This window comes from Kribbella sp. NBC_01505 (genome assembly GCF_045040285.1).
Lineage (GTDB): Bacteria > Actinomycetota > Actinomycetes > Propionibacteriales > Kribbellaceae > Kribbella.
This window is the reverse complement of the sequence record NZ_CP109425.1, coordinates 2,441,037-2,550,273: the sequence shown is the minus strand read 5'-3', so window position 1 is coordinate 2,550,273 and position 109,237 is coordinate 2,441,037. Positions and strand designations below refer to the sequence as shown.

The 109,237-nt window shown below is 68.0% G+C and carries 120 protein-coding genes, 1 tRNA gene and 1 pseudogene (2 of these 122 only partly in view); 61 read left to right on the top strand and 61 right to left on the bottom strand.

The features are described from left to right. From OG474_RS12015 to OG474_RS11975, 9 genes are all read left to right on the top strand, one after another. Positions 1-811 carry the 3' portion of an NADH-quinone oxidoreductase subunit G gene (locus OG474_RS12015; protein ID WP_405062331.1) on the top strand. 1,601 nt of this gene lie to the left of the window's left edge, so 811 of the gene's 2,412 nt are visible here — the last part of the coding sequence; its start codon lies off the left edge, out of view; the stop codon is at positions 809-811. Next, positions 808-2,130 (top strand): NADH-quinone oxidoreductase subunit NuoH, encoded by a 1,323-nt coding sequence (nuoH, locus tag OG474_RS12010; protein WP_405062330.1) that lies wholly within the window; start codon positions 808-810, stop codon positions 2,128-2,130. Before OG474_RS12015 ends, nuoH begins: the two co-directional genes overlap by 4 nt. Further along, positions 2,123-2,683, top strand: coding sequence for an NADH-quinone oxidoreductase subunit NuoI (nuoI, locus tag OG474_RS12005; RefSeq protein WP_405062329.1), 561 nt, complete (start codon positions 2,123-2,125; stop codon positions 2,681-2,683). Before nuoH ends, nuoI begins: the two co-directional genes overlap by 8 nt. A 5-nt stretch (positions 2,684-2,688) precedes the next feature. Further along, on the top strand, positions 2,689-3,486 hold the full coding sequence (locus tag OG474_RS12000) for an NADH-quinone oxidoreductase subunit J (protein ID WP_405064567.1): 798 nt from the start codon (positions 2,689-2,691) through the stop codon (positions 3,484-3,486). Then, positions 3,476-3,775 (top strand): NADH-quinone oxidoreductase subunit NuoK, encoded by a 300-nt coding sequence (gene nuoK, locus OG474_RS11995; protein WP_132171174.1) that lies wholly within the window; start codon positions 3,476-3,478, stop codon positions 3,773-3,775. Before OG474_RS12000 ends, nuoK (OG474_RS11995) begins: the two co-directional genes overlap by 11 nt. A gap of 12 nt (positions 3,776-3,787) precedes the next feature. Continuing rightward, positions 3,788-5,656, top strand: a complete 1,869-nt coding sequence (gene nuoL, locus OG474_RS11990) for an NADH-quinone oxidoreductase subunit L (protein ID WP_405062328.1) — start codon at positions 3,788-3,790, stop codon at positions 5,654-5,656. After that, the gene (locus OG474_RS11985; RefSeq protein WP_405062327.1) at positions 5,653-7,176 is read left to right on the top strand and encodes an NADH-quinone oxidoreductase subunit M; all 1,524 of its coding nucleotides are present in this window, start codon (positions 5,653-5,655) and stop codon (positions 7,174-7,176) included. The genes nuoL and OG474_RS11985 overlap by 4 nt, the downstream gene beginning before the upstream one ends. A 65-nt stretch (positions 7,177-7,241) precedes the next feature. Beyond that, on the top strand, positions 7,242-8,762 hold the full coding sequence (nuoN, locus tag OG474_RS11980; RefSeq protein ID WP_405064566.1) for an NADH-quinone oxidoreductase subunit NuoN: 1,521 nt from the start codon (positions 7,242-7,244) through the stop codon (positions 8,760-8,762). Continuing rightward, on the top strand, positions 8,759-9,781 hold the full coding sequence (locus tag OG474_RS11975; RefSeq protein ID WP_405062326.1) for a polyprenyl synthetase family protein: 1,023 nt from the start codon (positions 8,759-8,761) through the stop codon (positions 9,779-9,781). The genes nuoN and OG474_RS11975 overlap by 4 nt, the downstream gene beginning before the upstream one ends. 923 nt (positions 9,782-10,704) lie before the next feature. Here the strand turns inward: OG474_RS11975 and OG474_RS11970 are convergent. From OG474_RS11970 to rarD, 4 genes are all read right to left on the bottom strand, one after another. After that, complete coding sequence (locus OG474_RS11970) at positions 10,705-11,172, bottom strand: cupin domain-containing protein (protein WP_405062325.1); 468 nt, start codon at positions 11,170-11,172, stop codon at positions 10,705-10,707. After that, positions 11,169-12,587, bottom strand: a complete 1,419-nt coding sequence (locus tag OG474_RS11965) for an MFS transporter (protein WP_405062324.1) — start codon at positions 12,585-12,587, stop codon at positions 11,169-11,171. Before OG474_RS11965 ends, OG474_RS11970 begins: the two co-directional genes overlap by 4 nt. 38 nt (positions 12,588-12,625) lie before the next feature. Beyond that, the gene (locus tag OG474_RS11960; protein ID WP_405062323.1) at positions 12,626-13,108 is read right to left on the bottom strand and encodes an RrF2 family transcriptional regulator; all 483 of its coding nucleotides are present in this window, start codon (positions 13,106-13,108) and stop codon (positions 12,626-12,628) included. Between the two features lie 66 nt (positions 13,109-13,174). Then, the gene (gene rarD / locus OG474_RS11955; RefSeq protein WP_405062322.1) at positions 13,175-14,092 is read right to left on the bottom strand and encodes an EamA family transporter RarD; all 918 of its coding nucleotides are present in this window, start codon (positions 14,090-14,092) and stop codon (positions 13,175-13,177) included. Between the two features lie 297 nt (positions 14,093-14,389). On the opposite strand from rarD, the gene OG474_RS11950 reads away from it, so the two are divergent. Further along, positions 14,390-15,142, top strand: coding sequence for a sugar phosphate isomerase/epimerase family protein (locus OG474_RS11950; protein WP_405062321.1), 753 nt, complete (start codon positions 14,390-14,392; stop codon positions 15,140-15,142). 16 nt (positions 15,143-15,158) lie between these two features. On the opposite strand, the gene OG474_RS11945 is transcribed toward OG474_RS11950, so the two are convergent. Together OG474_RS11945 and OG474_RS11940 are read right to left on the bottom strand one after the other, a co-directional pair. Next, positions 15,159-16,610, bottom strand: coding sequence for a hypothetical protein (locus OG474_RS11945; protein ID WP_405062320.1), 1,452 nt, complete (start codon positions 16,608-16,610; stop codon positions 15,159-15,161). Further along, complete coding sequence (locus OG474_RS11940) at positions 16,607-17,107, bottom strand: SigE family RNA polymerase sigma factor (RefSeq protein ID WP_405062319.1); 501 nt, start codon at positions 17,105-17,107, stop codon at positions 16,607-16,609. The genes OG474_RS11945 and OG474_RS11940 overlap by 4 nt, the downstream gene beginning before the upstream one ends. A 197-nt stretch (positions 17,108-17,304) precedes the next feature. Between OG474_RS11940 and OG474_RS11935 the strand changes: the two genes are divergently transcribed. Next, positions 17,305-18,066 (top strand): D-Ala-D-Ala carboxypeptidase family metallohydrolase, encoded by a 762-nt coding sequence (locus tag OG474_RS11935; protein WP_405062318.1) that lies wholly within the window; start codon positions 17,305-17,307, stop codon positions 18,064-18,066. Here OG474_RS11935 and OG474_RS11930 read toward each other — a convergent pair. Genes OG474_RS11930 through OG474_RS11915 form a run of 4 tightly spaced genes read right to left on the bottom strand, consistent with a single transcriptional unit; the run spans position 18,063 to position 22,495 of the window. Then, positions 18,063-19,310, bottom strand: coding sequence for a DUF445 domain-containing protein (locus OG474_RS11930; protein WP_405062317.1), 1,248 nt, complete (start codon positions 19,308-19,310; stop codon positions 18,063-18,065). The genes OG474_RS11935 and OG474_RS11930 overlap by 4 nt on opposite strands. Before the next feature lie 35 nt (positions 19,311-19,345). Further along, complete coding sequence (locus tag OG474_RS11925; RefSeq protein ID WP_405062316.1) at positions 19,346-20,566, bottom strand: MFS transporter; 1,221 nt, start codon at positions 20,564-20,566, stop codon at positions 19,346-19,348. 54 nt (positions 20,567-20,620) lie between these two features. Next, positions 20,621-21,532: a GNAT family N-acetyltransferase gene (locus OG474_RS11920; RefSeq protein WP_405062315.1), complete on the bottom strand. Its 912-nt coding sequence runs from the start codon at positions 21,530-21,532 to the stop codon at positions 20,621-20,623. A 9-nt stretch (positions 21,533-21,541) separates the two neighbouring features. Further along, positions 21,542-22,495: a hypothetical protein gene (locus OG474_RS11915; protein WP_405062314.1), complete on the bottom strand. Its 954-nt coding sequence runs from the start codon at positions 22,493-22,495 to the stop codon at positions 21,542-21,544. Positions 22,496-22,610: 115 nt separating this feature from the next. Here OG474_RS11915 and OG474_RS11910 point away from each other — a divergent pair, with 115 nt between their 5' ends. Genes OG474_RS11910 through OG474_RS11895 form a run of 4 tightly spaced genes read left to right on the top strand, consistent with a single transcriptional unit; the run spans position 22,611 to position 25,068 of the window. After that, positions 22,611-23,762 carry an alpha-hydroxy-acid oxidizing protein gene (locus OG474_RS11910; RefSeq protein WP_405062313.1) on the top strand — a complete coding sequence of 384 codons (1,152 nt, stop codon included), beginning with the start codon at positions 22,611-22,613 and terminating at the stop codon, positions 23,760-23,762. After that, the gene (locus tag OG474_RS11905) at positions 23,759-24,406 is read left to right on the top strand and encodes an HAD family hydrolase (protein WP_405062312.1); all 648 of its coding nucleotides are present in this window, start codon (positions 23,759-23,761) and stop codon (positions 24,404-24,406) included. Before OG474_RS11910 ends, OG474_RS11905 begins: the two co-directional genes overlap by 4 nt. 33 nt (positions 24,407-24,439) lie before the next feature. After that, a complete protein-coding gene (locus OG474_RS11900; protein WP_405062311.1) occupies positions 24,440-24,691 on the top strand; it encodes a type II toxin-antitoxin system Phd/YefM family antitoxin in 252 nt (83 codons plus the stop codon). Further along, positions 24,688-25,068, top strand: coding sequence for a PIN domain-containing protein (locus OG474_RS11895; protein ID WP_405062310.1), 381 nt, complete (start codon positions 24,688-24,690; stop codon positions 25,066-25,068). The genes OG474_RS11900 and OG474_RS11895 overlap by 4 nt, the downstream gene beginning before the upstream one ends. A 144-nt stretch (positions 25,069-25,212) precedes the next feature. On the opposite strand, the gene OG474_RS11890 is transcribed toward OG474_RS11895, so the two are convergent. Genes OG474_RS11890 through OG474_RS11880 form a run of 3 tightly spaced genes read right to left on the bottom strand, consistent with a single transcriptional unit; the run spans position 25,213 to position 30,789 of the window. Continuing rightward, positions 25,213-25,512 carry a hypothetical protein gene (locus tag OG474_RS11890; protein WP_405062309.1) on the bottom strand — a complete coding sequence of 100 codons (300 nt, stop codon included), beginning with the start codon at positions 25,510-25,512 and terminating at the stop codon, positions 25,213-25,215. A 13-nt stretch (positions 25,513-25,525) separates the two neighbouring features. After that, complete coding sequence (locus OG474_RS11885; RefSeq protein WP_405062308.1) at positions 25,526-28,351, bottom strand: CHAT domain-containing protein; 2,826 nt, start codon at positions 28,349-28,351, stop codon at positions 25,526-25,528. After that, complete coding sequence (locus OG474_RS11880) at positions 28,348-30,789, bottom strand: ankyrin repeat domain-containing protein (RefSeq protein WP_405062307.1); 2,442 nt, start codon at positions 30,787-30,789, stop codon at positions 28,348-28,350. Before OG474_RS11880 ends, OG474_RS11885 begins: the two co-directional genes overlap by 4 nt. A 295-nt stretch (positions 30,790-31,084) precedes the next feature. Between OG474_RS11880 and OG474_RS11875 the strand changes: the two genes are divergently transcribed. Further along, positions 31,085-31,399, top strand: coding sequence for a hypothetical protein (locus tag OG474_RS11875; protein WP_405062306.1), 315 nt, complete (start codon positions 31,085-31,087; stop codon positions 31,397-31,399). A gap of 160 nt (positions 31,400-31,559) precedes the next feature. Here the strand turns inward: OG474_RS11875 and OG474_RS11870 are convergent, their stop codons facing one another. From OG474_RS11870 to OG474_RS11860, 3 genes are all read right to left on the bottom strand, one after another. Continuing rightward, positions 31,560-32,144, bottom strand: a complete 585-nt coding sequence (locus OG474_RS11870) for a hypothetical protein (protein ID WP_405062305.1) — start codon at positions 32,142-32,144, stop codon at positions 31,560-31,562. 1,069 nt (positions 32,145-33,213) lie between these two features. After that, positions 33,214-34,296, bottom strand: a complete 1,083-nt coding sequence (locus OG474_RS11865; RefSeq protein ID WP_405062304.1) for a 2-oxoacid:ferredoxin oxidoreductase subunit beta — start codon at positions 34,294-34,296, stop codon at positions 33,214-33,216. Next, positions 34,293-36,257, bottom strand: coding sequence for a 2-oxoacid:acceptor oxidoreductase subunit alpha (locus tag OG474_RS11860; RefSeq protein ID WP_405062303.1), 1,965 nt, complete (start codon positions 36,255-36,257; stop codon positions 34,293-34,295). The genes OG474_RS11865 and OG474_RS11860 overlap by 4 nt, the downstream gene beginning before the upstream one ends. A gap of 217 nt (positions 36,258-36,474) precedes the next feature. Between OG474_RS11860 and OG474_RS11855 the strand changes: the two genes are divergently transcribed. The 3 genes from OG474_RS11855 (at position 36,475) to OG474_RS11845 (ending at position 38,137) form a co-directional block, all read left to right on the top strand. Then, positions 36,475-37,314, top strand: coding sequence for a hypothetical protein (locus OG474_RS11855; RefSeq protein ID WP_405062302.1), 840 nt, complete (start codon positions 36,475-36,477; stop codon positions 37,312-37,314). Positions 37,315-37,324: 10 nt separating this feature from the next. Next, entirely contained in the window at positions 37,325-37,681 is a 357-nt protein-coding gene (locus OG474_RS11850; RefSeq protein WP_405062301.1) for an NADH-quinone oxidoreductase subunit A, read from the top strand. Between the two features lie 249 nt (positions 37,682-37,930). Continuing rightward, positions 37,931-38,137, top strand: a complete 207-nt coding sequence (locus tag OG474_RS11845) for a hypothetical protein (RefSeq protein ID WP_405062300.1) — start codon at positions 37,931-37,933, stop codon at positions 38,135-38,137. Between the two features lie 186 nt (positions 38,138-38,323). Here the strand turns inward: OG474_RS11845 and OG474_RS11840 are convergent, their stop codons facing one another. The 6 genes from OG474_RS11840 to OG474_RS11815 form a co-directional block, all read right to left on the bottom strand. Beyond that, positions 38,324-41,242, bottom strand: coding sequence for an AAA family ATPase (locus OG474_RS11840; protein ID WP_405062299.1), 2,919 nt, complete (start codon positions 41,240-41,242; stop codon positions 38,324-38,326). Positions 41,243-41,355: 113 nt separating this feature from the next. After that, the gene (locus tag OG474_RS11835) at positions 41,356-41,511 is read right to left on the bottom strand and encodes a hypothetical protein (protein WP_405062298.1); all 156 of its coding nucleotides are present in this window, start codon (positions 41,509-41,511) and stop codon (positions 41,356-41,358) included. 13 nt (positions 41,512-41,524) lie between these two features. Beyond that, entirely contained in the window at positions 41,525-41,653 is a 129-nt protein-coding gene (locus OG474_RS11830; RefSeq protein WP_405062297.1) for a hypothetical protein, read from the bottom strand. Between the two features lie 142 nt (positions 41,654-41,795). After that, on the bottom strand, positions 41,796-41,954 hold the full coding sequence (locus OG474_RS11825; protein ID WP_404636792.1) for a hypothetical protein: 159 nt from the start codon (positions 41,952-41,954) through the stop codon (positions 41,796-41,798). 59 nt (positions 41,955-42,013) lie between these two features. Beyond that, entirely contained in the window at positions 42,014-42,706 is a 693-nt protein-coding gene (locus OG474_RS11820) for a GntR family transcriptional regulator (RefSeq protein WP_405062296.1), read from the bottom strand. After that, the gene (locus tag OG474_RS11815; protein ID WP_405062295.1) at positions 42,707-44,155 is read right to left on the bottom strand and encodes a purine-cytosine permease family protein; all 1,449 of its coding nucleotides are present in this window, start codon (positions 44,153-44,155) and stop codon (positions 42,707-42,709) included. It lies immediately after the preceding gene. An 89-nt stretch (positions 44,156-44,244) separates the two neighbouring features. On the opposite strand from OG474_RS11815, the gene OG474_RS11810 reads away from it, so the two are divergent. The 4 genes from OG474_RS11810 to OG474_RS11795 are packed head-to-tail and all read left to right on the top strand — an operon-like array spanning position 44,245 to position 47,436. After that, the gene (locus tag OG474_RS11810) at positions 44,245-45,123 is read left to right on the top strand and encodes an alpha/beta fold hydrolase (RefSeq protein ID WP_405062294.1); all 879 of its coding nucleotides are present in this window, start codon (positions 44,245-44,247) and stop codon (positions 45,121-45,123) included. 4 nt (positions 45,124-45,127) lie between these two features. Continuing rightward, the gene (locus OG474_RS11805; protein WP_132413009.1) at positions 45,128-45,688 is read left to right on the top strand and encodes an NADH-quinone oxidoreductase subunit B; all 561 of its coding nucleotides are present in this window, start codon (positions 45,128-45,130) and stop codon (positions 45,686-45,688) included. Further along, positions 45,685-46,446, top strand: a complete 762-nt coding sequence (locus OG474_RS11800) for an NADH-quinone oxidoreductase subunit C (RefSeq protein ID WP_405062293.1) — start codon at positions 45,685-45,687, stop codon at positions 46,444-46,446. The genes OG474_RS11805 and OG474_RS11800 overlap by 4 nt, the downstream gene beginning before the upstream one ends. Positions 46,447-46,506: 60 nt before the next feature. Continuing rightward, the gene (locus tag OG474_RS11795) at positions 46,507-47,436 is read left to right on the top strand and encodes a GNAT family N-acetyltransferase (protein WP_405062292.1); all 930 of its coding nucleotides are present in this window, start codon (positions 46,507-46,509) and stop codon (positions 47,434-47,436) included. Here OG474_RS11795 and OG474_RS11790 read toward each other — a convergent pair. Both OG474_RS11790 and OG474_RS11785 read right to left on the bottom strand, forming a co-directional pair. Beyond that, positions 47,427-47,852 (bottom strand): PIN domain nuclease, encoded by a 426-nt coding sequence (locus OG474_RS11790; protein ID WP_405062291.1) that lies wholly within the window; start codon positions 47,850-47,852, stop codon positions 47,427-47,429. The two genes, OG474_RS11795 and OG474_RS11790, sit on opposite strands and share 10 nt — an antisense overlap. Further along, complete coding sequence (locus OG474_RS11785) at positions 47,849-48,202, bottom strand: hypothetical protein (protein WP_405062290.1); 354 nt, start codon at positions 48,200-48,202, stop codon at positions 47,849-47,851. Before OG474_RS11785 ends, OG474_RS11790 begins: the two co-directional genes overlap by 4 nt. 79 nt (positions 48,203-48,281) lie before the next feature. On the opposite strand from OG474_RS11785, the gene OG474_RS11780 reads away from it, so the two are divergent. Next, the gene (locus tag OG474_RS11780) at positions 48,282-49,070 is read left to right on the top strand and encodes an MBL fold metallo-hydrolase (protein WP_405062289.1); all 789 of its coding nucleotides are present in this window, start codon (positions 48,282-48,284) and stop codon (positions 49,068-49,070) included. A gap of 638 nt (positions 49,071-49,708) precedes the next feature. Here the strand turns inward: OG474_RS11780 and OG474_RS11775 are convergent. Then, positions 49,709-50,512 (bottom strand): SDR family oxidoreductase, encoded by an 804-nt coding sequence (locus OG474_RS11775; protein WP_405062288.1) that lies wholly within the window; start codon positions 50,510-50,512, stop codon positions 49,709-49,711. 62 nt (positions 50,513-50,574) lie between these two features. Here OG474_RS11775 and OG474_RS11770 point away from each other — a divergent pair, with 62 nt between their 5' ends. Beyond that, on the top strand, positions 50,575-51,522 hold the full coding sequence (locus OG474_RS11770; RefSeq protein WP_405062287.1) for an NADH-quinone oxidoreductase subunit H: 948 nt from the start codon (positions 50,575-50,577) through the stop codon (positions 51,520-51,522). Positions 51,523-51,551: 29 nt separating this feature from the next. After that, positions 51,552-52,082, top strand: coding sequence for an aldo/keto reductase (locus OG474_RS11765; RefSeq protein WP_405062286.1), 531 nt, complete (start codon positions 51,552-51,554; stop codon positions 52,080-52,082). Positions 52,083-52,189: 107 nt separating this feature from the next. Here the strand turns inward: OG474_RS11765 and OG474_RS11760 are convergent, their stop codons facing one another. The 4 genes from OG474_RS11760 to OG474_RS11745 are packed head-to-tail and all read right to left on the bottom strand — an operon-like array spanning position 52,190 to position 55,630. Next, positions 52,190-53,389, bottom strand: a complete 1,200-nt coding sequence (locus OG474_RS11760; RefSeq protein WP_405062285.1) for an ABC transporter permease — start codon at positions 53,387-53,389, stop codon at positions 52,190-52,192. Continuing rightward, the gene (locus tag OG474_RS11755; RefSeq protein ID WP_405062284.1) at positions 53,386-54,045 is read right to left on the bottom strand and encodes an ABC transporter ATP-binding protein; all 660 of its coding nucleotides are present in this window, start codon (positions 54,043-54,045) and stop codon (positions 53,386-53,388) included. Before OG474_RS11755 ends, OG474_RS11760 begins: the two co-directional genes overlap by 4 nt. After that, a complete protein-coding gene (locus OG474_RS11750; RefSeq protein WP_405062283.1) occupies positions 54,042-55,136 on the bottom strand; it encodes a peptidoglycan-binding protein in 1,095 nt (364 codons plus the stop codon). The genes OG474_RS11755 and OG474_RS11750 overlap by 4 nt, the downstream gene beginning before the upstream one ends. Next, positions 55,109-55,630, bottom strand: coding sequence for a hypothetical protein (locus OG474_RS11745; RefSeq protein ID WP_405062282.1), 522 nt, complete (start codon positions 55,628-55,630; stop codon positions 55,109-55,111). Before OG474_RS11745 ends, OG474_RS11750 begins: the two co-directional genes overlap by 28 nt. A gap of 113 nt (positions 55,631-55,743) precedes the next feature. On the opposite strand from OG474_RS11745, the gene OG474_RS11740 reads away from it, so the two are divergent. The 3 genes from OG474_RS11740 to OG474_RS11730 all read left to right on the top strand — a co-directional run bounded on the left by OG474_RS11740 (position 55,744) and on the right by OG474_RS11730 (position 59,193). Further along, a complete protein-coding gene (locus OG474_RS11740; RefSeq protein ID WP_405062281.1) occupies positions 55,744-56,400 on the top strand; it encodes a response regulator transcription factor in 657 nt (218 codons plus the stop codon). Positions 56,401-56,477: 77 nt separating this feature from the next. Then, positions 56,478-57,599, top strand: coding sequence for a sensor histidine kinase (locus OG474_RS11735; RefSeq protein ID WP_405062280.1), 1,122 nt, complete (start codon positions 56,478-56,480; stop codon positions 57,597-57,599). A gap of 91 nt (positions 57,600-57,690) precedes the next feature. Continuing rightward, entirely contained in the window at positions 57,691-59,193 is a 1,503-nt protein-coding gene (locus OG474_RS11730; RefSeq protein ID WP_405062279.1) for an alkaline phosphatase family protein, read from the top strand. A 91-nt stretch (positions 59,194-59,284) separates the two neighbouring features. Here OG474_RS11730 and OG474_RS11725 read toward each other — a convergent pair whose 3' ends face one another. Further along, positions 59,285-60,340, bottom strand: coding sequence for a hypothetical protein (locus OG474_RS11725; RefSeq protein ID WP_405062278.1), 1,056 nt, complete (start codon positions 60,338-60,340; stop codon positions 59,285-59,287). Beyond that, a complete protein-coding gene (locus OG474_RS11720) occupies positions 60,337-60,825 on the bottom strand; it encodes a SigE family RNA polymerase sigma factor (RefSeq protein ID WP_405062277.1) in 489 nt (162 codons plus the stop codon). The genes OG474_RS11725 and OG474_RS11720 overlap by 4 nt, the downstream gene beginning before the upstream one ends. Positions 60,826-61,036: 211 nt before the next feature. On the opposite strand from OG474_RS11720, the gene OG474_RS11715 reads away from it, so the two are divergent. Both OG474_RS11715 and OG474_RS11710 read left to right on the top strand, forming a co-directional pair. After that, a complete protein-coding gene (locus OG474_RS11715; protein WP_405062276.1) occupies positions 61,037-61,381 on the top strand; it encodes a YciI family protein in 345 nt (114 codons plus the stop codon). Continuing rightward, positions 61,378-62,586 (top strand): RNA polymerase sigma factor, encoded by a 1,209-nt coding sequence (locus tag OG474_RS11710; RefSeq protein WP_405062275.1) that lies wholly within the window; start codon positions 61,378-61,380, stop codon positions 62,584-62,586. The genes OG474_RS11715 and OG474_RS11710 overlap by 4 nt, the downstream gene beginning before the upstream one ends. Here OG474_RS11710 and OG474_RS11705 read toward each other — a convergent pair. Then, the gene (locus tag OG474_RS11705; RefSeq protein WP_405062274.1) at positions 62,510-62,794 is read right to left on the bottom strand and encodes a hypothetical protein; all 285 of its coding nucleotides are present in this window, start codon (positions 62,792-62,794) and stop codon (positions 62,510-62,512) included. The two genes, OG474_RS11710 and OG474_RS11705, sit on opposite strands and share 77 nt — an antisense overlap. A 75-nt stretch (positions 62,795-62,869) precedes the next feature. Here OG474_RS11705 and OG474_RS11700 point away from each other — a divergent pair, with 75 nt between their 5' ends. The 7 genes and pseudogenes from OG474_RS11700 to OG474_RS11670 all read left to right on the top strand — a co-directional run bounded on the left by OG474_RS11700 (position 62,870) and on the right by OG474_RS11670 (position 69,804). Then, the gene (locus OG474_RS11700; RefSeq protein WP_405062273.1) at positions 62,870-63,655 is read left to right on the top strand and encodes a methylenetetrahydrofolate reductase; all 786 of its coding nucleotides are present in this window, start codon (positions 62,870-62,872) and stop codon (positions 63,653-63,655) included. A 173-nt stretch (positions 63,656-63,828) separates the two neighbouring features. Beyond that, positions 63,829-64,044: pseudogene (locus tag OG474_RS11695) on the top strand (4Fe-4S binding protein); the annotation flags it as partial. A gap of 140 nt (positions 64,045-64,184) precedes the next feature. Then, positions 64,185-64,679, top strand: a complete 495-nt coding sequence (locus OG474_RS11690) for an NADH-quinone oxidoreductase subunit J (RefSeq protein ID WP_405062272.1) — start codon at positions 64,185-64,187, stop codon at positions 64,677-64,679. 1 nt (position 64,680) lies between these two features. Then, entirely contained in the window at positions 64,681-65,004 is a 324-nt protein-coding gene (gene nuoK, locus OG474_RS11685) for an NADH-quinone oxidoreductase subunit NuoK (protein ID WP_405062271.1), read from the top strand. Further along, positions 65,001-66,767 carry an NADH-quinone oxidoreductase subunit L gene (locus tag OG474_RS11680; protein ID WP_405062270.1) on the top strand — a complete coding sequence of 589 codons (1,767 nt, stop codon included), beginning with the start codon at positions 65,001-65,003 and terminating at the stop codon, positions 66,765-66,767. Before nuoK (OG474_RS11685) ends, OG474_RS11680 begins: the two co-directional genes overlap by 4 nt. Continuing rightward, positions 66,764-68,356: a NuoM family protein gene (locus OG474_RS11675; protein WP_405062269.1), complete on the top strand. Its 1,593-nt coding sequence runs from the start codon at positions 66,764-66,766 to the stop codon at positions 68,354-68,356. Before OG474_RS11680 ends, OG474_RS11675 begins: the two co-directional genes overlap by 4 nt. Continuing rightward, positions 68,353-69,804, top strand: a complete 1,452-nt coding sequence (locus OG474_RS11670; RefSeq protein WP_405062268.1) for an NADH-quinone oxidoreductase subunit N — start codon at positions 68,353-68,355, stop codon at positions 69,802-69,804. Before OG474_RS11675 ends, OG474_RS11670 begins: the two co-directional genes overlap by 4 nt. Here OG474_RS11670 and OG474_RS11665 read toward each other — a convergent pair. Next, positions 69,801-70,157 carry a DUF3224 domain-containing protein gene (locus OG474_RS11665; RefSeq protein WP_405062267.1) on the bottom strand — a complete coding sequence of 119 codons (357 nt, stop codon included), beginning with the start codon at positions 70,155-70,157 and terminating at the stop codon, positions 69,801-69,803. The genes OG474_RS11670 and OG474_RS11665 overlap by 4 nt on opposite strands. A gap of 102 nt (positions 70,158-70,259) precedes the next feature. On the opposite strand from OG474_RS11665, the gene OG474_RS11660 reads away from it, so the two are divergent. Continuing rightward, positions 70,260-70,763, top strand: a complete 504-nt coding sequence (locus OG474_RS11660; protein WP_405062266.1) for a hypothetical protein — start codon at positions 70,260-70,262, stop codon at positions 70,761-70,763. Here the strand turns inward: OG474_RS11660 and OG474_RS11655 are convergent. Then, complete coding sequence (locus OG474_RS11655) at positions 70,747-71,598, bottom strand: arylamine N-acetyltransferase (protein ID WP_405062265.1); 852 nt, start codon at positions 71,596-71,598, stop codon at positions 70,747-70,749. The two genes, OG474_RS11660 and OG474_RS11655, sit on opposite strands and share 17 nt — an antisense overlap. Before the next feature lie 20 nt (positions 71,599-71,618). Here OG474_RS11655 and OG474_RS11650 point away from each other — a divergent pair, with 20 nt between their 5' ends. Both OG474_RS11650 and OG474_RS11645 read left to right on the top strand, forming a co-directional pair. Beyond that, positions 71,619-72,185, top strand: coding sequence for a GNAT family N-acetyltransferase (locus OG474_RS11650; RefSeq protein ID WP_405062264.1), 567 nt, complete (start codon positions 71,619-71,621; stop codon positions 72,183-72,185). 18 nt (positions 72,186-72,203) lie between these two features. After that, complete coding sequence (locus tag OG474_RS11645) at positions 72,204-73,211, top strand: lactonase family protein (RefSeq protein ID WP_405062263.1); 1,008 nt, start codon at positions 72,204-72,206, stop codon at positions 73,209-73,211. On the opposite strand, the gene OG474_RS11640 is transcribed toward OG474_RS11645, so the two are convergent. The 3 genes from OG474_RS11640 to OG474_RS11630 are packed head-to-tail and all read right to left on the bottom strand — an operon-like array spanning position 73,208 to position 74,986. Further along, positions 73,208-73,795, bottom strand: coding sequence for a SecDF P1 head subdomain-containing protein (locus OG474_RS11640; protein ID WP_405062262.1), 588 nt, complete (start codon positions 73,793-73,795; stop codon positions 73,208-73,210). The two genes, OG474_RS11645 and OG474_RS11640, sit on opposite strands and share 4 nt — an antisense overlap. Positions 73,796-73,832: 37 nt before the next feature. Continuing rightward, positions 73,833-74,129 carry a hypothetical protein gene (locus OG474_RS11635; protein ID WP_405062261.1) on the bottom strand — a complete coding sequence of 99 codons (297 nt, stop codon included), beginning with the start codon at positions 74,127-74,129 and terminating at the stop codon, positions 73,833-73,835. Next, positions 74,126-74,986: a phytanoyl-CoA dioxygenase family protein gene (locus OG474_RS11630; RefSeq protein WP_405062260.1), complete on the bottom strand. Its 861-nt coding sequence runs from the start codon at positions 74,984-74,986 to the stop codon at positions 74,126-74,128. Before OG474_RS11630 ends, OG474_RS11635 begins: the two co-directional genes overlap by 4 nt. A gap of 101 nt (positions 74,987-75,087) precedes the next feature. On the opposite strand from OG474_RS11630, the gene OG474_RS11625 reads away from it, so the two are divergent. Together OG474_RS11625 and OG474_RS11620 are read left to right on the top strand one after the other, a co-directional pair. Continuing rightward, complete coding sequence (locus tag OG474_RS11625; RefSeq protein WP_405062259.1) at positions 75,088-75,873, top strand: helix-turn-helix domain-containing protein; 786 nt, start codon at positions 75,088-75,090, stop codon at positions 75,871-75,873. Between the two features lie 10 nt (positions 75,874-75,883). After that, positions 75,884-76,603: a hypothetical protein gene (locus OG474_RS11620; protein ID WP_405062258.1), complete on the top strand. Its 720-nt coding sequence runs from the start codon at positions 75,884-75,886 to the stop codon at positions 76,601-76,603. A 583-nt stretch (positions 76,604-77,186) separates the two neighbouring features. Here the strand turns inward: OG474_RS11620 and OG474_RS11615 are convergent. The 3 genes from OG474_RS11615 to OG474_RS11605 form a co-directional block, all read right to left on the bottom strand. Further along, positions 77,187-77,786, bottom strand: coding sequence for a hypothetical protein (locus OG474_RS11615; protein WP_405062257.1), 600 nt, complete (start codon positions 77,784-77,786; stop codon positions 77,187-77,189). Then, the gene (locus OG474_RS11610) at positions 77,780-78,721 is read right to left on the bottom strand and encodes a phosphotransferase enzyme family protein (RefSeq protein ID WP_405062256.1); all 942 of its coding nucleotides are present in this window, start codon (positions 78,719-78,721) and stop codon (positions 77,780-77,782) included. Before OG474_RS11610 ends, OG474_RS11615 begins: the two co-directional genes overlap by 7 nt. A 66-nt stretch (positions 78,722-78,787) precedes the next feature. After that, a complete protein-coding gene (locus tag OG474_RS11605; RefSeq protein WP_405062255.1) occupies positions 78,788-79,279 on the bottom strand; it encodes a YajQ family cyclic di-GMP-binding protein in 492 nt (163 codons plus the stop codon). Between the two features lie 82 nt (positions 79,280-79,361). Between OG474_RS11605 and OG474_RS11600 the strand changes: the two genes are divergently transcribed. From OG474_RS11600 to OG474_RS11585, 4 genes are all read left to right on the top strand, one after another. Further along, positions 79,362-79,444, top strand: a tRNA-Tyr gene (locus OG474_RS11600). 89 nt (positions 79,445-79,533) lie between these two features. After that, positions 79,534-80,031, top strand: a complete 498-nt coding sequence (locus tag OG474_RS11595; RefSeq protein WP_405062254.1) for a GNAT family N-acetyltransferase — start codon at positions 79,534-79,536, stop codon at positions 80,029-80,031. Position 80,032: 1 nt separating this feature from the next. Continuing rightward, complete coding sequence (locus tag OG474_RS11590) at positions 80,033-80,350, top strand: hypothetical protein (RefSeq protein ID WP_405062253.1); 318 nt, start codon at positions 80,033-80,035, stop codon at positions 80,348-80,350. 608 nt (positions 80,351-80,958) lie between these two features. Further along, a complete protein-coding gene (locus OG474_RS11585; RefSeq protein WP_405062252.1) occupies positions 80,959-81,708 on the top strand; it encodes a phytanoyl-CoA dioxygenase family protein in 750 nt (249 codons plus the stop codon). Between the two features lie 53 nt (positions 81,709-81,761). Here the strand turns inward: OG474_RS11585 and OG474_RS11580 are convergent, their stop codons facing one another. Then, positions 81,762-82,265, bottom strand: coding sequence for a DinB family protein (locus OG474_RS11580; protein WP_405062251.1), 504 nt, complete (start codon positions 82,263-82,265; stop codon positions 81,762-81,764). Further along, positions 82,262-83,176 (bottom strand): alpha/beta fold hydrolase, encoded by a 915-nt coding sequence (locus tag OG474_RS11575; RefSeq protein ID WP_405062250.1) that lies wholly within the window; start codon positions 83,174-83,176, stop codon positions 82,262-82,264. Before OG474_RS11575 ends, OG474_RS11580 begins: the two co-directional genes overlap by 4 nt. A gap of 87 nt (positions 83,177-83,263) precedes the next feature. Here OG474_RS11575 and OG474_RS11570 point away from each other — a divergent pair, with 87 nt between their 5' ends. Next, on the top strand, positions 83,264-84,052 hold the full coding sequence (locus tag OG474_RS11570; protein ID WP_405062249.1) for an LLM class flavin-dependent oxidoreductase: 789 nt from the start codon (positions 83,264-83,266) through the stop codon (positions 84,050-84,052). Here the strand turns inward: OG474_RS11570 and OG474_RS11565 are convergent. Next, positions 84,049-84,477, bottom strand: a complete 429-nt coding sequence (locus OG474_RS11565) for a GNAT family N-acetyltransferase (protein WP_405062248.1) — start codon at positions 84,475-84,477, stop codon at positions 84,049-84,051. The genes OG474_RS11570 and OG474_RS11565 overlap by 4 nt on opposite strands. An 80-nt stretch (positions 84,478-84,557) precedes the next feature. Between OG474_RS11565 and OG474_RS11560 the strand changes: the two genes are divergently transcribed. From OG474_RS11560 to OG474_RS11550, 3 genes are read left to right on the top strand one after another with little or no spacing between them, the layout of a single operon-like run. Further along, complete coding sequence (locus OG474_RS11560) at positions 84,558-85,685, top strand: hypothetical protein (RefSeq protein WP_405062247.1); 1,128 nt, start codon at positions 84,558-84,560, stop codon at positions 85,683-85,685. A 19-nt stretch (positions 85,686-85,704) separates the two neighbouring features. After that, positions 85,705-86,226: a YciI family protein gene (locus tag OG474_RS11555; RefSeq protein WP_405062246.1), complete on the top strand. Its 522-nt coding sequence runs from the start codon at positions 85,705-85,707 to the stop codon at positions 86,224-86,226. A gap of 52 nt (positions 86,227-86,278) precedes the next feature. Beyond that, positions 86,279-86,584, top strand: coding sequence for a putative quinol monooxygenase (locus OG474_RS11550; RefSeq protein WP_405062245.1), 306 nt, complete (start codon positions 86,279-86,281; stop codon positions 86,582-86,584). Here the strand turns inward: OG474_RS11550 and OG474_RS11545 are convergent. Together OG474_RS11545 and OG474_RS11540 are read right to left on the bottom strand one after the other, a co-directional pair. Continuing rightward, complete coding sequence (locus OG474_RS11545) at positions 86,568-87,230, bottom strand: alpha/beta fold hydrolase (RefSeq protein WP_405062244.1); 663 nt, start codon at positions 87,228-87,230, stop codon at positions 86,568-86,570. The two genes, OG474_RS11550 and OG474_RS11545, sit on opposite strands and share 17 nt — an antisense overlap. A 3-nt stretch (positions 87,231-87,233) precedes the next feature. After that, positions 87,234-87,650 (bottom strand): MarR family winged helix-turn-helix transcriptional regulator, encoded by a 417-nt coding sequence (locus tag OG474_RS11540; RefSeq protein WP_405062243.1) that lies wholly within the window; start codon positions 87,648-87,650, stop codon positions 87,234-87,236. 77 nt (positions 87,651-87,727) lie between these two features. On the opposite strand from OG474_RS11540, the gene OG474_RS11535 reads away from it, so the two are divergent. After that, on the top strand, positions 87,728-88,618 hold the full coding sequence (locus OG474_RS11535; protein ID WP_405062242.1) for an LLM class flavin-dependent oxidoreductase: 891 nt from the start codon (positions 87,728-87,730) through the stop codon (positions 88,616-88,618). On the opposite strand, the gene OG474_RS11530 is transcribed toward OG474_RS11535, so the two are convergent. From OG474_RS11530 to OG474_RS11520, 3 genes are read right to left on the bottom strand one after another with little or no spacing between them, the layout of a single operon-like run. Beyond that, complete coding sequence (locus tag OG474_RS11530) at positions 88,615-89,406, bottom strand: aldo/keto reductase (RefSeq protein WP_405062241.1); 792 nt, start codon at positions 89,404-89,406, stop codon at positions 88,615-88,617. The genes OG474_RS11535 and OG474_RS11530 overlap by 4 nt on opposite strands. Further along, positions 89,403-90,086 carry an RraA family protein gene (locus tag OG474_RS11525; RefSeq protein ID WP_405062240.1) on the bottom strand — a complete coding sequence of 228 codons (684 nt, stop codon included), beginning with the start codon at positions 90,084-90,086 and terminating at the stop codon, positions 89,403-89,405. Before OG474_RS11525 ends, OG474_RS11530 begins: the two co-directional genes overlap by 4 nt. Before the next feature lie 46 nt (positions 90,087-90,132). Then, a complete protein-coding gene (locus OG474_RS11520) occupies positions 90,133-90,678 on the bottom strand; it encodes an AAA family ATPase (RefSeq protein WP_405062239.1) in 546 nt (181 codons plus the stop codon). 1,818 nt (positions 90,679-92,496) lie between these two features. Between OG474_RS11520 and OG474_RS11515 the strand changes: the two genes are divergently transcribed. Beyond that, positions 92,497-94,179: an AlkA N-terminal domain-containing protein gene (locus OG474_RS11515; protein ID WP_405062238.1), complete on the top strand. Its 1,683-nt coding sequence runs from the start codon at positions 92,497-92,499 to the stop codon at positions 94,177-94,179. Here OG474_RS11515 and OG474_RS11510 read toward each other — a convergent pair. The 3 genes from OG474_RS11510 to OG474_RS11500 all read right to left on the bottom strand — a co-directional run bounded on the left by OG474_RS11510 (position 94,161) and on the right by OG474_RS11500 (position 96,133). Then, entirely contained in the window at positions 94,161-94,907 is a 747-nt protein-coding gene (locus tag OG474_RS11510) for an isocitrate lyase/phosphoenolpyruvate mutase family protein (RefSeq protein ID WP_405062237.1), read from the bottom strand. The genes OG474_RS11515 and OG474_RS11510 overlap by 19 nt on opposite strands. After that, positions 94,904-95,200 carry a putative quinol monooxygenase gene (locus tag OG474_RS11505; RefSeq protein WP_405062236.1) on the bottom strand — a complete coding sequence of 99 codons (297 nt, stop codon included), beginning with the start codon at positions 95,198-95,200 and terminating at the stop codon, positions 94,904-94,906. Before OG474_RS11505 ends, OG474_RS11510 begins: the two co-directional genes overlap by 4 nt. 111 nt (positions 95,201-95,311) lie before the next feature. Next, positions 95,312-96,133: an alpha/beta hydrolase family protein gene (locus tag OG474_RS11500; protein WP_405062235.1), complete on the bottom strand. Its 822-nt coding sequence runs from the start codon at positions 96,131-96,133 to the stop codon at positions 95,312-95,314. A gap of 124 nt (positions 96,134-96,257) precedes the next feature. Between OG474_RS11500 and OG474_RS11495 the strand changes: the two genes are divergently transcribed. Beyond that, positions 96,258-97,070, top strand: coding sequence for a class I SAM-dependent methyltransferase (locus tag OG474_RS11495; RefSeq protein ID WP_405062234.1), 813 nt, complete (start codon positions 96,258-96,260; stop codon positions 97,068-97,070). Here the strand turns inward: OG474_RS11495 and OG474_RS11490 are convergent. The 3 genes from OG474_RS11490 to OG474_RS11480 all read right to left on the bottom strand — a co-directional run bounded on the left by OG474_RS11490 (position 97,043) and on the right by OG474_RS11480 (position 99,635). Continuing rightward, entirely contained in the window at positions 97,043-97,414 is a 372-nt protein-coding gene (locus tag OG474_RS11490) for a VOC family protein (RefSeq protein ID WP_405062233.1), read from the bottom strand. The two genes, OG474_RS11495 and OG474_RS11490, sit on opposite strands and share 28 nt — an antisense overlap. A 175-nt stretch (positions 97,415-97,589) precedes the next feature. Continuing rightward, the gene (locus OG474_RS11485) at positions 97,590-98,417 is read right to left on the bottom strand and encodes a TrmH family RNA methyltransferase (protein WP_405062232.1); all 828 of its coding nucleotides are present in this window, start codon (positions 98,415-98,417) and stop codon (positions 97,590-97,592) included. Positions 98,418-98,432: 15 nt separating this feature from the next. After that, positions 98,433-99,635 (bottom strand): TerC family protein, encoded by a 1,203-nt coding sequence (locus OG474_RS11480; RefSeq protein WP_405062231.1) that lies wholly within the window; start codon positions 99,633-99,635, stop codon positions 98,433-98,435. A gap of 102 nt (positions 99,636-99,737) precedes the next feature. On the opposite strand from OG474_RS11480, the gene OG474_RS11475 reads away from it, so the two are divergent. Further along, on the top strand, positions 99,738-100,346 hold the full coding sequence (locus OG474_RS11475; protein WP_405062230.1) for a TetR/AcrR family transcriptional regulator: 609 nt from the start codon (positions 99,738-99,740) through the stop codon (positions 100,344-100,346). Between the two features lie 69 nt (positions 100,347-100,415). Beyond that, positions 100,416-101,915 (top strand): FAD-dependent monooxygenase, encoded by a 1,500-nt coding sequence (locus OG474_RS11470; protein ID WP_405062229.1) that lies wholly within the window; start codon positions 100,416-100,418, stop codon positions 101,913-101,915. On the opposite strand, the gene OG474_RS11465 is transcribed toward OG474_RS11470, so the two are convergent. Then, a complete protein-coding gene (locus tag OG474_RS11465) occupies positions 101,882-102,439 on the bottom strand; it encodes a helix-turn-helix domain-containing protein (protein WP_405062228.1) in 558 nt (185 codons plus the stop codon). The genes OG474_RS11470 and OG474_RS11465 overlap by 34 nt on opposite strands. A gap of 39 nt (positions 102,440-102,478) precedes the next feature. On the opposite strand from OG474_RS11465, the gene OG474_RS11460 reads away from it, so the two are divergent. Next, positions 102,479-102,994, top strand: a complete 516-nt coding sequence (locus OG474_RS11460; RefSeq protein WP_405062227.1) for a GNAT family N-acetyltransferase — start codon at positions 102,479-102,481, stop codon at positions 102,992-102,994. Here OG474_RS11460 and OG474_RS11455 read toward each other — a convergent pair. Beyond that, positions 102,991-103,644 (bottom strand): M15 family metallopeptidase, encoded by a 654-nt coding sequence (locus OG474_RS11455; protein WP_405062226.1) that lies wholly within the window; start codon positions 103,642-103,644, stop codon positions 102,991-102,993. The genes OG474_RS11460 and OG474_RS11455 overlap by 4 nt on opposite strands. A gap of 37 nt (positions 103,645-103,681) precedes the next feature. Between OG474_RS11455 and OG474_RS11450 the strand changes: the two genes are divergently transcribed. Continuing rightward, the gene (locus OG474_RS11450; protein WP_405062225.1) at positions 103,682-104,341 is read left to right on the top strand and encodes a response regulator transcription factor; all 660 of its coding nucleotides are present in this window, start codon (positions 103,682-103,684) and stop codon (positions 104,339-104,341) included. Continuing rightward, complete coding sequence (locus tag OG474_RS11445) at positions 104,338-105,426, top strand: sensor histidine kinase (RefSeq protein ID WP_405062224.1); 1,089 nt, start codon at positions 104,338-104,340, stop codon at positions 105,424-105,426. Before OG474_RS11450 ends, OG474_RS11445 begins: the two co-directional genes overlap by 4 nt. Before the next feature lie 126 nt (positions 105,427-105,552). Here OG474_RS11445 and OG474_RS11440 read toward each other — a convergent pair whose 3' ends face one another. Further along, entirely contained in the window at positions 105,553-106,005 is a 453-nt protein-coding gene (locus OG474_RS11440) for a GNAT family N-acetyltransferase (RefSeq protein WP_405062223.1), read from the bottom strand. 54 nt (positions 106,006-106,059) lie between these two features. Here OG474_RS11440 and OG474_RS11435 point away from each other — a divergent pair, with 54 nt between their 5' ends. Both OG474_RS11435 and OG474_RS11430 read left to right on the top strand, forming a co-directional pair. Continuing rightward, on the top strand, positions 106,060-106,545 hold the full coding sequence (locus OG474_RS11435; protein ID WP_405062222.1) for a GNAT family N-acetyltransferase: 486 nt from the start codon (positions 106,060-106,062) through the stop codon (positions 106,543-106,545). Next, complete coding sequence (locus tag OG474_RS11430) at positions 106,545-107,333, top strand: alpha/beta fold hydrolase (protein WP_405062221.1); 789 nt, start codon at positions 106,545-106,547, stop codon at positions 107,331-107,333. Before OG474_RS11435 ends, OG474_RS11430 begins: the two co-directional genes overlap by 1 nt. Before the next feature lie 99 nt (positions 107,334-107,432). Here the strand turns inward: OG474_RS11430 and OG474_RS11425 are convergent, their stop codons facing one another. From OG474_RS11425 to OG474_RS11410, 4 genes are all read right to left on the bottom strand, one after another. After that, on the bottom strand, positions 107,433-107,621 hold the full coding sequence (locus OG474_RS11425; protein ID WP_405062220.1) for a hypothetical protein: 189 nt from the start codon (positions 107,619-107,621) through the stop codon (positions 107,433-107,435). Positions 107,622-107,740: 119 nt separating this feature from the next. Next, complete coding sequence (locus OG474_RS11420; protein WP_405062219.1) at positions 107,741-108,196, bottom strand: hypothetical protein; 456 nt, start codon at positions 108,194-108,196, stop codon at positions 107,741-107,743. Next, positions 108,180-108,923 (bottom strand): hypothetical protein, encoded by a 744-nt coding sequence (locus tag OG474_RS11415; protein ID WP_405062218.1) that lies wholly within the window; start codon positions 108,921-108,923, stop codon positions 108,180-108,182. Before OG474_RS11415 ends, OG474_RS11420 begins: the two co-directional genes overlap by 17 nt. Before the next feature lie 7 nt (positions 108,924-108,930). Continuing rightward, a protein-coding gene (locus OG474_RS11410; protein WP_405062217.1) for a hypothetical protein crosses the window boundary here: on the bottom strand, positions 108,931-109,237 show its 3' portion. The gene runs 74 nt beyond the window's last position; only the last 307 of its 381 coding nucleotides appear in the window; its start codon lies beyond the right edge, outside the window; it ends in the stop codon at positions 108,931-108,933.

The following is a 109,237-nucleotide window of genomic DNA, read 5'->3' as shown; positions in this document are numbered from 1 at the left end:
GGCGCGGGTCGACCTGCAGGCCGCCTGGGGTGTCGACGGGCTGCCGTCCACGCCGGGCAAGGATGTGACCGAGATCCTCGCGGCAGCGTCCTCATTGGGTGCGCTGCTGGTGGCGGGCGTCGAGGTCGACGACCTGCCGGATCCGGCCGCCGCGCTGGCCGCACTGGCCGCCGCGCCGTTCGTGGTCAGCTTCGAGGTCCGCAACTCGCAGGTCACCGAGCACGCCGACGTCGTCTTCCCGGTGGTTCCGCCGGCGGAGAAGGACGGCACCTTCGTGAACTGGGAGGGTCGCGAGCGGCCGTTCCCGGTGGTGCTCAAGGTGCCGGCCGCGATGCCGGATGTCCGGGCCCTGGCCGCACTGGCCCAGGAGATGGACATCGCCCTCGGGTTCACCACACCGGCGGGCGCCAAGCGTGAGTACGACGAGCTCGGCCGCTGGGACGGCGACCGCGCCCAGGAGCCGACGTACCAGGCCGGTCCGGGTCTCGGTGCGTTCGACTCGACCCGCCTGGCGACCTGGCGGATGCTGATCGACGACAGCCGCGCCTGCGACGGCGAGCCGCACCTGACCGCGACCGCGCGCAAGCCGGTCGCCCGGGTCTCGGTGACCACCGCGCACCGCGTCGGCCTCGCCGACGGTGACGAGCTGGTGGTCAGCACCGACGCCGGCTCCGTCCGGCTCCCGGTCGCGATCACCCCGATGGCCGACAACGTGGTGTGGCTGCCGACCAACTCGGCCGACTCGCACGTACGTCGTTCGCTGCACGCCGATCACGGATCGATCGTGACGATCGCCGGAGGGAACGCATGACGATGATTCCGCTGGCCGCGCCCCCGGACGCGGGCGTCGGCCATGACCCGTGGTGGGTGATCGGCCTCAAGGTGCTGATCATCTTCGTGCTGCTGGTCGTGCTGACACTGTTCAACATCTGGTGGGAACGCCGGGTGGTGGCGCGGATGCAGCACCGGGTCGGACCGAACGTGCACGGACCCTTCGGTCTGCTGCAGTCGCTCGCCGACGGTGTGAAGCTGATGCTCAAGGAAGACCTGATGCCGAAGGGCGTGGACCGGTTCGTCTACGTGCTGGCTCCGGTGCTCGTCGCCGTACCGGCCTTCCTGACCTTCGCCGTCATCCCGTTCGGGCCGACGGTGAAGATCCCGTTCACCGACACCTACACGCGTCTGCAGTTGACCGACCTGCCGGTCTCGGTGCTGTACGTGATGGCGATCGCCTCGATCGGCATCTACGGCATCGTGCTCGGCGGCTGGTCGTCCAACTCGACGTACTCGCTGCTCGGTGGTCTGCGCTCCAGCGCCCAGATGATCTCCTACGAGGTCGGCATGGGCCTGGCGCTCGTCACGGTGTTCCTCTTCGCCGGCTCGATGTCCACCTCGGACATCGTCGCGGCGCAGAGCACGCACCAGACGGTGAACCTGTTCGGCGTCGACATCCCGATACCCGGCTGGTACGCGTTCCTGCTCTTCCCGTCCTTCGTGATCTACGTGGTCTCGATGATCGGTGAGACGAACCGGGCGCCGTTCGACCTGCCGGAGGCCGAGGGCGAGCTGGTCGCGGGCTTCCTGACCGAGTACTCCTCGATCAAGTACGCGATGTTCTTCCTGGCCGAGTACATCAACATGGCGACCGTCTCGGCGCTGGCCACCACGCTGTTCCTCGGTGGCTGGCAGGCCCCGTGGCCGATCTCGCTGTGGGACGGCGCGAACTCCGGCTACTGGCCGGTGCTGTGGTTCTTCGGCAAGCTGATGGGCTTCATCTTCTTCTACATCTGGTTGCGCGGAACGCTGCCGCGACTGCGCTACGACCAGTTCATGAAGCTGGGCTGGAAGATCCTGATCCCGGTCTCGCTGGGCTGGATCCTGCTGGTCGCCACCGTTCGCGCGGTCGGCCGGGAGACCACCTTCAGCCGGACCACGCTGCTGGTCGCGGCCGGGGTCGTGGTGGTGCTGGCGCTGCTCAGCATGCTGCTCCCGGGCAAGCCCAAGGACGACAAGACGACCGAGGTTGCCGACGGCAAGGAGTTCGACGCCTTCGCGGGCGGGTTCCCGGTGCCACCACCGATCGTGGATACACAGACTGACAGTCGTAGCAAGGAAGGCAGTCGTGGCTAGTGTCAAAGAGTCCCTCTGGGACCCGGTAGCCGGGTTCGGTGTCACGTTCCGGACGATGTTCCGCAAGGTGTTCACCGAGGAGTACCCGTTCGAGAAGAAGCCGACCGCACCGCGCTTCCACGGCCGGCACCAGCTGAACCGCTGGCCGGACGGTCTGGAGAAGTGCATCGGCTGCGAGCTGTGTGCGTGGGCCTGCCCCGCGGACGCCATCTACGTCGAGGGTGCCTCGAACGTCGACGGTGACGATTCGGCACGCTTCTCGCCGGGCGAGCGGTACGGCCGCGTCTACCAGATCAACTACCTGCGCTGCATCCTCTGTGGACTGTGCATCGAGGCGTGCCCGACCCGGGCGCTCACGATGACCAACGAGTACGAGCTGGCCGACACCAGCCGCGCCTCGCTGATCTACGAGAAGAAGGACCTGCTGGCCCCGATGCTTCCGGGCATGCAGGAGCCGCCGCACGCGATGCAGCTCGGCGCCACCGAGAAGGACTACTACCGCGGCCTCACCGGCGCGGCGGCGACGACCACCGATGGTGGTGACGCCCAGTGATCCCGATGGTCGTCGGTTCCCAGGTCGCGTTCTGGCTGCTCGCACCGGTGATGATCCTGGCCGCGATCGCGATGGTGCTGGTCCGCAAGGCGGTGCACTCGGCGTTGCTGCTGGCAACGGTGATGATCTGCCTGGCCGTCCAGTACGCCGCGCAGGACGCTCCGTTCCTGTTCGCCGTCCAGATCATCGTCTACACCGGCGCGATCCTGATGCTGTTCCTGTTCGTGCTGATGCTGGTCGGTGTCGACGCGTCCGACTCCCTGGTGGAGACGATTCGCGGTCAGCGCCTGCTCGCCGGCATCGCCTTCCTCGGCTTCGGGGTGCTGATCGTCTTCGCGGTCGGCAACGGCATCTACGGCAACCCGATCGGCCTGGCCGACGCGCAGCCGGACGGTAACCCCAAGGGCATCGCGCAGCTGCTGTTCGGCAAGTACGTGTTCGCCTTCGAGGTCACCTCGGCGCTGCTGATCACCGCGGCGCTCGGCGCGATGATGCTGGCGCACCGCGAGCGGCTGACCAAGAAGAAGACGCAGCGCGACCACGCCGAGGAGCGGATCCGCAAGTACGCCGAGCAGGGGATCCACCCGGGTCCGCTGCCGACTCCCGGCGTACTGGCCCGGCACAACGCCGTCGACACGCCGGCGCTGCTGCCCGACGGATCGATCGCACCGACCTCGGTTTCGCGCGTCCTGCAGGCTCGTGGCACCGTGTTCCCCGAGGCTGAGGAGCGCGTGGACATCGAGACCGTCCGCGAGATCACCGAGGGTGTCGACCACGTGAAGGAGAAGAACAGTGACGACTGAGCCTTACATTGTGCTCGCCGCGATCCTGTTCAGCATCGGCGCGCTCGGCGTGCTGGTGCGCCGGAACGCGATCGTCGTGTTCATGTGTGTCGAGCTGATGCTGAACGCGGCCAACCTGGCGTTCGTCAGCTTCGCCCGCCAGCACGGCAACCTCGACGGCCAGATCGCCGCCTTCTTCGTGATGGTGGTGGCCGCGGCCGAGGTCGTGATCGGCCTGGCGATCATCATGGCCATCTTCCGCACCCGTCGTTCGGCCTCGGTCGACGACGCCAACCTGCTCAAGTACTGAGGTCTGAAACCGATGAGTCATGAGCTGACGTGGCTGCTGGTCGCGATTCCGGCGGTGTCCGCGGCGATCCTTTTGCTTGGTGGTAAGGCCACCAACAAGTGGGGTCACCTGCTCGGCACCGCCGCGTCGCTGGCCTCGTTCGTCTGCGGTGTCCTGCTGTTCGTCCAGATGCAGGGGCTGCACGACGAGGAGCGGTCCGAGACGGTTCGCCTGTTCGAGTGGTTCACGGTCGGGAACGTGAAGGTCGACTTCACGCTGCTGATCGACCCGCTCTCGATCCTGTTCGTGCTGCTGATCACCGGTGTGGGTTCGCTGATCCACATCTACTCGATCGGCTACATGGAGCACGACGCCCGGCGGCGCCGCTTCTTCGCCTACCTGAACCTGTTCATCGCGGCGATGCTGCTGCTGGTGCTCGCGGCCGACTACCTGCTGGTGTTCGTCGGCTGGGAGGGCGTCGGTCTGGCGTCGTACCTGCTGATCGGGTTCTGGCAGCACAAGAACTCGGCCGCGGTCGCCGCCAAGAAGGCGTTCGTGGTGAACCGGGTCGGTGACATCGGCCTCTCGCTCGCGGTGATGAGCATGTGGGGCCTGTTCGGCTCCTCGGCCTTCGCCTCGGTGAACGCCGGCGCCGAGGGTCTGTCCGGCACCTGGGCGACGCTGCTCGGCCTGATGCTGCTGCTGGCGGCCTGCGGTAAGTCCGCGCAGGTGCCGCTGCAGTCCTGGCTGCTGGACGCGATGGAGGGCCCGACCCCGGTGTCGGCACTCATCCACGCGGCGACCATGGTCACCGCGGGCGTCTACCTGGTGGTCCGGTCGCACGCGATCTTCGAGATGTCCGAAGCGGCCTCTACCGCGGTCGTCATCGTCGGCACCGTGACCGCGCTGGCCGGTGCGATCATCGGTACCGCCAAGGACGACATCAAGAAGGCGCTCGCCGGTTCGACGATGAGCCAGATCGGCTACATGATGCTGGCCGCCGGCCTCGGCCCGGCCGGGTACGTGTTCGCGATCTTCCACCTGATCACGCACGGCTTCTTCAAGGCCAACATGTTTCTCGGTGCCGGCTCGGTGATGCACGGCATGCACGACGACGTGAACATGCGGCACTACGGCGCGCTGCGGACGCCGATGAAGGTCACCTTCGTGACGTTCGCCTTCGGCTACCTGGCGATCCTCGGGATCCCGCCGTTCGCGGGCTTCTTCAGCAAGGACAAGATCATCGAGGCGGCGTTCGCGCACAACACGGTGATCGGTCTCTGCGCGCTGCTCGGCGCCGGGATCACCGCGTTCTACATGACGCGCGTGATGCTGATGACCTTCTTCGGCAAGAAGCGCTGGGCCGAGGACGTCGAGCCGCACGAGTCGCCGAAGGTGATGACGATCCCGCTGATCATCCTGGCGGCGCTGTCGCTGGGTGGCGGTGCGCTCTACTTCGCCGGGCACTGGATCGAGCACTGGCTCGAGCCGATCGTCGGCGCCGAGGAGGAGCACCCGCCGCTGGCCCCGATCCTGATGACCGTGATCACCCTCGCGGTGGTTGCCGTCGGCATCGCGATCGCGGTGGTCAAGTACCGCCAGGACATCCCGCGCGAGGCCCCGGCCGGTTCGCCGCTGACGGTGCTCGCCCGGCGTGACCTGTACGGCGACGCCCTGAACGAGGCGGTCCTGATGCGCCCGGGTCAGTACCTCACCCGGACGCTGGTCTGGCTCGACAACCGCGGCGTGGACGGCCTGGTGAACGGGCTGGCCGCACTGTTCGGCGGGTTGTCCGGCCGGCTCCGCCGGTTCCAAACCGGCTTCGTCCGCTCGTATGCACTCAGCATGGTCTTCGGCGCCGCATTCGTGGTCGTCGCCCTCCTCGCGGTGAGGTTGTCGTGAAAATCGGTTGGCTGACCCTCTTACTGCTGCTGCCCTTCGTGGGCGCCCTGGTCACCATGCTGGTGCCCAAGGCGAAGGCACTGCTGTCCAAGCAGGTCGCGCTCGGCTTCTCGCTCGTCACGCTGGTGCTGACCGCGATCGTCGCGGTCGGCTACCACCAGAACGGCGCTGAGAAGTACACCGAGACGCACACCTGGATCAAGGCCTTCGGCGCGAACTACGCCCTCGGCCTCGACGGTGTCGGCATCGTCCTGGTGGTGCTCACCGCGCTGCTGACGCCGATCGTGCTGATCGCGTCCTGGAACGACGCCGACAAGGGCCGCTGGTCGGAGAAGTCCTTCTTCGCCTGGATCCTGGCCCTCGAGGCACTGTCGATCGGCGTCTTCTCCGCGACCGACGTGTTCCTGTTCTACGTGCTGTTCGAGGCCACGCTGATCCCGATGTACTTCCTGATCGGTGGCTTCGGCGGTCCGCAGCGCTCGTACGCCGCGGTGAAGTTCCTGCTGTACTCGCTGCTCGGTGGTCTGCTCATGCTGGCCTCGGTGGTCGGCCTGTACGTGATCTCCGCGCGCGCCGGCGACCCGTCGTACCTGCTGAGTGACCTGATCAAGCTCGACATCGGCCAGAACACCGAACGGTGGCTGTTCCTCGGCTTCTTCTTCGCCTTCGCGGTGAAGGCGCCGATGGTGCCGTTCCACACCTGGCTGCCGGACGCCGCCGGTGAGGCGACGCCGGGCACCTCGGTGCTGCTGGTCGGCATCCTGGACAAGATCGGCACCTTCGGGATGATCCGGTTCTGCCTGGGCCTGTTCCCGAACGCGTCCGAGTGGGCCACCCCGGTGGTCCTCGTGCTCGCGCTGATCTCGGTCCTGTACGGCGCCCTGGTGGCGATCGGCCAGACCGACATCAAGCGGCTGATCGCGTACACCTCGATCTCGCACTTCGGGTTCATCGTGATGGGAATCTTCGCGCTGACCTCGCAGGGCCTGACCGGGTCGACGCTGTACATGTTCAACCACGGTCTCTCGACCGCGGCACTGTTCCTGGTCGCCGGGTACCTGATCTCCCGGCGCGGGTCCGCGCGGATCGCCGACTACGGCGGGGTCGAGAAGGTCGCCCCGGTGCTGGCCGGAACGTTCCTGTTCGCGGGTCTGTCCAGCCTGGCGCTGCCCGGTCTGTCGCCGTTCATCTCCGAGTTCATGGTGCTGGCCGGGACGTTCAGCAGGCACAAGGTGATCGCGGTGATCGCGGTCGTCGGCATCGTGCTGGCGGCGCTCTACATCCTGCTGATGTACCAACGCACGATGACCGGCCCGGTGCGTGAGGGCATCGAGAAGCTCAAGGACCTGAACAAGCGGGAGATCCTCGCGATCGCCCCGCTCGTGATCCTGATCATCGGCCTCGGCATCTTCCCGAAGCCGATCGTCGACATCATCAAACCCGCGGTGGAGTCGACCATGCAGCGTGTCGGTGTCACCGACAAGGCTCCGGAGATCCCCGTGACGGAGGGACAGAAGTGATCGGCCTGATCCTGCCGGCGGCAGACTTCGTCGCGCCGAAGATCGAGTACGGCGAGCTCGCCCCGATGCTCGTGGTGTTCGGCGCGGCCTGTGTCGGCGTCATCGCCGAGGCCTTCCTGCCGCGCGCCCTGCGGCACGCGGCGCAGCTGGCGATCACCGTCGTCGCGATCGTCGCGGCCGGGGTGCTGACCGGGCTGCTGATCAACGACAACAAGGAACTGATCGCGGCCCAGGGCGCGATCTCGGTCGACGGCCCGGCGCTGTTCACCTGGCTGATCCTGCTCGCGCTGACGCTGATCAGCGTGCTGCTGTTCGCCGAGCGCTCGCTCGACGGTGGGCTGTCCGCGTTCGCCAGCCAGGCGGCCGCCGTACCGGGGTCCGAGGCCGAGCGTGAAGGCACGGCGGCCCGGATCGAGCACACCGAGATCTTCCCGCTGACGCTGTTCGCGGTCGGCGGCATGATGCTGTTCGCGTCGGCCAACGACCTGCTGGTGCTGTTCGTCGCGCTCGAGGTCTTCTCGCTGCCGCTCTACCTGCTGTGTGGTCTGGCGCGTCGTCGCCGGCTCATCTCGCAGGAAGCCGCGATGAAGTACTTCCTGCTCGGCGCCTTCGCCTCCGCCTTCCTGCTCTTCGGGATCGCGCTGCTCTACGGGTACGCCGGCACGATGTCGCTCGGCGGAATCGCGGACGCACTGGCCAAGGACACCGGCGCCGAGTCGATCCTGCTCGCCGGGACCGGACTGATCGGGGTCGGCCTGCTGTTCAAGGTCGGCGCCGTACCGTTCCACTCCTGGACGCCGGACGTCTACCAGGGTGCGCCGACGCCGGTCACCGGGTTCATGGCGGCCTGCACCAAGATCGCCGCGTTCATCGGTCTGATGCGGGTCTTCTACGTCGCCCTCGGCGGTTCGCGCTGGGACTGGGCACCGATGATGTGGGTCGTCGCGATCCTCACCATGGTGGTCGGTTCGATCGTCGCGATCACCCAGACCGACGTGAAGCGGATGCTGGCCTACTCGTCGATCGCGCACGCGGGCTTCCTGCTGACCGCGTTCGTCGGCCTGGCCCAGGCCGGGAGCGGTGTCCACAACGGCATCACCTCGACCCAGGCGGTGCTCTTCTACCTGGTCGCCTACGGCTTCTCGACGATCGGTGCCTTCGCGGTCGTCACGCTGGTCCGCGACGCGGGCGGCGAGGCGACGCACCTGTCCCGCTGGGCCGGGCTCGGCAAGAAGTCACCGTTGCTGGCCGGGATCTTCGCGTTCTTCCTGCTCTCCTTCGCCGGGATCCCGCTGACCGCGGGATTCACCGGCAAGTGGGCGGTCTTCAGCGCGGCCTGGTCGGGCGGGGCGTGGCCGTTGGTCGTCGTCGCCGTCCTGTCCAGCCTGGTCGCCGCGTTCTTCTACGTCCGCGTGATCGTGCTGATGTTCTTCTCCGACCTGCCCGCCGACGCGCCCGACGTGGCGCTGCCCGGCTGGCAGACCACGACCGCGGTCGCCCTCGGTCTCGCCGCCACTGTGGTTCTCGGACTGGTCCCCGGACCGGTGCTCGACCTGGCGGCCCGCGCGGGTGAGTTCATCCGTTGAGTCCGACCCCGCTGCCGGCCGAGAGCCTGGGCTTCGCGTTCGCCGATGAGGCGCTCGAAGCCCGGGTCCGCGCTGGGCTGGAAGCAGTCGAGCAGGCGCTCCGCGACTCCACCGAGTCCGAGGCGCCGTTCGTCACCGCCGCCGCCCAGCACGTCATGGTTGCCGGCGGCAAGCGGTTCCGGCCGCTGCTGGTGCTGATCGGCGCCGAGTTCGGCCCGACGCCCGCGGCTCCCGAGGTGGTGAAGTCGGCGGTCGTGGTCGAGCTCACCCACGTCGCCACCCTGCACCACGACGACGTGATGGACGAGGCCGCGCTCCGCCGCGGCTCGGCCACCGCGAACGCGCGCTGGGACAACTCGGTCGCGATCCTGTCCGGCGACTGGCTGTTCGCCCGTGCCTCCGACCTGGTCGCCGACCTCGGCCCCGACGCCGTCCGGATCCAGGCCCGCACCTTCGGCCGCCTGGTCGAGGGCCAGATCCGCGAGACCCTCGGCGTCACCGAAGGCCAGGACCCGCTCAAGCACTACCTGTCCGTCGTCGCCGACAAGACCGGCTCGCTGATCGCCACCTCCGCGCTGTTCGGCGCCCGCTTCGCCGGTGCCTCCGAGGACATCCAGGAGTCCCTGCGCGCCTTCGGCGAAGAGATCGGCGTCGCCTTCCAGCTCGCCGACGACATCCTCGACATCGCCGGCGACTCCGGCCAGTCCGGCAAGACCCCCGGTACCGACCTGCGCGAAGGTGTCCCTACCCTCCCGGTCCTCATCTTCCGCGCCCAGGCCGACCCCTCGAACCCCGACGACGCCCGTCTCCTCGAGCTCCTCGACTCGGACCTCACCGACGACGCCCGCCTGGCCGAGACCCTCGACCTGCTCCGCGCCCACCCCGCCTTCGCCCAAGCCGAAGACGACGTCCGCCGCCGAGCCGCCGACGCCCGCAAACTGCTCTCCCCCCTCCCCGAAGGCCCAGCCCGCCAAGCCCTCGATTCCCTCTGCGACCTGGTCGTCACCCGCTCCGTCTAACCCCCCGCCCCACCCCGCCGTACCAGCACCCCTCGAGCACCCCGTCAACCATTCCCGGGGCCTCTACCTGGCTGGTGGCTTCCCAAAGTCGCCCTTCGCGCCCAAAGGTGGGTTGCCGTGTCTTTGTGCGCGGCGGGTGTCTTTGGGCGCGGTCCGTATCTTTGTGCACCCATCAACCACGTAGAGGCCCCCGGAATGGTTGGTGGCTTCCCAAAGTTGGCCTTGGCGCCCAAAGTTGGCCTTGGCGCCCAAAGTTGGTCTTGGCGCCCAAAGGTGGGTTGCCGTGTCTTTGGGCGCGCCGGGCGTCTTTGGGCGCGGTCCGCATCTTTGTGCACCCATCAACCACGTAGAGGCCCCCGGAATGGTTGGTGGCTTCCCAAAGTTGGTCTTGGCGCCCAAAGTTGGCCTTGGCGCCCAAAGGTGGGTTGCCGTGTCTTTGGGCGCGCCGGGCGTCTTTGGGCGCGGTCCGCATCTTTGTGCACCCATCAACCACGTAGAGGCCCCCGGAATGGTTGGTGGCTTCCCAAAGTTGGTCTTGGCGCCCAAAGTTGGCCTTGGCGCCCAAAGGTGGCCTTCGTTCCCAAAGTTGGCCTTCGCGCCCAAAGGTGGCCTTCGTTCCCAAAGTTGGCCTTCGCGCCCAAGGGTGGGTTGCCGTGTCTTTGGGCGTGGCGGGCGTCTTTGGGCGCGGGTCGCGTCTTTATGCACGCATCAACCATGTAGAGGCGCACGGAGTGGTTGGTGGGTTCTCAAAGTTGGCCTTCGCGCCCAAAGTTGGCGTTCGTGCCTAAAGTTCGCGTTCGTGCCTAAAGAGGAGCGGACGCACCTTTGGGCGTTTGAGGCGCGGGGTGCGGGGCGCGTCTTTGGGGGCCTGTTGGTTGTGGGGAGGGTGTTGGGGTGGTTGGGGGGTCTCGAAGGGGGATGGGTTAGCGGGTTTGCCAGGTGGGGCTTTTGGTGTAGTGGTTGTCGTAGAGGTCGGCGGTGGCGGCTACCTCGGACCAGTCGGTGGTGCCTTGGTAGGCGCCTTCGAGGAGGCGGTAGTAGCCGAAGCGGGGTTTGGCGTGGGTGAGGACGAAGAGGACCTCGGCGGCTGAGTTGCCGGCGGCTTCGAAGGCGTGGGTGGTGTTCGGCGGTACGACGAGGAAGTCGCCCTGCTCGAGGACCAGCAGCTCGTCGTCGAGGAGGACGCGGAGTTGGCCGCCGAGCACGAAGAAGAGTTCGGATGCCTCGTGGTGCTGGTGTGGGGGCGCACCTTCCTTGCCTGGCTTGAAGGTTGAGCGGTGGCTGGTGAGCTGACCACCGGTTTCGGGTACGTCGGCCAGCAGCGTGACGCCGCTCGCGGACAGGATCTCGCCATCGGCGGCACGGACGAGGATGGGCTTGGTGAACGTCATCGGGTTGCTCCTTCAGGGTTGAGCGGGGAGGAGGATCGCGGGCGGGTGGTGGTGAGGGTCAGGGCGGCTGTCAGGAGGACGGCGGCGGCGCTGATGAGGACGGCTTGGCGGAGGCCGTTGGTGGTGGCGGTTCGGAGGGCTTCGCCGGTGCGGCCGGTGGTGGCTTGGCTGGCGATGGCGACAAGGATCGCGAGGCCGACCGCGTTGCCGACCTGGTTGCCGGTAGAGGCGAGGCCGGAGCCGATGCCCTGGTATTCGGGGGCCACGCCGGTCGAGGCAGCGGCGTACATGGTGGTGAAGGCGCTGCCCTGACCCAGTCCGAGGATCAGGAGGGCAGGGACGAGGACGCCGTACGACGCGGTGGTGGACAAGGTGATTCCGAGCAGTCCGGCGCCGAGTGCGGCGAGGACGAGGCTGGCACCGAGTGTGCGGTGCAGACCGATCCGCGTGGCGATGCGGCCGCCGAGGTTGGCGCCGACGAAGATCGCGACGGTCGGGAGGAGGTAGGCCAGGCCGGTCTGCAGGGCGCTGTAGCCGTGGACGTCCTGGAAGTAGACGGTCTCGAAGTAGAGCAGCGGACCGAGCGTCGCCGCGAAGAGCGTGATCACGATGACGCCCATCCGCAGGTTGCGCTGGGCCAGCAGTCCCAACGGCAGCAGGGGATCCGCCGACCGCTGCTCGATCCGGACGAACGCGAGCAGCAGTACGACGCCGACCGCAGCCGCGACGACACTCGCCGCACCCCAGCCTGTCGCCGGCCCCTGCACCAGCGCGAACACGACGGAGGTGATGCCGGCCGTTGCCGTCACCGCGCCCGGTACGTCGAAGCGACGCCGGTTGCGAGCTCCCGAGGCCCGCGGCAGCAGCACGAGAGCCGCCCCCACCCCGATCACGGCGAGCGGCACGTTCACGAAGAACACGGCCGGCCAGCCGAACGACTGCGTCAGTACGCCGCCCAGCAGCGATCCGAGCGCCATCCCGCTACCGCCGGCCGCACCCCAGATCGAGAAGGCGCGGTTGCGTTCCTTGCCCTCGGCAAACAATGTGCCGATCAGCGACAACGTGGCCGGGGCGAGGATCGCACCGCCGAAGCCTTGCACAGCACGAGATCCGATCAGCAGTCCGGGGTTCGTGGCCAGGCCGCCTGCGAGCGAGGCAACGCCGTACAGGAGAAGTCCGGCGATGAACATCCGCCGTCTGCCGAGCAGATCGGACATCCGGCCGCCGAGCAGCAGCAGGCCGCCGAAGGGGACGGCGTATCCACTCACGACCCATTGCAGGTTGTACGGCGCGAACCCGAGCTCCTGCCCGATCGTGGGAACGGCGACGAAGACGATCGTGTAGTCGATCGCGATGATCAGCTGCGCGAATGCGAGCAGGGCAAGGATCCAGCCCTTATTACGGACATCAAACATCCAGAATCAGCTCCTGGGTCAATGGCGGAAGTGGGTGGTCAGGATTTGAGGTTGGCGAACCGGCTGCGGGCGTTCTCCGGTGCGGCCGGATACTCCGCGACGACGTTCTCGGCGATCTCCGCGATGGTCCGGCCGGCGAGCTCGCGCCGGTAGGTGAGCTCGGCCGCGCGCATCGCGCGCGAGATGTGGCAGGTCTTGACGTAGTCGGCCCTCGGGTCGCCGGCCGGACCGGCCCGCAGAATTTCGGTGCAGCGGAACGCGTCATCCGGGCCGTCGATCGCCACGACGATGTCGAGCAGGCTGATCTTCCGCGGGTCCCGTGCCAGTTGGAAGCCGCCCTTGGGTCCGGAGACCGACGAGAGGATCCCGGCCCGCGCGAGCGCCTGCAACTGCTTGTTGAGGTATGCCGTGGGGAGGTCGTAGAAGGCGGCGAGGTGCTTGGCGGTGACCGCCTGACCGGGGATCCAGCTGAGATTCACGCAGCTGTGCATCGCCCATTCGACGCCCTCGTTCATCTTCATAATCTGGATACTAAATATCCTGAATGGCCATAGTCAAGCAAGCCCCGGCAACAGGAGGGCGGCGGGTCAGGCGGCCGAGGTGGCCAGGGCAGCTCGTTTGAGCGCGATTGTCCGGCGGCGGCGGTTCAGGCTGTCGAAGGTGAAGATCGCGAGTGCTAGCCAGACTAGGCCGAAGCCGGCCCAGCGCATCGGTGACATGTGCTCGTGGAAGAGCGTGACGCCGCAGATGAACTGCAGGATCGGGGCAATGTAGTTCAGCAGACCGAGGGTTGTCAGCGACGTCCTGGTCGCGGCGGCACCGAAGAACAGCAGCGGTACGGCGGTCAGTGGCCCGGTCAGGAGGACCAGGATGAAGTACCCGGTCCCGCTATGTGTGACGGTCGAGTGCCCCTGCGCGCCCAGTACGACGATCGCCGCCAGCGCGAGCGGTACTACGGTCGCCGATTCGACCGCCATGCCCTCGATCGCACCGGCATCGGCCTTCTTCTTGATCAGGCCGTAGAAGCCCCAGGAGAACGTCAGCAGGATCGCGATCCACGGCGGCCGCCCGTTCTCGATCGCCAGTCCGAGGACCGCGACGAACGCGATCGCCAGCGCGACCCACTGTGCCGGCCGCAGCCGCTCCTTCAGGACGACGACGCCGAGGAAGACCGCGAACAACGGGGTGATGAAGTAGCCGAGCGACGTCTCGACGACATGGCCGTTGATGACGCCCCAGATGTATGTCCCCCAGTTGACCGAGATCAGCAGCGCGGCGCCCATCAACGCCCACCGCTTCCGCGGTTGCCGGAGCAGCTCTTTCACTGCCCCGAACTTCCGCAGTACGGCGACCAGAAGCGCGATCGTCAGCAGTGACCAGACCACGCGATGCGCGAGCAGCTCGATCGCACCGGACTGGTCGAGGAGCCGCCAGTAGATCGGGAACAGACCCCACATCAGGTAGGCGACGAACCCGTAGATGAACCCTTTTCGCTGATCCGGCACAGTCCAGCGTCCTGAGTCAGAACTTCAGCGGCACTGGAGGCGCCCAGGCACGCACCTCGCGGCGTTGGCGAAGCATCCACGATGGACACCACATCGAGGACGCTTCGCCGCCTTGCGATGCACGCACCTGGACACCTCCAGCACTCGCCGAACTTCTGACTCAGGACGCTAACACTCTAAGCCCGATTGTCAGTCGCATCCAAGAGCTTTGCTCATGACTTGAGACGGTGACGTGGATCGCGTGGGCGTCCCTGGTCCGATGAGGTTGGATAGAGGGGTGAACCTGAGGAGGCACACGTGGGTGTGAGGACCGGTCTGGTCTCGGTGACGTTCCGTCAGTTGCCGGCCGACGAGGTGGTGGAGGTCGCGGCGCGGGCGGGTCTGAAGGCGATCGAGTGGGGCGGTGACATCCACGTTCCCCTCGGCGACCTGGTCGCCGCGCGCCGGGTGAAGAACCTGACCGAGGTGCACGGCCTGCAGACCGTCGCCTACGGCTCCTACCTCCGCGCCGGTGCCGCCGACCGCGAGCAGATGCGCGCCACCGTCGCCACCGCGGAAGCCCTCGGCGCCTCCCGGATCCGCGTCTGGGCCGGCACAGTCGGTACGGCGGAAGCCGGGGTCGGCGACCGGATGGCGGTGACGCGTGGTCTGGCCGAGCTGTCCGACGTGGCGGCCAGCTCGGGGATCGAGATCGCCCTCGAGTTCCACCGCAACACGCTCACCGACGAGGTGGATTCGACGATCACCCTGCTGATGGATGTCGGTGCCCCGAACCTCACGACGTACTGGCAACCGCCGGTCGGGATGGGCGACGACGAGTGCCTGGACCAGCTGGATGCCCTGTTGCCCTGGCTGACCACCGTGCACGTCTTCTCCTGGGACCCGGACGGCACTCGGCGCCCCCTGGCGACCAGGGAGCGCCTGTGGCGCCAGATCCTCGCGAAGCTGGCGGCCGACCCGCGTGAGCTGAACGCGCTGCTCGAGTTCGTCCCGGAGAACAATCCCGAGCAGCTGCTCAAGGACGCCGCCGACCTGCACGCCTGGCTGTAGGCCCCAGGCGCGTCGATCAGGCGGGCAGGTAGATCGCGACGAACAGCTTGCCCTTGGTCGCCTTGCCCTTGGTCAGGGTCATCTCGGCCCGACTGGCCGGCCCGGCGGCGAAGGGCAACCACGCGTTCCCGAGCAGTCCGCTCTGCTCCGCGGAGATGCTCTTCCCGGTGGAGCGTCCCTGGAACGACATCTCGCCCATGGCAGGTCCGTTGATGCCGAGCGTCGAGCTGCCGTAGGCGAGCACCAGCGGCGTGTCGGCGGGAGTCTCGATGGAGACCTTGCCTGCTGTGCCCGGAGCCTCTTGGACGGCGGCGAGCCGGTAGTTGTTGCCGCCCACCTCGATGCGCTCGGCCAGTCCGACATCCTCGATGAAGCGCTGCTTACCTTGGAAGTAGGCGCCGAGGCCGAGCCGGGCGTCCGCGGGCAACGCCGCCTTCTGCCCTTTGTCGATGACGATCCGGGCGACGACATCGACCTTCTGCCCGGCCGGCGGAGACTGCACAGTGTGGCTGCCACCGGCACCCGCGTCGGTCGAGGAGGCATCGCAGCCGACCTCGGACACCATGGATCCGTTGAGGGACGTCTGTACCCGGAAGGGTTGATCCTCCACCGAGCCGCCGTTCGCGGTGCAGAACTGGTGCAGGACCAGGGGAGCGCCGGTCGAGGTGAAGCTGAACTTGACCTCCTTGGTGCCGGGATCGCCCACGGCCGCACCAGCGAGGGTGTCGCCGCCGATGGTCTTGCGGTAGACCACGCCGCCGGATCGGTAGTCGTCCGGTCCCGCTACCGGGACGTGCTCCGGGGGCCCGTCGCTGCTGCCGACCGGAGTGTCCGCGGCGGTGTAGATGCCGAGCTGGAACTGCTGGGCACTCTTGGCCGAGGTGTCGGCCTTCCCGGTCTCATCGTTGACGATCTCCGCGGTGACTGTCGCGGACTTCCCGACCGGGGAGGCCAGCCAGATCGCCGAGTCGGACCGCAAGGTTGTCAGAGGCAAGTTCTCGGTCTCGGTGTCGGTCGCGACGTTGCACTGGGTGCTCCCGACGTTCCAGTCGCCGATCTTGACCCGGATCTCCATCGGAGCAGTGGATCCCGCGGTGTCACAGGAGGCGTAGATGGCGATCTTGTCGGTGGTCGGCGTCCAGGCGAACGAGGCCTTGGCCTGGTTGCGGTCGCTGATCCATGCCTTCAGCAACTTGCTGCCGTTGACCATGCCCGGGACCGTCCGGTCGTCCTTGGTGTAGTCGGACGGAACGTTCTCGGCCGGGTCGGGAGTGGAGTTGTTGATGACGCCGGGGACGACGGCCACGGCCAGGGCTGCCACGGCAGCCACCGAGGCGAGGGCGGTCGCCGTACGGCGTTGCTTCGTGCGGCGGATCTTGTTCCGGACACCGGGCAGCAGGTCGGGCTGGCCGTTGGCGGCTTCGTCGGCGCGGCTGTTGAGCTCGCTGCGGAGGTCTTGGAGGTTCATCGCGGGTTCTCCTGAGTGGCAGGGGCGCCGGAGAGGAGGGCGGGGTCCAGGCGGAGTTTCGCTACGGCCTTGCTGGCTTGGCTTTTGACGGTGCCGACGCTGGTGCCGAGGAGGCGGGCGGTCTCGGCCTCGGTCAGGTCTTCGTAGTACCGCAGGACGATCACGGCGCGCTGCCGGCGGGGGAGCCGTTGCAGCGCCTGCCAGAGGTCGCCTTCGTACTCGGGCCCGGCGGCGGAGCTCTCGGGGAGCTCGTCGCTGGGGATCTCGTGATGCCAGCGCCGTCGCCACCAGGACGAGTAGGTGTTGACCATGATCTTGCGGACGTACGGTTCGGGGTTGTCACCCTCGATCCGGGACCAGGCGAACCAGGCCTTGGCGAGGGCGGTCTGCACCAGATCCTCGGCCAGCGCGTGGTCGTGGGTCAGTAGGTACGCCGTTCGCAGCAATCTGCCGGAGCGGGCGGCGACGAAGGCGTCGAATCCCTCGCTTGCGGTCACCGGCGGCCCCGTTTCTCCGGCACGCAAAGCGCTCAGCGCCGGCGTGCTCCCGTTGATGGTCACATCTTGCCTGACCAGGCGTCGCCGGGATTTGGTTGCCTGTTCGGCGCAAAGTTTCTGCTTGGGCCTAGGCAATCGGCAGATCTTGGCCCCATGCTGTCGGGCAGACAAGTCCCTTCACCGCCCCGGAGGTTGTCATGTCCCAGCTCCTAGGCCGTCCGCTGCCGCGGATCGTCTCCCTGCTCCTGCTGTTCGCGGCGATGCTGACCGCGACCGTGACCACCCAGTTCGTCACCGCCACCGAGGCCCGCGCCGACGGTTGCTACACCTGGGGCCGCTCCCTGGCCCAGGGCACATCCGGCGCCGACGTGACCCAGCTCCAGATCCGCGTCGCCGGTTACCCCGCGTACGGCGCTCACATCGCCACGGACGGCGTGTTCGGGCCGGCCACGAAGGCCGCCGTACAGAGGTTTCAATCGGCGTACGGGCTGACCGCGGACGGGGTCGCCGGCGCGGCGACGTTCAGCAAGCTCTACGCGCTGCAGGACGACGACTGCACCCCGATCCACTTCACCTACGCCGAGCTCGACGACGGCTGCGGCGGATCCGGGTACGACGGCGGTCCGCTGAGCGAGGCGGCCACCAAGGCGAACGCGCTGCAGACCATGTGGCAGCTCGAGGCCCTGCGGCACGCCCTCGGCGACCAGCCGCTGAACATCTCCAGCGGCTTCCGCAGCATCCCGTGCAACCGGTCCGTCGGCGGCGCGAGCAACAGTGAGCACCTCTACGGCCGCTCCGCGGACCTGACCGGTGTGCACTCGTTCTGCACGATGGCCAAGCAGGCCCGCTACCACGGTTTCGGTGGCATCCTCGGCCCGGGCTACCCCGACCACAACGACCACACCCACCTGGACATCCGCACCAGCAACTTCTGGAGCGCCCCCAACTGCGGGATCTAGAGCAGCTGGCTGATGCTGTGAATCGCTAGGCCTACCAGGGCGCCTACGACGGTGCCGTTGATCCGGATGAACTGCAGGTCACGACCGACGTGCAGTTCGATCCGGGCCGACGCCTCGCGGCCGTCCCAGCGGGCGATGGTGTCGGAGATGACCGAGACGATCTCGTTGCCGTAGGTCCGGATCACGTAGCTGACCGCCTCGGAGGCGCGCGCGTCGACCTTGCCCTTCAGTACGTCGTCCTCCTGCAACCGCTGGCCCAGCTCCTTGATGACCTTCACGCCTCGGACCCGCAGCGCGCTCGCCGGATCCTGGATCGAGTCGATGAGTGCCGTGCGCAACGAATCCCAGACCGCGGTGAGGCTGGAACCCATGTCGGGGTGGGTGAGCATCCGCGCCTTGAAGGCCTCGAACCGCTCCATCGTGGCGGGGTCGTTCTGCAGATCGACCGCGAGTTTCTGCAGCAGCCGGTCGACGGCCTGCCGTGCCGCGTGATCCTGGTTGTCCCGTACGTCGGCCAGCCAGGCGAGCGCCTCGCGGTGGATCCGGTCGACCACGAGCCGGTCGACCCACATCGGCGACCACCGCGGCGCGCGCGGCCCGACCACATCCGCGAGCAGTTCGCGGTTCTCGCTCAGCCAGTCGTAGGCCTCGACCATCAACAGGTCGAACAGTGCGTGATGCGCCCCGTCGTCGACGACCGACTCGAGGAAGTGCCCGGCGATCGGGCTCAGCGGCTCCTGCACGAACCGCGGCAGCAGCGACCCACGCACGAACGCCGTCACGTCGTCGTCCCCGAGCTTGGGCAGCGCGGCGCCGATCGTCCGCGCGCCCTCGGCCACGATCCGCTCGGCGTGGTTGCCGGCCGCCAGCCACTCACCGGCCCGGCGGCTCACGTCGGCCGACTGCATCTTCTCCGCCACGACCTCCTCGGAGAGGAAGTTCTCGGTGACGAACTGCTCCAGGCTCTCGGCCAGCGTGTCCTTGCGGGTCGGCACGATCGCGGTGTGCGGGATCGGCAGTCCGAGCGGATGCCGGAACAACGCGGTCACCGCGAACCAGTCCGCCAGCGCACCGACCATCGCCGCCTCGGAGGCCGCGTTCACATAGGCCCACGCGCCCTCGCGGTGCAGCGTGATCACGTAGATGATCGCGGCCAGCACCAGCAACGACAGTGCGACCAACCGCATCTGCCGCAGCCCACGACGCCGTACCAGATCCGCGGCGCCCAACGTCACTGTTGCCATACACCGATCCAACCAGGTGATACCCAGTAATCCGGTCAGGCGTTGACCTGGTCTGCCCCTGATTTCTTCGCGCCGCGGTCCATCAGGCCGGAGATGACCGCGAAAATGAGGCCCGCGACGGCGAGCCCGGCACCCACCCGGCTCGGCCATTCGTAGCCGTAGCCGGCAGCCAGTACGACGCCACCGAGCCAGGCGCCGAGGGCGTTGGCGACGTTCAGCGTCGAGTGGTTGAGCGAGGCGGCCAGTGACTGGCCCTCGTGCGCGACATCCATCAGGCGGGTCTGCAGCGCGGGGATCAGGATGCTCGACGAGAATCCGAGCGCGAAGACCGCGATCAGCGCGGTGGGCTTCGTGTGCGCCATCCACCCGAACACGCTGAGGACGACGGTCACCGCGATCAGGCCGCCGTACAGGCTGGGCATCAGCGCGCGGTCCGCCAGCCGGCCGCCGACGAGGGTGCCGCAGGTCATCCCGACCCCGTACGTCGCCAGCACGATCGTGACCGCGGCTGCGGAGAAACCGGCCAGTTCCGTCATCGTCGGGGTGATGTACGAGTACGTCGCGAACATGCCGCCGAACCCGACCATGCCGACCAGCAACGCCATCCACACCTGGGGGCGGGCCAGCGCGCTCAACTCGCTGCGCATGTTCGTGTCGTGCGCCACCGGCTGCGGCGTCACCCAGAACCAGACCGCCACAAGGGTCAGTAATCCGAGCACGCCGACGGCCAGGAAGGGCGCTTGCCAGCCGAGCGCTTGGCCGAGGAGCGTGGTGAGCGGTACGCCGACGATGTTGGCCACCGGCAGTCCGACCATGATCATCGACACCGCCCAAGCGCGACGGTTCGCGGGAACCATCGACGCTCCGACCACAGCACCGATCCCGAAGAAGGCGCCGTGCGGGACCCCGGTCAGGAACCGGGCTGCCATCAGCATTTCGTAGCTTGAGGCAACGGCTGACAACACGTTCCCCAGCACGAAGAGCGCCATCAGGCCGAGCAGCATCCGCTTCCGTCCGGTCCGCGCGCCCAAGGCCGCGATCACCGGTGCGCCGACGACCACGCCCAGCGCGTACGCCGAGATCACGTGCCCGGCGGTGGGAATCGAGATGTGGACCCCGTCCGCGATCTGCGGCAGCAGCCCCATCGTCACGAACTCGGTGGTCCCGATCGCGAACCCGCCGATCGCCAACGCGAGCAGCGCCAGCCGCACCTGCCTGGGCACAGTCCGCTCGTCAGCAGTCACGGACGTAGTCACACCTGAGTGTCCCAAAGCACTGCCGCCAGCACCCACAAACCTGCCACTGGATTGTCAGAAGTTGATCCGCAGGACCGCTCGGCGGGTGCCGGGACGGCTGACTTCGGTGTATCCGGCGGCGGTGAACATGGCGAGCGTGCCGACCGAGCCGCCGTCGACGAAGTCCGGGTAGCCCTCCACGGCGTCGGCGCCTTGGGCGCGGGCGAACTCGACGGTGGCCTGGGCCAGCGCGCGGGCGATGCCGCGGCGGCGGTAACCGGAGCGCGTGACGAAGCAGGTGACGGCCCAGACGGTGGGGTCGCGCTTGTCCTCGGTGCGGCCGAGCCAGGGGACGCGGTTGTCGCGGAGGAGCCTGGCGTGGTCGGCTCGGGGTGCGACCGCACACCAGCCGACGGGTTCGGTGTCGAGGTACGCGATCAGGCCGGTCGTGGTTTCGCCTGCAGTCTGATCGTGGAGCCGGGCGGCCAGTTCCTCGGGGCCCTCGGACACCCAGGTCTCCTTGGGGAGCATCCGGAAGCGCTGGCACCAGCAGCGCGAGGTGTCTCCGGTCGTCCCGAAGATTGCCTGCAGGTCCGCCCAGGCCGCCTCGTTGGCCGGAACGATCCTCAACTGCTCGGGGCTGATCGGCTCCCGCGAACCGCGCGGGCGGGGCGCTCGCTTGGCAGGCGCCTTCAGCTGGCGGGGTTCCGCCTCGAACGTGAGTCGGATGTCGACCGCGTCCCCGACGTCCAGGCCGAGTGGCTTCCGTACGGCGTCCTTCAGCGGCAGCAGGTACTCACCGTCCCTGGGCCACAGCGACGTCTTCCACTCGGTGCTGTTGATTCGGGCGGTGATCGGGAGCAGTCCCCACGAGTAGCCGGCACCGGCGGCGGCAGCCCGCAGTACGGCGCACTCCTCGTCCGGCACCGGGACGAAGTGGTACGGCGCTGGGCCGCGCCACTCGATCACCTCGCCGGCGAACTCCATCTGCCGATGCTAACGCTCGTTGGTTGACCGGCGCAGGGCCAAACCGAGCACGCCGATCGCGATCAGGCCGAACAAAACGTTGCCGAGCAGATCCGCCGTTCGCGACGCCGCGAAGATCGGCGGCTGCGGGAACGCGTGCCACACGTAGGTCAGCAACACCCCGCTGGCGACCGCCACCGAATGCCGCTGCGTCCAGCCCGCTCGCCGAGACCAGTTGGTCAGCACCACCGCAGCCAGTACGTCGATCGCGACCATCACCGCCGCGTCGAGCCAGGCCGAGTGCACGAGGTCGTTGGACAGCATCCAGGCCGAGCTCAACGCCAGTCCACCCACCCCGGCCGACCAGACTGGCGGTACCTGGCCGGACTGGGGTTCGCGCTTTCGGTTGCCTACCCACACGGCCAGTACGACGAGGATGACGATCGCCACGGCAACCCCGGCGAACTGACCGGGCGCGGCGACGAAGGGGTCGCTGCCCACGGCGAACGCGGTCGACCCGAACACGCCGAGGGCGAACAGAGCGCCGTACAGGGAGAGGCCGACCTTGCCGAGCCAGGGCTCGCGGGGGCGTCGTGAGATGGACTCCATCGCGACGATCGGGACGGTGATGCTCCAGATGGTGTGCAGGCCGAGCACGAAGACCGTCCAGGGCGCGCCGATGCCGAGCGCGGGGATGAAGCCGGGGTCGAGCAGGCGCTGGTCGGCGTAGTTGGGGTTGAACAGGGACATCGTGGTGACGCCCTCTTCGAGGACGCCGTACGCCAGCGCGAGGACAACCACGCTCGGATAGCCCCAGCCGCGCCGCCGGACGAGCTCGCGGATCAGGACCGCGCCGCCGCCGTACAGCGGAGCCAGCGTGAACAGGGCGTAGATCGCGGTGATCGGGATGTTGCCCAGGACGAACTCAGCCACTATCGGCGACAGGAAGAAGAGTCCGAGGGCGGGGAGCGTTCGCTTCAGCATGTCTCCACTCTGGGCGCGGGCGGCCCGCGGCGCGGATGCGATCCGTCCCGATGTCTTGCTGACGGACGGCTGGGGTGGTTCCAGACGTTTGTCATGTTGTGAAACCATCCGGCACATGGCCAACTTCGGTGATTTTCAGCTGCAGATCTACCTGCAGGGGATGCTGCAAGGGACCAAGCCGGAGATCACGACCGACCTGGCCCGGCTGGAGTCACAGGCGGCCGGGACGCTGACCGCGGAGGCGATGGGCTACATCGTGCCGAGCGCGGGCAACGGTGCGACCGCGCGGGCCAACCTGGCTGCGTTCGACCGGTGGCGGTTGGTGCCGCGGATGCTGCGGGGGAGTGCCGAGCGCGACCTGAGCTGCACCATCCTCGGTACAGCGATGCCCGCGCCGGTGCTGATCGCGCCGATCGGCGTGCAGACGCTGGCGCATCCGGAAGGCGAGCTGGCCACTTCGCGGGCCGCCGACACGCTCGGGCTGACGTACACGCACTCGACGCAGGCGAGCCACGCGCTGGAGCAGATCGAGGCGAAGAGCAAGTGGTACCAGCTGTACTTCCCGACCGATCGCGACGTCTGCCTCAGCCTGCTGCAACGCGCGAAGGCCAGCGGGTACGGCGTACTGGTGGTCACGCTCGACACCGGCACGATCGGCTGGCGTCCGGCCGATCTGGACCGCGGCTTCCTGCCGTTCCTGAAGGGTGAGGGCCTGGCGAACTACTTCAGCGACCCGGCCTTCCAGTCCAAACTCGACAAGCCGATCTCCGAGGATCCGGGTGCCGCGGTCATGTTGTGGGCCCAGATGTTCCCGAACGTGGGGCTGAGCTGGGACGACCTCGGCTTCCTTCGCGACAACTGGGACGGGCCGATCGTCCTGAAGGGCATCACCGCGGTTGAGGACGCCAAGCTCGCTGCCGAACACGGTTTCGAAGGTCTCGTCGTCTCCAACCACGGCGGCCGCCAGGTCGACGGCGCGATCGCCGCCCTGGACGCGCTGCCCGCGATCGCGGATGCGGTCGGTGAGCAGATGACGGTCCTGTTCGACTCCGGCGTACGGACGGGTGCGGACGCGGCGAAGGCGCTCGCGTTGGGCGCCAAGGCGGTCCTCCTCGGTCGGCCGCTGATGTACGGTCTCGCGCTGGCCGGCCAGGCGGGTGTTGAGCATGTGCTGCGCTCGTTCCTCGCCGAGCTCGATCTGACGCTGGCGTTGTCGGGGTACGCGAACCACCGCGAGCTCAACCGCGACTCGGTCGTCCGCGCGTGAAAGCAGTTATCTTCGACCTCGACAACACCCTCTTCGACCACACCGGCTCCGCCGAGGCCGCCGTACGAGCCTGGATCCCGCAGCTAGGTGGCACGGCCACCGACGAACTGGTCGCCCAGTGGTTCGCCATCGAGGACCGCGTCTACCCGCGCTGGCTCTCCGGCGAACTGACCCACCAAGGCCAACGCCGAGCCCGCCTCCACGAGTTCCTCCCGCTCCTCGGCCACCCGGTCCCCGCCACCGAACCCGACCAGGACGAGTTCTTCACCGGCTACCTCGACCTCTACCGCTCCCACTGGTCCGCTTACCCCGACGCCCGCCCCGCCCTAGAAGTTGCCCGAAGCAACGGCTGGCGCATCGGCATCCTCACCAACGGCAGCACCCTCCAGCAGAACGCCAAACTGGAAGCCATCGGCCTGGCTCCCCTCGTAGACGTCGTCTGCACCACCGAGTCCCTGGGTGTCAGCAAGCCAGACCCCCAGTCCTACCTACAAACCTGCGCCGCCCTCGACGTTCCCCCCGCCGAAACCCTCATGATCGGCGACAACCTGGCCCTGGACGTCCACGGCGCCCAAGCCGCCGGCCTGACCGCCCACCACCTGAACCGCCCCACCGGCCAACTACTCACCGATCTGTTGTCGTAGTCTCGTCGTAGCACATGTGCTACGGTCGTTTCCATGGATGCGTTGGGACTGCGAGAGCTGCGGCAGCATGCCAGTGATCTGGTGCGCCGGGCCGAAGCTGGTGAACACCTGCTGATCACAGTCTCCGGCCGTCCGGCTGCTGTGCTCGGGCCGCCGGAGCGAGGGCATTGGCGGCGGTACGACGAGATCGCCGACGTCCTGAGTCCGCGCACCGACGAGGATTGGGCGGCTGACCGTGAGCTGATCGATCACGACCTGGTCGACCCCTGGGAGTCCCGGGGATGAGGGCCGTGCTGGACACCAGCGTCCTCATCGATGGTCTGGCCGAGCCTGTCGATGCGGAGTTCGCGATCAGTACGGCCAGCCTGGCCGAGCTGCACTTCGGTGTCTTGATGGCGAAATCACCTGAGGCTCGAGCCGCGCGGCTACGCCGCCTGGCCGTCATTGAGCGAGCCTTTGAGGCGCTACCGGTTACGGATGCGATTGCTCGCACTTACGGCGCCATCGCGGCGACCGTCGCTGCTGCTGGACGTCAGCCCCGGGCCCGCTCGTTCGATCTCGTCATCGCGGCGACGGCCGCCACCCACGAGGCTGCCCTCTATACCCGCAATCCGAAGGACTTCGTTCACCTGCAGGACTTCGTCGACGTTGTGCCCGTCTAACCGCGCGAGCCATGGCGGCAGTCCGCCCCGCCACTCCATCGCCACTGATTGCCGTGGGAACGGCGGTGGCGGTCTGCCGGGACCGAGCTGCCGGGTGAACTCGGTCCCCAACCGTGCGCTGAGTAGGTGGTCCGAAGACCGGGGCTAGGCGTCGCGACCGTCTGCGGGCTTCCCTCCGCCCATCACCTCTCCGAGCTCGGTTTTGCCGTTGACGATCCAGAACAAGCCGAAGTAGCTGATGAATCCGGCGGCGAGACCGATCGAGTACCAGCCGAAGAGGGTCGCGTCTTTGAACAGGCCCGTGACCGCGGCACCCCCGACGGCGGAGATGGCGACGGAGATATCGGACAATGCAGCTCGATCGGTCTGCCGCACCAGCGTGCGATAGGTGATCCAGCCGACGACCAGTCCGAAACACACTGCGCCGATGCCGGCAATTGTCATCGCGTTTCCTTTCCTAGAAGCGCTCCAGTGTCAGGTCGGCCGAGCAGAATGGTGTGTAGACGAGCCCGGTGATGTTGCCTTTCCGGAGCAGGTCGATCCTGGTCCGGTGGAGCGCGGTACCGACGGAGGCGCCGGCCGTCCCGACGAAGTGACGATAGAACCGGAGGGCGATCTCGCCCGCAACTCGCTGGGCAACTGCGATCTCGGTTCCCACCACGCCGGCCGCATGCAGCCCGGCGAACGCATCGACGAAGCTCACCACATCCGAAGCCTGCAGGGCGGCTGTCTCGCAGCCGTTGATGAACACCAGCGGCGCTGTCTCACTCCAGTGGCTCGAGCCCCACCCTCCGGCCTCGTGCCAGGCACCGATGGAGCCCGGCGCGATCCGGGTGTCCGTTCCGATCTCCAGATACGGCGTGACGACGTCGGCCTGCACCTCTGTACGGCCATGGCAGTAGAAGTAGGCCAGTGGGAGCTGTGGATCCGACAAGGCGGCTACCAGTTGCGGCCGGTCGGCGCAGTGCACCAGCTCGAACCGCCCGGCCAGGCAGGCTTCCAGGTCGGTGAAATGGGCCGCGGTCAAGGCCGGATTCAGAGCCAGACTGCGCGCTGCTGCCGCTCGGGCCGGTTCGACCACCTTGATGCTGCTCCGCAGGGTGCCGGTACGTACGGACGGCGGCTGCTCGATCAGGTGCCGGAACCCCCAGAAACCGTACGGGCAGATGACATTCAGCCCGTGTGACGCCTCGCCGGGGCATCTGCTCGGATAGTCCCGGAGCGTGTCCTGCTGGACGTCCCAGTCTGTCAGGATCGAGCAGAGCGTGCCGTCCTGTTCAGGATCGCGCGGGATGTCGTAGACGAGCGCCCAGGGAAAGCTCGCCCGGGTCGCGCGAGTGACCTGAATTTTCGCCCGGTTCGCCAGGTGCTCGCGCAGTCGCGCGCGATCGCTGACATCCGGTACGACGGCCTGCCACAGCTGGGCGCCGCTGAGTGCCATCCGCCGGAGGTCGTCGATGAAATCACCGGTGGGCTTGCGGTTCTGGTCGTCGTAGCGCGACTTGTCGCCACGCCCTCCCAAGGTGATCTCGGTCAGCCGATACCGGACGGCGGTCAGCACAGTGGTCGCCTGCAGATCGCTGACGGTGGCCGTGATTGCCTGAACCCCGTCGTTGACGACGATCGTGTGCGTCCCAGCCGGGCTGTCGTTGGTGAGCACGTTCAGCTGCCGAGGCGGCAGTTCGGGCGCGCTGGCCGCGTCATCAGTCAGGGCGAAATCGACGATTGCCTGGATCTGCCCGGTGCCCTCGTCAAACTGCGTGACGACGAAATCCACCCGAACCGACTGGACCACATTGTTCCGGTGGTACAACGTGACTCGCAGACTGGACGGACCGGCACGTTCACCGGTGGTGAACGGGACGTATGTGTAAGCACTGGCGCCGGTCAACGGCATCGTCATCCGGTGCAGACGGGGTTCGACGTCGACGTCGCTGCTACTGACCACAAGGTCGAACCGGTAACCTCCTGGATCGTCGGAGGTCAGGTCGTCTGCCCGCAGCGCGACCGGGTTGATGATGACGGAGTCGTCGGCCAGTGGACCGAGGTCGATCCGCACCGCGTAGGTCTGCCCGGTCCGGAGGGCGGCTGTCGTCAGCAGGACCCGTTCCGTCGAATCGGTGAGTGCCACATTAAGGACCCGGGCCGATGGTGTGAGCAGGGTCTGCTCGAAAGAGTGAGGTCCGAAACCCGGCCGCAGGAGGTCGGCGCTCGTGATCCGTGCCAGCGATTGCACGAGAAACGCCTCGCTGCGCTCCACTCGTGCCTTGCTCGGCAGCACGCCTAGCGCTGCGGCTGTGCCGGATCCCTGGCGCTCCTGAACCGACTCCAGCGCTGTACGGCGGCTGACGGCTCCGAGGGCGAGCTCGAAACCGTCGTCGAACCGCACGGTCGCGGGAACGTCGGCGAATCGCTTGTAGTACAGGTCCACCACTCGCTGCGTGTCGGCCGCGCGCGGGATCGAAATTCTCAGATCGAAGCTCGATGGTGGCAGGTCGTAGTAGTTGCGCTCCGGGTCTGGGCCACCACCCATGCTTGCCCTGAGGATCGCCAGCGCCGCATCCCGAATCCCGTCCTCGGGCGTTGCGGGGTTGCCGGCAGCTGACACGCGTGCGATCTCCGGCAGCGCCACCGCGGTGTCCAGCTGGTTGTCATCCAGATAGAGCTCTTCGAGAGGTAGACCGGCGAGGCTTCCGAGGGCTTCCGAGGTCAGGCGGTTTCCGGATAGGTCCAGCCGCCGCAGCGCGGTGAGCTGCTCGAACCCGGCAGGCAGAGCGACGAGACCGTTTCTGCTGAGGTCCAGCGTCGCGAGCGTCGGCGGCCCAATCGGCCCGGAAAACGCGGAGAGCCGATTGTTGCCGGCGTCGAGGATCAGGAGCGCCGGGATCTGGGCCAGTGGACCGCAGTCGCGGAGGCTGTTGCCGGAGACATCGATTCGACGGAGGTCGTGGCAGTTCCGGATGGTCGCCGGAATCGATTGCAGACGATTGTCGGAGGCGTCGAGAACTTCGAGCGCGGTCATCTGCCCGATCTCGTCGGGCAGCGCTGTCAGTCGATTGCCGGCGACGAGCAGACGTTGCAGCCGCGCGGCGGCCTGGAACCACGCAGGGAGCCGACCGAGTCGATTCCCGCTGAGATCGAGGCTGGTCAGAAATGCGATTTCCGGCAGCTGGTCCGGAAGCGTGCGTAGTCCCAGGCGGCGTAAGGACAGATGACCGGTGCGGGACCACGGCTGGGAGGAGAGTGCCGCGACGATCTGCTCCTCATCGGTGGGGGCGTTCATTCATCGTCGCCGAGTGCTCCGGCTGCCAGGAGCAGCGAGATCATGGAGTCGTGCTCTTTCGCCTGAGCGATGCTGAGCGCGGTCACGCCGCTGTGCGATGGGCCGTTCGGATCGGCGCCGAGACCCAGCAGGACCTCGACTGCCTCCGCTGTGATGCCCATGCCGGCCAGAATCAGGGCGGACTCACCGTCGTCGTTCCTGGCGTTCACGTCCGCACCCGCCTCGGCCAGGAGCCGGATACAGTGCACGCCTCGCTCTTCGAAGACGAAATCACCCCGTGGCGGCTGCCTGCGACCGTCGCTGGCGTGCAGAAGCGCCGTTGCGCCGTTCCGGTCGCGGTGGTCGACCTCGGCGCCTCGATCGAGCAGGTAGGCCAGGAGTTCCGGTGCGTTGCGGTCGGCCGCAAGCGTGAGGGCGGTGCCTCCGTCGTCAATCTCCTCGTCGATGTCGGCGCCGGCCCGCAGTAACGACGAAACGATCACTTGGGTGTTCGGGCCGTTCGCGGCGACGGCGTAGTGCAGGCTGGTCCAACCGAGGTCTGCACCGGCCGATGGGTCGGCACTGGACCGGAGGAGTGCTTCGACCACATCGGGATAATCTCGCGCTGCGGCAAACATCAGTGCCGTCAGGCCGTAGGCATCGTGGTCATCCACATCCGCCCCGGCTGCCAGCAAGACGGCCACAGACTCCGCCGAACCGGCATACATGAGCGGCGTACAGCCGTCGGCGGATCGCCCACTGACGGCTGCCCCAGCTCGGATCAACTCGGCCAGGCCGTAGCCGGAGGCTGCCGCGAGATGCAGCGCTGTCAGTCCGTCCTGCGCTGCCCAGTTGATGTCCGCGCCGCCATCGAGCAGCGAGCGGGCAGCGTCGTTGCAGCCGGCCGCGACCGCGACACCGAGTGGGCTCTGGCCCTCGGCGTTCGGACGATCGATTCGCGCACCCTCGGCGAGCAGACTGGCCACCAGGGTCCCGCTGCGAGTTGCAGCATCGGTCAGGAGCGTCTGACCATCGTCCGTCACCACAGAGTCGACGTCGATACCGGCCGCTCGAAGCTGCCGGATCGTCGTTCGGACGGCGGCAAGCTCCGGGCCTCGGTATTCGAGCCGATCGCCGTTGTCCTCGACGTAAGCGCTGGTGCCCAAGGCCTGAAGTTCGACATCGACAGCGGAACCGAAGCCTGCTCGAGCGAGCCCTGCAAGAATCCGCTCGATGCTGGCAGGGCGGGCGCACCGTACGCTGGCCCGCAGCAGCTCGGTGAGCCTCTCCGAGGCGGTCGCCTCGAGCTCGGTTTGGGACTCGATGGTGTCGCAGAGTTCGGAGTCATCGATCGACAGCCGCAGATTGTTGGCGTAACGACGCGGGGGTTGCTCGGCAACCCCCAGCAGATAGCGAAGATCGCCTCCGTCTGACCCGAAACGACCGGCCGCCAGGAGGTTGTCGAACCAGCCCTGCGCAGCGGTCGCGGTGTCGCCGACATCAACCATTCCACGGAGCCTGACGATGTTCGGCGGGGTGAGGTGGCCGGCGATGCCCAGGTGAAATACTCCCCGTCGTGAGACAGCGGTGGCGGTACGGTCCGGGTCGGCATTGAGCAGCCTGAGCACGCGATAGGCGACAGGTACGGCGGAGCCGAGGTGGAGCGCGAACCCATCGCGGCTCAGCGACAGGTGGAGATAGTCGCCGAGTGGTTGGCGTACGAGGCTGCAGCCGATGTCCAGCCCCTCGGGCAGCTGGACGCGCCGCGGGTCACTGGGCTGGAAGGCTGGTGCCTCGATCTGCAAGGCGGCTCGCAGCAGCGCAGGGAGCGCCACGCCGACGGCCCGCAACACTTCCGGCTCGACAGTGGCGAGGCCGTCCCTGCGAGGCGCAATGTTGACCTCTTGGATGATGTGCACGAGCTCATGACCCATCGCCTGGAGCAGCGACCCCCAATCCGTTCGGGCCAGGACAAAGTCCCGGCCGAAGCGCAGCGAGTCGTCCGCTGTCTCACCGGGCACAATCTTGGCCGACAGCAGGATCCGGTCGAGGATGGTCAACCGATCAGCGGTGGGTAGTTCGCCGGCCATGAACGGTGTCGCGAATGCAGTGACGAACGTGCTGAGCAGATAGGCCCTGAGCGCTTCGGTCTCCAGTACCGCATGACGCCGTACAAGCTGATGGAACGGCCGGATGTCGTTGTCCACCTGCTGTGGGGAGACGCCGGAGGTGGCTAGGTCAGTGAGCATGGCGACCGGCTGGAAGCCCTTCGCATAGATCTGCAGCAGCGGCGCGTCGGTCGGCTGCCCCAACGCGTCGCCGAGGAGGCGTGCCAGTGTTTCCGTCGCGCGACTGTCACCGGCCGATGCCAGTTGGCGAAGGATCTCCACCGCGTTCCAGGCAGCACTACGGCCTGGCGCATCCGAAACCAGCTCCGCGAGCACGCTGTACGGCTCCATCCCCGTCCCCCCGATTCAGGACACCTGCCGTGGAATTCCCCCACTCCCACGATAGGTGTCCGTGAACCTGAGCGACACCGGAATCTCCCGACCGGGTTAGGTGTCGTGCCGGTGATCGACGATTGGAGGTCGTCGGGGCCTGGAGCTTCAGTCCGACGTTGTTCATCGGACCACCCAGGCAGCTCGGGGGTCCATTGCTGGAAGTTATGGTCGAGGTGAATCCACCTCGGGACCTGCACATCTTCCACGTGATGGTCGCACGGCCCAAGCATCTTGAGCGTATGAAGGAGGACAGATGAGCGAGAAGGACTACGACGCGGCCGCGGAATGGGCCGAACACGACATGACGCTCCCCGAGGACTCGAAGTCCGCGCTCCGCGGCCAGGCTGCGGCCGCCTTCGGCAGCGATCTCATCGAACGGTCCCGCGGAGGCCGGCCGTCGATCGACCCGGAGGCCGGGCCGGGTGAGGCCTCGCCCGTGCGCCAGGTCCGGTTACCGCGCAGCATCGACAACGACTTGGTCGCCTTCGCCGAGCAGAACCATCGCAAGCTCAGCGAAGTGATGCGCGAGGCGATTGTGGAGTACCTCGTGAATCGCAAGGCCAGCTAAGGCCGGAGTGCCGGCCGGGGATCTCCAGCGCGTTGGCGTTCGAGATCCCCGCCGCACTTCCGCTGTTGGGCGACGGTCCAGGTGCCGGTGATGAGGGTCGTGCTGGACACCCGCGGAGGGGAGAGTCGTGGCCGATAGTTGCGATGGGCTGGGGCCCGGCCTAGGTCCGGGGCGGCAGGAGCTCGATGACTTCGGCTAGGGCGACGGGGAGCTTTGCTTCGTACATGGTGAGGACGTCGCCCAGTTTCAGGTGCCGCCAGTGCTCGGGCCGCAGGGGAGCCAGCCGAACGGAAGCTGTCTCGCCGGGTCCGAGGCTCGGGGTGAACTCCACCCACAGCCGCGCGACACGCAGGTCGGGGTGCCCGTCCGCGGTCCGGGTGCCGATGTCCCAGAGCGGTCGGAGCTGGCCGTCCCCTGCGAACGACGTGTTCCGGCCGCCGCCGTCTGCATCCGCCAAGGTCAGCGTCGCGCGGATCGTGCCGTGCCGAGCCTCCCAGCCTCGCCACTCGCACCAGCGGCGGGTGCTGTCGAGGTACAGCTGCCGCGACACCTCGGTGAGTAGCGCCCAGAACGCGATCGGCGCTGGATGCACATCCGCGATCTCGATCAGCACGTCGAGCGCCATCTCCCACTCGGTGTATCGGATCCAATCGTGGACATCCGCGATCGTGCGACCGTTCTCGGCCGTGACGTCCGCCGGCAGGAGCTCGACGGCTCGCCGAATCAGCTCGAAGGGTTCGTCCACCCGACCGATTGTCGCGCCCTCATATGCGCCGGCCAACGTCCGAACGATCGCAGTACGTCGTCTGCGTGTTTTTCGGACGTTAGCCGCGATCCCCGCAGGTTTGCCCGGTCTGCGGGGATCTACTGCCGCTGAGAGACAGCAGATCCCCGCAAACCCGCATCCGCACAGCGAAGCGCCCATGTCGCGGCGGCCGGAACACCTCGCGGCTGCCGGGCCACCTCGCTGACCCCGGATTCGCCGCCGGAGCTCGGGTCCGCTCGTCTTTGTGGAGTCTCGTGGTCACTGGGCGCCTATTTGGTTCCACAAAGACGCGATTCGCCCGCCTCCGGCGGCCACTGAAGCGCCCAGTACGGCGAGTCGGTGGCTGAGGGGGATGGCGAGGCCAGTGACCGAAGCCACCTTGCCTACGGCTGACGGGCTATGGCTGAGGCACCTGAACGGGCCGCGATGACAGTGACCGTTGCCTGAGGTGAACAGCGAGATCCCTGCCAGGTCGGCGACTGCCCTGGTGGGCATCGGGGGGCCAGTGCAGAACCACCGCGGCGGGTCAGCTGTCAGGCCTCCTCGCGACCGGCCGCAACCGTAGCCCGTCAGCCCCAGGCAACGTGCACGTCATCGCCGACCGCACCATCCCCCTCAACCGAAGACCACCCCAGCCACCCGTCTCAGTCAAACCGGCCGCAGCGGCGACCAGCCACCGCCGACGCCCCCGGCCGAATCCGAGCGGCGGGACGGGACGAGCACATTCAGGAAGGCGGGGTTCCTGCCCAGACAAAGCCCCCAGCCCACCACGACCGAACACCTGCAGCGACCTCGCGACCCACCCACCCCTGCCAGCCCGGCCGCAGCGGCGAGCAACCACGAACCGACCCCACCGGCCGCATCCCAGCGCACCCCCCCCACCCCGCCTTTCCCAGCCGGCCGCAGCGGCGAACAACCACGAACCGACCCCACCGGCCGCATCCGAGCGCACCCCCCGCCGTACCGGCCAACCCCCACAGCACAACGTCCGAAAAACCGCCGACCACGTACTGCGGTTCTTCGGACGTTGGCGTTTGGAACAGCCGCGTTAGGCGACGGTCCAGGTGTCGGTGCCGGTGATCAACGACTGGAGGTCGCCGGGGCCTTGGGATTCGGTGGCTGTGGTGATTTGTTGGCGGACCAGGTCGTCGTACGCCGGGCGGTCTACTGAGCGGAAGATGCCGATGGGGGCCTGGTGGAGGATGCCGGCGTCGGTCAGGCGGGAGAGGGCGAAGGCGTAGGCGGGGTCGGGAGTGTTGGCGTCGTGGACGACCAAGTCCGCCTCGCCACCTGGGAGGTCGGCTACTTCGCGGACGGCGAGGGAGGCGAAGCCGTCGCGGACTACGCCTAGGTGGCCGTCGGTGCCGAAGCGGATCGGGGCGCCGTGGACGAGCGGGATGATCGCGTCGTCGCGGGTCTCGGGGTCCTTGATGGCGTCGAAGGCGTTGTCGTTGAAGATCGGGCAGTTCTGGTAGATCTCGACGAAGGACGTGCCGCGGTGCTCGGCGGCCGCGCGCAGCACCGAGGTGAGGTGCTTGCGGTCGGAGTCGATCGTGCGGGCGACGAACGTCGCCTCCGCGCCGAGCGCCAGCGAGATCGGGTTGAACGGTGTGTCCACCGAACCCATCGGCGTCGACTTGGTGACCTTGCCGGGCTCCGAGGTCGGCGAGTACTGGCCCTTCGTCAACCCGTAGATCCGGTTGTTGAACAGCAGGATCTTCAGGTTCACGTTCCGCCGCAGCGTGTGGATCAGGTGGTTGCCGCCGATCGACAGCGCGTCGCCGTCACCGGTCACGACCCAGACGCTCAGATCCGGCCGGGCCGTCGCCAGCCCGGTCGCGATCGCCGGGGCGCGCCCGTGGATCGAGTGCATCCCGTACGTCGACAGGTAGTACGGGAACCGGGACGAGCAGCCGATCCCGGACACCATCGTGATGTTCTCGCGCTTGAGCCCGAGCTCCGGCAGGAACCCCTGGAAAGCAGCCAGTACGGCGTAGTCGCCGCACCCCGGGCACCAGCGGACCTCCTGGTCCGACACGTACTCCTTGCGGTTCTGCGGTGCGTCCGCCACCGGCACGCCCTGCAAACCGTGCCGCAGACCACCGGGCAGTCCCAGATCAACCGTGCTCATCGCACACCCTCCTGCTCGAGCTGGCCGTCGTGCTTCGAGTTGGCCGCCGCCGCGGCGCCCAGCTGGCGGGCGTCGTCGTCGATCCCGTCGGTCTCCTCGACCAGGTTGCCGATCACCTCGGCGAGCTCGGCCGCACCGAGCGGCATGCCGCGGACCTGCGCATAGGAGACGACGTCGATCAGGTACTTCGCCCGCAGCAGCATCGCCAGCTGCCCGAGGTTCATCTCCGGGACCAGCACCTTGTCGTAGCTGCGCAGCACGTCACCGAGGTTCGCCGGGAACGGGTTCAGATGCCGCAGATGGGCCTGCGCGATCTTGCCGCCGACCTTCCGCACCCGCCGCACACCGGCCCCGATCGGCCCGTACGTCGAGCCCCAGCCGAGCACTAGCACCTTCGCCGTACCGTCCGGGTCGTCGACCTGCAGCGGCTCGATCGTCCGCGCGATCCCGTCGACCTTGGCCTGCCGGGTCCGGATCATCAGGTCGTGGTTGGCCGGGTCGTAGGAGATGTTGCCGGTCTTGTCCTCCTTCTCCAGACCACCGATCCGGTGATCCAGCCCTGCCGTCCCGGGGATCGCCCAGGCTCGCGCGAGCGTCTCCGGATCGCGCAGATACGGCAGGTACGTCGGTTTGCCGTCGGCCGCGGTCGCATTCGGAGCGACCGTGAAGTTGGGGTCGATCGTCGGCAGCGACTCGACCGCCGGGATCTGCCACGGCTCGGAACCGTTGGCCAGATAACCGTCGGAGAGCACGATCACCGGCGTCCGGTAGGTGACCGCGATCCGGGTCGCCTCGATCGCGATCGCGAAACAGTCCGCGGGGGATTGCGCAGCGAGCACCGGCAGCGGCGCCTCGCCGTTCCGCCCGAACATCACCTGCAGCAGGTCCGCCTGCTCGGTCTTGGTCGGCATCCCGGTCGAGGGACCCGCGCGCTGGATGTCGCAGACGACCAGCGGCAGCTCGAGCATTACGCCGAGCCCGATCGTCTCGGACTTCAGCGAGATCCCCGGCCCGGACGACGTCGTCACTCCGAGCGCTCCACCGAACGAGGCGCCCAAGGCAGCGCCGACACCGGCGATCTCGTCCTCGGCCTGGATCGTCGTCACGTTGAACCGCTTGAGCTTCGACAACTCGTGCAGCACGTCGGAGGCCGGCGTGATCGGATAAGCGCCCAGCACCATCGGCAACCCGGCCCGCTCGGCACCCGCCACCAGGCCGTACGCCAGCGCGAGGTTGCCCGAGATGTTTCGGTAGGTGCCGGTCGGCATCACGGCCGGCTTCACCTCGTAGCGGACCGAGAACTCCTCGGCCGTCTCACCGAAGTTGAAGCCCGCCCGGAAGGCCGCGATGTTCGCGTCCCGGATGTCCGGCTTCCCGGCGAACTTCGTCTGCAGGAACGTGATCGTCGACTCGACCGGCCGCTGGAACAGCCAGGAGACGAGACCGAGCGCGTACATGTTCTTCGCCCGGGACGCGTCCTTGCGGGACAGCCCGAACTCCTTGACCGACTCCACCGTCATGCCGGTCAGGTTCAGCGCGACCACGTGGTACGCCTCGAGCTCGCCGTTCTCCAGCGGGTTCTCGTCGTACCCGATCCGCTTCAGGTTCCGGGCGGTGAAGTCCGCGGTGTCGACGATCACCGTCGCGCCGCGCGGGACGTCCTTCAGGTTCGCCTTGAGGGCGGCCGGGTTCATCGCGATCAGTACGTCGGGCGCGTCGCCGGGCGTCAGGATGTCGTGGTCGGCGAAGTGGAGCTGGAACGACGACACTCCCGGCAGGGTCCCGGCTGGTGCCCGGATCTCGGCGGGGAAGTTGGGCAACGTCGACAGATCGTTGCCGAACGAAGCGGTCTCCGCGGTGAACCTGTCCCCCGTGAGTTGCATCCCGTCGCCGGAGTCGCCGGCGAAGCGGATCACCACGCGGTCGAGCTGCTTGACCTCGATGGTCACTGTTCTGCTCATCTCCAAGTCGACGCTTGGGCCGGCGGTCCGCTGGTGAGCGGCAACCGGTCCCCCCAGGGCAGGGCGGTAACCCCAATATTAGTTCGCCTTCGGCACGGAACCACGGGTCAGCCCCGCCGGTCCACAGCCTGGGACGGGGTATTAGGACCGCCCCCGATCGTTACCCTCAGCAGTCGCTCGGTTGCGGAGGGGGAGCACCAGGAGGCAGGGTGTCTCCATGGTCCGTCGTCCTGCGGTTGCTGTCGCTTGTCTGCTGCTCGCGCTCACTGCCTGCGCGGCCCCGATCGCACCGTCCAGCAGCGCGCTGAGCCTGTCCGGCTCGGACCGATCCGACGGTACGACGTCCGCCGTGCTGCCGGCGGCCGCGGACGCACCGGTCCGGAGCGCGAAGATCACCGGGGTCACGACGACCAACGCGACCACCGGAGTGATCACGGTGATCGGCACGATCACTCCGGCCCCGGCCGACGGCACGCGGATCCATCTGCACCAGTGGATCCCGACCACGAAGAAATGGCTGGAGGTCGGGCACGGGTTCTCGATCGGCACCGCGGTGACGATCGCGGTCACCCAGCCCGGCTCGGTTCGCGACTACCGCCTGAGCGTCTACGAGCAGGCGCCGTACCCGGCCGCGACGTCGAAGCCGATCACCTTCGCGCACTTCGTCTGGCGCGGGATGTTCAAGCACGGCGTGCTGGCCTCGGGCGGGAAGGCGAACCCGCAGTTCACCGTCATCCCGCCGAACGAGGGACCGCGGCGTTCGGAGGCGGATCTGCTCGCGGAGAAGGGCGGGTACGTCTGGGGCGAGGTCGACTCGACCGGTTGCCGCGCCTTCAAGACCTGGCTCGGGAACCTGACCGACGGCAGCGCGCTGCTCTCCATCCACAACGGCGCACGGCCGAAGGCGATCGCCTCGATCCGGCAGCTGCAGGAGACCGAGGGCAATCTCGAAGCCCCCATCGACGGCGTCACCCAGCTCCGCCTGCAGGCGACCGACGTCCAGTCCGGCTACGGCCCCTACATCTCGGTCGAGTCCTACCTCCTCTGCACCAACTAAGCTGCCGCTTGTGTCGGAAAGCTATGGCGTTGTCGCCGCGGTGGTCGTGCTCGGGTTGCTCGGGCTGATCGGTGCGTTCGCGCTGAACAAGGCGCTGACCGTCACCTACCCGACCGAGGGCAAGCTGACGACGTACGAGTCCGGGGTCGACCCGGTCGGCGACGGCTGGGCGCAGGTGCATATCCGGTACTACCTGTTCGCCTATCTGTACGTCATCTTCGCCGTCGACGCGGTCTACCTGTTCCCGTGGGCGACCGTGTTCGCGAAGCTCGGCGTCGCGACGCTGATCGAGATGTTCGTCTTCCTCGCGTTCGTCGCGGTCGGGCTGCTCTACGCCTACCGCAAGGGCGTCCTGCGCTGGACCTGAGATCGAACCGTTTTTCGTCGCGCTGCGTATTGATGGTGCGAGCGGTCTCGATTCTCCGAAGGTGACTCATCGTCACCTTTGCCGCGCGCCGAAATGGTTGCTTTATCACCCTTTGTGATTGCGCCAGGCAACTACAGTGAGCGTGATCGCCGTGCTCATCACGGAATGCGTCCGCACTGTCGCCAACAGGTCGATTCGCGGTTATCGTGATTACGCCGGGGTACCACACAGGTAAGGGGTGGTGAGGCGATGAATTGGCAACTGTGGGTGGCGATCGGCATCGTCGCGGCCGCCCTTCTCGTGTTCGCGGCGGCGCGCATGCGGCACGCCCAGCACGTTTTCGACGACATCACGCACGTCGACCGCCCGGCGCCCGCGATGCAGGCGGACGAACTCGCCCATCGCCGGTCCCACCGGATGTCACACGAGCCCGGCCGGCACCGCAGACACGGCTGACTCAGCCCCTCCCGGAGCGCCCGGTCCCCACACCGGGTTCCGCCCAGCACCGCTCATGATCAGTGGCCCGCACAGCGCCGATCGTGAGCGGTGCACTCTGTGTCGTAGGTCAGTCGTTCGACCCAGCAACAGTCCGTGCTGGATCACACGCTTGTTGAAGGCAACAGACTGTCGTGGGTCAGCCGCTTAATCCAGCAAGCCGTCCCGCCGCGCCACCGCGGCCGCCTCGGTGCGGGAGCGGACGCCGAGCTTGCCGAGGATGTTCGACACGTGCACGCTGACCGTCTTCTCGCTGATGTAGAGCTCGCGGGCGAGCTGCCGGTTCGTCCGGCCCTCGGCGAGCAGCTTCAGTACTTCGGTCTCGCGCGCGGTCAGTGAAGTAGCGCCGAGCCCCGGCCCCTCGTGACCGCCGAGCTCGTCGAGCAACGGCTTGGCCTCGAGCTGCCGTGCCGTCTCGACCGCCATCACGGTCTGCTCGTTGGCCTCGGCGACCCGACCGGCCGCGCGGAGTGCGTCCGACAACCGGGCCCGCGACCATGCCTGCTCGTGGACGTTTCCATACCCGAAGGACTCCATGGTCCGCTGCCAGACCGCGACGTGCTCCTCGGGTGACGGCGGATCGATCCCGGTCAGCCAACGCAGCCGCTCCCACTCGGCCTCCAGCCGCGAGAGCCAGGACAGCCCTTCGACGGCCAGCAGTCGCCCGGGCGGAAGCCCCTTCTCGGCGGTGGCCTGTCCGATCTCGACCAGCGCGGCACCCTGCTCGAGCAGGTCCTTGGCCGCGGACGGCTCACCGACCGCGCGGTGACAAAGCAGCTGTAGCCCCAGGGCTGAGAACCGGACCCGGCCGGTGAACAGCTCGGTCTGGAAGATGTCCGCGCACAGCGTCGTCACATCCGCGATCATCTTCTGGGCTTCGGCGATCCGATCGAGTCGCCGGTAGGCGTCGACCGCGGGCTGGAGCGCGATGATCGGCGTCATGACGTCGAGCTCCCACCACTTCCGCAGCAGCTCCGACTCGTCGGCCACCGCGTTGTCACCCCGTCCACTGCGCACGTTGAACTCGACTGCGCGCAATGCGGCCGCCGACGCCATCGGCGTACCGGAGTCCACTTGGGTGGTGACCGTCGACGCGTCCCACTCGCCAAGCGTGAACTGCGTGAGCCCCAGCATCCGGCGGGCATCGAACCCGTACGCCGCCCATTGCCGCCCGAGCTCGTTGGCCCGCTGGCAGGTGGTGGCGAAGGTGGCCTTGGCCGCCTGGAGATCGCCCTCTTCGTACTGGATCGAGCCGAGCAGGAACCGGCTCCGGACCTCAGCCGCGGCATCGCCGGCCAGCTGAGCCCGCACGGCGGCTTCCTCCATCTGCCGGGTGGCAGTGGCGGGATCGCCGGCCCGGCGACGGAGCTGGGCGAGCGTGATCCCAGCGTCTCCGGCAGCCGACTCCTCGCCGGCCTCGCGGGCGATCTCGAGCGCCTTGTGCGCCCAGCGCTCGGCCTCCATCGAGCGGCCCAGACCCGCGGAGACCCGCGCGTACAGGGTCGCGATCTGAGCCTTGAAGACCGTCGACGGCTCGTCGGCGACCAGCTTGAGCGCCTGGGTGGCTGCCTCGTTGGCCTCCTGGTCCTGGTCGATCACCAACGCGATGTCGGCCAGGGGCAGCAGCAACTGCGCGCGCTGGATCTTCGGTGCGTCCGGCGGCAGATCGGCGAGCGCCTTGCGGAGCAGCTTGAGCGCACGCAGATGCTGCGACGACAGGGTCGCCGCCATCGCGGTCTCGGCGATCAGCCAGGTCTTGTCGATCGTGTTGTCCGGGGCCGCGTTCGGCAGCAGCTCCAGCGCCATCTCGTAGTGCTTGAGCGCCTCCTGCGGTGCGGCGACCGAGATCGCCTCCTCACCAGCGCGCACCCGGGCTTCGAAGGCAGTCGCCAGATCGTGTGACCGGGTGGCATGCCCGGCCAGCTCCGCCGCCGTACCTGCGACGGTCTGGTTCTTCAGCGCCTGTACATACGACGAGTGCTGGCGAACTCGCTCGCCCGGCAGCAGATCGTCGTACACGGCCTCGGCGAGCAAGGCATGGCGGAAGTAGTAGCTCGCATTGCCCGGTACGTCGATGATGTGCGCGTCGATCAACTCGCGCAGCGCGACGTCGAGCTCAGTGTCGGGCAGCCCGGCGACCGTGGTCAGCAGCGTGTGCGAAACCCGCCGACCGGCTACCGCGATCACCCGCGCGACCTGGCGCGCCTCGTCGGACAACGGGTCGAGCCGGACCAGCAGCAGATCGGCGAGATCAGGCGGTACGGCGGCCGAGTCGCCCATCGACGATGCCGCGACCAGCTCCTCGGTGAAGAAGGCGTTGCCACCCGCGCGCTCGAGGATCCGGCGTACATCCATCTCGGGGAGCGGCTGGGTCAACAGCGAGTCCAGGAGCGAGCGGGACTCGGTCGCGTCCAGGGGGAGCAGGTTGACCCGGCGGACGCGCGGGTTGCGCGACCACTCCGCGATCGGACGGCGGAGGGGATGACGGCGGTGCAGGTCGTCGCTGCGATAGGAGACCACCAGGGTGAGGCGTTGGGCGGTCAGCCGGGTGATCAGGAAACCGATCAGGTCCCGGGTGGAGTCGTCCGCCCAGTGCGCGTCCTCGACGATCACCAGCAGCGGCTCGCTGGTCGACAGCGCGGTGAAGGCGCCGAGCACGGCGTCGAACAGCGCGGCCCGGTCGAGCGGGCCGTCCTGCTGGATGGGTTGAGCGCCGATCAGGCGGTGGGTGGGCAGGAGCCGGCCGATCGCCGGGAAGTTGGTGAGCACGCTCTCGACCAGATCCGGCCGGTCACCGGCCAGGCGGCCGAAGATCTCCGAGAACGGCAGGTAGGGCAGACCGGCGTCGCCGAAGTCGGTGCAGTGCCCGACGAGCACGCCGAAGCCGCGCTCGTGCGCACCGGTGGCCACCTCGTCCAGCAGTCGGGTCTTGCCGACGCCCGCGTCACCGGACAGCAGTACTGCACCGGCGCGACGCGTTTTGGCGTCGTCGACGGCGCTGAGCAGGGCGGCCATCTCGGTCGAGCGGCCGACGAGAGGTGTCGAGGTCCAGGGCACGTCGTCCATCTTCGCCCCTGGAGCCGACACAAATCGACGGCATCCCGGCCGGTGAGCGCCACCGGCAACAAAAAAGCCGTCCCTGACCCGGACTATCGGGTCAGGGACGGCCGTCACGGCGGTCATGCGGCCGTGGTGAAAGTCCGGCGGGCATGCCGCGGGGCGGGCTTGGTGGCCTGCTCCGGGCGCGTCCGGCGGGTCAGCCTGCGGAACTCACGCTTGGTGCGCTCCTGGCGGTAGGCAGTCTCTGCCTTGATCGTCTGCTGGGTGATGAACATGGTGTACCTCCCTTCAGGCTTTCCGGCCGAACAGGTGGATGAAGGTCCGGCGGGCGCCGCCGCTGCGGTGCTTGCCGTAGTCCCGGGTGAGGCGCTCCCTGCGGTAGGCGACCTCGGCCTTGACCTCTTCGTTCGTGTACATCGCGTTCTCCTTGGTTCGTTGCCGGCTGCCTGCCGACATCAGTAACTCTGTTCTTCTGAGGTAGCTCCGCACATCGGAACTCCTCCCTATCCCCGCTCCCTAGGGGGTCCTAGGGAGCGGGAACCGGCACTTAGTGAGGTGCCTACATCGCTGGACGGGCGCGGAGTTCGGGGGCGCAGGGCTCAGGGCGCTGCGTCTTCGGCTTGCGCTGGAACCAGAGCGGACGCTGATACGAACGCCGGAGCTTCTCCTGGCGGTACCGCGTCTCGGCCTGGACCGATTCTGGCGTGTAGAAGGACATGCCCAGAGACTGCTCGCCTGAGGAGCAGCCCCACATCGGCACAACTCCCTATGCCGGGCTCAGGCCGTTCCGTAGTCCAGGCTGAGCTCGAAGTAAGAGGGGTCGAGGAGGCACTCTGCGTATTCGGCGAAGCGGTCGTCGGCCGTCCAGCTGGTGCGCTCGGTGTGCAGGAACCACGTGCCGGTACGGCGTTTGAGCAGCTTGGCCTCGGTTGCGTCGAGCGCGCGGCCGCGGAGACGTTGCTGGCAATGGTCCGGGTGGAGTCCGGCACGGGTCAGGGTGAGCGCGATCGAGTCGTTCACCAGGCCGCGTTTCGGCAGCTCGCGCAGGCTGTCCAGGGCTGGGACCCAGCTGCGTTCCCAGGCGATCGGTTTGTTGCCTGCTACCTGCAATCGCTCGATCACGACCAGCTTCTCGGTGCGGTCGGATCGGTGCGAGGTTTGTTCGTGGGCGATGCGGATGGTGCGGAGCTCGACGGCCAGGTCTCGGTCGACGGGGGCGTGGGTCCAGCCGAGGCGGCCGTCGAGGGGCCGGCCGTCGAAGACGACGAAGGAGCCTTTGCCGGAGCGGGTGCTGATCAGGCCGTCCTCGGTCAGCTGGGCGAGCGCGGCGCGGACCGTGTTCCGGCTGACCCCGAACCGGCGCGCCAGCTCGACCTCACCGGGCAGGCGGGCGCCACGCCGTACCAGCTCGGCGCGGATCTCCCGGCCGAGCACGGCGGCTACGCGCTCGTGCTTGAGGCCCTCAGCCACTTAGGCGATGGCTTCCTGGTGGCGGACGGCGCGAGCGCCGGCGATTCGCTGGACGAGGAAGCCCAGGACGAGGGCGACCAGTACGCCGAGGTTTGCGTAGGCCCACGAGCCGTCCTTGGGACCGAGGCCGAACGGGCCGAGCAGGTAGCCCTGCCAGGCCAGCCAGGATGCGTACGTGTTGACGACCAGGCCCCAACCGATGCCGGTGGCAACGATCATCGTGAGTACCGGCAGCCACCGGATGTCGCCGTACCGGCCGATCGCGTCGTAGAGGTCACGCTCGGCGTAGTCGCTGCGCCGGGTGGCGATGTCGGCCAGCATGATTCCGCACCAGGCGGCGATCGGGACGCCGAGTGTGATCAGGAAGCCTTGGAACTGACCGAAGAACTCGGTGCCGAAGAACACCACGTAGATCGTCCCGGCGATCATCACCACGCCGTCGATGAGAGCGGCGACGTACCGCGGGGCCGGGAGACCGATCGACAGCAGGGCCAGACCGGACGAGTAGATGTCGAGGACCGCCCCACCGACCAGGCCGAGTACGGCGACGATCACGAACGGGACCAGGAACCAGGTCGGCAACGCGGCGGCCAGGGCACCGATCGGGTCGGCGCCGATCGCCGTACTGAGGTCTTCGGAGGAACCGGCCAGCAGCAGTCCGAACAGGAGCAGCACGATCGGCGCGACCGAACCGCCGAACGTCGTCCAGCCGACCACGCCTCTGCTCGACGACGCGCGCGGGAGGTAGCGGGAGTAGTCGGCGGCGGCGTTCACCCAGCCGAGGCCGAAGCCGGTCATCACGAAGACCACCGCACCGATCAGCTGCTGGGTCGAGCCGTGCTCGAGGTGCGAGACGGTGCTCCAGTGGATCTTGTCCGCGACCAGGACGATGTAGACGACCGTCAGGACGCCGGTGACCACGGTGATGATCGTCTGAGCTCGCATGATCAGGTCGAAGCCGAGCACCCCGCAGGCGACGATGAGTACGCCGACGACGAGCAGCGCGATCACCTTCGTCACCGTGCCGCCGCCCCAGCCGAGCCGCTCGAACACGGTCGCGGTGGCGAGGGTCGCGAGGATGGTCAGCACGGTCTCCCAGCCGACCGTCAGCACCCAGGAGACGAGGGACGGCAGTTTGTTGCCCCGGACCCCGAAGGCCGCGCGGCTGAGCACGAGGGTCGGGGCCGAACCGCGTTTGCCGGCCAGTGCGATCAGGCCGCAGAGCAGGAACGAGAACGCGACCCCGATCACTCCGGCCACGACGCCCTGCCAGAACGAGATGCCGAACCCGAGGACGAAGGCGCCGTAGCTGAGCCCGAGCACCGACACGTTCGCTCCGAACCACGGCCAGAACAGCTGGCTCGGCCGGCCCTTCCGGTCGGCGTCGGCGATCACGTTCAGCCCGTTGCTCTCCACGCTGAAACCGCGGGACTCCACCTGCTCGGACATGCGCTCTCCTACCGCTCTACAACTAGCCGCGCTCCGCGCGAGGGAACCTGTTCAGTCCTGTTCAATCACGGTAGATCAGAATGGGGCGTATGCGAAGCGCAGCGGTGGACGGATTCGAACTCGAGTACGACCGGTCCGGCGAAGGCCCGGCGGTGGTCCTGCTGCACGGCTGGCCAGGCGACCGCACCGACTACCGGGTCCTCGCGCCACTGCTCGCCGAGCGCGGCTTCGAGGTCGTCGTACCGGATCTCCGCGGCTTCGGAGGGTCGTTCCTGGCCGGCATCGATCCGACCGTGGTCGAGTCACCGGTCGCTGTCGACCCGACGCAGTACGGCGCGGCCGGGCAGGCGCGGAGTGTGATCGGGCTGATCGAAGAGCTCGGGCTCGACCGTCCGGTTCTTGCCGGGTACGACGTCGGGAGCCGGGTCGCGCAGTCGATCGCTCGGACCAACCCGGAGCTGATCGACGGGCTGGTCGTTGCGCCGCCGCTACCAGGGATCGGAAAGCGGGTCTTCTCCGAGCAGGCACAGCGCGAGTTCTGGTACCAGTCGTTCCACCGGCTGCCACTGATCGAGGAGCTGATCGACGGGAAGCCGGATGCGGTCCGGTCGTACCTGAATCACTTCTGGCAGCACTGGTCCGGCCCGGACTTCGTGCCGGCCATCGAGCACCTGGTGGCGGCGTACTCGGTCCCGGGCGCCTTCACCGCCTCACTGAACTGGTATCGCGGTGGCGCCGGGTCAATCGCCGTATCCGCAGCCGAGACTGCCCCCGCGTCGTACGAGCGAATCAATGTGCCGACAGTCGTGCTGTGGCCGGAGTTCGACCCGCTGTTCCCGCGCGCGTGGTCGGATCGGCTCGACGACTTCTTCAGCGACGTCCGGCTCCGGACTGTCGACGGAGTCGGACACTACGCGCCGCTCGAGTACCCGGAAATCCTCGCCGAGGAGATCGCCGGACTAGGGTAGGCGCATGTCCCAGACCGACCTGCCGTTGCCGGCCGTGCGCCCGGCCGTGGGTGCGCTGGCCAAGCTGGCGCCCACGCCGGTCCGGTACCTGCTGAACTGGGGCCGGAAGTACTCCCTGTGGGTGTTCAACTTCGGCCTCGCCTGCTGTGCGATCGAGTTCATCGCGGCGTCGATGGGACGGCACGACTTCATCCGGCTCGGCGTCATCCCGTTCGCGCCCGGGCCGCGGCAGGCCGACCTGATGGTCGTGTCGGGCACCGTGACCGACAAGATGGCGCCGGCCATCAAGCGGCTCTACGACCAGATGCCCGAGCCGAAGTACGTGATCTCGTTCGGCTCCTGCTCGAACTCCGGCGGCCCGTACTGGGACTCCTACTGCGTGACCAAGGGCGTCGACCAGATCATCCCCGTCGACGTCTACGTCCCCGGCTGCCCGCCGCGGCCGGAGGCGCTGCTGCAGGGCATCCTCAAGCTGCAGGAGAAGATCGCGGGCGAGAAGCTCGCCGACCGGTACGACGAACCGTCGGCGGCCGCGCTGACCCGCGATCTGGTGCCGCCGCAATGACCGATGCCCTGGACGCGCTCACCGCGGCCGGTGTCGAAGCGGTGGCCGTGGACAGCTTCGGTCCCGCGACGATCGACGTACCGGCTGCTGCCTGGGTCGCCGCGCACGAGGTGCTGCGGGACGGCGTCGGCTTCACCTTCTTCGACTTCCTGTCGGCCTCCGACGAGCTGACCGACGGCTTCCGGGTCGTCACCCACCTGGCCGACTTCTGGGGCGGCGCGCACGTCGACCATGTGCTCGTCCGCACGCTGATCCCGCGCGCCGCACCGCAGCTGGCCACACTCTCCGACCTGTACGCCGGTGCTAACTGGCACGAGCGCGAGACCTGCGAGATGTTCGGCATCACCTTCGAAGGTCACCCGAACCTGGTCCCGCTCCTGCTTCCCGACGGCTTCGAAGGCAACCCGCTCCGCAAGGAGTTCATCCTCGCCGCCCGCGTAGCCAAGCCCTGGCCCGGCGCCAAGGAACCCGGCGAGTCCGACCACGCCCCCGCCGGCGGAGCCCCCTCCCGCCGCCGCACCCTCCCACCCGGCGTCCCCGATCCCGACTCCTGGGGCCCCCGCCCACCCGGTTCCCCCGACCCGGACCCCCTCGCCCCCGCCCAAGCCGCCGCCACCCCCGCCCGCCCCCGCCGAGGCGCACCCGGCGAACGCCGCACCAAAAAACAAGCCGAACCCACACCACCACCCGAGACACCCCAGAACGCCACACCGGACCCGCCTGCCGATCCCGCAACCCCCGAGGATTCGTCCAGCTGAGGTTCGCCCCGCCACCACTGGGGACCGGGCTGACCCCTGCGGGGGCTGAGGATCTTGGGCATGACTATTACAGCGGCTGAGTTGGCCGGCTTCACCCTTGCGCGGCAGCATCCGTTGACGCGTGGTTGGGCGGATGACGAGACGCGGCTGCGGTTGCTGACCGAGTCGCACGAGGACCCGGACATCCTGCTCGCCAACTCGCTGGAGGTCGCCGAGTTGCGGACCGAGCGGTTCGCGCCGGGCCAGCCGGTCGAGTCGATGCTCAACTACTGGCTCCCGTCCGGCGACCTGCACGCGATGTTCAGCATGCGCTTCGAGGGCGGCGACACCACCAAGCCGTTCGTCGACGCGACCCCGATGACGCGCTCGCCGCAACCCGAAGACCTCCAAGCGCTCAAACAATCAGCGCTCGAGATCTACGGCATGCACAAACCGCGCTACCTCCGCCTGTGGAGCGCCGACCCCGAGCTCCCCGGAACGGAGCCCGACCGCCGCTTCCTGGCCGCCCCGATCCGAGAGCTCCGGCCCACCGACGTACCGTCCGGCCTAGAGCTCAAGCAGGTCGCAACAGTCGACCACTACGACGAGGCGAAGCAGGCCTACGCCGACGTCGACGCGCAGCATCCGCACCACGTCGTAGAAGCAGGCATCCAGGACCGCGAGGACCTCCAGGAGACCGCAGACGAAGGGCTGCTCTTCGACATCACCGTCCACGGCGAATGGGCCGGCTACGCCGCCGCGGTCGTCAAACCCGAAGACTCCCTGGGCCTCCCGGCCTATGTGGTCCGCGACCTCATCCTCACCAAGAAGCACCGAGGCCACGGCTACGGCCGCCACCTCAGCCACCTCCTGGCCCAAGCCCTCCCCGACCCCACCCACGTCCTCATCGGTACCATCCACGCCGCCAACCACGGCGCCCGCACCGCAGCCCTCACCGCCGGCCGCCAAGAAATAGGCGCCTGGCTGCAGCTGCCGCTGGATCAGGACTGATCGAGCCGTTCGAGCCGCTGTCCGGTCAAGTTGGCGATGAGCTCGAAGTCCTTGTCCAGGTGCAGGAGAATCAGGCCGGAGAGCTCTGCGGTCGCGGCGATCAAGAGATCCGGCACTGAGGGAGCCCGGTGCTGCCCCGACGCTGCTAGTTGCGACTGGACCGCCACCGCTCGTCGCTCGATCGCAGGAGTCGAGTTCTCCACCGGCATCGCGGACACCGGTGGATGCTGCAGGCTCATCCGGTGGTCCTCGACCGAACGAGTGGAGTATCCCACCTCGAGCAGTGTCACGGTGGCGATGTGAACCAATCCGCGGTTGATGCGGTTCGCCCAGTCCTCGGCGTTCGGTGTCGAATCAAGCCGGACAAGGGCGGACTTGTCGATCAGCCAACGCCGGCTTTCACCGGTGGGGGTCAAGACCAGGCCTCTCGCATGACGTCGGGATCACCGAGATCGCGGGTGGCGAGCGAGAACCTGTGGAGGTCTGCCACCGTGACCGGGTCATCGGACCGGCCGGCCGCCTGGCTCAACTGCCGACGAAGATACTCGCTCCTGGATAGACCCAACCCGCTCGCGCGGTGGTCGATCACGGCGAGAACATCGTCCGGTACATCGCGAATCAGTACGTCGCTCATCCAGCGCCTCTCTCCTGTCTGATATCCGATGATATCACCGATAAGTAACTGGTAACCCGCGCTATTTATGGTGCCGGTGGCCTGCGCGATCCAGTGGGGGTGGTTGAGGATGCCGGCCAGGGTGCTGGTCACCGAGCAGCCGGTCCCAAACCCAGCGACGCATCCGCCAATTCCGACCGTTGGCGACCTTCCTAGCTGTCAGGATCGGGCGATGACAACCTTTCCCACCTGGGACGACGGCACAACCGGCACCGGCCCTGATCATCAAGTCCATTGGTACGACGAGGGCACGGTGATCATCCGGCAGGCGCTGCGGACCAACTTCGAGGGTCCCTTCATCTATCTGCTGCTCGGCTCCGAGCGGGCCTTGCTGCTCGACACCGGCACCGGTCACATCGACCTTCGGGCGGTGGTCGACGAACTCTTGACCGGCCGCGACCTGGAGTTGGTGATCGCGCACACTCACGGCCACGGCGATCACGTCGGCGGCGATCCGCAGTTCGACAAGGTGGTCGGCAAATCGGCCGAAGAGGTCGCCCAGTACTTCGGTATCACCGCCTGGCCCGAGCAGATCGTGCAGTTCGACCTCGGGGACCGGGTCCTAGACGTGATCCCGATTCCGGGTCACCACGCATCGCATCTCGCCTTCTATGACCGTTCGACGCGGTTGCTGATCACCGGCGACTCGCTGTACCCGGGCCGGCTGTACGTCTTCGACTGGTCCGCGTTCCGGGCCAGCGTCGTGCGGCTGGCCGAGTTCGTTGCCGCGGGCAATCCGGTGGACTTCGTGCTTGGTACGCACATCGAGATGTCTCAGGAATCTGGCGTCGACTTCGAGTTCGGTTCGAGCGAGCATCCCGGTGAACACGAGTTGCAGCTGTCCCCCGCAGTACTGGTCGAGCTCGCTGAGGTCCTCACCGAGGCAGGGGATAGGCCGCTGCGGATCGTCCGGGATCACTTCATCGTCTACCCGCTCTCGGCCACGGGTGAGCCGCTGTGACCTCGATCCAGCCGTCATCCACACTCTGAGCTGCATCTGCAGCTCGGTCCAACCGAACACCCGGCGGTCACTCGGATCGTGGGAGAAGTCGATCCGTCGCCAGATCGCCGCCAGCGTCGCATCTCAGTCACCTCGCGCAGCACCCTGGATGCGCCTAAGAGATAAGAGGGGACGAGGTGGCTGCACGCACGTTGGCATCGTCGAAGACACTCGCTGCGTGGACTGAGCTCAACGACCGTCAGTAGGGCACTCTCGCGGCGATCTTCGAAGTCGAGCAGGCGCGTACGCCGGTCCCGCAGTACCCGAGCCGGACCCGGTCGCCCTTGCCGTCGATCTCCAGCTCGCCGCGACGTCGATGGCGCGTACGCCGCGAGCAGCTGCGCACGGATCGCGGTCGTGTGCTCCGGACGCAGCCGATGCCTCGGGGATCTCGGTCGCCGCCGTACCGGCCGACCGGTGAGCAGCGACGCCGGCCGGTCCAGGCTCCCGGTCATCGTGCGGCGCCGGTGACCATTCCGTCTCGTCAGCCCTCGCTACAACCTGACGACATGCCAACTTCACTGAGAAAGTGCCAGGTCCACCGAGAACGGACAGCGATGAGTTTCGCATCAGATGCAACTCATCGGAGTTCCCGGAACTTAACGGAACTTATCGGCGTGTTCGGCGGCCCAGCTGGCGTAGGGGAGGGCTGGGCGGCCGGTTAGGTGGGGGACTGTGGTGGTTACTGGTTCGGGGGTGTGGACGAGGGTGGACCAGTAGGTGACGGCGCTGTCGGCGAGGAGGGGGTCGGCGCCTTGGTCGAGCATCTCCTGGCGGGCTGCGTCGTCGGTGAGCGGTTCGATGCGGATGGGCGTGCCGGTGAGCTCGGCGATGGTGGCGAGCTGGTCGGCTTGGGTGATGGCTTCGGGTCCGGTGATCTCGTGGGTCCGGCCGATGTGGTCGTCGTTGAGGAGAGCCAGTACGGCGACCGATGCGATATCGCGCTCGTGGATGAGAGACCGGGCGGCCTCCGGGTAGGGGAGGCGTACGACGCCGGTGCTGCGGATCTGCTCGGCCCACGCCAGAGTGTTCACGGCGAACCCGCTCGGGCGGACGAAGGTCCAGTCCCGGTCTTTCAGCAGGTCCTCGATCTCACCCCAGAAACCACCGCCGTTCAGCGTCGACAGGTAGACGACTCGCCGCGGCAACTCCGCCACGACGGCCGCGGCGCCTTCCGACGAGAACCACGGCCACAGCAGGAACGCCGCATCCGCTCCCACCGCAGCCCGTCGTACGGCGGCTGGATCGTGCAGATCGCCCTCGACCAGCTCGACGTCCGCGGGCAGGTCGGCGCGGTCCGGCGTACGGACGAAGGCTCGGACGGTGACTCCGGCGGCGCGTAGGCCGGCGACGATGTGGCGGCCGGTGCGGCCGGTGGCTCCGATGACCAGAACTGTGCTCATGAACCCCAGCCTCTGACCTCAACGGTGGTTCAGGTCAAGCGGAACTCGATAGGGTGGCGGTCATGCTGGAGTTCGTGGTGCGGGTGGTCGGCGTCATCGTCGCCTTCCTCGTGGCGCCCCTCGTGGTCGGTCAGGCCGAGCACAAGGTGATGGCGCACATGCAGTCACGGCTCGGCCCGATGTACGCCGGTGGCTTCCACGGCTGGGCGCAGCTCGTGGCGGACGGGGTGAAGTTCGTCCAGAAGGAGAGCGTCGTGCCGGCCGCGGCGGATCGCCGGGTGTTCGAGTGGGCGCCGTTCGTCGCCATCCTGCCGTACATGGCGGCGCTGGCCGCGATCCCGATCGCCCCCGGCATCGTCGGCGCGGACCTCGACTCGGGCCTGTTCTTCGTGCTCGCGGTGATGAGCGTCGGGGTGCTCGGTTCGCTGATGGCGGGCTGGGCCAGCGGCAACAAGTACAGCCTGCTCGGCGGGCTCCGGGTCGCGGCGCAGCTGATGAGCTACGAGCTCCCGTTCGTGCTCGCCGCCGCCAGTGTTGCCGTCGCCGCCGGTTCGCTGAGCCTGACCGGGATCGCCGAAGCCTGGAATCCGTGGTGGTTGCTCTGGCAGCTCCCCGGCCTGGTCGTCTTCTTCATCGCCGGCCTCGCCGAGCTGCAGCGCCCGCCCTTCGACATGCCGGTCGCCGACTCCGAGGTCATCTTCGGCCCCTACACCGAGTACACCGGCCTGCGCTTCGCCCTCTTCCTCCTCGCCGAGTACGCCGGAATCGTCATCCTCTCCGCGCTCACCGCCGTACTGTTCCTCGGCGGCTGGTCCGGACCCGGCCCCGACTCGATCGGCTGGATCTGGACCATCCTGAAGACCGCCGTCGTCGCCTTCGTGGTGATCTGGGTCCGCGTCTCGTTCCCCCGGATGCGCGCCGACCAGCTCCAGAAACTGGCCTGGCAATGGCTCGTCCCGATCAGCCTGGTCCAGCTGGCGATCACCGGTCTCGGCGTCGTCTTGACCTAGACCGCACTCCAGCGGGCAGAGTCGACGGCATGATCCAGCGAACTCTCGCCGGCCGCCGCGCGGTCAGCGCCTTCTGCCTCGGTGCGATGAACTTCGGTACGACGACTCCTCCGGAGATCGCGATCGCGATCCTGGACCGCTTCGTCGAGGCCGGTGGCACGTTCATCGACACGTCGAACAACTACAACCAGTGGCACGGCCATGGCGGTGACAGCGAAGAGCTCCTCGGCCGCTGGATGCGTGAGCGCGGCAACCGCGACCAGCTCGTCATCGCCACCAAGGTCGGCGCGCGGACGACGGCCCCAGGCGATCCCGCCGACCAACATTGGGAAGGCCTGGGTGCGGAGACGGTCGCAGCCGCCGTCGAAGGCAGTCTCGGCATCGACCGCATCGACCTGTACTACGCCCACCTCGACGACCGCAGCACCCCGCTCGACGAAACCGTCGGAGCCTTGGGCCGGCTCGCCGCGGCCGGTGCCGTCGCCCAGCTCGAAGAAGCGCTCGAAGCGGTGCACCTTGAGCTCTCCGACGAGCACCTGCAGCGCCTCGACACCGCCTGACTGCGTCGCTAAGGACAGGTGGTATCCGGTGGCGACAGCCCAGGAGCGGCAGTTCCAGGCGGGCGCCGTCGTCTACGTATACGACTACTACCTGTCCTTAGCCACGCTCAAGGCGTCGCGAGGGCCGCGGTGGGGGAGAGGCGGGCGGCGCGGATCGCTGGGTAGAGGCCGGCGAGGCCGCCGATCACCAGGGTGGCCGCCAGCCCGCCGACCAGGGACCAGAGCGGGATGACCGCCAGCCAGTTCTGGTACGACGCGTAGGCGGCGGTGACCGCGGTTCCGAGGAGCGCTCCGCCGAGGCCGCCCAGTGCGGACAGGAGCAGCGACTCGGTCAGGAACTGGGTGCGGATCTGCCCGCGGGTCGCCCCGAGTGAGCGGCGGAGGCCGATCTCGGATCGGCGTTCCAGGACCGAGATCACCATGATGTTGGCGACTCCGACCCCGCCGACCAGCAGCGCGACCGCGCCGAGGCCGAGCAGCAGACCGGTGAACGCCTGGCCGGCCGCCTGTTTCGCTGCGAGTGCGTCGGACGGCCGGGAGACGTCCACCTCGTTCGGCGCCTCCGGGTTGGCGGTTGCCCCGAGTACCGATCGCACGGCCTCGACCTGGGCGTCGTCCGACCGGGTGTAGATCGTGGTCGGATGCCCGTCGAAGGCCAGCGTGCCGGTGGCGGCCGGCCAGCCCATCAACGCGGAGGAGTCGAGTTCTGGAGCGAGCGCGGCCGGTTCGAGAATCCCGAGCACGGTGAACCAGGTGTTGCCGATCAGTACCTGGACCTCCGGACCGGCGCGGGTGATCCCGAGCCGCTCGGCCGCACCGGCCCCGAGCACGGTCGCCGGGTAGTGGCCGGTCGCGGCATCGAGCCATTTGCCGCTGCGAACGGTCGCCCCGATGGTGTCGAGCAGGTTCGTCCGGGCGGCGTACGCGATGATGCCGTTCGTCTGGATGGCGGGGATCTTGTCGCTCCGGTACACGGCGGCGCCGTCCACCGTGCCGACCGCCGACTCGGCCCGCACGGGCGCGATCCGGCGGACCATGTCCTCCGCCGTGAGCGGTAGCTGGGCCTGCTCGCCCGTCAGCCGGACGCCCGGCGCGACCGTGAGCAGATTGGTGCCTAGGGCATCTAGTTGCCCGTCGAGCTCGGCCCGGGAGGACGACGAGATGCCGACCACCGCGACCATCGCGGCGATCCCGATCGCGATCCCCAAGGCGGACAGGAACGCCCGCATCGGCCGGGTGCGCAGCCCGACCGCACCGACCCGGACGACATCGCGCAGCCCGAGACTCGCCGGTCGCAACTCACTCATGTCTCCTCCAGGATCAGGCCGTCGCGCATCCGGACCTGACGCGGCAGCGCGGCGGCGATGTCCCGGTCGTGGGTGATCACGACGACCGTCGTACCGCCCGCGTGCAGGTCTCGCAGCAGCTCCATCACGCCGGCGCCGGAGGCCGAGTCGAGCGCTCCGGTCGGCTCATCGGCCAGCAGTACGGCGGGTTCGCCGGCGACCGCTCGGGCCACGGCGACCCGTTGTCGCTCGCCGCCGGACAGCTCATGGGGTTCGTGGTCCATGCGGTGCCCGAGCCCGACCCGCTCCAACGCGGTCGCCGCGCGTTCCCGCCGTACCGATGAGCGGAGCCCGGAGTAGAGCAGTCCGTCGGCCACGTTGTCCAAGGCCCGTACGCCGGACGCCAGATGGAACTGCTGGAACACGAACCCGATCCGGGTCGCCCGCAACGCGGACAGACTCGCGTCCGACAGCCGCGCCACGTCGTACCGGTCGATCCGGACCGTGCCGGAGCTCGGGCGGTCGAGCGTGCCGAGGACGTTGAGCATGGTCGACTTGCCGGAGCCGGACGGGCCGACGATCGCGACCAGTTCGCCGCGGTCGATGCGCAGGCTGACGCCGCCGAGGGCCGTCACGCCGCCCGGATACACCTTGGTCACCTCGCTCAGCTCGATCACTTGGACTCCGTCATTTTGGGGAGGCCAACCACAGTGCCGGCCTTGATCCCGCCGCCGCTGACCTCGACCTGACCGCTCGCGAACAGACCGGTCTTCACCGGCACGTACTGCGACGTCGCGCCATCGGTGACCTCGACGCCGAACCCGCCTTCGCGCAGCGCGACCAGCGCGGCCACCGGGACGGTCAGCACGTTCTTGCGTTCCGAGGCGGTGAACGTCGCGTCGACGGCCGCGAGTGCCCAGGCCGCGACGGCCTTCTGGTTGTCGATGGCAACGATCACCTCGACCTTGGTCTCCGGATCCTTCTCCGGGCTCGCGGCCGGGATGATCACCGTCGACACCTTCTCCACCTTCCCGGGTACGACCTTGCCGTCCGGCAGGGTGAGATCGACCTTCGACCGCGGCTTCGCGAGCCGCTGGTCCGCGGCGTCCAGCTGAACCGTGACCGCCTTCCGGGTCCCGGTGTAGGTGAGCACCGGCTGGTTCGGGCCGAGTGGCGCGCCCTCCTCGACCTGCACGCTGTCGATCCGGATCAGGCTGGGCGCGAAGAGCACGGCCCCGAGCTCCACCACTCCGGTCTCGTCCCGGCCGAGGTCCTCCTGCCACTCCTCAACAGCTTCGGCGGTGTTGGCGGTGTACTCGTCGTCGACCGTGAAACCCGTGTAGCCCATTGCCTTCAGGTTCTGCTCGAGCTGCCGGACGTCCGCTCCTTCACTCCCGTCGGCCAGTCGCCGGTACGCCGGTAAAGCGCCGTACAGCAAGGTGGTTGGCTGGTTGTCGACGCTGTAGACGGTGTTCCCGCGCCGGAGCTCCTGCCCGCTGTCCGGGAGGCTGGTGATCGTTCCGGCGGTCCGGTTGACCGCAGTGGACGTCGTACCGAAGCCGAGCTCGCCGTCTTCGGTCTCGGTGTCCTTGAGGGTCTGCTGGGTGACCTTGGTGGTGTTGACCGGCAACGCCTGCGCGGCTTGGTTCGCGGCCTGGCTGGGGTCGCCCCGGTTCACCAGGAAGGCGCTCATCGCGCCCCCGGCGGCCAGGACGGCGACGGCCGTCAGCATTCTGCGCATCAGCGCGCCGCCAGGATGCTCTGGCACGCTTCCTGCGCCTTCTGGAAGTCGGGGTCGTCACCGACCTCCGGGCCGATCATGACGCCGCGCTGACCGGGCTTCGGGTCCGGGAACTTCTCGACGCCGTTCTTCCGCATGCACTCCGCGTGCTTGCGGCCGTTCTCGTCCAGCTGCGGGTCCGCGCCGCCCTCGCCCTGCGGGCTGTACTGCTGGCAGGCCTCCATCGCCTGCTGGACCTTCTCCGGTGCGACCCCTGACTCCGGGCCGAACTTGAGCAACGGCGGCTTGCCGGGCTCCGGGTCCGGCACGTTCAGCCCGTTCTCCCGCAGGCACTGGGTGAACTTGACCGCCTTCTCGTCCCGGCTCAAGCTGGCCGGCGCACTGGTCGGAGCGGTGGACTGCGTGCCGGACCCCGACGCGACCTGGGTGTCCGGGTTGTCAGCACCACAACCAGCCAGCAGGCAGCCAGTCATTAGTACGACGGCCGCCAGCGCCGCGGCGGCCAGTGTTGTCTTGCGCATGAACGTCTCCTCTTGCTCGGGTAGTGGCGCCAGCTTTCGCCGAAGGCCGTTTCCCGGCTGTTTCCGAGAGCGATAACGCGGAGGAAACCCGGTGGTCGGAGATCATGGGCACCATGCGCGTACTGGTGGTCGAGGACGAGCCGCTGCTGGCAGCGGCGATCGCGGAGTGGTTGCGCGACGACTCGCATGCTGTCGACGTGGCCGGTGACGGCGCTGCCGCGCTCGAACGGCTGGCCACGAACGAGTACGACGTACTGGTGCTGGACCGCGACATCCCCGTCGTCCACGGCGACGACGTGTGTCGGCAGGTGGTGGAGTCCGGGTCGATGACTCGGGTCCTGATGCTGACGGCGGCCGCGGCGGTCACGGATCGCGTCTACGGCCTCGGTCTCGGTGCTGATGACTACCTCACCAAACCGTTCGCCTTCGCCGAGCTGGCGGCTCGCGTGCTGGCGCTGGGCAGGCGGAGTCATCCGGCTGACCCGCCGATCCTGCGCCGTGCCGGTGTCACGCTGGATCCGGCGCGGCACGAGGTGTTCCGGGACGGTCGCTATGTACCGCTGTCCAAGAAGGAGTTCGCCGTACTAGCGGAGCTCCTCCGAGCCGATGGCGCGACGGTGTCGGCCGAACAACTCCTGGAGAAGGCATGGGACGAGCACGTGGATCCGTTCACCGGAGTGGTCCGGCTGACCATCCTCAAGCTGCGCCGGAAGCTGGGCGAACCGGGGCTGGTGGAGACCGTCACCGGCGTCGGCTACCGCATCCCCTGACGCTCCGGGGTCGACTGACCCTCCTGTACGGCGGCCTGTTCCTGGCCGCCGGGGCGCTGCTGCTCGGACTGACCTATGTGCTGTTCAGCAACAACTTCGGGCAGCAGTACCGAGTCATCGTGCAGGGCACCTATCTCGACCCGCCGGCAGCCGGTGCGACAGTGAAACCACCGCTACCGAACCAGGTGTTCACCACGACCAAGGACGGCACCGTGCTCACCGGTCCGGCCGCCGAGCAGGCGATGCGCGACCAGCGCGAGCAGGTGCGGCAGGCGGCGACCAAGTCGCTGCTGACCCAGGGCGGTATCGCACTGATCGCGGTCGGCGCACTGGCGGCCGGCTTCGGCTGGCTGGTCGCCGGGCGAGTGCTGGCGCCACTGCATCGGGTCACTGACACCGCTCGGCGGATCGCGGCCTCACCGGCCGCACTGCACGAGCGGATCGCACTGCGGGGACCGGATGACGAGGTGAAGAACCTGGCCGACGCGTTCGACACCATGGTCGAGCGGCTGGACCATTCGTTCGACGGTCAGCGCCGCTTCGTCGCCAACGCGTCCCATGAGCTGCGGACTCCGCTCACCCTTGGCCGTGCCTTGGTCGAGGTGGCGATGCATCGCCGGAGCGCCTCCGCGGATGTACAGGAGCTGGGGGAGAGCCTGCTCACGATCAACGCCCGGCACGAGCAGTTGATCGACGGACTGCTGATCCTGGCCGACTCGGAGAAGCAGCTGACCGCGATGTACCCGGTCAACCTCGCGGACGTCGTCGACCACGTTGCCGGCCAACTGGGCGCGGAGGCTGCCGCGGCTGAGGTCGAGATCATCCGCGGTCCCGGCGACGCACCGACCCAGGGAGACGCGCTGCTGCTGGAACGCCTGGTCCACAACCTCGTGGAGAACGGCATCCGCCACAACCTTCCGGACGGAGAACGCTGGGTCCGGGTGCTCTCCCGGACCGCGGGCGACCAGGTGCAGATCGCGGTGACCAACACCGGCCCCGAGATCCCGCCGTACGAGGTGGAGGCGTTGTTCAAGCCCTTCTACCGGCTTGGCGCCGAGCGTCTCGTCAGCGGCAAGGGCGCTGGGCTCGGCCTGTCGATCGTGCGTTCGGTCGCCGAGGCGCACGGGGGCACGGTGACCGCCGTACCGCGTCCGGGCGGAGGCCTTGAGATCACCGTCTCCCTCCCGGCCGTCTTCTGACATTCACCTTTCTGCCATTGCTGAGTGGTTGATCTGGCACGCCTTGGCTGATTGATTGGTCCGGACCAATCAACTGCCTTCGGAGGAGCCCGTGAACCGCCCCCTCGCTGTCACCGCTCTCGGTATCGTCGCCGCGTCGAGCCTGCTCGCCACTTCGGCGTTCGGAGTCGCCGATGCCCGCCCCCAGAAGGTGCTGGTGATCGGCATCGACGGTGCGATGCTGAGCAAGATCCAGGCCTTCGACACCCCGGCCATGAAGAGCCTCATCAGCTCCGGCTCGGCCGCCAAGACCTCCTTGTACGCCGCTCCGTTCGCCCCGACTGTCTCCGGACCGGGCTGGGCGACCAACGCCACTGGCGTCTGGCCGGACAAGCATCAGGTCAAGAGCAACAGCTGGGGAACGGGGTCGAAGCTGACCCAGTACCCGGACTTCCTGACCCGGCTGGAGCGCGCCCGCCCCGAACTGTCGACGTACGCGATCGCCGACTGGACCCCGCTGACCACGAACAGCGCCGGGCAGGCGATCTTCAGCGACGAGATCCAGAAGAAGGTCACCTACGACGGTGACGCGCTCGGCTGGGCCGCGGCCGACGCTCGCATTGCGACCGAGGCTGCGGCCTACCTGCAGGACACCGGCCCCGACGCATCCTTCGTGTACTTCGGGAACGTCGACATCGCCGGCCACAGCTGCGGTGCCGCCGGAGCCTGCTACCGGACCGCCACCGAGCAGACCGACAAACACATCGCGACCCTGCTCGCCGCGGTTCGCGCGCGGCCGACGTACGCGAACGAGGACTGGACGATCCTCGTCACCGCCGACCACGGCCACACCGAATCCGGCGGTCACGGCGGCAGTTCGGTCGCGGAGCGGTCGTCGTTCATCATCCGCAACGGCCCCGGTACGACGCCTGGTACGCCGGCCGTTGCCCCGAAGAACGTGGATATCGCGGCGATCGCACTCAGCCGGTTCGGGGTGACGGTCCCGGAGCTCGACGGTCAGGCGACGCCTGCGGCCGACCCGTTCGACTCGCTGGTCGGCTCATTGCAGTCGCGTGCGGACGAGACCGGCGTACCGGCTGAGGTGAAGGGCTGGACGCACAGCACCCCGGCCGGCTGGACGATCGACAACACCGGGCTCGGGACCGGCGGCGTCCGCGAATGGCAGGGCTGGTCGTTCACAACTGACGACTTCTGGACCCGGGCCGCTCCCGACCAGTCGCGCGAAGGCAACGTCCGGGCTCGCGGGGTGTTCGCAGTCGCCGACTCCGACGAGTGGTCCGACAAGTCCCGCAGCGGTCTGTTCAACAGCAAGCTCTCTTCGCCGGCCTACGACGTCACCGGCAGCACCACCGCGACGGTCAGCTTCTCCTCGCACTACCTGAAGAGCGGCAACGAAACCGCCACCGTGCTGGCCTCCTTCGACAGCGCCACCCCGAAGCCGATCCTCACCTACACCGCCGACGCGATCGCCAAGCAGGAACGCCTCACCATCCCCGTCCCCGCCGGCGCCCGCACCCTCAAGCTCACCTGGTCCCTCACCAACGGCGACAACGACTGGTACTGGGCCATCGACAACCCCCAGCTCAGTCGCTAACGACAGGACGTATACGTATGAGACGGCGCCCGCGCGGCAACTCCAGGCGGGCGCCGTCATATACGTAGACGACTATGTCCTGTCGTTGGCGTCACTCCGTCGGGAGGTAGAGGGCCAGGAACAGTTCGCCGGAGACCACCCGGGGTTCGGCTTGGCGGACGATGACGGGGCCGGCGGCTTGGGCGTGGATCGGCGCGACGGACGGCGCATCGGTCGGGCTGACCTCGAACTCCTGGCCGCCCGGCGTGCCCGCGAGCTCCAGCGAGTGCACCTTCCCGCTGCTTCCGACCCCGAAGACGGCGAGGTACGGGTCGAAGTCCGGGCCGTCCATCTGGATACCCGAGTCGTTCGGATCGGTCGAGGTCGGGCTCGCGATTCCGCCGTCCAGGCGGTAGAGGCGGCCGTGGTACTGCACGAAGGTCGGGAGCTCGATGTACTTGTAGGCGCCGAACGTATCGGTTTCGGCGGGCGAGTAGACGGCGGCGCCGAGCAGTAGGCCCGGCGACTTCACCTCCCGGCCGTTGCCATCGACAACGGTTGCGGTGAGCTGCACCGGCCGGCCGATACGCAGGCCGAGGTTCGCCCTCAGACCGGCGCCGAAACGCTCGCCGGGCAGCGGATCCGACACGTTGTCGCAGGGCCGTGAGGTGACGATCTTCCCGTTGACCCGCAGTACGACGGCGCCCAGTCCGCTCGCCGACCCGTTGCCGGGGATCGTGCAGAACAGCCGGAAGTCGACCTTCGTCTCGGCCGGGGTCCACGAGAACGACAGCGGCCCAGCGCCGATCCGCGCTGTCTGCAGCGCGGCACCGGCCACCTCGGCCTGGTAGCGAACGCCGTCCTTGACGTAGTCGCCCTTCGCCGGGGTGACCGGGCTCGTCGGCATGCCATCGCCTGGCACTGCCGCGGTTCGGACGGGACGCGGGACAGGGGTCTTGGCCGGTTCGCTCCGGTCGAGGACCGGCGTACCGGTGAGAACGGCGGCGACCGCGGCCAGGCAGGCCGCTGCGCTGAGCACCCCGGTCACGACCCGGCGGCGTCGTACCTGGGCCGCCCGGCGCTGGACGTGAACCATCGGGACCGGAGTGGTCAGGTCGATCTCGGTCGCCTGGTCGTTGAGGTGGCGCCGGAGTTCATCGAGGCTCATGACTGCTCCACAGGGTGGTCGATGAGACGGGGATCGATCCGGAGCTTGGCCAGCGCCCGGCTGGTCTGGCTCTTCACGGTGCCGACCGAGCACCCGAGCAGGCGCGCGGTCTCCGCCTCCGACAGGTCTTCGTAGAAGCGCAGTACGACGACCGCCCGCATCCGCCGGGGGAGCCGCTTCAGCGCGCTGCCGAGGTCGACCGCTGGTTCCCCGTCGTACTGCGGGCTGTGTGGAAGCTCCTCGGTCGGCTGTTCGCCGTTCCAGCGGCGGCGCCACCAGGCGGAGTAGGTGTTCACCATCGTCCGGTGCACATATCCGGCCGGGTCCTCGATCCGCGCCCAGGCCAGCCAGCAGCGCGCGAGCGTCGTCTGGACCAGGTCCTCGGCCAGCGCCCGGTCCTGCGTCAACAGGTACGCCGTCCGCAGCAACTGCCCGTATCGCGCCGCGACGAAGTCCTCGAACTCCGCCCGGCGCCCCGTTGTCATCCCCACACCCTGCCCGAGTACCTGGGCCACGGCAGAGGTTGCATGCGGATCTCCGCCACTGACCAACCTCGTTTCGAGGGGCTGGGACGCGGCTGGCTGAGCGTGGCGGTCGACGTGCCGGGGGAGTTGGTCAGTGGGGCGCGTCCGCCTCTTGTCGATCTCACCGCATCCGGTTCGTTTAAAGGGTGACACTAGGGACCAGGAGGTCACGATGACGCAGTACTTGCTGAGCATTTATCAGCCGGACGGGCCGCCCCCGGCGGCGGTGGATCTTGAGAAGGTCATGCGGGAGCTGCAGGTGGTGACGGAGGAGATGCAGGCGGCCGGGGTGTGGGTGTTCGCGGCCGGGTTGCATCCGCCGGAGACGGCGACCGTGGTCAAGGTCGCCAAGGGGGACGTGCTGGTGACCGACGGGCCGTTCACCGAGGGGAGGGAGCACCTCGGCGGGTTCACGGTGATCGAGGCGGAGGATCTCGACGCGGCGCTGCACTGGGCGCGGAAGGTTGCAGCGGTGCTCGAGCCGTTGTCGATCGAAGTGCGGCCGTTCCAGGGATGAATGTCGCGGAGGTGTTCCGGGCCGAGCACGGTCGCGCGGTGGCCGTGCTGACCCGGGTGTTCGGCGATCTCGAGATCGCCGAGGACGCCGTCCAGGACGCGTTCGCCGCCGCGGTCGAGAAGTGGCCGGAGACCGGCGTACCACCGAGCCCGGCCGGCTGGATCATCACCACCGCGAAGAACCGGGCGATCGACCGGCTGCGGCGTGAGGACAAGCGCGAGGACAAGCATGCGCAGGCGGCGCTGCTGCACGCGCTGGACGAGCCCGAGGAGGTGGGGGCGGTGTATGACGAACAGTTGCGGCTGCTGTTCACCTGCTGCCACCCGGCCCTCGCGCTCAACGTCCGGGTCGCGCTGACGCTGCGGATGCTCGGCGGGCTGACCACGACCGAGATCGCCCGGGCCTTCCTGGTGCCGGAGCCGACGATGGCCCAGCGGCTGGTCCGGGCCAAGACGAAGATCCGCGCGGCCGGCATCCCGTACCGCGTCCCGTACGAGGCCGACCTACCCGAGCGCGTCCGCGGTGTGCTCGCCGTCGTCTACCTGATCTTCAACGAGGGGTACGCCGCCTCGTCCGGCGACACGCTCGTCCGCGACGACCTCGCGGCCGAGGCGATCCGGCTCGGCCGGGTCCTGGTCGACCTGATGCCCGACGAGCCTGAGGCAGTCGGCCTGCTCGCCCTCATGCTCCTCCAGCAGTCCCGCCGCCAGACTCGCGTCGACGCCGAAGGCTCACTGGTCCGCCTCGCCGACCAGGACCGTTCCCAGTGGGATCAGCCCCTGATCACCGAAGGCCAAGACCTGGTACGCCGTTGCCTCCGCCGCAATCAGCCCGGTCCCTACCAACTGCAAGCCGCGATCAACGCCGTCCACAGCGACACCCCACCCACCGACTGGACGCAGATCCTGCAGCTCTACAACCACCTGCTCACGCTCGAGCCAACCCCCATCGTCGCCCTCAACCGAGCCGTGGCCCTAGCTGAGGTCGAGGGCCCGGCCGCCGCCCTCAAGGTGGTCGACGAGCTCGAACTCGACGCCTACTACCTCTTCCACGCCATCCGGGCCGACCTCCTCGCCCGTCTGGACCGCCCGGCCGAGGCTCGCGACGCCTACCGGACCGCGCACGACCTCACCGAGAACGCCGCCGAGCAACGATTCCTCGCAGCCCGCGCTGTCGCTCTCCTCGGCGCTCTCCCCGGCGCGTGACCCGCATCGCCCCGAATCCCCCGACCAGCAACCCCGCCAAGGCGCCCACGATCAGCCCGAACACCGCCGCGATCGGTCCCATCACGACAGCGGAATCCATCCACTCCGTGTGGTCCGGCCCGCTGCCCAGGTAGCTGAACACCACCGCCACGAACGCCATCACGACCGCACCGATCACGGCCCCGGCCAACGGCGGACGACTCTCCATCCTTCGACGGTAGAGCCCTGCCCACGCTGTGGAAACCCGGCCGGGCGCGCCGCCACGATCAGTAGGGTCGTAGGCATGCCGGGATTTGAGCTGATCTGTGAAGTGGAGCCGCCGACGCGGCCCGATCTGAAGCGGGTGCGGCACCAGATCGGGGTGATGAGCCCGATCGCGGATGCGTTCCTGATCCCGGACAATCACATCGGCCGGGCGACCGTGTCCAGCGTCGCCGTGGCCAACGAGGTGCAGGCGATGGGCTCCCGCGGGATCGCCTGCCTGAACTCTCGGGACCGCAACCTGCTCGGGTTCCGCCGCGACCTGCTCACGGCGGCGGCGTACGGCGTTGAGCAGTTCCTGTTCGTCCATGGCGACGACCCCGCCGAGGGCGCCCGCACCAGCCAGCTCACGGTTCGCACGATGATCGAGCAGACGCGCGAGACGTCGTACCCGGACTGCAAGCCCTTCCAGGTCGGCGCCACCACCCGCCTCCGCCCGGTCCCACGCTGGAAGGCCGAGGCTGATTTCCTGTTCGTCCAGATCACCTACGACGTCGACGAGCTGCTGCGCTGGCGCGAATCCGTCGACCTGACCATCCCCGTGTACGCCGGCGTGATGGTGCTCGCCAGCCCCGCGATGGCCCGCAATCTCGCCGCGCTGCCGCAGCTCACCATCCCCGACAGCCTGGTCGAGGCGGTCGGCAAGGACCGGAACGCCGGGATCGACCATGCCTGCGAGCAGATCCTCCGCATCCGTGACTCCGGCGCCTTCGACGGCGTTCACCTGATACCGGTGAGCCGCTACCGTCAGGTCGCGGCCCGCCTGGAAACGGAGCTGGTCGCACCGGATCGGGGCGGAACCGACTAGTGTCCTGCTAGAGAACAGGATCGACGGGGAGGTGGAGCGTGGCTGTGCCGGGCAAGGGTTTGATCGACGGGTTGAAGGTCACCGCGAAGACCTTGGGCCGCCGGTCGGTCACCGAGCAGTATCCGGAGGTCCAGCCGGAGCTGCCGCCGCGGTCGCGCGGGGTGATCGCGTTGATGGAGGAGAACTGCACCTCGTGCATGTTGTGTGCGCGGGAGTGCCCGAGCTGGTGCATCTACATCGACTCGCACACGGAGACGGCGCCGTCGGTCGGGGAGCAGGCGCGCGAGCGTAGCCGGAACGTGCTGGATCGCTTCGCGATCGACTTCAGCCTGTGCATGTACTGCGGGATCTGTATCGAGGCCTGCCCGTTCGACGCGCTGTTCTGGTCGCCCGAGTTCGAGTACGCCGAGACCGAGCTCCGCAACCTCACGCACGAGAAGGATCGTCTGCGCGACTGGATGTGGACCGTCCCGGCGCCGCAGCCGATCGATCCGGGTCCGGCGGTCACCTCCGTGGAGGAGGGCGAGGCGTGACCACTGCTCTCTTCGCTGTCGCCGGTGCGGTGGCAGTGGCCGCCGCCGTGATGGTCGTAACGTCGCGCCGGATCGTGCACGCAGCCCTGTGGCTGGTCGTCACGCTCGGCGCGGTCGCCGGCTGCTTCGGCGCGCTGCATGCCGAGTTCGTCGCCCTCGTCCAGATCCTGGTGTACGTCGGCGCCATCGTCGTGCTCGTGCTCTTCGCGCTGATGCTGACCAAGGCCCCGACGAATCCGCTCCCCAACCTGACCACCGGACGCAGCCCGTTCGCGGCCGGCGTCGCAATCGTCCTCGCGCTGCTGCTCGGCACCGGCGTCGTGCTTGCCTTCGGCAACCAAAAGATCGCCGCCGTGCCGGCCGGGTCCGCCAACGCCATCGGTACGTCGATCTTCCAGACCTGGGTGCTGCCGTTCGAGATCCTCTCGGTGCTGCTGCTGGCCGCGCTGATCGGAGCGATCGCGTTGTCCCAGCGGAAGCAGGAGGACTGAGATGCCGCTGGTACTTCCGTTACTTCTGGCGGTCACGCTCTTCTGCCTCGGTGTGTACGGCGTCCTGTCCCGCCGCAACGCGGTGACCATCCTGATGTCGCTCGAGCTGATGCTGAACGCGGTGAACATCAACCTGATCGCGTTCGACGCCTGGCACCTCGACGGGCTGGCGACCGGTCAGACCCTCGCTGTCTTCGTGATCACGCTGGCCGCGGCCGAGATCGGGCTGGGCCTCGCGATCGTCCTGCTGCTGTTCCGCGGCCACGGTCACGTCGACGCGGACGCGGCCCGCGACCTGGTCGAGCACGAGGAGTCCCCGACGTGATCGCGACCGTCTGGCGGGTCGTCGGTGTCGGCTTCTCGCTCCTCCTGCTCCTGATCGCCGGCCTCCTGTACGGCGCCGCCCCGGAGCAAGTGACTTTCCTGAACTCGCAGATCAGCGACCTGACCATCGGGTTCGCGGTCCGCACCGACGATCTGACCGTGCTGCTGCTCGCGGTGGTCGGAGTCGTCGCGACGTGCGTGCAGGTCTACTCGCTCAGCTACCTGCACGAGCGCGCGGCGTCGTACCACGCGCTCGTCACGCTCTTCACGGCCGCGATGGCGACCGTGGTCGTCTCGGACAGCCTGTTCCTGCTGCTGATCGGGTGGGAGGTGATGGGCGCCTGCTCGTATCTGCTGATCAGTCACTACTGGGAGCGCCGCGACGCCCGCTCCGGCGCGGTCAAGGCGTTCCTGATGACCCGCCTCGGTGATGTCGGGTTCCTGTTCGGCATCTTCGTGCTCGGTGTCGGCGCGGGTACCTTCCGGATCTCCGAGCTCGACCCGGCCCAGATCTCGCCCGGTGTGCTGACCGCCGGCACCCTGCTGCTCCTGGTCGGCGTCGTCGGCAAGTCGGCCCAGGTGCCGTTGCAGACCTGGCTTCCGGACGCGATGCCCGGCCCGAGCCCGGTCAGCGCGCTGATCCACGCGGCGACGATGGTGGCCGCCGGTGTCTTCCTGATTGCCCGCTTGTACGACGTTTTCGCCGCCTCTGCGACGACCATGACCGTGCTCGCGGTGATCGCCTGCGTGACCATGCTGTTCGCCGCGCTGTGCGCGATGGCGGCGGTCGAGGTGAAGCGGGTGCTGGCCTGGTCGACGGTCAGCCAGCTCGCGATCATGTTCGCCGCGCTCTCGCTGGGCACGCGCGAGGGGCGGCACGCGGCGCTTTTCCACCTGGTCACGCACGCGGCGTTCAAGGGCCTGCTGTTCCTTTGCGCCGGCGTTCTGCTGCATCAGGTCGGCAGCGCGGCCTTCGTGGTGCTCCGCCGGTACACGCGCCGCGGCAAGCTGCGGAACACGTTGCGGGTGACCTTCCTGACGATGACCGTCGGCCTCGCGGCACTGGCCGGCGTACCGGGGTTTGCTGGGTTCTTTTCCAAGGACACCGTGCTGGAAGCGGCCTGGGAGCACGCGCACGAGGACGGTTCGGTGCTCGGCTGGCTGGTGCTGGCCTCGGTCGCGGTGACCGCGGCGTTCACGGCCTTCTACTGCACCAGGCTCTGGCTGTGGGTGTTCTTCCGGACGCCTGCGCTGGCCGGTGCGATGGGTGCGTTCGAGCAGGACGACCCGATGGCGGATCTCGAGGATCCGGACACCTCCAAGCTCAAGGACGCGCCCTGGCTGATGCTCGCGCCGCTCGTCCTGCTGGCGGTGGGCGCGATCGGGCTCGGGTATGTCGACGGTCTGCACATCAACTGGGTGATTGCGTTGGGTTCGACGGTGCTCGTGCTGTTCGGCGTCCTCCCGGCGTACTCGCTCTGGTCGCGTGGCGCCGATCCGCGGCCGGCGGTGCTGGAGCGTGAGTTCGGGATGGATCGGGCGTACCACGGTCTGTTCGTGGTGCCGGTGCGGTGGCTGTCCAAGCTGAGTGTGTTGGGGGACCGGGACGTGATCGGCGGCTATGTCCGGGCGGTCGGCCGGAGCGGGTCGCTCGCGTCCCAGGGTTTCCGGCTGCTGCAGACCGGGAACGTCCAGACCTATCTGACAGGTGCCGTGGTCGGCGTCGTCGCCCTCGCGATCCTCGCCGGGGTGATCGCCCGATGATCACCGTGCACACCGCTCATGACAGCTTCGAGGTCGCCGTCCTGCTCGGCATCCTGATCCTCCCGGTGCTGGCCGCGCTGGCGCTCTGGGCGCTGCCGATCCAGCTCGGCGATCGGCTGGCCGCGGCGTACGGTGCGGTCGTGTCCGGGATCGTGCTGGTCGGCTCGATCCTGCTCTGGCCGCGGCCCGGCGGCTGGTTCGCCTACACCAGCCAGCTCGACGCCGGCGCGCAGCCGCACCTGACCCTCTACGCGAACTCCAACATGACCGTCCGGCCGCTGCGCGCCGTCACGGATGTCCCGTGGATCCCGCCGCTGGATGTGCGGTTCCACATCGGGATCGACACGATCTCGCTGCCGCTGATCATCCTGACCGCGCTGCTCACCTTCCTGTGCTGCATCTACTCGTTGAAGATCACCCCGCGGATCGGGCGGATGCGCTCGCTGATCGCGTTGCTGCTGGTGATCGAGGCCGGCGTGATCGGTGCGTTCAGCGCGATGGACCTCGTGCTGTTCTTCGTCTGCTTCGAGATCGTGCTGATCCCGATGTGGCTGATCATCGACATCTGGGGCGACGACCACGACCCGGCCGGCCGTAAGCGGGCAGCGACCACGTTCGTGCTGATGACGGTCTTCGGGTCCGCGCTGATGCTGCTCGGCTTCCTGCTGGTCTACCGGCAGGCCGGCACCTTCGACATCGCCCAGCTGACCAGTACGCCGGTGCTCGGCGGGCACGGGATTCCGTTGGCCGCCGCGCTGCTGATCGCGGTCGGGCTCGCGGTGAAGGTGCCGTTGTGGCCGCTGCACATCTGGCTGCCCGACGCGCATGCGAAGGCTCCGACGGTCGGTTCGGTGATGCTGGCCGGGGTCCTGCTGAAGCTCGGGACGTACGGCCTGATCCGGATCCTCGTCCCGGTCCTGCCCGACGCGACCGTGACAATCGCGCCGTACCTGGCGGGCTTCTCGACCGTTGCGATCATCGCCGGTTCGCTGGCCTGCCTCGGACAGACCGACGTGAAGCGGCTGATCGCGTACTCCAGCGTCGGTCACATGGGCTTCGTCGGTCTCGGGATCGCTTCGCTGTCCGACGCCGGGATGAAGGGCGCGCTGTTCGCGAACATCGCCCACGGCATCATCACCGGCCTGCTGTTCTTCCTGGCCGGCGCGATCAAGGACCGCCACGACACCAGCGACCTGCGCACGATCGGCCGCGCCCTGTACGCACGGTTGCCGCGGATCGGGGCGTTGCTCACGTTCGCCTGCCTGGCCTCGCTCGGATTGCCCGGGCTGGCCGGGTTCTGGGGCGAGATGCTGGTCCTGCTCGGCGCCTACGAGCCGGCGGCCTCGTTGCCGCGGGCAACCTACTTGGTCTTCATGGTGGTCGCCGGGATCGGGACCGTGCTGACCGCGGCGTACTTCCTGCGGCTGATTCGCAACCTCTGCCAGGGTGACCCGGCCGAGAATCCAGCCAGTGCGTTTGCGGTTGACCTGAGCCGGATCGAGCTGATCACCTGGACGCCGCTGATCGTGCTGACCGTGCTGCTCGGTGTCTGGCCCGGCCTGCTTCTGCACCAGTGGGAGATCCTGTGACGATCACGTGGACCGACTGGCAGGCGATCGCCGTGCCGCTGGTGCTGGCGATCGGTGCGGTCGCCGTGTTGCTCATCGACGCGTTCTGGCGCAGCAGTACGGCGCAGCTCCGGCACACCGTGGTCACGTTGCTGACCGGTGCGGTGATTCTGTTCGGGCTGGTGTTCGTCTGGGCGCAACGTGACGACTTCAAGCCGGCCTTCTGCCGTCCGGCGATCGAGGGCCCGGCTGAGTGCAGTCTGGTGTTCGAGCCCCTGACCGCTGGGCTGTGGGCCGTGCTGCTGATCGGCGGACTCGGAGTCGTCGGACTATCGGCGTACCGGCTGTTGTCGGCGGACATCCCCGTTGGCGAGTACCACTTCCTGCTGCTCAGTGCGCTGGTCGGCGCGACCACGCTGGCCGGGGCGCGCGACCTGGCGACGGTGGTGATCGGGCTCGAGGTCGTGTCGCTGCCGAGCTTCGCGCTGATCGCCCTGCGGCGGGATCGCCGGGGTTCCGAGGCGGCGCTGAAGGCGTTCCTGGTGTCGGTGCTGTCGACCGCCGTGATGCTCTTCGGCATCTCCTACCTGTACGGCGTGACCGGATCCCTGTATCTGAGCACGATCGCGAACCGGCTGACCGGGCTGGATCCGGATCTGCGCCGGGTCGCCTTCGCGGCCGGGCTGTTCGTGATCGTCGGATTCGGCTTCAAGATCGCGGCTGTCCCCTTCCATGCTTGGCTACCTGACGCGTACGTCGGTGCGCCGATCGAGGTGACCGCGTTCCTGGCCGTGGTGTCGAAGTCGGCGGGTGTCGCCGGACTGCTGATCCTGGTGGTGAACGGGATCGCGCCGGTCGGGTCCGATCTGCGGCTGGTGATCGCGATCCTGGCGGCCGTCACGATGACGGTCGGCAACCTGGCCGCGCTGCGGCAACGCGAGGCCGTGCGACTGCTCGCCTGGTCGTCGATCGGCCAGGTCGGCTTCCTGCTCGCCCCACTCGCGGCCGGCGACGCTCAGGCGGTCGTCGGGTATCTGGCGGCGTACGTGGTGGTGACGCTCGGCGCCTTCGGGGCCGTCGCGATCGTGCAGCGGCATCGGCCGAGCGGGTTGCTGTCGGACTACCGCGGCATGGTTCGCTCCGAACCGGGGCTCGCGGTGGCGCTGATCTTCTTCCTGGTCGTGCTCGCCGGGCTGCCGCCGGGCCTGGCCGGGCTGTTCACCAAGTTCGCCGCGTTCCAGGCCGTGATCGACGCCCACCTCGGCTGGCTGGCGATCGTGATGGCGATCAACGTGATGATCGGCCTCGCGGTCTACCTGCGCTGGATCGCCGAACTGTTCCTGCTGCCCGCCGACGACCCGTTCTCGGTCGACATCGAGACCCCTGCCGTTGTGATGGTCTCGCTGTTCGCCGCGGCCGCCGTCGTGGTCTCGGTGCTGCCGAGCACGCTCTTCGCGCTCGCTACCTAGTAGCTGACGGTCACGTCGTGGCCGTCGAGCTTCAGCTTGCCCAGGAGACCTGCGAGCTGCCCGGTTCCCGAGCCGGGGACGAACTCGTAGTACAGGGTGGTCTCGTCGCTCATGGTGCCGAACTGCTGCAGTACGACGGTGCCGTTCAGTCCGTCGATCCGGCCGCTGAACACCTCCAGCGCCACGTAACCCGCCTTACCGGTGGATGGGTCACCGGCTGACAGCATCAGGCCGGTGCTGGTGCCGACCATGCCGCCGGTCCAGTTCTTGGTGAAGTCGAAGCGGGCGGTTGCCTCCAGCAACGGATCGGCGGGTTTGAGGTCGATGGTGAACGCTGCTGTCGTCTCAGGCATGCCCGGACCTTAGCCCGGTGGTGGAGCTTCGGCCTTGTAAGAACGCGACAGCTTCCGGCCAGATCGCCTAGGCGGGCGGTCGGAGTCGCTACTGTCGGTTGGGTGATCAGACGCGTACTCCTCGCTCTGTCGCTGACTGCTGCGCTGGCAGCCTGCGGCAGCTCCACGGACCAGCCTGGAGCCACGAACAGCGCAACCTTCGAGCCGGTGCCGACCGTCTCCGGCACCCCATCGCCTCCGTCACCAGCCCCGCCCAGCACGCCGACCCCTGTTGCGCCGACCCCTGTTGCGCCGGCTCCTAGTACGCCGAAGCCCAGCACGCCGGAGTTGCCTACCGCGAAGGACGGGCAGAACTACAAGGCGTGCAACGACGGCAACTGCGAGGTGGTGATCCAGAAGAAGGCGGTCATCACGCTGAACGGTGAGAAGAACACCGCGACCGTGAAGGACGGGAGCGTCCGGCTCGCGAGCGCCAACGGTTACGTCAGCCTCGGCGGGCTGGGCGGATCGGTCAGCTGGTCCAACGGCAACGGACCGACCCACAGCGCCACCCTCAACTACGCCGAGGGCGACGTCGTGATCATGGTGATCAGGACCCAGCGCTAGTTTTCGCGAGGAAGTCCTCGTACTGCGTCCAGACCCGGCGCCACAGTTCGTCGCGCTGCGCGGCGTCGTACTGGGGCAGCGGCAGGAAGAACTCGTCGGCGAGGATCGCGAAGTAGTCAGCCTGGTTCTCGATGATGCTGCTGTCGACGCGGTCGGCGAAGGTCTCCACCCGGCCGACCGATCGCAGGACGGCGACGGAGGTCGGTTTGCGCCGGAACACCGATGCGGTACGGCGGAACGCGGACTGCGGGTCGCCCGACAGCTCGGCGTGTTTGGCCGCGAAAGCGTCGAGCGTGACCGGTTCGTCCTCGAAGTCCATGCCGATCAGGTTGGCGCGGGCGTCGTGGTCGAGGCGCCAGCCGGTGGTCTTCTCGGAGCGGCGGAGGCGCAGTTCGAAGGGTTCCTGGTAGGTGCTGCCGACCTCCAGCGGTATCGGGCGGATGAGAGCCTCGCCGAGACCGGCGTCCACCACCCAGAATCGCTCCGGATCTTCGGCCAGGCCACGCACGGTCAGGACCAGGTGGCTCGCATCGACGTCGCCTGCCCGGGTCGGCGTCTCGGCGCCGCTGCGGTGCATGCGAACCTCGTAGCCGAGTTGGGTGAGCAGCACGCCGAGAACGCCGTTCAGCTGGAAGCAGTAGCCGCCGGTTTCCCGGGCGATGATCCGGCGGGCGGTCTCCTCGAGATCGAGCGGCGTACCGGGCTGCAACTGGTACTGGACCGACTCATACGGGACCTGGTCGACGTACGCCTCGTGGAGCCGCGACAACGCGTCCAGGCTGGGCTTCTCGTCGTGCTCGACGCCGATCCGGCGGAGGAAGGCTTCGGTATCCACGAAGTCGAGGTTATGTCAGGATGCTTGAGGTGATCGTCGTTCTGGATCAATTTGCAGCTCTTGGCATCGCGGCTGAGCTCGGCGAGGTGTTCGCGGCCGCCTTCGCCGCGGAGGAACGCGCCGACGCCACGCGCTTCGCCACCGAACAGCTCCCCACGCACGCGGAGCGCCAGGACTTCCGCCTGGTTGCCGCGCGGCTGCCACCGCCGGACGATGTCGTCAACGTGCTCGGGCCCGGGCCTGTCCTGGGCTTTGCCTACGGGTTCACCGGTTGGCCTGGACAGTGGTGGTCGGACCGGATCGCCGCGGCGGTGCCTGTTGAGCTGGCGGCCGAGTGGATCGGTGGGCACTTCGAGGTGGTCGAGCTCGCGGTCATTCCCGAGGCGCGGGGGCAGGGGCTCGGGGCCGCGTTGATGACCGCGTTGCTGGACGGACTTCCGAACCGCAAGGCACTACTGACCACGTACGCCGATGATCGGACCGCCCCACGGCTGTACCGGCGATTGGGCTGGCAGGTGCTGGTGCCGGACCTCGGGTGGGGGTCGGCGCTCTACGGACTGGACACCGGAGTGCCCGACGCTCGGTGACCTGGCAGGGTATGCGGTATGACCTCTGAGCAGATCTATGTCGGGAGCTACACCAGCCAGCCGGGGGGCGGCGAGGGGATCGGGTTCGGCACGCTGGACGGGCTCTCGCTGGCAGCGACGGTCGTCGACCCGTCGTTCCTGGTCCGGTCCGCCGATGGACGGTTCCTCTACGCGACCAACGAGGGTGAGGGCGGCCGGGTCAGCGCCTTCGCGATCCAGACCGACGGTGGGCTGGAGTTCCTGAACGACCAGCCGACCGAGGGCCTGCACCCGTGCCACCTCGGCATCGACCCCACCGGCGCCTATCTGCTGTCGGCGAACTACAGCTCGGGCTCGATCGCGATCCACCCGATCGGCGCCGACGGCTCACTCGGTACGGCGACGCAGATCCTGCAGCGCGAGGGCACCGGCCCGAACGCCGAGCGTCAGGAGGGTCCGCACGCGCATCAGGTGGTCTTCTTCGGTGAGTTCGTCTTCGACGTCGACCTCGGCTCGGACACCGTCTACACGTCGACGCTGACCTCGGCCGGCCGCCTCGAAGCAGTCGACCTGCTGCGCGTCCACCCCGGCGCCGGTCCGCGGCACCTGGTGTTCCATCCGGACGGCAACGCGGCGTACGTGATCAATGAGCTCGACTCGACGCTGAGCGTCTGCAGCTACGAGGAGGGCAAGCTGCAGGTCGTGCAGACGCTGTCGACGCGCCCGGCCGACTCGCCGGGGGAGAGCTTCCCGGCCGAGCTGCTGATCTCCGCCGACGGCCGTTTCCTCTACGGCTCCAACCGTGGCGACGACACCATCGCCGTCTTCGCGATCGGTGCGGACGCGGTCTCCGCCGAGCTCGTCCAGACCATCGACTCGGGTGGCAACTGGCCGCGGCACCTTGCCTTCAGCAACGACGGCGCGCTGCTCTACTCGGCCAACGAACGGTCCGACACGATTGCGACGTACGTGATCTCGGACGGTCTCCTGACGCCGGCCGGCGACCCGACGAGCTGGCCGAAGCCGGTCTGCATCCTCCCGGTCTAACCGGTGATGTCGGCGGCCAGCTTCTTGGCTTCGGTGCTGGTGAAGGTGCCGGAGATCTGAACCTGGCCGTCGGAGATGGGCCCGCTGACGGCCGGCGCCGAGACGACCTTGTCCTTGACGACGATCGCCAACTGGTTCTTGGGCGGTACCTGCTCGGCCAGGGCGGCGGTCAGGGTCGCGAATGCTTTGGCGCCCCGGCTGTCGAGGGTGAGGCTGATGTACCAGCCGAGGGCGCCGTTGGTGCTCGGTGCGGCCTCGACCTTGGTGACGTGGCTGCCCTCGAGCTCGACCTGACCGAGCGTGTATCGGGTGCCTTCGTCGTCGCACCGGACGTTCGCGGCCTGCGGGCCCTTGGTGCATGCGTTCGGCTCGGCCTTGAGTACCTTGCGGAACTCCAGCGTGTCCGCCGCGGCCGGCTTTGGCTCCGACGGCTTGTCCGACTCGTTGGTCCGGGTCAGCAGGATGACGGCGATCCCCGCGACGGCCGCGACCAGCACGACCACGAGCACCAGGACCAACACCAGCGGCCCCCGGCTGCGCTTGATCGGCGTACCGGGCTGCGGAGGCGGATATGACTGAGCCATGACACCGGATGCTAGTGGTGTCATGGCTCGTACGTCGTCAGACCAGCTTCTCGAAGAAGAACTCGTGCTTCAGGAACGAGACGTCATACTCGTGACCCGGCTGCGGCGGCAGCAACTGCGCGGCCTGGAACAACCGCCAGCCGTCCTTGAGCGCATCCAGTCCGTTGGCGTACGGCGGTACGTCGCTGTCCCCGGTGGTCGGCGACGTCGCGCCGGTCCCGTCGTACGTCGACCAGCCGACGACGCGGGAGTCCAGTGCGGACGAGGCGAGGTACAGGACCAGCACCTGCTGGCGGACCGTCTGCTGGGTGGTTCCAACTGCTTCGGCGGTCATGCGATCACCTTCTTGGCGTGGGGGTTGACGCTGCGCTGGGAGACGACGCGCTGCGGGCGGTTCGTCACCCGGGTCACCCAGTAGTCCGGGTCGAACGTGTCGTCACCGGTGATCGCCTGCCACAGCTTGACGCGGTTGTAGATCTCCAGCCGACCGGTCGCGTTCTCGTACCACGGGAAGGACTGGCCGAGCTCGCGCGCCACCTCCTCGTCGTACAGGTCCTCGAGGTTCCACAGCCGGACCTGACGCACGGTCGGGTTGAAGCGGATCTTGAACATGTACCGGTCGATCGCACTGTCGTTCTTGCGGCCGCCGTGCCAGATGCCGTGATGCAGGAACTGGACGGTGCCGGCCGGGCAGACCAGTCTGGTCTGGCCGAGCAGGTTCTGGTAGCGGCCGGTGTCGGACTCGTTGGTGCGCCGCAGGTGGCTGCCGGGGACGCTGAGCGTGCCGCCCATCTCCAGCGTGACGTCCTGCGGGTAGTACATGAGCTGGACGTCGAAGGCGTCCTCGCGGACGTCGATGATCGCGTCACCGTGCAGGTTCTGCGCCTCGCCCTCGTTCGCCCGGCGGATGTGCACGGCGTGGTGGTCGACCGTCGGCTCCGGGCCGACCAGGCTGTGGATCGCCCCGGCCACCTCGGGCAGCTGCACCAGCCGCTGGACGAATTCGCTGTCCGCGAACGCCTCCGACAGCGGGGTGCCGTAGGGGACGCCGGGGATGCCGTTGTCGAGGACCTCGATCGCCTGCCGGTTCATCTCGTCGGGCACGACGGCGTCCATCCGGAGCGCCCCCGTCGCCACGAAATGCGCCATCTGAACCGAGCTGAGCAGGTTCTTCTGATGCGGATGGGGCATGGTTCTCCCTCTCGGGGGTGGTGGTTACTACTCCACAACGCTAGGTCGGGTCTTTGTTCTTGTGCATGGGTTGTGATCACCACTGGTGGTAATTTTTCACCATGATCGCGTTGCCACTAGCCGCGCCGCCGGAGGTTGTCAACGTCGGCGTCGGGATCCACGGCACCCGGTCGCTGCGCGACGTCTTCCTGATCCCGGACCTCTGGCAGCTCCACCTCTACGCCTACTCCTGCGACCTCACCGTCGCCGGTACGACGTACGCGGTGGCGCCGGGATATGTGTCGCTGACCCCGGCCGGCTCGGTGGTTCAGTTCGACTATCGCGGGCGCTCCGAGCACCTCTACGCCCACTTCCGCCCGGCTGCTGTGGGTGCGCCGTCGCACGTGCCCGTCGTACAGGACGCTGGTGATGCGGCACCGCTGCTGACCGGTTTGTTGCGGTCAGCCATCGAGGCCTCGCCCTCCGGCTCCGCCCGGGTCGCTGCCGAGGTCTGGACGGCCCTCTGGCGCATCGCCGACCTCGCGGCGGCCACACCCTTGGGGGACCCCCGGCATCCCGCCGTAGCGGCGGCCATGGCGTACATCGAGGCGAACCTCGGTCGGCCGCTGAGCGTGGCTGGGGTGGCTCGGGTGGTGGGGGTCTCGCACAACCACCTCACCCGGCTCTTCCAGGCCGAAACCGGCTCGACGGTGATCGGCTATTTGCGGCGCCGGCGAATGACCAGAGCCCGGCACTTGCTGGTGGCCTCGACCTTGTCGATCCCCGCGGTCGCAGCCTCCGTGGGCATCCCTGACCTGCAGGCCTTCAACAAGACCTGCCACCGGGAGCTCGGGGCCTCACCTCGGACGATCCGAAATGAGATGACCGGGTTGGCCGGCGCCGGATAGCGTGCTCGGTGTGCTGATTCCCGCGACGGACGCTCCGCAGTACGACTCTGAGGCTGAGGTCCGCTTCGCCGAGGTGTGGCCTGAGTTCATCTTCCACGACCCTGCGTCTTCGCAGTGGTCGCCGCGGCGGGCGGAGTACTTCCGCAACTGGGAGTTCTACTACGCGGTCGACGGCAGCCTGGCTGCGGGCTGCTGGGGCGTGACGCTGCCTTGGGACGGGACGGTCGCTGATCTGCCGGGCGGGTACACGGATTCGCTCGCGCGGTCGGTGACGGCGTACGAGGCGGGCGTCGTACCGAACACCTTCGTGCTGATGGCGGCGGCTGTGCTGCCCTCGTTCCGGGGCGCTGCCTCGGGGTTGCTCACCGCCGTCCGCGACCGGGCTGTGGCTGCCGGTCTGTCGCAGGTCATCGCGCCGCTGCGGCCTACCTGGAAGCCGCGCTATCCGCTGACGCCGGTCGAGACGTATATGACCTGGACCCGGCCTGACGGCCTTCCGTTGGATCCCTGGCTCCGCACGCACGTCCGCTTAGGCGCCACCGTCCTGGCAGCCGCTCCGAGGTCCCAGACCATCACGGGGACGGTCGCCGAGTGGGAGTCCTGGACCGACATGGCCTTCCCCGCCACCGGCACCTACATCATCCCCGCCGGCCTCTCACTCCTAGAGATAGACCGCTCCGCCGACACCGGCACGTATGTAGAGCCCAACATCTGGGTCCGCCACGCCTAACAACGTCGGGAAGGACACGTAGTAGTGCCTCTGGCTAATGCCGTGAACGCCTTCGCCAGGCTCGACTGCCCCACCTCTACGTGTCGTTACCGACGCCTAGGGCGTGTCTCTGAAGCTCAACACGTCATCAACATGCCCTAGTTGTGGCCGGAGACAGGCAGGCGGGACCGGAGACCCATGGCTCGAGGTCTCCAGCCACCACTCCCTGTCCCCAGCCACCAGTCCCTGTCTCCTCCCGTCATTTCCTGTCCCCGGCCACCAGTGATGGCCCGGGACGCATAGTCGGGGCTGGAGACCTGTGGTGCGGGTTCCCTGGCCACCGTTACCTGTCTCCGGCCACCACTCCAGGCTCTTCAACCACCGCCTCTCCGAGCCCACCGTGCACGGCCCAGGCCGAGCCGACAGCCGGGGGTTTGAACAGGAACTGGTGGGGGTGGACAGGTCATAACTTGTTCAAGCCCACCCTGCGGTGTGGACGCCCCCGACGGCTGGCGGCGGAGACAGGTTCTCAGGGCCGGAGACCTGTGGTGCGGGGTCTCCGGCAACCGTTGACTGTCTCCGGCCACCACTCCGGCCACGATGGTTAGTCGTCGTCCTCGTCGTCCTCGTCGACCGGCCGTCGCCGTTCGCCTTCCGGCGTGAACCGAAGCGACTCCACGAACGGTTCCCCACACCGCCCCGCAAGCACTACTTCCTCGTCCGCGGTGTGGAACCACACCATCGGTTCACCCGGCAGCCCGTAGCCGAGCGCCTGGTCGCTGTTGCCCCCGATCCGCACCGACGGCTCCCCGAACCGCTCGATCACGTCAGCCCGTGCGCGATCGACCGCGCACCACGTGTCCAGCGCGCGACGCATCTCGCCGTACTCCTCAGCCGTGAGCGTCCGATCAAGCGTCAGCCACTTGTGATCATGCGCGTAGTCCGCATACACCGAGGCCGCCCCGTGCTGCTCGGTCTCCGGCATCAGCAGAGTCACCACCCCGCTCACTCCATGCGACGTCCACGCCTCCGCCCAGCTCATCGTGTTCCGCCAGGTCCGTCGATCACCCGTCTCAGTCACGTAGACCACGTCGGTGAGTGTGTAATCGAGCCCGATCTCGCTCGGCCCGAACATCCCCGGCCGCCGGATCGCGTGATTCAGCTGCTCGATGAAGTGTTGCTGGATCTGCTCGACGGTCAGCATGCTTCGACCGCCAACGCGGCCAGGCCCTCGGCGAGGATGCCTCGGGTGATGCGGACGCAGTCTTCGCGGTCAGGTCCAGTCAGCGCCTGGTGCGACCAGAGCACGACATCTTCGCGAGCCCGGATGTGGCGGTAGTAGCGAACCGCGTTCTCGTCGACCACGTGCGGCCCGTACCCGCTGAGGAACGCCTCCACCTGCTCGGCCGTCGTCGGACCGACCTCACCCATCCCACCGAGCATGAACATCAGGTCTTGCTCACGCGGCGCGAGGATCACGTCGTCCCAGTCGATCAACTGCAGACCGTCCTCCGCCACAAGCACGTTGCCAAGATGCGGATCCCCATGGCACACCACCCGCGGTCCCTCAGGCACCGGCGGATCATCAGCCAGCAGTACGTCGATCGTCCCCGCGTACCGCGCCCAGAGCCCCGCCAACTCGGCCTCAACCTCGTCCTGTGGCTCGCTGACCCGCTCCCGCACCTCCGCCGCCAGCCCCGGCACCCGAGCAACGATATGACTCTGCTTCGGCAGCGCGTCCCGCAGCCGCGCCGGTGGTTCCGCGTCATGCACCCGCCGCAGCAGTACGCCGTACTGGCTCCACTGCTCGACCGTCAGCCCACCGTCAGCCGCCCGCCGGCCGTCGATCCACGGCGTCACCGTCAGCCGCTTCTTCTTCCCGTGGAAGGTCCACAACCCACCCTCCACGGTCCGCACCACCTCCGGCACGCCCGGCAGACCGCTATCACCCAGGTACGCCGCCACCTGGTGCCCGGTGTTCGTCCCGGCCCCACTCCACTTCACGGCGTACCGATTGGTCGCCGTACTGGCCCTCCACACCTGCGCGGCCAGGTCCGCCCCGTGGCCGACGGGTGAGAGTTCCACCACATCCAGCCCGAAGTCGTCGTACAACCACCGCTGCAGCAACGTGTCACCCACGCCGCCCAGCATGCCCGCCGCAGCGGGCCGCGGCGACCCGATATCCGGGCCGCCGGCCGGCGTCGGTCAGCGGTAGTTGACGAACTGCACCGCGAAGTCGAGGTCCTGTCCCTTGATCAGCGCCTGCACGGTCTGAAGGTCGTCCCGGCTCTTGCTGGAGACCCGCAACTCCTCGCCCTGGATCTGCGCCTTGACCCCCTTCGGACCCTCGTCCCGAATCAGCTTGGAGATCTTCTTCGCGTTCTCCTGCGTGATCCCGGCGTCGATCGTCGCGGTGATCTTGTAGATCTTCCCCGACAACTTCGCCTCGTCCGCCTCCAGCCCCTTGAGCGAGATCTGCCGCTTCACCAACTTGTCCTTGAACACGTCGAGGACGGCGTTCACCCGCTCCTCGGTGTTCGCCTCCATCGCGATCGACTCCCCGCTCCACTCGATCTGAGCGCCGACGTTCTTGAAGTCGAACCGCTGGCTGATCTCCTTCGCCGCCTGGTTCACGGCGTTGTCCACCTCCTGCCGCTCAACCTTGTTCACGATGTCGAACGACGACTCCGAAGCCATGGGCACTTCCTTTCCGATTTGCCGACAGGGGCACCTACTGTTGTATCGTCTCCCACGCCGGTTCACGAACCGGCAGCACCCTGGCGGGTTGCCCGAGTGGCCAAAGGGAGCAGACTGTAAATCTGTCGGCTTATGCCTACGCAGGTTCGAACCCTGCACCCGCCACAGGCGCTAAACAGCCCCTGACCTGCGAACCAGCAGGTCAGGGGCTGTCTTCTTGTGTCCGCCGTCTCCCAGAGCCGAACGGACCACGGATGCTGATCACACTCGACGAGTCGCACCGCCAACTTGTCCATCAGGCCCGCGACGAGGCCGGAGCGTGGCTAGCCACCAAGGGAACCGATCAGTATCGCGGCGGCCTCGACCTGACCCAGGTTCACACCAACATCGACCGAGACTTCGATGCTCACGAGTTCGTCGGCTGGCAAGTAGACGGCCAGGTGGTCGCCATGCTCGCCATCAGCACCCCGGACACCGACTTCTGGACCCCAGCGGAACGGGTCGAACTCCAGACCTACATCAGCCGCTTCTACGTCACAGAACACGGCCGCGGCCACGGCGCAGCCTTGCTCGGCGCTGTCGAAGAGCGTGCCCACCAGGCAGGCAACCACTGGCTCCGCCTGAATTGCTGGACCACGAACACGCGCCTCCACGACTACTACCGAGCCCACGGCTACAAACACGTCCGTACCTGCGACGTTCCCACCCGGCCAAGCGGCGCACTGTTCGAGAAGGATCTATTAGGGAGTTGAGATGTCTGAGCACGCGGTGATCATTCAGATCGCACTTGGGGAAGACCATTTCGGCAGTGCGGAGGCTCGCGAGGTGGTGCGGGTGCTTGAGCGGGAGATCCGGGCGGTTGTCGATGGCAGCGGCCTGGGTGAGTTTGATGGGGACGAGTTCGGGGGCGGCGAGGCGGTCCTGTATCTGTACGGGCCGGACGCCGACAAGCTCTATGCCGCCGTTGAACCGGCCCTGCAGGCGCTGCCTTTGCGGCCGGTTCAGGTGACCCGGCGGTACGGCGATGCGGGAGATCCGGCCGCTCTGGAACGGCGCATCCAGCTCGAGTGAAGCCGGCGAGTGTGGCGAGTGGGCGGTCGAGCGAAGCCACCGTGCCGATGAGCGCCCTCCGATGAGGGGGACGGACCGCCGGCACTGACCAACTCTGTGCCGCATGCTCGGTTCAGGCTCAGCGAGACCGGGCATGGGCGGCCAGGAGCGGGTTGGTGAGTGGCGCAGGTCCGCCCCATCCACCACACCCCAGGTCGGGGGCGGTTTCTGGTTAGGTGCCGCAGAGGGAGTTGGCGTAGGGGGTTTGGTGGTCGGGTTGGTCGTTGCGGAGGTGGCGTACCAGCGGTCGCCGACGATGTCGGCCCTGGCGCCGCCGCCGATGACCTGACCCGAGGTGCACGGTACGGCGCCGCCGGCGATCGAATTCGGGTTCGCCAGGATGGTCGCCGTACGGACGTTGTAGTTGCTCAGGCCGCTGTAGTAGATGACCTGCAGGGTGAAGGAGCGGACGGTGTTGGTGCAGTTGGTGACGGTGACTCGCCGGCCGGTGCCGCCGTCGAGGGCGCGGCTGGCTTTGAGTTCGGGGCCGAGATCTCACGTCGGTTTCACCGGGTGGGCCGGCCGAATTTCGGTGGCGAGCCGGTACGGCGGGCGCTCAGCATGGAGGGATGTTGAGTGATGACCAGTTGGAGGAGTTTGCCCGGGACGGGATCGTGCGGGTGCCGGAGGCGTTCGGGGCTGAGGATGCGGCTCGGATGCGGGCGGGCTTGTGGCGTGAGCTGGGCGAGCTGCATGGGATTCGGCCGGACGATCGCCGTACCTGGGAGCCGCATCGACCCACCAGACTGAAAGCGAGCAAGAAGGGTCCGGCGGCTGACGCGATTCTCGGGCCGGTGCTGCGGGGTGTGCTGGACCAGTTGCTGGGGAGTTGGGTGGAGCCGTCGCACCAGGGGCAGGTGCTGGTGACCATGCCTACCGGCGACGAGTGGGCGGTGCCGCATCGGCAGTGGCATACGGATGTCGGGTACGACGAGCTGCCGCGTGACGAGCTGGTGGGTGTGAAGGTCTGGGCGCTGCTCGGCGACCTTGCGGCCGGTGGTGGCGGGACGCCACAGATCGCGGGCTCGCATCGGGTGCTTGCGCGGTATCTGGACAGGACTGACGAGCGCGACTTCAGCACGGTTCGCGATCAGGTGCTGGCTTCGCACGAGTGGTTCCGCCAGCTGACCAGTGAGAATCGGAGCGAGGACTGGGTGGCCGAGGGAGACGTGGACGGGATCCCGGTGCGGGTGGTCGAGCTGACCGGGAATGCCGGCGACGTCTACCTGACGCATCCGTGGGTGCTGCATTCGATCGCGCCGAACGCGCGGCAGGCGCCGCGGATGATGCGCAGCCGGATGATGTGGCGACAGAGTTGATGTGGCGACAGGGCTGATGTGGCGGCAGGGCTGACTACTGGCGGCAGGGCTGACTACTCGCCTACTTCCCCGTACACGGACTCGCGGATGAGGTCGGCGTGGCCGTTGTGCCGGGCGTACTCCTCGATCATGTGCAGGACGACCCAGCGGACGCTCGGGGTTTCGCCGTTCGGGAAGCTGCGGGCGGCAGGCTGGTCGAGCCCGCCGTTGGCGAGGGTTTCGGTCAGCTGAGCGCGAGAGCGGTCTACCGCGGCTTGCCAGATGCCGTGGAGCGCCTCGGGGGTCTCTCGAATAGCCCACACCTCCTCGGGATTCAGACCGGCCCACTGCGGATGACGCTTGTTGCCCTGCATGCAGCGAGAGAACCAGTGGTCCTCGTAGTAGGCCAGGTGCTTCTGCATCCCGCCGAGCGTCATCGACGAGGCACCCACGGTCGCCCGCAGACCGGCGTCGTCCAGGCCGGAGCACTTCCAGGCGAACGTCGCGCGGTGGTACTCGAGGAAGCCGATCAGCGACTCGGCCTCGCCCGCGGCCAGTGGCGGCTCAGTCCTGTTCATGGTCGGGAGTTTAGGAGATCGCCGCAGAAGGAGCGGATAGCTCGGTTGACCAACACCGGGCGTTCCCAGGGGAGGAAGTGGCCGGCGCCTCTGTCCCAGAAGGGGCCGACCGCGTTGGGGAACGCCACCAAGCAGCGTTCTTCGAGATGGTTGCGCAGGGTGATCTGGTCGGTGCCGACCAGGATCAGGGTCTGATGGTCGACCGGACGGTCGGTGAGTTCAGGCGCTGACAACGGACGGGTTCCCATGACGACCTCGTAGTCGGCGAACGACGCGCGGAGGCGGGCAGCATCGCCGTACGGCGCGGTGAGGAACGCGAGGTCCTCTGGGGAGAAAGCGTCGGGCGGGCACCAGAGACGGTGGCCGTAGAACTCGCCGATGTAGCGACGCCGCTGCTCCGGAGTCGCGAGTTCGGCGACGAGTTCGTCGGCGTGCAGGCCCTGCTGGCGGACGTAGTCGTAGACGGCGGGCTTGGGATCGATGGGTGGGAGATCCGCGAAGGCCAGCTGCGGCATCGAGTCGTCGAGGATCACGAGGCGGTCCACCCGGCCGGGGTGGCGGGTGGCCAGGTCGATGGCGATCATCGCGCCGAGGTCGTGGCCCGCGACAACCGCGCGGTCCCAGCCGAGCTGGTCGAAGAGGCCGAGCAGGTCGACGTTGAACGCGTTGAAGTCGTAGAAACCGTCCGGCGCGAAGTCCGAGTCGCCGTACCCGCGCAGGTCGGGTGCGACGACGTCGAAGCCTGCCTCGGCCAGCGGGATCAGGTTGTGCGCCCAGATCCGGCTCGTGCACGGGAACCCATGGAGGAGCAGGAGCGGTACGCCGCCCTCCCCACGACGCCGTACGGCGAGGTGATGCCCGGGGCCAACCTCGATACGTAACGGCGTTACGACTTCAGCGGGAACAGCCATGCCTCCGGTCTACACGGCATTCCGGACGTTCCACCGCCGGAATCTGTCCCCTTACAAGCTGTCGGTGGACGGAGGTAGAACTGAAGGATGGAATATGGATTCATCCTCCCGGGCGGGACTGCAGGTGAGCAGCTGGAGCAGGCGGTGCTGGCTGAGCAGGCCGGCTGGGACGGTGTGTTCGTCTGGGAGGCCGCGTACGGCGTGGATCCGTGGGGACTGTTGTGCGCAGTGGCCGCGCGGACGGAGCGGATCCGGTTGGGGACGATGCTGACACCGCTGCCGTGGCGGCGGCCGTGGAAGGTGGCCAGCCAGGTGGTGACGCTGGACCAGGTGTCCGGTGGGCGGGCGACGCTGGCGGTCGGTGTCGGAGCAACGGAGACGGATCTGCCGCGGACGGGTGAGGAGTTGGAGCTGCGGACGCGCGCGGCGATGCTCGACGAGGGGATCGACCTGATCCGCGAGCTGTGGAGTGGCGGGCTCAGCTATCAGGGCGAGTACTACGAGTACAACTGCGAGCGCGATGACCTGGCGCAGGTCGGGCGGCCGGTCCAGGAGCGGATTCCGATCTGGGTGGTCGGAGTGTGGCCGCGACCGAAGTCGATGCGGCGCGTACTGCGTTGTGACGGAGTCCTGCCGCAGTTCGAGGAGGGGCAGGACACGGTTGCAGAGCTGGGGCGACTCAAGACGTGGCTGAGTGAGCACGACGCCGAGATCGACGTCATCGCCGAGGGCGAGGCGCAGGATACGACCGCGGTGCAGCCTTGGATCGATGCCGGGGCGACGTGGTGGCTCGAGACTCGGTGGGAGATGCCGCACCACTCCGCCGAGCGGATGCAGGAGGTCCGCGAGCGGATCGCGGCCGGCCCGCCCAGCTAGACGCCGCGGGTCATGTAGACGTCGACCGGATCCTCGGAGTCGACAGTGAAGCCGTGGCGTTCGTAGAGGCGGCGGGCTGGGCTGCCTTGGAGGACGTTGAGGCGCACGACGCCGGGGTGCGAGTCCAGGACGTGCTGGAGTACGGCGCTGCCGAGGCCCCGGCCCTGTAGCTGCGGATCCAGGAAGAAATGCTCCAGCCAAACGACCCCGTCCGCCGGGCGGAGCGCGATCGAGCCGGCAAACCGGTCAGAGTCCTCGATGATCCAGGCGTGCGCCGGGTCGAAGGAGTCGCGAAAGCGCTGGCGGACGCGGCGCTCGTCGTACCGGCCGAGGCGTTCCAGATCAGGGCGCAGTACGACGGCGCGCAGCTCGGCGATCGGTTCGACATCGGCCGGGGTGGCTGGGCGGAGGCACCAAGAGATCACCAGGCAAACACTAAGGTTGGGAATAGTGGCCCGGCGGGGGAGGGTTGCTCCTGACGACGTGTTTTCGTGAGAGGGACGGGATGAAGCCGACTGAGTTCGTGAAGGTGAACGCGCAGTTCTGGGGGGAGCACCTCCGGGAGATCAGCGGGCACCTGCCGGTGAGCCACCGGCGGGAGCTGGCCGGGCCGTTGCTGTATCCGCGGATGCTGGTGCTGACGGAGACGCCGGACTGGAACATCGTGGAGCTGGTCGGCATCAGCCGGGAGTACCGGAGCCTCGAGGTGCGGCGGCAGAAGGTCGCGAGCGTCGAGGAGTACTTCGGGGTCGGCGGTGGCACGGCGGTGGTGACGCTGCCGGGCGAGAACCTGTTCAAGGACGCGACCGTGGCCACGCACGACGGCCGGCGCGAGCTCGAGGCGCGGTTCCCGGGTGTGCGGTCGATGATTGGCCAGGAGTTCTCGGGGCCGGGTGACGACCTGCTGAAGTTCGCGCCGGGCAACTACTCGACCTTCGACCGGACGCTGCTGGTGCACTCGGCCGGGTCCGCGCTCCGGGCGCACTGGGTGTTTTTCGCGCTGGCGATCCACCGCTCCGAGCCCGCGGAGAAGTATCTGGACTTCCTCCGCAACTTCGCCGCCGCAGCGCCGCACACCGACCCGATCGGGACGCTGAGCGTGCCGCGGTCGGACGACGGCGCCGACCTGCAGGGCGCGGTCTTCGCGAGCACCTACCTCGCGCACGATGTACCGAACTCGACGGTCGACCAGTTCCTGAGCGCCAACGAGGACTTCCTGCTGACCGCGTTCGACGCGACCAAGCTGATCCGGCAGCCGCACCTGGAGTGGCAGTCCGGCGACGAGGCCGCCCTCACGCCCGACTTCATCCTGGAGCGGGCCGACGGTTCGCATGTCGTTGGTGACCTGCGGCTTCCGCTGGCTGACGGGGTCAAGGGCAAGAAGCACCGCCGTACGACGGTGCTCGCGGACGGCGTTGGCCAGCTCGCCCGCGTCACGGCGTACTTCGACGACGCGGACAACCGGGCGTTCGCGAACACGAAGTACGGCGTGGAGATCAGCGCTCCGCGCAAGCTCGTGGTGATCGGCTCGCAGGACCTCGTCGACGCCGCGCAGCTGAAGGCGGCCGAGGACGTCGAGGTGCTCGACTACGACACCATCCTGCGTCTGCACCTCGCGGCGACGACCTCCTAGATCGGTAAGGTCCGATCCCGTGCAGTACTTCGTGTACGGACGGGATCGGGCCGGCTCCGGCGACCTCAAAGAGAGGTTGACGCCGGAGCATTGGGCCTTCATGGACGGGTACGCCGACGAGCTGATCGCCCGCGGGCCGACGCTCACGCCGGACGGCGAGGACACCACCGGCAGCCTGCACATCGTCGAGGTGCCGAGCTTCGAGGCGGCCAAGTCCTTCGCGTACGACGATCCCTACTATCGCGCAGGCGTCTTCGACGACGTCCTGATCTGCCGCTTCCGCAACCACACGGGCGGCACCATGTGGGACTTCGCCAACGCAGTCGACGGGTTCAACCGCTACCTCGTCCACACCGACGACGCTCCCCGGTCGCTTACCTCGCCGCACGTCATCCTGTCCGGCGACCTGCTCGCCCTCGACGCCGACGAGCACCTCGGCCGCGCCGTACTGCTAGAGGCCCCCACCCCGGAAGCTGCCGCAGCCCTCGCCGTGGCCGACCTGTCGAAGGTCCACCCCTGGACCTTCGGCGGCCGCCGCTAACTGTCTGTTCCGCAGCCGTCTCTTCGTCGGTGACATGACGGAAGGAGCAGCGATGACAGTCATCGTGGCGGGCAGTGTGTGGGTGGAGCCGGCAACCAGAGACCAGTACGTCGACGCTCACCAAGTGATCGTCCGCGCGGCCCGTGTCCACCCCGGCTGCCTCGACCTGGCCATTTCGCCCGACCCGATCGACCCCGGCCGCGTGAACATCTACGAGTACTGGGACTCCCAGCAAACGCTCGACACCTGGCGCACGATCTGCCCGCGGCCAAACCCAACCACCGCGTCAATCATTTCCCAGAACGTCCAGCTTCATGAGATCTCCAGCTCGGGCCCGCCTTTCAGAGCAAAGAGCTGACTCGCTCCGCAATGTCGCGAGCCTCGGGCGTGTCCGCACTCAACGCGGATGCGGCATGGTCGAGGCCCTCGAACTCCAGATAGGCGAACCCGATTCCCTCCAGCACCGGACGGAGTCGGCGTACCGGCTTGATCGCCCGGTCGGCGGTCCCGAGGTAGACGACCTTCGTCCCCGCGAAGACTCTGAGCTCGTGATGCCAGTCGAATGATCGATATGCGCGCCAGAACTCCAACGGCGGGCGCGGCAGCCGCGGCTCGCGCTCGAGTCGGCGCATCTCGCTGTCGGTCGGGAAACCGATCGGTGGCAGGCCGCCCATCACCAGCGCGTCGGCGCGGTCCGTGCTGCGCGCGACCATCGCTGCCATCGCGGAGGTCTGCGAGAACCCCCAGACCGCGAAGCGATCGAGGCCCTCGTGGTCCAGGACAGCCAGCACCTGCTCGCCGATCGAGCCGAAGTCGTACGCCGCCGGCCGGTCGCTCGCGCCGAACCCCACCGGCTGCACCTGCAGCACGCGGAACCGGTCCGCGAGCCAGCGCGCTGCGGGGAAGTTGGCCGGTTGGCGGTTGTTCTTGAGCAGGACGAGGACCGGGCCGCTCCCACTGACCTCGTACGCGATTCGGACGTCGCCGTACCGGAGGGTGCGCATTGCTCAGGCCTGGGCTAGGAGGCTTTGGAGGGCTGAGGTGAGGGTGTTGCGGGTGGCGGCGGGGAGGTTGCTGGTCAGTTGGGTGATTCGCTCGGTGACGGCTTCGTGGGCTTGGTTGGCGAGGGCTTCGCCGGCGGGGGTGAGGTGGATTTCGCAGGCTCGGCGGTCGGTGGGATGGGCGGTGCGGGTGACGAGAGTACGGCGTTCGAGGCGGTCGACCATGTTGGTGAGGGTGGAGCGTTCGATGCTCAGGGTGCGGCTCAGATCGGTCATGCCTTGGGGGCCGAGGAGCAGGACGCAGACGAGGTGAGCCTGCTGGGGGGTGAGGCCGAGCGGGCGGCTGGTCTCGGCGTACAGGTCCTGGAGGAGGTGCATCGTCTGCACGAGGGCACCGGTGAGCTCGGCCGTCTTCGTCGCCATGGATCCATGGTAGTCCGGAGACCTGATACTTCGTAGGGCTACTATTTAGGTCTACGAACTAAATCGGGAGGTTCATCATGTGGTTCGGATATGGCTCACCGGCCGGCGTGCGGGACGTCAGCACCATCCTGCGGCTGGCCGAGCAGGCCGATCGCGACGGGCTGGATCACGTCAGCGTGTCCGATCATCCGTACGTCGCCGACCTGCTCGACGGGTACGCGACCATCGGCGTACTGCTCGGGCGCACCACCCGGCTGTCGGCGTTCGTGAATGTGACCAACCTGCCGCTGCGCCCGGCGCCGGTGCTGGCGCGGACGGCGACCTCGCTCGCGGCGTTGTCGGACGGCCGGTTCATCCTCGGCCTCGGGGCCGGTGGTGCATGGGACAAGATCACCACGATGGGCGTTCCGGAGCTCCGGCCGGCGGCTGCGGTGGAGGCGTTCGAGGAGGCGATGCAGCTCGTCCACGGGCTGTCCGACGGCGGTCAACCGCAGCCCAGCAAGCACTATCCGATCGGCAGGCTCCGGCCTGCCCGAGTCGCCGCGCCGCTGATCTGGACCGGGTCGAACGGCCCGAAGTCGCTGGCCGCGACCGGTCGTCAGGCCGACGGCTGGATCCCCGGCCACTCCGCCGACTGGCTGAGCGAGCGCTACCGCTGGTCGCGCCCGATCATCGATGAAGCCGCTCTGTCGGTCGGCCGCAAGCCCACGGACGTCGCCACGATCTACAACTTCCCAGGCGAACTCACCAGCTCCCCGGTACGTCTTACTCGGGGCGACGACGGCATGTGGATCGGCGGCTCCAGCGACCAGTGGATCGACGAGCTGACGGACGCGATCCTCAACCACGGCGCCGGCGGCTTCACGTTCTTCCCGCGCGGAGCCGAACCGTTCGACGTACAGCTCGCCCGCTGGAGCAACGAAGTAGCCCCAGCCGTCCGCGCGGCCGTCTCGAGCCAGGCCAGCTAGCTCCTCTCCCGTGCACCGAGTATTGCGAGCTCCTGCGCGGTCAGCTGGAGACCGCCGGCCGCGACGTTCTGCTCCAGGTGCGGGATCTTGCCGGTGCCCGGGATCGCGAGGATGTTGGGCGAGCGATGCAGCGTCCAGGCGAGCCGGATCTGCTGCGGGCTGACCCCTTGGGCGTCGGCGGCTGCTTGGACCGCGGCGGTCGGCCCCCCGACCATCGAGGAGAACGGGACATACGCGATGCCTTGGCTCGCGCAGAGGTCGATCAGCGGGTCATCAGTCCGCTGGTCGACGGAGTAGCTGTTCTGGACGCAGACGACCGGGGCGATCGTCATAGCCTCGTGCAGCTGCTCGGTGCGGACATTGGAGACGCCGAGGTGCTGGATCAGGCCCTCGTCACGCATCGCAGCCAGTACGGCGAAGTGGTCGCCGAGGGAGCCGGAGTCGTCGGGGACACGGAGGTTGACGAGGCCGAGCGAGTCGACGCCGAGGACGCGCAGGTTGTCCTCGACCTGCGCGCGCAGCTCGGCGGCGGTCGTGGCGTAGTAGAAGCCGCGCTCCGGGGAGGTGCCTGGGCCGACCTTCGTCGCGATCAACAGCTCCGGCGGGTACGGCGAGAGTGCCTCCCGGATCAGTTCGTTCGCGGCGCCGTAGAACTGCGCGGTGTCGAAGTGGTCTACTCCGAGCTCGACCGCGCGACGCAGCACGGCAACACCGGTGGCCGGGTCGAGCCGCATCGCGCCGAACCCGATCCGGCGGACGGTGTGGTCGCCGAGCTTCCAGGTCGTCACTGCTCGATCGCTCCCTTGGCCGCGTCCAGATGCTGGCGGAAGGTCAGCGACGGGTCGGCCGCACGGGCCGTCAGATACGCGCCGAAGTTGACCTGCTCACGCAACGAACGACCGGCGCGAATGTCCTCGGACTGACGTCGCTCGGTGGCCATGATCGAATCGGCGAGATCGAACAGCTCCTCGATCCGGTCCGCCGGCACGAAGAGCAGGCCGTCCTCGTCGCCGAGCACGAGGTCGTCCGACGTCACCGTCCACTCGCCGATAGTTGCCTTGGACAACGCATCGGCGGGCTGCGGGTCGAGATGGATCGGGCCGTTCGGTAGCGCGCCGAGACTGAACAGCGGCAGCCCGATCGCCTGCACGTCAACGGTGTCCCGGTGCAGACCCCAGATCACGACGCCGCTGCAGCCGGCGCCTTGTGCCTCTGCCGAGATCAGGTCGCCGACGCATGCCTCGTCGCGGCGTCCGCCGTTGTCGACCACCAGCACGTCGCCAGGGATCGCGTTCTCGAACGCTTCCAGGTAGACGTCGATGCTGCCCATATGCTGGACCGGGAGCACCCGCCCAGCCACACGGCCGCCAACCACAGCAGTGAGCGAGACCGTGCGTACCGGCAAACCTGAACGTAGACAGGCGTCCGCTACATGCGCTGTGGTGAGTTCGTCGAACCGTTCCAGCATCCCCACACCCCTCTTCGGTTGATTCACCGACGACAGTAATGGGTGCCTAGGACAGGAACTGCAAGACCTCTTGGAACGACGGGTTGTAGTCCTCCGTCGAGGTGTCGACCGTGAGGTTGGGTACGGGTAGATCCACGGCCTGGAAGGCGCTGTGGGTCCGAAGTCGTGCATCCGCGGTGATCTGGGAGTCCTCGTGTGCTGCACGTCGCGGGTCGTTCTCGGTACGCGCGGTGATGCGGTCGAGAGCGAGCTCGGCCGGGACGATGCAATGAACAACACGCAGGTCTGCCCGGTCGAGCAACGGACTCAGCCCGGGGGTCCAGACGCGGTCCTGGAACGCTGCCTCGGCAACGATCGTCGTACCGCGGCCGACCAGCAGACCGATCACATCGAAGAACGTCGACAGCGTCCGCATCGTGAGCGGATCACCCGGCCCGGGGACGAATCCCGGGGTCGCGTGGACCATCCCCTCCTTGATCTCGTCCCGGCAGATCGCCGGACATCCGATCGCCGCGGCGACCCGATGCGCCAACGTCGTCTTCCCGGTCCCGGGTGGACCACTGACGACAACCACCAAAGGCTTCGAGTGCACCGCCGCACCCTAGTCATCTCTAGCCCGTCCCGCCAGCCAAATCCGCGGAACGACAGGACATATACCTCTGAGATGCCCTCCCCGCGGGTGCCTCCCCACGGGGACAGTCGTCCACGCACACACCCATGTCCTGTCCCTCCGCCGACAGCCGACAGCCGTCCGCCCTCCGCTGTCCGCCCTCCGCCGGCAGGCGTCCACCCTCCGCCGGCAGGCGTCCACCTTCCGCTGACAGCCGTCCGCGTTCCGCTGAGTGCTGGAGCTGCGGCGGCGATCCGATCGGGTCCGGCAATATCAGCGCCGGTCCGGTGAGGCGGCCACGGCCCGAGGGCATTTGATGGGTTCACCCATGAGGTTGTGGCTTCCTGACCCGCATGCGGGTGCAGAACCCGCACGCCGGTGGGTGAACCCATCAGATTGCCGGGGCCCTGGGGTCGTCGCGTTGCCGGTACGGCGGGTGCTCGTGGTTGCGGTTGGTTTGCTGCGGCCGGCGTCCGCCGCAACCCGGTCGACCGCAACCCGGTCGACCGGTACCCGGGCGGTGAGCTGTGGTGGCGCGGCAGGTTCCCGGATGATTGCCGCCGGTTTGGCAGTAGGTCTCCGTGAATCTGTGCCTGGTCGCGGCTCGTGCGTGTTTGCGGGGATCTGCTGTCTCTGGGAGGCAGCAGCCCCCCGCAAAGAGAGCTGTACCCCCGATTCGCGCCGCACCGGACAGGCCGGATACGTGGTCGGTGGCTGGCCGCCGCGGCGGCCGATTTACTGAAGCGCTAGGCGGGCGTGGTCTGGGGTTGAGGGGGATGGCGAGGCCGGTGACCACGTCCCGGCCGCCTGAGCTTCCGGGCTTCGGTTGCGGTGCCGGAAAATGAGGGGATCTCCCCGCAAGTTGCTGGTTCTCCCCTCAATATTTGAGCAGAGAAGGGCCCATTTGAACGGATATCCAGTGAAATTCCGCACGCTGGCAGCCGACCCGAACCGTAGTGGTCAACCGCGGCGGCGGGTCGGTTGACTGGCCTCCGGATCGTCGGGAGCAACCACAGCGACCGGTCAGCGAACAGGCCTCCTCAGCAGCCCGCTCAGCCAGAGCCCGTCAGCCACAGGCAACGGGAACCGCGATCACAACCGCACCATCCGGCCCAGCCGAAGACCACCCCAGCCACACCGCTTCAGGTAATACCGGCCGCAGCGGCGACCAGCCACCGCGTACGCCACCGGCCGAATCGGAGCGGCCGGATGGGACGAGCACCTTCGGGGAGGCGGGGTTCCTGTCCAGCCGAAGTCCTCAGCCACCGCAACCGATCACCCTGCTGCGATATCGCTCCCCAAACCGGTTCGGGGAGCGTCTCGTCCTTCCGGAAGATGAACCGGGGAGCATTCACCCCCCGAATCCGTCTCAAATCCTCCCCGAACCGGTTTGGGGAGGATGCCGCCTGCCCATTCGCAACAGGCTCAAGGCGGCCAGAACCCCGTGAACCAGGGCCGCCGTTGTCAACGTCCGACGGATCGGAGACGGGGCTTTCCGGTTCTTCGGACGTTGATAGGGGTGGCGGGTTAGCGTCCGACGGATCGGAGACGGGGCTTTCTGGTTCTTCGGACGTTGACAGGGGTGGCGGGTTAACGTCCGGCGGATCGGAGACGGGGTCTCTGGTTCTTTCGGACGTTGTTGGGGTCTGATCGGGCCGGGACCGGGGTGCGTGTGCTGGGGGTGCGCGGCGGCGGTGGGGGTGGAGGTAGAGCGGTTGGTGGGTGGAATGTGGGGTGGCGGGGAATGTCGGTGGGGGTGGTTAGCGTGATGGGAATGAGTGGGAGGGCTTGGGACTGGGGATGACGACGTATTCGGCGGTGCGGACGACCGGGATCTACTGCCGGCCGGGGTGTGGGGCGAAGCCGTTGGCGGAGAACGTGCAGACGTTCGAGCTGGCGGCCGCGGCGGAGGCGGCTGGGTTCCGGGCTTGTCTGCGGTGCCGGCCGTATCGGGTGGCGGGGACGGTGGCTGACGAGGCGCCGGAGCTGGTGTGCCGGGCGGTGCAGCTGATCATCGCGGGGGTGCTGGATGCCGCGGGGGAGGCGGCGCTGGCGGCGCGGATCGGGGTGTCGGCGCGGCATCTGCGGCGGATGTTCCATGAGCACCTGGGGGTGACGCCGGATCAGTTCGCGCGGTCGCGGCGGGCGCATTTCGCGCGGCGGTTGCTGGACGACTCCGAGCTGGGGATCGCGGAGGTGGCGTTCGCGTCGGGGTTCGGGAGTCTGCGGCAGTTCAACCGGGCGATGCGGGAGATCTTCCGGGCCTCGCCGAAGGAGCTGCGCGAGCGGCGGCGGAAGACGGATCGGCTGACAGCGGACGGCGGTCTGGTGCTGCGGCTGCCGTACACCCCGCCGTACGACTGGGAAGCGATGAGCGGGTTCCTCGCTGCTCAAGCGATTCCGGGGGTCGAGTCGGTCGAGGGCGGGGTCTACCGGCGGACGATCACGCTCGACGGTGCGCCCGGGCTGCTGGAGATCGGACCCGGCGGTCCGGACCACCTGTTGCTCCACGCGCACCTGCCGTTCTGGGAGGGCGTCATGCACGTGGTCGACCGCGCCGCCTGCCTGGTCGGCCTCGAGACGGACCTGAGTACAGCCCGCCAGTTCCTCAGCGGCGACCCAGAGCTCGCCCCGCGCCTAGCTGCCCGGCCGGGGCTCCGCATCCCCGGCGCCTGGGGCCCGTTCGAGGTGGCAGTACAAGCAGTCCTCCGCAACCCACCCGAGACGCTCCAAGAACCAGACGAGGTACGACGGGAGCCGCGCCACCGGACCGAGGTGTTGGCGGTGCTGGGCGCCGGTGATCGGGAGCTGAGCCCTTGGCGCGATGAACCGGGAGGACTGGGGTCTGCAGGTGAGCAGGCAGGGCATGCGCGCGATGTGTTGGGGGAGCGGGAATCTGCGGGCGGGGCCTTACCGGGTTCGGGTGCAGCGGGCGCGGTAGTGGGTGAGCAGGCCGACGCGCACGGGGTGAAGCGCGGGCGGGGTGAGGTGGATGAGGTGCGGCGCGGGCGGGGTGCGGTGGGCGAGGCGGATGAGGTACGGCGTCGGGGCGGGGATGTGGATGTGGTGCGGGGCGGGCGGGGTGCGGTGGGCGAGGGGGATCAGGTGCGGCGCGGGGGTGGGGGTGCGGATGAGGTGTTGCGGAAGATTGTTGAGGTGTATGGGATTGCGGTGCCGGGGTTGGGGTTTGGGTTGACGCACTTGTTTCCGGCTCCGGAGGCGTTGACTGGGGTGGAGCCGGTTGCGGCGTTGGCGCGGGAAGTTGCTGATGGCAACATCGTGCTCGACTGCGGGAGGCCGGAGGAGTTGGCTCGGCGGCTGGAGCAGGTGGCTGGGGTGAGCCGGAGGGCGGCGCAGTTGGTGGTGATGCGGCTTGGGGGCCGAGATGCTTGGCCGCTCGACGGCGACGCCGGGCATCTCAGCCCCTGGAGGTCTTTGGCCGCGTTCCACCACTTGGTAGACGACTACGCCAAGGTGTCGTAGGTGCCGGTCTTCAACAGCTCGGTCGCGGCGGTGGTGGCCAGGGCATAGGCGCGAGCGGTGATGGCCGGGCCGACGCTGATCCGGGTGACACCTAGCGCGACCAGTTCGGGCACGGATGGGGCGCCTGGACCGACCATTACGTTGAGAGGCAGGGGAGACTCAGTCGCCAGCGTGCGAATCGTCGGCGCGTCGACCACCGCCGGGACGAACAGGACGTCCGCCCCGGCTTCGGCGTACAGGTGGGCGCGTTCGATCGTGCCGGTGCCGTCGCCGAACATGTAGGTATCCGTCCGGGCGTTGATGACCAGATCGATGCCGAAGGCAACCGCAGTGGCGCGCGCAGTGCGGATGCGGTCGGCGTGGACGGCAGGTTCGTCGAGGACGCCGCCGGTGCTGTCCTCGAGGTTGATCCCGACCGCGCCCGCCGCGAGGACAGCGGCGACGGTCGCCGCCACATCGCCGTACCCGGCCTCGATATCGACCGTCACCGGCACCGCCACCGCGCCCACGATCGACCGGATCGCACCGACCGCGGCCTCCAGCGAGAGCCCACCACCATCAGCCACCCCGAGAGACCAAGCAACCCCGGCGCTGGTGGTGGCGATCGCCGACGCCCCGGCGGCCTCGATGGCGCGGGCGGAGCCGGCGTCCCATGCGTTCGCCAGGACGAGCGGCGGCTGCGTGTGGAGTGCGCGCAGCCGCCGGGCCTGCTCGGCCTGAGTGCTCACAGGCTGACCAGGAGTTCGTGGTCGTGCTCGACGAAGTCCACGATCAGTTCGGCGAACCGGCCCGCGATCAGTTCCTTGTACGTCGAGGATCCGGTGTGCGCGTCGTACGCCGACTGGCTCGCGAAGTGTTCGACGAACAGCAGGTAGTCCGGGTTCGCCGGGTGCCGGTAGACGCGGAACGACAGCGTGCCCTCCTCGGCGCCCGGCCCGAGCGGCGCGAACTCGCGGACGATCTCCTCGGCGAGCGCCTGGTTGCCGGGCTTGAGCTGGATGGGAAAGACCTTGGCCAACATGACGGTTTCCTCCTGAAGGGTGTGTTCGAAGCCCCTCAAGATTCGCCCGCGGACCTACCGCAGGTCTGGCCACATCCGGACGTGTCCGGTGCAAAAGCAGAGCCGGACACGTTACGTGCGAGCGCGCAGCCGATCCGGCAACCCCGGCAGCTCCAGCCACTGCGCCAGGAACCGGGCCCGATCGCTATACGCAGCGACCTCGTTGATCACATGCCCGGTGTCGTACCACCGGAACTCCTTCGGTTCGCTCCCCGCCGCGAAGAACGCCTCGCACTGCGCCCGGCTCACGTTCTGATCGAACCAGGCCGACTGGAACAGCAGCGCAGCCGGCGCCGCCGAGCCGACGAAGTGCCCGCAGTCGTACGGCTCCATCAGCGCCAGCAGCGGTTCGTACACCTCCGGCGTCATCGACTCCCGCAGCGCCTTGATCTCCTTGTACGGCGTCTCGCGGTAGAAGATGCTCATCCCGGACATCCCCGAGTCGAACACGAAGCACCGGAACCGATGGTCGATCCCGCTCACCGTGCCGGCCATCATCGCGCCCATCGAGTGCCCGACACAGCCCAACCGCTCCACGCCGTACGACGTGAGCAGGTCGGCGCCGCGCCGGATCGCGAGGATCGACTCGCGCAGATTGCGGACCGAGTCGCCGGTGTCCGCGATCGCGAGCGACAGCGCGATCCCGCCCGCCTCGGCGACCTGAATGGCCTCCGGCAGGAACGCCTCCCGCCCACCGGTCGAATGCTGGTAGACGACCCCAGCCAGGTCGTCGCCGGCGAGCAGAGCGCCGGACGGAAAGACCAAGTAGCCGTCGACGCGACCGCCCTCGGCGTTGTCGTAGCTGCAGCGGGTGACCACCACGCCGTCGCGCTCACCCAGGACGTCGGTGACCGGATTCAGCGGCAGCGCACTGTCGTAGGAGAGATCAGGCATGTCATCAGGGATAGAAGCATTTGCTCCCGGCAACTAGCATGTATCGCTATGTAAGACGATATGTCTCATCAAGCAAGATCTTGCGCTAGCCTGAGGCGTGTCGCCGGAGGCAAAGGAGCCTGGGATGAATAACGTGTACACGCACGGCCACCACGAATCGGTACTGCGCTCGCACAGCTGGCGCACCGCGGAGAATTCGGCCGGCTACCTCCTCCCGCATCTGCGGCCCGGCATGTCGCTCCTCGACATCGGCGCCGGCCCCGGCACGATCACCGCCGACCTGGCCCGCCTGGTCGAGCCCGGCCGGACGACCGCGCTCGAAGCCAGCGAGAAGGCCCTCGCGATCACCCGCGAGACCTTCGCCGACCTGGACATCGCGGTCGAGTTCGTCGTCGGCGACGTACACGCCCTCGATCTCCCCGACGATTCGTACGACGTCGTCCACGCGCACCAGGTTCTGCAGCACGTCGCCGACCCGGTCCAGGCGCTCCGCGAGATGCGCCGCGTCTGCAAGCCGGGCGGGATCGTCGCTGCCCGCGACTCGGACTACCGCGCCTTCGCCTGGTATCCGACGCTCCCCGAGCTCGACGAGTGGATGGAGCTCTACCAGCAGATGGCGCGGGCGAACGGCGGTGAGCCGGACGCGGGCCGACAGTTGCTCTCGTGGGCGCTAGAGGCCGGCTTCTCGAAGGTCGAGCCGACCGCGAGCAACTGGACGTTCGCCGATCCCGAAGGCCGGGCGTTCTGGGGTGGTATGTGGGCCGACCGCATCCTCCAGTCGGCGATGGCCGAGCAGGCCCGGGCGGCCGGCGTACCCGAGGCAACGCTCGAAGGGATCTCCGCTGCGTGGCGCGCCTGGGCCGTGCGGCCGGATGGCTGGATCTCCATCCTGCACGGCGAAATCCTTTGCTACAAAGACGCGAGTACGACGAGGTAGTCGTCCGGATCGCGCAACCAGAGCTCATCGTGGCCGGCGTTCGGATTGTGGTGGACGTCGGTCTGGATCACGGCATCGTTCGCCAGCGCCCGAGCCGCTGCCGCACGGAGGTCGTCGGTCTCGAACCACAGCGTGACGCCGTTCCCCAGCGCCTGCGCAGGATCACCGATGGTCCCGTGATGATGCTCGACCTCCAGCCGATGGAGCTGCAGCACCAGTACGCCGTCGGCAACGATCCGCTCGTATTCCGGTCCGCCGTGGCCGCTCTCGGCACCGAGCACCGCGCAGTACCAGGCACTGCTCTTCTCGACATCGCGCACGGCGATCATGGGTTGTGGTCGCATACCGACGACGTTCGTGTCCTGAGTCAGAACTTCGACGGCACTGAAGGCGCCCAGGCACGCACCTCGCGGCGTTGGCGAAACGCCCACGATGAACCCCGCATCGAGGACGCTCCGCCGCCTTGCGATGCACGCACCTGGACACCTCCAGCACTCGCCGAACTCCTGACTCAGGACACTAGGCGGGCGGCGGCGTACCGGTCTTGAAGGAATGGGAACGCTGGCGGGAAACCTCATACAGTACGGCGGTCGCCGCGTTGGCCGCGTTCAGCGAACTGGCGGCGCCGGTGATCGGGATCCGGACCAGAACGTCGGCAGCCTCTTTCCAGGCGGAGCTCAATCCGTTGGTCTCGTTGCCGATGAGCACCAACGCAGGCTGGGTGAAGTCGAAGTCGAACACATCGACCGTGCCTGACTCGTCGGTTCCCGCGACCACGATCGGGACGTCGGTACGCCGTACCCAATCGATCACCTCGCGGTGTGAAGGAGCCCGGACCGCCGGTACGGCGAAGAGCGAGCCGGTGGTCGCGCGGACCGCCTTCGGATCGTAGATGTCGGCCGCGTGGCCGGTGACGATCACGCCGGACGCACCGAAAGCGTCGGCGGACCGGATGATCGAGCCGATGTTGCCGGGGCCGGTCGGGCGGTCGAAGACGACACCGAGGAAGTCCGGACCGACCGGAATCCGGTCGAGATCGTCGGCTGGCATCTCCAGCACCGCGATCAGCTCTGGCTCGTCCTTCTCGCCGAGCTCAGCCAGCAGCGCCGGCTCCATCGCGATGCGCTCGACGCCAGGGAGTCGAGTGAGCAGGTCACGAGCCCACGTCGACAACGGCCGGGCGGCATCGTGGATGACCGCCCGGATCGGCCACCCGTGGTCCACGGCCAGCGAGATCGGCCGCACCCCGTGCACGAGGAACTCCCCAGCCCGCTGCCGCTTGTTCCGATTCCCCAAATACGACTGCCACACCTGGAACCGGGCGTTCCGCGTCGAGATCCGCTGCATCAGCCCACCCTAGAGCTAGGGCTGGATGTAGCCCTTGGTGTGGCCCGCGTGCAGAGTCGCGTGGGTTTCGGCGACCTGGTGGCAGAGGGCCAGCAGTTCGGGCTCGTTCTTGACCTGCTGGCGAGCCTTCGGGCCGAGGGCGACGATGTGGTCGCGGGCGCGGAGGAGGCGGAGGAAGATGCGCTCGCGCTCCCCCGGGTCGTCGGTGTACTCCTCGTCCAGGTACGCCGTCGCGTCCCGGCGGATGTGGGCCATCGCGGTCTGGGTGCGGCCGCGGGTGCTGAACAGGGACGCGAGGATCGTCAGCACCAGCACGACCAGGATCACCACCAGCGACAGGCCGGTGCTGATCTCGCCGACCTCGATGTGCTCGCCGTCGTTGATGAACGGCAGGTTGTTCTCGTGCAGTGCGTGCAGGATCAGCTTCGCGCCGATGAAGGCCAGGATCGCCGCCAGCCCGAAGGACAGGTAGATCAGCCGGTCCAGCAGACCGTCGAGCAGGAAGTAGAGCTGCCGCAGGCCGAGCAGGCTGAACGCGGTCGCGGTGAAGACGACGAACACGTTCTGGGTGAGGCCGAAGATCGCCGGGATCGAGTCCAGCGCGAACATCAGGTCGGTCCCGCCGATGGCCACCATCACCAGCAGCATCGGGGTCATCACCCGCTGGCCGTCGATCCTCGTGAACAGCTTGTCGTCGTCGAAGTCGGGGCTGGTCCTGAAGAGCCGGCGGGCCAGCCGGACCACGAGGTTCTGCGCCGAGTGCGACTCCTCGGTCTCGGGCTTGAGCATGTTGCCCGCCGTGATCAGCAGCACGATCCCGAACAGGTAGAACACCCACGAGAACGAGTTCAGCAGCGCCGAGCCGAGGAAGATGAAGCCGGCCCGGGCGATCAGCGAGACCACGATGCCGACCAGCAGCACCTTCTGCTGGTTCTCCCGGGGGACGCGGAAGCTGGTCATGATGATCAGGAAGACGAACAGGTTGTCGACCGACAGCGCCTTCTCGGTGACATAGCAGGCGAAGTACTCCGACCCCATCGCCGAACCACCCAGGACGAACGTCCCGACTCCGAACAGTACGGCGATCCCGACGTACAGGGCGGACCAGACCGCGGCCTCGCGCAGGGTGGGCACGTGCGCCGACCGGACGTGGAAGAAGTAGTCGAACAGCAGCAGCCCGACAATCCCGAGCAGGGTCAACACCCAGGCCAGCGTCATGAGGCCAGCCAATCACGGCGGCGTCCTCGGACACGCCACCATCAGGAAAATTGCCGAAACGGCATCTTTGCCTAAAGGGTAAGTTTGTGTAGAGTCGGTGTCATGACCGAGGGGCTGCGGGAGCGGAAGAAGCGGGAGACCCGGATCGCGCTCAGCTGGGCGGCGGTCCGGCTGGTCGTCGAGCGTGGGTACGGCGCGGTCCGGATCGAGGACATCGCGGCCGAGGCCGGGGTCTCGCTGCGGACGTTCCGCAACTACTTCACCAGCAAGGCGGAGGCGATCGCCGCCCGCCAGGTCGACCGCGGCCACGCGGTCAACGCCGCACTCCGGGAGCGACCGGCCGACGAGCCCTTGTGGGATGCGGTGCGCGCCGCGGTCGCCGCCGGCTTCGCGCTTGGCGAAGAAGGTCACGGCGGTCTGCAACTGCCGGACGAGTCCTGGCTGACCGGTGTTCGGTTGATGGTCGCCGAGCCTGCCCTCCAAGGCGCGATGGCGGGCGCGCAGGCCGCGGTGACCGAGGAGCTGGTCGGCATCGTGGCCGAGCGGACCGGTGCCACCGGCATCTATCCGCGGCTGGTCGCCGAGGTCATCGGCGCCGCTCAGTTGACCGCGACGCATGAATGGCTGCGGGCCGATCCGCCGCGGCCGATGTTCGAGCTGTTCCACGAGGTTCTCGACCGGATCACCGCCGGTCTGCCCGAGCCCTCCTAAATCTCAAAGCCGAAAACCCCCTGGCGACCAGCCGGGGTGCTGAGTCCTGCCCAGAAAGGGGCAATCACCATGGATATCGACGTCGTCATTGCCGGAGCTGGCCCGAACGGACTGCTCCTCGCCGCCGAACTACGCCTCGCCGGAGTCCGTCCGATCGTCCTCGAGCGCCTCCCCGAACGCAGCAACGAACAGCGCGCCAACGGCCTGGTCGGCCAGGTCGCCCGCGCCCTCGACCGCCGCGGTCTCGCCGAACCCCTCGGTGGCGATCCGGGCGGCCCGATCCCGCGGCCGGAGTACATCTTCGCCGCGATGCGCCTGCCTCTGCAGCTGATCGACGACAACCCGATCTACATCCTGCCGTCGCCGCAGCCGAAGATCGAGGCTGTTCTGGAGGAGCGCGCGCTGGAGTTGGGTGCCGACCTTCGCCGCGGTCACGAGCTGGCCGGCTTCACCCAGGACGAGGACGGCGTCACCGTTGAGGTTGCCGGTCCCGATGGCCCCTATGCGCTGCGTGCCAAGTTCCTCGTCGGCGCCGATGGTGGTCGCAGTCGCACCCGCAAGCTGGCCGGCATCGACTTCGTCGGGGTGACCAACGATGCGATGGTGTCGCGACTCGGACATGCCTCGATCCCGGCCGAGTACTTCGACCCGGCGAGCGGCGTACTGAGGATTCCCGGGTACGGCGACATCCCGCCGTTCATGCATCATCGGTCCGACCGCGGACTGTTCGTGTACGCGCCCTTCCCGGGACGGCAGCCGTTGGTCAGCACCGGCGAGTGGAATGAGTCGGACGCTGGCGAGATGACGTTCGAGGAGCTCCAGGCGAGTGTCGATCGGGTGCTCGGGGTGCACCTGCCGCTGATCCAGGAGTCCGAGTTCGTACGGCGAAATGTCGGCGGCAACACGCGAATCGCCGACCGGTTCCGGGCTGGGCGGGTCCTGCTGGTCGGGGATGCCGCGCATGTGCACTCGGCGATGGGCGGACCGGGGCTCAATCTCGGACTGCAGGATGTCCTCAACCTGGGCTGGAAGTTGGCCGCTGAGGTTCAGGGTTGGGCACCCGAGGGTCTGCTCGACACCTACGAGTCCGAACGCCGGCCAGTTGGTGAGCGCGTGGTCATGCAGACCCAGGCGCAGTCCGCATTGGTTGCCCCAGGCCCCGAAGTCACCGCACTCCGCAAGGTGTTCGCCGAACTGCTCACCGAGCCCGCGACCGTTCAGCACATCGCGGATCTGATCTCCGGTGCGGACATTCGCTACTTCGACGGTCCGCATCCGCTGATCGGTCGTTCGGTCCCCGACCTGACCGTCGATGGTGTCCGACTGGCCGAGATCCTGCGCTCCGGTCGGCCTGTGCTGCTCGATCTGCTGGAAGGGTCGCCGTACGCGTCCCACGCCAACGAGCGGGTCGACCTCGTCACCGGTCGCGGCGAACAGCAGGTCGCGATGCTGATCCGGCCGGACGGCTACGTCGCCTGGGCTGCTGACGATGCTGCTGCCTCGGAAGGCCTCCAGGCGGCGCTGGCGAAGTGGTTTCAGGTGCGGAACTTGACCAGCGCGACGACGTAACGACAGGAGGTGTCGGTCGGATTGTGGAAAGTGGTGGGGGACGGTGCGCCTAGCTGGAGGCAATCGCCCGGATTCAGCTCGTGTACCTCCTGTCCTTCGTGCAGCCGCAACCGTCCGTCGAGGATCCAGATCTGCTGGCTCTTGAAGATGTACGCGTCGGCCGGATAGGAGATGGACGCTCCCGGCGGCAGTTCAACCTCGACGAGCTCCAGCGGTCCATCGGTCGCGGGTGACAACGCGCGGCGCTGGTAGTCGGTGACCGGGTCGATCCACACCGGCTGGTCCGCGGCTCGACGTACCAGCTCGCCGGTGTTCTCGGCTCGGGCGACCAGCTCGGACAGGGTCATGCCGAGCGCGCCGGAGAGCTTGCCGAGCAGGACGGCGGTCGGCTGGGCCTCGCCGCGTTCGATCTTGCCGATCATCGCGCGGGAGACGCCGGAGCGCTCGGCGAGCGCGTTCACGGACAGGTCCTGGGCGATCCGGGCGGCCTGCACGGTCGCGGCGAGCGAGTCGGAGAGATCCACGCTTGCCACTATAGCGGCAGTTGTGGCTACTATCGTCACATGATCAGAGATGCCGGCCCTGAGGACGCCGCGGCCTGTGCGGCGATCTACGCGCCCTATGTCACCGATACCGCGATCACCTTCGAGGTCGATCCGCCGACCGTCGAGGAGATGGCGGTCCGGATCAAGCAGGCGCTGGCCACGCACGCCTGGGTGGTCGTCGAGGACGCCGGCCAGGTGACCGGTTACGCGTATGCCGGCCCGATGAAGCCGCGAGCGGCGTACCGGTGGTCCTGTGAAGTCAGCGTGTATCTCGAGCTCGGCCGGCGCCGGACCGGGGCCGGGCGGGCGCTCTACGAGGCGCTGTTCGATCGGCTGATCGCGCGGGGCTATCGGACCGCGATTGCCGGGATGACGCTGCCGAACGATGCCAGCGTCGGGCTGCACACGGCGTTGGGGTTCGAGCCGATCGGGACGTACCGACAGATCGGCTGGAAGCTCGACGGTTGGCACGACGTGGCCTGGGGACAGCGGCCACTCGCCGTACTGGCTGATCCGCCGGAAGAGCCTCGTTAGGACGGCGTCGTCATCGGCGGGCAGTCGCCGCCGGGCGTGGTGACCAGCTCGAAGTGCCAGATCTCGTTGGAATAGGTCTGGCACAGGCCGAACCGGTTGCCCTTGCGGATCAGCCAGTCGTCGGCGTCGGTCGGGCCGATGTCGACGGCGTGACCGGTGACGTGGTGCGACTCGTCCGGGTCCGCGACGAACTTCTTCGCCTTCTCCCGGCTGCCGTACTGCTTGATCGCCTTGTCCATCAGTTCGACCTGGTACTTCTTGCTCCGCCAGCCGGTGGTCACCTGCATCGGGATCCCGTCCTCCTTCATGGCCTGCTCGGCCTTCTGGACGGCCGCGCGCAGCTTGGGGTCGAGGTTGGCGATCCCGGGCAGGTCGGTGTCGAAGGCGCTGGTCCCGGAGGGGAGTTTGCCGTCCGCGGCGCCGGGGAGCTTGCTGCTGCCGCCGCCGGACTTGGCATGTGGAGTTCCGGAGGGGGTCGTGGAATCACTCTGATCGGCGGCGGAGACCGCGGAGCAGGCGGTGAGGCCGAAACTGGTGACCGCGGCAACGATCACCAGCCCGGTGAGGGCAGTGGAGCGACGTGGTGTGGTTTCGATCATGCCGAACAGTTCATCTGAGGCGATGTTGCCGGAGCGTCTACGTTTCGGCATACGTTTTCGATAGGTCCGGCCTGCTTCAATGGTGGTCATGCGGGTGCTGGTCGTGGAGGACGAGGTCTATCTCGCCGAGGCGATCCGGGCCGGCCTGCGGCTGGAGGCGATCGCGGCCGATCTCGCCTTCGACGGCGACGCGGCGCTGGCGGCGGTCGCCGTGAACGACTACGACGTGGTGGTGCTGGACCGCGACATCCCCGGCCCGAACGGGGACGAGGTCTGCCGGCAGATCGTTGCGCAAGGCATCGGATGCCGGGTGCTGATGCTGACCGCCGCCGGTGACCTGGACGACAAGGTGACCGGGTTCGAGCTCGGCGCCGACGACTACCTGACCAAACCGTTCGAGCTGCGCGAGCTGATCGTCCGGTTGCGGGCGCTCCTGCGCCGGCCCGCCACGGCCACCCCGACAGTGATCGAGTACGCCGGGGTCCGCCTCGACCCGTTCCGCCGCGAGGTCTACCGGGGTGAACGGTACGTGAAGCTGACCCGCAAACAATTCGCCGTACTGGAGGTGCTGATGACCGCACGTGGTGGGGTGATCAGCGCGGAAACCCTGCTGGAGAAGGCGTGGGACGAGAACGCCGACCCGTTCAGCAACGCGGTCCGGATCACCATCTCGGCCGTCCGTAAGCGGCTCGGTGATCCTTGGGTGATCCACACCGTGCCGGGCGTCGGCTATCGGATGGGCTCGTGAGCTCGCCGGGGTTGGTGACGTGGCGGCCGCGGTTGACGGTGCGGCTCCGGTTGACCCTGAGCTACGCCGGGCTGCTCGTCGTCGCGGGCGGGGTGATGGCCTGCATCCTGTGGCTGGTCTTCCGGATCGTGCCGAACTACCCGTTCATCGCCGCGAACCCGCGGGATCAGCGGCCGGCCCCGACGCGCGGTGAGATTCTCGATCTGACGGTCAAACTGTCGGCGTACGCGATCGGTTTCCTGGCAGTCGTCGGTCTGGTCGGCGGCTGGTTCCTGGCCGGGCGGATGCTGAGGCCACTGCAGGAGATCACCGCGGCCGCTCAGCGGGCGTCGACCGGTGCGCTCGATCACCGGATCGGGCTGACCGGGATCCGGGACGAGTTCACCGACCTGTCCGACACGTTCGACGCGATGCTGGATCGGTTGCAGGCGTCGTTCGAGCAGTATCGGCGGTTCGCGGCGAATGCCTCTCATGAGCTGCGCACTCCACATGCTGTGATGAAGACGATGCTCGATGTTGCTCAGGCAGATCCTGCGCACCAGGACGTACCTGAGCTGGTCAAACGCCTGGCCGAGACCAATCAGCGCGGGATCGACATCGTCGAGGCGCTGCTCAGCCTGGCCGCGCTCAACAACCGCGAGGTGGAGCTCGACCCGATCGACCTCTCCTTGATCGTCCGTACGGCGCTTCCCGTGCTGGCGTCCGAAGCCCGCGCGGCCGGGATCGCCGTGGAGACCGTGCTCGCCGAATCGGTTGTCGAAGGCAACGAGATCCTGCTGCACCAACTGGTCACCAACCTGGTCCAGAACGGTATCCGGCACAACGTCGGCCCCGGCGGCTCGGTCACGTTGGTCCTGTCCCCGGGCCAACTCGTCGTACGGAACACGGGCCCGGTCCTCGACCCCGCCCAGGTCCGAACCTTCATCGAACCCTTCGCCAAAGATCGCTACGGCGCCGGCCACGGACTGGGCCTAGCCCTGGTCGCCCGCATCGTCGAGACCCACTACGGCACCCTCGCCCTCACCCCCAACCCCGACGGCGGCCTCACGGTGGCAGTAACCCTCCCCACCGCCGACCTCCTCTGATCGTGGAGAGGCGGCGGCTAACGTCCGACGATCCGGAGACGGGCCCCTCCGGTTCTTCGGACGTTGTGGAGGGACGGCGGCTAACGTCCGACGATTCGGAGACGGGCCCCTCCGGTTCTTCGGACGTTAGTTGAGCGGGCGGGACCAGGCGACTTCGCGCTCGAGTTGGCCGGTTTGGGTGAAGAGGCGGACCTGGTGGGTGTCTGGTAGCGCGGCGGCGAGTTCTTCGCGATCGGCCGGTTGGAATCCGAGCCGCTGCCAGAACGGTCCGGAGCGACGGCTGAACAACCACGCCGACCTCGCGCCCTGCCGAGCGGCCTCATCCAGAGCGAACTGAGCCAGCCGAGTGCCGTACCCACCGCGACGAGCATCCGGATGTACGGCGACGCTCCGGATCAGCGCGTGCTCCCGGTCGGCGCTCAGCTCGAACCCCGTGCTGCCGACCACCGCGCCGTACTCGGCCCGGTCGATCCAGACCAGAACACCGGGATCGTCGAGCCCACTCAACGTCAGATCCGCTTCCTTCAGGAACTGCGTCAGCGCTTCCCGATCCTCCATGGTCATGACCTGGGTTCTCACCGCCCCAGTCTCTCATCGCCCGGGGTGACCTCCCGGCCGGGTGAAGATGGTGAGATGGGTGAGGTGACGATTCGATGGGCAGTCGAGGCGGATGACCCCGCGCTGCTGGAGATCGAGCTGACGTCGTGGGACGGTACGACCGGGTTCCCGTCGTACCTGGAGAGACTGGGCGACAGCTTCTTCGGCAAGAGCGGTCCGGAGGCGCACCTGGTCGCCGAGTACGACGGCACCGTCGTCGGGTATCTGCGGCTCGAGGACAAATACCCGTTCCGCGAGGGAGCCGGCGTACTGGCCGTCAACGGCCTGGCGGTCGCTCAGTCGGCCCGGGGCCACGGGATCGCCGCCGCACTCCTCGCCGCCGCCACCGCCGAGGCCCGTACTCGCGGCGCCCGAAAGCTCAGCCTCCACGTCTTCGGCTCGAACGCCGCCGCCCGCCGCCTCTACGAACGTGAGGGATACATCGTGGAAGCCACCCACACTGCAGAATTCATCATCGACGGCCGCCCGACCGACGACCTCGTTCTGGCCAAGATCCTCTGATGCTCACCTACCGCATCGAAGGCGACGGCGAGCCGGTGGTCTGTATCCCGGGCGGGATGCTGCCCGCCGCGTACCTCGGTGATCTCGGCGGACTACCGGCTCAGCTGGTCCTGGTGGACCCGCGCGGCTCCGACGGGCTGGGTGATCCGGAGAGCTGGCGCTGCGACCGACAGGCCGCCGACCTGGAGGCCCTGCGTGCGCACCTCGGTCTGGAGCGCCTGACGCTGCTCGCTCACTCGGCCGGCGCGAGCTTGGTGACGCAGTACGCCGTCCAGTATCCGTCGCGAATCGCCAGACTCATCCTGGTGACGCCGAGCCCGTTCTCGGTCGGCATCGCGATGACCGCCGACCGCCGTCGCCGAGTGCTCGCGCTCCGCAAGGACGAGCCCTGGTACGCCGAGGTCGCGGCAGCGTTCGAAGCGCTCCAGACGGGTGCTCCGGTGGATCCGTCCGCGCTGAACCCGATCGGCTACGCCCGCTGGGACGACGAGGCCCGTGCTCAACAGGCGCTGGAGGACAAGCTCGCCGTCCCCGATGCCCTGAGTGCCTACTACGCCGACGGCGCCTTCGATCCCGCCGAAACCCGAGCTGCCCTGCGCCAACTCGACGTACCAGCGCTGATCATCTCCGGCGGACTCGACCTCTCCTCCGACGCCGCCGCCGGCGCAGAGTTCGCCGCGCTGTTCCCTCAGGGAACCCCAGTTGTCCTCGAAGGCGCCGCCCACCACCCCTGGCTAGACGACCGCCACGCCTTCGCCGAAACCGTCCACCACTTCCTCACCACCTAACACAGATGGTTCGCCGGACCTGCACCACTGACCAACCGCCTGCTGAGCGGTCTGGCCCGCGCAAGCCGAGCGTGAACCATGCGGTCCGTGGAGAGTTAGTCAGTGCCGGCGGTCCGCCAGCCGCTCGTCGACACGGTTGCCCGACACCTGCTGCAGGCCTCCGCAGTAGGACCAGCCCTGGGAATGCATGAAGGACAGCAGGTGCGTATTTCCTGCAGCGTCGTTCACGCTGCGCGAGCCGATGCTGGTCGTGCGGATGCCAACCACGTGCTGTCGTTCGTGCCGCACACCACTGGCTCCACGCCTGCGCCGAGGAAGACGGCGCCTGTACGCCGCCTGCATCGCGAACCGCCGGCCGATCTAGCCCACGGCGGATTGCTTGTGGCTCGCACTGCGCGAATCTTCCATCAGCAGATGAGGCGCCCTCGGCAGGCTTCGACCCGCGTTGCCCACTCAGCACTCACGCGATAGGTCCTGTGCAGGGCCGTGTAGACCCCCGTGCGATCGGCTACGCCGTAAATCGAGGAAGCTATGTCCCGCGTTAGCAGATTGTCGAAATGGAAAGATCCCTCGAAGCCGAACCAAGCCACCTCGGCACCCTGGGTGATTGCCGCTCCTAGCCACGCTTCGACGACGACGTCGACATCCGCCGGCGCGACGTCGTACCGCAGATCGTGTTCATACACCTCGCGTTCGCCGAGATCCCGATCCGGATCCTCCAGCCAGTACGTCGAAACCTTCAGCGGCTTGCTGCCCTCGGTAACCACCGGAGGCGTTCCCACCGCCTCGACCGTCCCAACAGCGAAGAGCGACAGGAGCCAGTAGGTACCCGGCCAAGCGAGCCCCTCAAGCAGTCGCTTCATCAGAGTCCCCTTTGTCCAATCCGGGCAGGACCAGATGCCGCGCGACCACCTCGACCGTATCGGCAAGCGCGCATCTCTCGAACTGTCCAGTCGTCTCGTAGGCGACAGAGCCCGCCTGCTCTTCCAGTTCGACGTAGTAGTAGCCATCCGGTTGTTCGCACGAGCTCACGTACGCCAGCAACTCCGGATCCTTGGAAGACACCACGCCGATCGCCGTCAGGTCGCCGGCCCAGTGATCCTTGATCTCCCAGCCGCTCGCCCGCCGCCCTAGCGCCCGAAGGAACTGCAAGACGCCCTCGTCCTTTTCAGTCGCAGGAACCTCATCGATTACTTCGATCTCACGACGTCGCTGGTCGAAGATCGCGCGAGCGGCCGGTTCGCCGTCAACGAGTCGCTCGTAGAAGAAGTAGTCGGTAGCCCACTCGGGGAACGAGATCAGCGGGTACTGGTTGTCGCGGCCAAACACGAAGTAGCCGCACTGCCAGCTCGCTGGAAACCGTCCATCGACGATCTCGAAAAGCGGGGCGGGCGCCCAGACGGGCCACGGTAGATCATCATCGTTCAGGACGTAGTACCAGGTCAGGCCGAGCAGAACGGTGATGCCGTAGACCGGGTAGGAGCAACCTAGGGTCAGCGGGAACTCAGTCTCAGCAGTAATCCCTCGACCGCTGTCATAGGCCGTGGGAGGGAGCGAGTCGGCGACGTTCGCGATGCAACGCACGATCATTCGAACTTCACCCCCCACCGGTAGTGCAAGCAAATGCGCCCAGATCAGTGTTCGCCGGCGACGCAGCTAGGACGGCCGCAGCCAGTCGTCGGATCTCCGCCCACTCCGCGGACTGGAGGTCGTCGACTGTCCAGCCTAGGTTGTCGCGGTCCAGTGCGCAGTCGAGTTTCTTCAGACTGGCGGAGGCTTCGGCCCAGTCCGCGTTGTCGGTCAGGAGACTCTTGAGTGGCTTGTAGAAGTCCTCGAACTCGAGCCCCAGTTCATCGGCCAGCGGCGCCACACCCAGTTCCGCGAGGTACTCGGTCTGCCGCACA

Bases quoted from the DNA above. Each gene is read 5' to 3' on its own strand.
- OG474_RS11740 (WP_405062281.1), top strand. From the start codon at position 55,744: ATGCGCGTACTGGTGGTCGAGGACGAGCCGCTGCTGGCAGCGGCGATC.
- OG474_RS11835 (WP_405062298.1), bottom strand. From the start codon at position 41,511: ATGTTCATCACCCAGCAGACGATCAAGGCAGAGACTGCCTACCGCCAG.
- OG474_RS11455 (WP_405062226.1), bottom strand. From the start codon at position 103,644: ATGCCGAAACGTAGACGCTCCGGCAACATCGCCTCAGATGAACTGTTC.
- OG474_RS11845 (WP_405062300.1), top strand. From the start codon at position 37,931: ATGAATTGGCAACTGTGGGTGGCGATCGGCATCGTCGCGGCCGCCCTT.
- OG474_RS11550 (WP_405062245.1), top strand. From the start codon at position 86,279: ATGACAGTCATCGTGGCGGGCAGTGTGTGGGTGGAGCCGGCAACCAGA.
- OG474_RS11490 (WP_405062233.1), bottom strand. From the start codon at position 97,414: ATGCGACCACAACCCATGATCGCCGTGCGCGATGTCGAGAAGAGCAGT.
- OG474_RS11775 (WP_405062288.1), bottom strand. From the start codon at position 50,512: ATGAGCACAGTTCTGGTCATCGGAGCCACCGGCCGCACCGGCCGCCAC.
- OG474_RS11540 (WP_405062243.1), bottom strand. From the start codon at position 87,650: ATGGCGACGAAGACGGCCGAGCTCACCGGTGCCCTCGTGCAGACGATG.
- OG474_RS11525 (WP_405062240.1), bottom strand. From the start codon at position 90,086: ATGCTGGAACGGTTCGACGAACTCACCACAGCGCATGTAGCGGACGCC.
- nuoL (WP_405062328.1), top strand. From the start codon at position 3,788: ATGAGTCATGAGCTGACGTGGCTGCTGGTCGCGATTCCGGCGGTGTCC.
- OG474_RS11560 (WP_405062247.1), top strand. From the start codon at position 84,558: ATGAAGCCGACTGAGTTCGTGAAGGTGAACGCGCAGTTCTGGGGGGAG.
- OG474_RS11700 (WP_405062273.1), top strand. From the start codon at position 62,870: ATGCCGGGATTTGAGCTGATCTGTGAAGTGGAGCCGCCGACGCGGCCC.
- OG474_RS11815 (WP_405062295.1), bottom strand. From the start codon at position 44,155: ATGTCCGAGCAGGTGGAGTCCCGCGGTTTCAGCGTGGAGAGCAACGGG.
- OG474_RS11575 (WP_405062250.1), bottom strand. From the start codon at position 83,176: ATGGCTGTTCCCGCTGAAGTCGTAACGCCGTTACGTATCGAGGTTGGC.
- OG474_RS11605 (WP_405062255.1), bottom strand. From the start codon at position 79,279: ATGGCTTCGGAGTCGTCGTTCGACATCGTGAACAAGGTTGAGCGGCAG.
- OG474_RS11505 (WP_405062236.1), bottom strand. From the start codon at position 95,200: ATGTTGGCCAAGGTCTTTCCCATCCAGCTCAAGCCCGGCAACCAGGCG.
- OG474_RS11470 (WP_405062229.1), top strand. From the start codon at position 100,416: ATGGATATCGACGTCGTCATTGCCGGAGCTGGCCCGAACGGACTGCTC.
- OG474_RS11760 (WP_405062285.1), bottom strand. From the start codon at position 53,389: ATGAGTGAGTTGCGACCGGCGAGTCTCGGGCTGCGCGATGTCGTCCGG.
- OG474_RS11880 (WP_405062307.1), bottom strand. From the start codon at position 30,789: ATGGAGCCGTACAGCGTGCTCGCGGAGCTGGTTTCGGATGCGCCAGGC.
- OG474_RS11500 (WP_405062235.1), bottom strand. From the start codon at position 96,133: ATGCCTGATCTCTCCTACGACAGTGCGCTGCCGCTGAATCCGGTCACC.
- OG474_RS11840 (WP_405062299.1), bottom strand. From the start codon at position 41,242: ATGGACGACGTGCCCTGGACCTCGACACCTCTCGTCGGCCGCTCGACC.
- OG474_RS11630 (WP_405062260.1), bottom strand. From the start codon at position 74,986: ATGCCCCATCCGCATCAGAAGAACCTGCTCAGCTCGGTTCAGATGGCG.
- OG474_RS11625 (WP_405062259.1), top strand. From the start codon at position 75,088: ATGATCGCGTTGCCACTAGCCGCGCCGCCGGAGGTTGTCAACGTCGGC.
- OG474_RS11745 (WP_405062282.1), bottom strand. From the start codon at position 55,630: ATGCGCAAGACAACACTGGCCGCCGCGGCGCTGGCGGCCGTCGTACTA.
- OG474_RS11860 (WP_405062303.1), bottom strand. From the start codon at position 36,257: ATGAGCAGAACAGTGACCATCGAGGTCAAGCAGCTCGACCGCGTGGTG.
- OG474_RS11615 (WP_405062257.1), bottom strand. From the start codon at position 77,786: ATGCTGACCGTCGAGCAGATCCAGCAACACTTCATCGAGCAGCTGAAT.
- OG474_RS11900 (WP_405062311.1), top strand. From the start codon at position 24,440: ATGGATGCGTTGGGACTGCGAGAGCTGCGGCAGCATGCCAGTGATCTG.
- OG474_RS11910 (WP_405062313.1), top strand. From the start codon at position 22,611: ATGGCCAACTTCGGTGATTTTCAGCTGCAGATCTACCTGCAGGGGATG.
- OG474_RS11475 (WP_405062230.1), top strand. From the start codon at position 99,738: ATGACCGAGGGGCTGCGGGAGCGGAAGAAGCGGGAGACCCGGATCGCG.
- nuoH (WP_405062330.1), top strand. From the start codon at position 808: ATGACGATGATTCCGCTGGCCGCGCCCCCGGACGCGGGCGTCGGCCAT.
- OG474_RS11650 (WP_405062264.1), top strand. From the start codon at position 71,619: ATGCTTGAGGTGATCGTCGTTCTGGATCAATTTGCAGCTCTTGGCATC.
- OG474_RS11515 (WP_405062238.1), top strand. From the start codon at position 92,497: ATGACGACGTATTCGGCGGTGCGGACGACCGGGATCTACTGCCGGCCG.
- OG474_RS11420 (WP_405062219.1), bottom strand. From the start codon at position 108,196: ATGAAGCGACTGCTTGAGGGGCTCGCTTGGCCGGGTACCTACTGGCTC.
- OG474_RS11595 (WP_405062254.1), top strand. From the start codon at position 79,534: ATGCTGATCACACTCGACGAGTCGCACCGCCAACTTGTCCATCAGGCC.
- OG474_RS11825 (WP_404636792.1), bottom strand. From the start codon at position 41,954: ATGTCCTTCTACACGCCAGAATCGGTCCAGGCCGAGACGCGGTACCGC.
- OG474_RS11450 (WP_405062225.1), top strand. From the start codon at position 103,682: ATGCGGGTGCTGGTCGTGGAGGACGAGGTCTATCTCGCCGAGGCGATC.
- OG474_RS11720 (WP_405062277.1), bottom strand. From the start codon at position 60,825: ATGACAACGGGGCGCCGGGCGGAGTTCGAGGACTTCGTCGCGGCGCGA.
- OG474_RS11585 (WP_405062252.1), top strand. From the start codon at position 80,959: ATGTTGAGTGATGACCAGTTGGAGGAGTTTGCCCGGGACGGGATCGTG.
- OG474_RS11580 (WP_405062251.1), bottom strand. From the start codon at position 82,265: ATGAACAGGACTGAGCCGCCACTGGCCGCGGGCGAGGCCGAGTCGCTG.
- OG474_RS11930 (WP_405062317.1), bottom strand. From the start codon at position 19,310: ATGGCAACAGTGACGTTGGGCGCCGCGGATCTGGTACGGCGTCGTGGG.
- OG474_RS11640 (WP_405062262.1), bottom strand. From the start codon at position 73,795: ATGGCTCAGTCATATCCGCCTCCGCAGCCCGGTACGCCGATCAAGCGC.
- OG474_RS11800 (WP_405062293.1), top strand. From the start codon at position 45,685: ATGACCGATGCCCTGGACGCGCTCACCGCGGCCGGTGTCGAAGCGGTG.
- OG474_RS11830 (WP_405062297.1), bottom strand. From the start codon at position 41,653: ATGTACACGAACGAAGAGGTCAAGGCCGAGGTCGCCTACCGCAGGGAG.
- OG474_RS11965 (WP_405062324.1), bottom strand. From the start codon at position 12,587: ATGTTTGATGTCCGTAATAAGGGCTGGATCCTTGCCCTGCTCGCATTC.
- OG474_RS11805 (WP_132413009.1), top strand. From the start codon at position 45,128: ATGTCCCAGACCGACCTGCCGTTGCCGGCCGTGCGCCCGGCCGTGGGT.
- OG474_RS11765 (WP_405062286.1), top strand. From the start codon at position 51,552: ATGATCCAGCGAACTCTCGCCGGCCGCCGCGCGGTCAGCGCCTTCTGC.
- OG474_RS11915 (WP_405062314.1), bottom strand. From the start codon at position 22,495: ATGCTGAAGCGAACGCTCCCCGCCCTCGGACTCTTCTTCCTGTCGCCG.
- OG474_RS11895 (WP_405062310.1), top strand. From the start codon at position 24,688: ATGAGGGCCGTGCTGGACACCAGCGTCCTCATCGATGGTCTGGCCGAG.
- OG474_RS11665 (WP_405062267.1), bottom strand. From the start codon at position 70,157: ATGCCTGAGACGACAGCAGCGTTCACCATCGACCTCAAACCCGCCGAT.
- OG474_RS11855 (WP_405062302.1), top strand. From the start codon at position 36,475: ATGGTCCGTCGTCCTGCGGTTGCTGTCGCTTGTCTGCTGCTCGCGCTC.
- OG474_RS11430 (WP_405062221.1), top strand. From the start codon at position 106,545: ATGCTCACCTACCGCATCGAAGGCGACGGCGAGCCGGTGGTCTGTATC.
- OG474_RS11885 (WP_405062308.1), bottom strand. From the start codon at position 28,351: ATGAACGCCCCCACCGATGAGGAGCAGATCGTCGCGGCACTCTCCTCC.
- OG474_RS11945 (WP_405062320.1), bottom strand. From the start codon at position 16,610: ATGAACCTCCAAGACCTCCGCAGCGAGCTCAACAGCCGCGCCGACGAA.
- OG474_RS11705 (WP_405062274.1), bottom strand. From the start codon at position 62,794: ATGGAGAGTCGTCCGCCGTTGGCCGGGGCCGTGATCGGTGCGGTCGTG.
- OG474_RS11920 (WP_405062315.1), bottom strand. From the start codon at position 21,532: ATGGAGTTCGCCGGCGAGGTGATCGAGTGGCGCGGCCCAGCGCCGTAC.
- OG474_RS11890 (WP_405062309.1), bottom strand. From the start codon at position 25,512: ATGACAATTGCCGGCATCGGCGCAGTGTGTTTCGGACTGGTCGTCGGC.
- OG474_RS11865 (WP_405062304.1), bottom strand. From the start codon at position 34,296: ATGAGCACGGTTGATCTGGGACTGCCCGGTGGTCTGCGGCACGGTTTG.
- OG474_RS11535 (WP_405062242.1), top strand. From the start codon at position 87,728: ATGTGGTTCGGATATGGCTCACCGGCCGGCGTGCGGGACGTCAGCACC.
- OG474_RS11485 (WP_405062232.1), bottom strand. From the start codon at position 98,417: ATGCAGCGGATCTCGACGCGGAACGCCCGGTTCCAGGTGTGGCAGTCG.
- OG474_RS11545 (WP_405062244.1), bottom strand. From the start codon at position 87,230: ATGCGCACCCTCCGGTACGGCGACGTCCGAATCGCGTACGAGGTCAGT.
- OG474_RS11675 (WP_405062269.1), top strand. From the start codon at position 66,764: ATGATCACCGTGCACACCGCTCATGACAGCTTCGAGGTCGCCGTCCTG.
- OG474_RS11570 (WP_405062249.1), top strand. From the start codon at position 83,264: ATGGAATATGGATTCATCCTCCCGGGCGGGACTGCAGGTGAGCAGCTG.
- OG474_RS11715 (WP_405062276.1), top strand. From the start codon at position 61,037: ATGACGCAGTACTTGCTGAGCATTTATCAGCCGGACGGGCCGCCCCCG.
- OG474_RS11810 (WP_405062294.1), top strand. From the start codon at position 44,245: ATGCGAAGCGCAGCGGTGGACGGATTCGAACTCGAGTACGACCGGTCC.
- OG474_RS11495 (WP_405062234.1), top strand. From the start codon at position 96,258: ATGAATAACGTGTACACGCACGGCCACCACGAATCGGTACTGCGCTCG.
- OG474_RS11780 (WP_405062289.1), top strand. From the start codon at position 48,282: ATGACAACCTTTCCCACCTGGGACGACGGCACAACCGGCACCGGCCCT.
- OG474_RS11725 (WP_405062278.1), bottom strand. From the start codon at position 60,340: ATGAGCCTCGATGAACTCCGGCGCCACCTCAACGACCAGGCGACCGAG.
- OG474_RS11875 (WP_405062306.1), top strand. From the start codon at position 31,085: ATGAGCGAGAAGGACTACGACGCGGCCGCGGAATGGGCCGAACACGAC.
- OG474_RS11480 (WP_405062231.1), bottom strand. From the start codon at position 99,635: ATGACGCTGGCCTGGGTGTTGACCCTGCTCGGGATTGTCGGGCTGCTG.
- OG474_RS11635 (WP_405062261.1), bottom strand. From the start codon at position 74,129: ATGACCGCCGAAGCAGTTGGAACCACCCAGCAGACGGTCCGCCAGCAG.
- nuoK (WP_405062271.1), top strand. From the start codon at position 64,681: ATGCCGCTGGTACTTCCGTTACTTCTGGCGGTCACGCTCTTCTGCCTC.
- nuoN (WP_405064566.1), top strand. From the start codon at position 7,242: ATGCTCGTGGTGTTCGGCGCGGCCTGTGTCGGCGTCATCGCCGAGGCC.
- OG474_RS11795 (WP_405062292.1), top strand. From the start codon at position 46,507: ATGACTATTACAGCGGCTGAGTTGGCCGGCTTCACCCTTGCGCGGCAG.
- OG474_RS11970 (WP_405062325.1), bottom strand. From the start codon at position 11,172: ATGACGTTCACCAAGCCCATCCTCGTCCGTGCCGCCGATGGCGAGATC.
- OG474_RS11710 (WP_405062275.1), top strand. From the start codon at position 61,378: ATGAATGTCGCGGAGGTGTTCCGGGCCGAGCACGGTCGCGCGGTGGCC.
- OG474_RS11960 (WP_405062323.1), bottom strand. From the start codon at position 13,108: ATGAAGATGAACGAGGGCGTCGAATGGGCGATGCACAGCTGCGTGAAT.
- OG474_RS11590 (WP_405062253.1), top strand. From the start codon at position 80,033: ATGTCTGAGCACGCGGTGATCATTCAGATCGCACTTGGGGAAGACCAT.
- OG474_RS11460 (WP_405062227.1), top strand. From the start codon at position 102,479: ATGATCAGAGATGCCGGCCCTGAGGACGCCGCGGCCTGTGCGGCGATC.
- OG474_RS12000 (WP_405064567.1), top strand. From the start codon at position 2,689: ATGGTCGTCGGTTCCCAGGTCGCGTTCTGGCTGCTCGCACCGGTGATG.
- OG474_RS11935 (WP_405062318.1), top strand. From the start codon at position 17,305: ATGTCCCAGCTCCTAGGCCGTCCGCTGCCGCGGATCGTCTCCCTGCTC.
- OG474_RS11435 (WP_405062222.1), top strand. From the start codon at position 106,060: ATGGGTGAGGTGACGATTCGATGGGCAGTCGAGGCGGATGACCCCGCG.
- OG474_RS11415 (WP_405062218.1), bottom strand. From the start codon at position 108,923: ATGATCGTGCGTTGCATCGCGAACGTCGCCGACTCGCTCCCTCCCACG.
- OG474_RS11645 (WP_405062263.1), top strand. From the start codon at position 72,204: ATGACCTCTGAGCAGATCTATGTCGGGAGCTACACCAGCCAGCCGGGG.
- OG474_RS11770 (WP_405062287.1), top strand. From the start codon at position 50,575: ATGCTGGAGTTCGTGGTGCGGGTGGTCGGCGTCATCGTCGCCTTCCTC.